Below are 113,853 nucleotides of genomic sequence, written 5' to 3' on the forward strand. Positions count from 1 at the left end.
GATTAACTTATGGAACATATCTCCAACGTGTTCTTCTAAAACCCGAATGCCTTCCCCAGTAACGCCGCCTTTCACGCAAACCTTTTCTTGTAAGGTAGGTAATGTGAAGATTTCTTTTTCAAGTAATTTCCCCATCCCCACGACCATTTCACTTACTAAAGTAGTAGCCTCTTCGTGTGTAATATTTGTTTTATCTACAGCAGCGTTAATGAAGCATTGTAGTAAATAACTAAAGAAAGCAGGACCGCAACTTGCTATATCAGATGAAACGCGCGTTATATCTTCTTTTATTACAAGAGGTGTAGAAATGTTTTTGAATAGACGAAGTAGTTTTTGTTGCCATTCTTCAGAGCAATTATCTCCAAATGTAAATAGTGAGGCGCCAGAGAGAGCGCGATTTGTGATACTTGGAATGATACGCGCGACGTGGCAAGGTACGAGAGTCTCTAATTGTGATGGAGATATTGGACTTGTAATAGAAACTAAGCACGTTTCATCAGAAAAATGTTCAGCGTATTTTTTTAGGATAGGGTATATATCTATCGGCTTAACACAAATAAAAATAAGTTGTGATTGTTCGATTACTTCCGGGATTGTTTTTGCTATCTGAACAGAAGGGTATTTTTCTTTTATATGATATGCTTTTGCGGGCGTCCGATTAATGATTGTAAGGCAAGAAGGTTTGACAGCACGGGTTTCTAAAAATGCATCGATTAGTATATTTCCCATGTTTCCTGTCCCTATAATTCCTATGTTCAAAGTTTCATCCCTCCTTCGTAACAGCTTTCTCCTAAATAATATGAATGATGTTATAAATTTATGATTAGAGGTGTAAAATGATGTGGGATTTTCCGAAAAAGTGGTTAGGTTTAGTAGCTATTATTGGAACTTTACTTTTTCTTGTTTTTTGGAAAACGAATCAGAATGTAGAACGAACGCCTATTACAATGAATGTACAAGAGAAGGAGATAGAAAAAAAGGGTAAACCGAAAATATCGGATACAAAGGAACAGAAAAGAACAATTATAATTGATGTGAAAGGAGCGGTTAGTAAAGAAGGGGTATATGAAATGAAGGAAGGAGATCGCGTAAAGGATGCGGTTCAAAAGGCTGGTGGTTTTTTATCAGAAGTAGATATGAAAAAAGTAAATTTAGCACAAAATGTACAAGATCAAATGCTTCTTTATATACCGAGTAAAAATGAGTCAGAACAAGGGGTGCTTACTTCTTCTAAGGAAGATGGCAAGATTCGAATAAATACAGCGGCGAAAGAACAACTAGAAAAAATTACAGGGATTGGCTCTCGAAAGGCAGAAAGTATTTTGAAATATCGAGAAGAACATGGTCCGTTTCAGAAAATAGAAGATTTATTAGAGATTGATGGGATTGGTGCGAAGTCTCTTGAAAAGATAAAAGGTCAAATTATTATTCCGTAAAAGATTGACGAAGTTTTTCTTCTTTCGCTACACTACAAGTAGACAAAAAAGTAGGTGAAAAATATGGAACGAATTTCATGGGATCAATATTTTATGACGCAAAGCCATCTACTATCTTTGCGTAGTACATGTACAAGGCTTGCGGTAGGAGCGACAATCGTTCGCGATAAACGAATTATTGCTGGTGGGTATAATGGTTCAATTAAAGGTGGCGTACATTGTATAGATGATGGTTGTTACGTAATCGATAATCATTGTGTTCGGACAATTCATGCCGAAATGAATGCTTTATTACAATGTGCCAAGTTTGGTGCGAAAACAGAGGAAGCAGAAATTTACGTTACGCATTTCCCTTGTTTACAATGTTGTAAGGCAATTATTCAAAGTGGTATTACAGCGGTTTATTATGCGCAGGATTATAAAAATCATCCATACGCCATAGAGTTATTTGAACAAGCGAACGTAACAGTGAAGCACGTTCCGCTAGAATATGATATTGCTGCATTAGAGGAGCAAAAACGTTATACAGAGTTGAAAGAATTATTTGCGTCTTTAGAAAAAGATAATTTATCAATGGAAGAATTACAGCATGTATTCACGAAAGCAAAAATGATGCTATAAGGAGTGAGTATAAGTTGCAGGAACAATGGGGGTATGTTGCAATCTCATTTATAATAGGGGTTGCAATTGCCTTTTCCTCGTCACTTTTATTGATAGTTTTTTGCCTCTTTTTAAATGTTTTCTTCTGTTTATATCGCACTTCGCGTAAAACCTTCATTTTTTGTATTGTAGCGTGCTTTAATAGCGCCATATACACTTCCTATGTTCAAACGTGGAATAAGCCTCTAGGGGAGTCCTATGGAGTTACAAGAGGGGTTATACAAAATACACCGCTTGTTAATGGGGATCGCCTATCTTTTCAATTTGAAGATCAGAATAAAAATATAGTGCAGTTAAGTTATAGAATCAAATCAGTCTTGGAAAAGAAAAAAATGCAACAATTATACGCAGGGATATCATGTGTATTCGAGGGTGAGAGGAAAGAACCGGAAACAGCCCGGAATTTTCATGGTTTTAATTACCGTGATTATTTATACAAACAACATATTCATTTCACATTTGAGGCTACATATATTTCTGAATGCTATAAAACATCACTGTCGCTCACGCAATGGATTCTTCTTTTGAGGCAACAAGTAATCTCGAAAGTTACAGAAATGTTTCCAGAGCAATCAGGTGCTTTTATGAATGCATTACTATTTGGTGATAGACAACAAATGACGTTTGAAGTGGAAGAGCAATATCAACAATTTGGTCTTGTACATTTGTTAGCAATTTCAGGTTCGCACATTGTACTGTTAATGGTGATAGTATATTTTATTTTGCTAAGAAGCGGTGTGACAAGGGAGGTAGCAACAATTTGCCTTATCGTTTGTATTCCTTTGTATATGGTTTTAGCAGGGGCGTCACCCTCTGTTATAAGAGCTTCTATAACAGGAGTTTTGATGTTAATTGCTTTTATGTGCTCGATTCGTTTATCTAGTTTAGATGCTTTAAGTGTAACAGCTATATGCATGCTTATATATGACCCTTATCTTGTTTTTAATATTGGATTTCAGTTTTCTTTTGTAGGTAGCTTCGCTTTACTTTTGTCTGCTCCGTTATTGTTAGAGAGTAGCAACGGAGTAATCCGAAATTCTATTTATATTTCTATCATTTCACAGCTCGTTAGTACTCCGATTTTGTTATACCACTTTGGTTATTTTTCTCCATATAGCATTCTCCTCAATCTCTTATACGTTCCGTTTTTATCTATCATTGTATTACCATGTAGCATTATTATTTTACTGTGTATGCCAATTGTCCCGTTTCTCGCAAAAGGATTTGCCGATGTATTATCAATAGGTTTGAGTATGTCTAATGATTTTCTAAGTTATTGTGAAAGTTTACCATTTACCCAGCTTATCTTCGGGGAAACGCCCTTCAATCTTGTAGCTGTATATTGCGCCAGTATTGTCAGCATATTGATGGTTTGGGAACGGAGAGCGCCGAAAAAAATAGTTTGTATAGTTGCGAGTGTATTTCTTTTTATTAGCACATGTCATTATATATATCCATATTTTAGAGGCGGCGGAAGTGTAACATTTATTGATGTTGGACAAGGTGATGCAATATTAATTCGCCTTCCGTATGATAAAGGGATTTATCTTATTGATACAGGTGGAACGCTTCGTGTGAATAAGGAAGAATGGCAACAAAAAAAGCATGAATTTTCTGTTGGAAATGATGTTTTAATACCCTTTTTACAAAAAGAAGGTATTAAAACAATTGATAAATTAATCGTAACGCATGGAGATGCAGATCATATAGGTGCTGCGCAAGAATTATTATCATATATACCTGTAAAAGAAGTGGTATTTGGCCGAAAGGGAAAAGATGCAGTATTAGAAAAAGTAGTAAAGAAACAGGCATTAGAAAAGGAAATGAAAATAACTGAAGTGGGGGAAGGGGAGAGTTGGAGTGTAAATGAAGCGGAATTTTTCGTTTTAGCTCCAAAAGGAAAAGAAAAAAGCGAAAATAACGCTTCAATTGTAATATGGGCAAAATTTGGAGGGTTGAAGTGGCTATTTACAGGCGATTTGGAAGAAGAAGGGGAAAAGATTTTAGTAGAGGCATATCCAGATTTACAAGTGGATGTTTTAAAAGTTGCTCATCATGGGAGTAATACGTCATCTATAGAGCCTTTTTTGAACGTCATACAGCCTCGTGTAGCGATTATATCTGTTGGTAAGCAGAATAGGTATGGACACCCGCATAAAGAAGTGATAGAGCGTTTTGAGAAGATGGGGAGTGCGATATGGCGCACGGACAAGCAAGGTGCTATTTCCTATGTTTTTAAAGGGGAAAATGGAACCTTTAAAAGTAAAATCACATATGATAAAACACATAATAGATGAAAAAGAGAAGACTGCCATGAAGTGGCAGTCTTTAAGAACCGATAAATTTAATAACAGTTGCAATGATGAAAAGTGTTGCGAAAAAACCAAATGAGACGATAAATCCTACCCCTGAATCAATAGCGTCATTGCGTTTACTTTGAACGTTTTGTTCAAAATCATTCATTTAGAATCCCTCCCCAACATTCCACTTTAGTATAAAATATTGTCAGAAAAAAATCTACAATTTCCATATGAAGAGAAAACGAGCTTTTTTGTTACTTGTAAATCATGAAGTAATGTGAGTTTTTCGTTTCCATGCATGTTAACAGTTGGCACTTATACTCAAATTTTTATTGCGAATAATAAAGGGAAGGTGATTACCGCACACCAATAAGAAACCCGGGGCTTATTGCGTGGCGTTTAATATAAATAAAGGGACGGGTTATAAAGCCTGTTCCTTTGTACTTGTAAAACAAAAGCTAGGGCATTAGTATAAATATATATTGCCAAGTTAGGGAGTAGGAAAAAGTATGAGTGATATACATAAAAAAATTAAAAAGAAACAGTTTGCTCCGTTATATTTAATATATGGAACGGAAGCTTTTTTTATAAATGAAACGATAAAGCTTATTACGACAGAAGCACTTGAAGAAGAAGATCGAGAGTTTAATGTTGTGACATACGATTTAGAAGAAGCGTATTTAGAAGATGTGGTTGAGGATGCGCGTACGCTTCCTTTCTTCGGAGAACGGAAAGTACTGTTAATAAAATCACCGCTATTTTTGACTTCGCAAAAAGAAAAGTTAGAGCAAAATATAAAAATTTTAGAAGAATACATTGGTGAACCTTCTCCATTTTCTATTCTTGTTTTTGTTGCGCCTTACGAAAAACTTGATGAGCGAAAAAAAATTACAAAACTATTAAAGAAAACAGCAGATGTAGTAGAAGCGAATGCAATGCAAGTACAGGATGTTCAGAAGTGGATTGTTGCTCGTGCAGATGAAGTGCATGTGCATATTGATAACGCGGCTGTTAGCTTGTTGCTAGAGCTTGTGGGAAGTAATGTAACGATGTTGGCGAAGGAAATGGACAAGTTAACGTTATACGTTGGTATGGGCGGAGAGATTACGACGAAACTTGTTGCAGAGCTTGTGCCAAAATCAGTTGAGCAAAATGTATTTGCTTTGACAGAAAAAGTGGTGAAAAAAGATATTGCAGGTGCAATGCAAATTTTGGATGGATTATTTACGCAGCAGGAAGAGCCGATTAAATTGCTTGCGTTATTAGTGAGTCAATTCCGCTTGTTGTATCAAGTGAAAGAGCTACAGCAACGTGGTTATGGACAAAATCAAATTGCGTCTCATATTGGTGTACATCCGTATCGTGTAAAGTTAGCAATGAATCAAACGAAGTTTTTCTCTTTTGAAGAATTAAAAAAAGTGATTATAGAATTAGCGGAAGCTGATTATAGTATGAAGACGGGAAAGATGGATAAGAAGCTTGTGCTCGAATTTTTCTTAATGCGATTAAATCATATGTGATGACACAAAAAAGTTCATGCACTTAGTGCATGAACTTTTTTGTATATAAAAAAACGATCCAAATGGATCGTTTTTTAAACGCCTTACGCGTTTACTTGTTTCGCTAAGCGAGATTTTTGACGAGCTGCAGCGTTTTGGTGGATAAGACCTTTACGAGCTGCTTTGTCAAGTTTTTTAGAAGCAGTTTTGAAAGCTTCTTTAGCATTTTCAAGATCGTTATTAGTAACTAAAGCTTCTACAGTTTTAACAGCAGAACGCATGTCAGACTTGATAGAAGCGTTATGTGCACGACGCTCTTCGCTAAGTTTAGCGCGTTTGATAGCAGATTTGATGTTTGCCATACTTTTCACCTCCCTGGTGCAATCGAATGACTCGATTCTTACATAGAACAAGTGATATTCTATCAAACGGTGAAGAGAATTGCAATAGTATATCCATGAAATTTCACGTAAAGGAAAGAATGACCTTATATAACTTTGGGAAATCTAACGATATTTACTATGAATTACGGAGGAGATACGATGAAAGAACCATTAGATTTAAGTAAATATAGCATTAGAACTGACCTTGCTGTAGAAGCTCATCAAATGTTGCAAGAAAGCCAAGAAGAACAAAAAGGGATACAGGGAGTTATTGTAAAAGAGAGAGAAGAAGAAGGTACTATAATTACAAAAGTAACGATTGATGAAGCTGCCTCTGAAGCGATGGGGAAAAAACCTGGAAATTATTTAACACTTGAAGTACAAGGGATACGTCAGCAAGATACAGAACTTCAACAAAAAGTGGAGCGTATTTTTGCAAAAGAATTTTCTTGTTTCTTAGAAGAGGTTGGAGTTACAAAAGAAGCAAGCTGTTTAATTGTAGGTCTTGGGAATTGGAATGTAACACCAGATGCTCTTGGACCGATAGTTGTAGAAAATGTATTAGTAACGAGACATTTGTTTCAATTGCAGCCTGAAAGTGTAGAAGAAGGATTTAGGCCTGTTAGTGCAATTCGGCCGGGGGTAATGGGGATTACAGGAATCGAAACGAGCGATGTTATTTATGGAATTATTGAGAAGACGAACCCGGACTTTGTAATTGCAATTGATGCATTAGCTGCTCGTTCTATTGAACGAGTAAATAGCACGATACAAATTTCTGATACTGGAATCCATCCTGGATCAGGGGTTGGGAATAAACGTAAAGAACTAAGTAAAGACACATTAGGTATCCCTGTTATCGCAATTGGTGTTCCGACTGTGGTCGATGCTGTTTCGATTACAAGTGATACGATTGATTTTATTTTGAAACATTTTGGTCGAGAGATGAAAGAAGGAAATAAACCTTCACGATCTTTGTTACCAGCGGGATTTTCATTTGGAGAAAAGAAAAAATTAACAGAAGAAGATATGCCGGATGAAAAGAGCAGAAATATGTTTTTAGGTGCTGTTGGTACGTTGGAAGAAGAAGAAAAAAGAAGGCTGATTTATGAAGTGCTATCTCCTCTTGGTCATAATTTAATGGTAACCCCAAAAGAAGTAGATACTTTTATTGAGGATATGGCGAATGTAATAGCGAGTGGTTTAAATGCAGCGCTACATCATCAAATTGATCAAGATAATACGGGAGCATATACACATTGAGGGGAACAGATGATTATGGTTTGAGTCGCTTTGCGCTTTTGTGTATATGTAGTGTAGCTTTATGTTTACTTATGATGATAGCAGGAGTGGCACTTGCTAATCATGGTTTGAAAAGTATGAAAGGCTATCAGCAATTGTCATATGAACAAATAGCTCATATGACAGGGACAGAAAGTACAGGTGCTGAATCAGAAATTTTGGGTAGCTCGTTTTCGGCCTCAGAAAAACAACAGCAATTAGAACGTTTAAGAAGTTTTAATGTTGTAGAAGGAATTGGGATGGCGGTAGCAAGTGTAGCTTATGAAATGACGAAGTTCGGGACGGATATAGTTGTTGGGAAAATAAAAGGAATTTTTAGCTAAGAGTAACATGGGAGGCGGTTGTTTTACTGATTTGTAGGACAGCCGTTTTAAAATTTGAAAAGGGTTTGTCTCTTATGGTTTATTCGCATAAGATATAGATAGAATGATTTGTATCGTAAGCAGCACGAGTTTTCATTGAATCTTTGTTGCTCTATTGATATAATCAGTGCTAGTGTATATTGGCGAGACTATTAGGAGTTGAGAACATAGATGAATAAAGAAGAAAGAGCAAAAAGACAGTCCAAAATTCGTAATTTCTCTATTATTGCTCATATTGACCACGGAAAATCAACGTTAGCAGACCGTATTTTAGAGAAAACAAACGCGTTAACACAACGCGAAATGAAAGCTCAGTTGCTTGACTCTATGGATTTAGAGCGTGAGCGTGGTATTACAATCAAATTAAACGCAGTACAATTAAACTATAAAGCAAAAGATGGTGAAGAGTATATTCTTCATTTAATTGATACACCAGGACATGTCGACTTTACGTACGAAGTATCTCGTAGTTTAGCGGCTTGTGAAGGCGCGATTCTTGTAGTAGATGCAGCGCAAGGTATTGAAGCGCAAACGTTAGCAAACGTATACTTAGCGCTTGATAACAATTTAGAAATTTTACCAGTTATTAATAAAATCGACTTACCAAGTGCGGATCCAGAACGTGTACGTCAAGAGGTAGAAGATGTAATTGGTTTAGATGCATCAGAAGCGGTACTTGCTTCTGCGAAAGCTGGAATTGGTATTGAAGAAATTTTAGAACAAATTGTTGAAAAAGTACCAGCTCCGTCGGGTGATTCAGAAGAGCCATTACAATGTATGATTTTCGACTCTTTATATGATCCGTACCGCGGTGTAATTGCTTATATCCGTGTTGTAAATGGAACAGTAAAAGTTGGCGATAAAGTACGTATGATGGCAACGGGTAAAGAATTTGAAGTAACAGAAGTAGGTGTATTTACACCGAAAACTACGCAACGTGACGAGTTAACAGTAGGTGATGTAGGTTTCTTAGCAGCATCGATTAAAAATGTTGGTGACACACGTGTTGGTGATACGATTACACATGCGAAACGTCCAGCTGCAGAGCCGTTAGCAGGTTACCGTAAGTTAAATCCGATGGTATTCTGTGGTCTGTATCCAATTGACTCTGCTCGTTATAACGATTTACGTGATGCATTAGAAAAATTAGAGTTAAACGATTCTGCTCTTGAGTTTGAACCAGAAACATCTCAAGCGCTAGGATTTGGTTTCCGTTGTGGTTTCTTAGGGCTTCTTCACATGGAAATCATTCAAGAACGTATTGAACGTGAATTTAAGATTGACTTAATTACAACAGCGCCAAGCGTTATTTATAAAGTTTATTTAACTAACGGTGAAGATGTTATTGTTGATAACCCATCTAATATGCCAGATCCACAGTCTATCGATCGTGTAGAAGAGCCGTTTGTGAAGGCTTCAATTATGGTTCCGAATGACTATGTTGGAGCTGTAATGGAGATTTGCCAAGGTAAACGTGGAACGTTTATTGATATGCAATATTTAGATGAAACGCGTGTTACATTAACATATGAAATCCCGTTATCAGAAATCGTATATGACTTCTTCGATCAATTGAAATCAAATACGAAAGGGTATGCATCATTTGACTACGAGTTAATTGGCTATAAACCATCTAAACTTGTGAAAATGGATATTCTTTTAAATAATGAACAAGTGGATGCTTTATCATTTATCGTACACCGTGATTCAGCGTATGACCGTGGTAAAGTAATCGTAGAGAAATTAAAAGAATTAATTCCGAGACAACAATTTGAAGTGCCAATTCAGGCGACTATCGGAAATAAAGTTGTAGCACGTTCTACAATTAAAGCGATGCGTAAAAACGTACTTGCAAAATGTTACGGCGGTGACATTTCTCGTAAGCGTAAACTTCTTGATAAGCAAAAAGAAGGTAAAAAACGTATGAAGTCTGTTGGTTCTGTAGAAGTACCGCAAGAGGCATTTATGGCTGTACTGAAAATGGATGACAACTAATATTTGAAATAAAAAAGAAGTCGTTTGTGCGGCTTCTTTTTTCTGTATAATTACTTTTTAGACATCTGAGCAGCTCTCATTTACAATAATGAGAGAGCTTTTTAGTTCATATAGAGTTAGGAGATTGTTAATGTCCGAAAATATTCGAAAAGATATTCAAGATAAAATACAAAATGGTAATTTTAATTGTGAAAAGGAATTGACGCTTTCTATTATTAGTGGAAAGTGGAAAGTTGTGATACTGTGGCATCTTGGTGTGGAAGGACCACATCGTTTCAGTGAATTACAACGGTTATTCCCAAGCATTTCTCATAAAGTTTTGTCGAACCAATTAAAAGAGTTAATGGAAGATGGAATTGTTGATCGGACAGTATATCCCGAAATTCCTCCTCGCGTTGAGTATTATATGACGGAACTAGGCATGTCACTTTTACCGATCGTTGAAATGATGTATGATTGGGGAAAAATGCGAATGGAACAAATTCGTAATACGTTAGAGAAGTAGAGAACCCTCCGGAGTGCGGAGGTTTTCTTTTTAGAAAGGTAGGAGTTATATTTGGTACAAGCTGCATATATTCATATTCCGTTTTGTCAGCACATTTGTCACTATTGTGATTTTAATAAAGTGTTTATTGAACGCCAACCGGTTGATCAATATTTAGATTATTTAGAGAAGGAAATAATAAATACGGTTCAAAAAGTTCCGTTTGATAGTATAAAAACGATTTTTGTGGGCGGGGGAACTCCGACAGCGTTAAATATGGAACAGACAAAAAAATTACTCGAGATTATTAATCGTCATTTGCGTCCGTTCGCCCCAAATTGTGAATTAACATTTGAAGCGAATCCAGGAGATCTGCCGAAAGAGAAGTTGAATGTACTGCTAGAAGGTGGAGTGAATCGAATTAGTTTTGGTGTGCAAACGTTCCGTGATGAACTGCTTGAGAAAATCGGGCGCAAGCATACGAGGGAAGATGCATTCCTCGCGATTCGAGAAGCACAGGAAGTAGGATTTAAAAATATTAATGTAGATATTATTTATGCTTTGCCAGGACAGACGATAGAAGATGTAAAAGAAACATTAGATATTGCTTTTACGCTTGGTGTACAACATTTCTCTGCATATTCATTAATTGTGGAACCTAAAACAGTGTTTTATAACTTAATGAACAAAGGGAAATTGCGTCTTCCGGGTGAAGACCATGAAGCGAAAATGTATGAAATAGTAATGGATGAAATGGAGAAACACGGTTATAACCAGTATGAAATTAGTAATTTCTCAAAAGGTGACAATAAAAGTAGACATAATCTCACATACTGGAATAATGAAGAGTATTATGGATTTGGAGCTGGAGCTCATAGTTATGTGAACGGGGAACGTATTCAAAATGTAGGTCCGCTGAAGCAATATTTTAATAAAATTGATGAAACAGGATTTCCGTATTTAGATGTTCACAAAGTGACGGAGAAAGAAAGAATGGAAGAAGAGCTGTTCTTAGGGCTTCGAAAAACAAAAGGTGTTTCTAAAACGGCGTTCCGCAATAAATTTAATGTAGAGATGGATCAAGTTTTCGCGAAGCAGTTACAAAGCAACCAAGAGCAGGGATTGCTTGAAGAGGAAGATGGACATGTGCGTTTAACGCGAAAAGGAAAATTATTAGGGAATGAAGTATTCCAATCATTTTTGATTGACTAATTAAATGTTCCATAGGCGTGAAAAAGTTTCATTATTTCGTGACGTTTCCGTTGACAATTGAATGTCAATTTTGGTAAGTTATTAATAGATTTAGCACTCAAAGACAAAGAGTGCTAACAGAGGTGATGATGAGATGCTTACGGAACGTCAGCTCTTAATTTTACAAACAATTATTGATGACTTTATTGGATCAGCGCAGCCCGTTGGGTCTAGAACGTTGGCTAAAAAAGATGAAATTACATTTAGTTCAGCTACTATTCGAAATGAAATGGCGGACTTAGAAGAATTAGGTTTTATTGAAAAAACGCACAGTTCTTCTGGACGTGTTCCTTCTGAGAAAGGCTACCGATTTTATGTAGACCATCTTTTAGCACCGCAAAACTTACCGAACGCTGAAATTGTACAAATTAAAGATTTATTTGCTGAAAGAATTTTTGAAGCGGAAAAAATTGCACAACAATCTGCTCAAATTTTATCAGAACTTACGAATTATACGGCCATTGTTCTTGGACCGAAGTTAAGTACAAATAAACTTAAAAATGTACAAATTGTGCCGCTTGATCGTCAAACTGCTGTCGCTATTATTGTAACCGATACAGGGCATGTACAAAGTAAAACGATTACCGTTCCGGAATCTGTTGATTTATCAGATTTAGAAAAAATGGTTAATATTTTAAATGAAAAGCTATCTGGCGTACCGATGGAAGAACTTCATAATAAAATCTTTAAGGAGATTGTTACAGTTTTACGTGGGTATGTTCATAATTACGATAGTGCAATAAAAATGTTGGATGGTACATTTCAAGTTCCGTTATCGGAAAAGATATACTTTGGAGGAAAAGCAAATATGCTTTCGCAGCCAGAGTTCCATGACATTCAAAAGGTTAGATCTTTACTTACCATGATTGATAATGAAGCCGAATTTTATGACATTTTGCGTCATAAACAAGTCGGGATTCAAGTGAAAATTGGTAGGGAAAACTCTTCGACGGCTATGGAGGATTGTAGTTTAATTTCTGCAACATATTCAATCGGCGAAGAGCAACTTGGAACAATTGCTATTTTAGGTCCTACGAGAATGCAATATTCTCGTGTAATTAGTTTGTTACAGTTATTTACGAGACAATTTACTGATGGACTTAAAAAGTAAATGAGAGTAATACATTCGCTCAAGTGATGAAATTTTCATTGCTGTGTGTAATATATAATGCTTAGGTAATCATGCTATGCATGATACCTAATACCTTTTAAGGAGGTGAATATTGTGGAAGAGCGTAACGAACAAGTGGTAGAAGAAGTAAAAGAAGCGCAAGTTGAAGAAGCTGTCACGCCAGAAAACAGTGAAGAAACTGTAGAAGAAAAAAGTGAGGCTGCTCTTTTACAAGAAAAAGTAGATGAGCTACAAGCGAAACTAACGGAAACGGAAGGTCGCACATTACGTCTACAAGCTGATTTTGAAAATTATAAGCGCCGTGTCCAAATGGATAAACAGGCTGCTGAAAAATATAGAGCACAAAGTCTAGTTTCAGACATCTTGCCAGCTCTTGATAATTTTGAAAGAGCAATGCAAGTGGAAGCGACTGATGAGCAAACGAAATCCTTGTTACAAGGTATGGAAATGGTGCATCGTCAATTGTTAGAAGCGCTGACTAAAGAAGGTGTGGAAGTGATTGAAGCTGTTGGTAAACAGTTTGATCCTAATGAACACCAAGCTATTATGCAAGTGGAAGATAGTGAATTTGAATCAAACGCGGTTGTGGAAGAATTCCAAAAAGGTTATAAACTAAAAGACCGTGTGATTCGCCCATCAATGGTAAAAGTAAATCAATAATTTACATAAAACTAGGAGGATTCGCCATGAGTAAAATTATCGGTATTGACTTAGGTACAACAAACTCTTGTGTAGCTGTTATGGAAGGTGGAGAACCAAAGGTTATCCCAAATCCAGAAGGAAACCGTACAACACCTTCTGTTGTAGCTTTCAAAAATGAAGAACGTCAAGTTGGGGAAGTTGCAAAGCGCCAAGCAATTACAAACCCAAATACAATCATGTCTGTTAAACGTCATATGGGTACAGACTACAAAGTAGAAGTTGAAGGTAAAGATTATACACCTCAAGAAATTTCTGCAATCATTTTACAAAACTTAAAAGCTTCTGCTGAAGCATACTTAGGTGAAACAGTAACGAAAGCTGTTATTACAGTACCTGCATACTTCAACGATGCAGAGCGTCAAGCAACGAAAGATGCTGGTCGTATTGCTGGTTTAGAAGTTGAGCGTATCATTAACGAGCCAACAGCAGCAGCACTTGCTTACGGTTTAGAAAAACAAGACGAAGAACAAAAAATCTTAGTATATGACTTAGGTGGCGGTACATTTGACGTATCTATCCTTGAGTTAGCAGACGGCACATTCGAAGTTATTTCAACTGCTGGTGACAACCGTCTTGGTGGCGATGACTTTGACCAAGTTATCATCGATCACTTAGTAGCTGAGTTCAAAAAAGAAAATAACATTGATTTAAGCCAAGATAAAATGGCGCTTCAACGCTTGAAAGATGCAGCTGAAAAAGCGAAAAAAGATCTTTCTGGTGTAACACAAACTCAAATTTCATTACCATTCATTAGTGCTGGAGCTGCTGGTCCATTACACTTAGAATTAACGTTAACAAGAGCGAAATTCGAAGAGCTTTCAGCAGGTCTTGTTGAAAGAACATTAGAGCCAACTCGTCGTGCATTAAAAGACGCTGGTTTTGCTCCAAGCGAATTAGATAAAGTTATTCTTGTTGGTGGATCTACTCGTATCCCAGCTGTACAAGAAGCTATTAAACGTGAAACTGGTAAAGAGCCATATAAAGGTGTAAACCCTGATGAAGTTGTAGCATTAGGTGCTGCAGTTCAAGGTGGCGTACTTACTGGTGATGTAGAAGGCGTTCTATTATTAGACGTAACTCCACTTTCTTTAGGTATTGAAACTATGGGTGGCGTGTTCACGAAATTAATCGAGCGTAACACTACAATTCCAACAAGTAAGTCACAAGTATTCTCGACAGCTGCTGATAATCAACCAGCAGTAGACATTCACGTATTACAAGGTGAGCGTCCAATGTCGGCTGACAACAAAACGTTAGGTCGTTTCCAATTAACTGACCTTCCACCAGCACCACGTGGTATTCCACAAATCGAAGTAACATTCGATATTGATGCGAACGGTATCGTTAACGTACGTGCGAAAGACTTAGGAACAAGCAAAGAGCAAGCTATTACAATCCAATCTTCTTCAGGTCTTTCTGATGAAGAAGTAGAACGTATGGTACAAGAAGCGGAAGCAAATGCTGACGCTGACCAAAAACGTAAGGAAGAAGTTGAACTTCGTAACGAAGCTGACCAACTTGTATTCCAAACAGACAAAGTTGTAAAAGATTTAGAAGGTAAAGTAGATGCAGCTGAAGTTGCAAAAGCAACAGAAGCGAAAGAAGCATTACAAGCTGCAATTGAGAAAAACGAGCTTGAAGAAATTCGTGCGAAAAAAGATGCTTTACAAGAAATCGTACAACAATTAACTGTTAAATTATACGAGCAGGCTCAAGCAGCTGCTGGTCAAGCAGAAGGTGCGCAAGGTGCACAAGATGCTGGCGCAAAGAAAGACAATGTAGTTGACGCTGAGTTTGAAGAAGTAAAAGAAGACAAGTAATTCAATTGTAAACATAATAAGTAAGATGACAAAAAGTCAAAGTCAAGCGTGCCTTGACTTTGGCTTTTTTCACGAATGAGAAGCGATGTGTGAGGATCTTAAGTTTTTCGCTTTGCATACTGTAAGTGAGGAAACTTTGTTGCAAAGCACTTTCTTTCGGTGTTAAAATTACGTTTATGTGAAAGATTCGGGGGTTGTAAATTTATGAGTAAACGAGACTATTATGAGGTCCTTGGACTTAGCAAGGGCGCTTCAACAGATGAAATTAAAAAAGCGTATCGTCGTTTGGCTAAAAAATACCATCCAGACGTAAGCAAAGAAGAAAATGCAATTGAAAAGTTTAAAGAAGTACAAGAAGCATACGAAGTGTTAAGTGATGATCAAAAGCGTGCACAGTACGATCAATTTGGCCATGCTGGTGCAAATCAAGGATTCGGTGGATTTGGCGGCGGAGGAGACTTCGGCGGTGGCTTCGGTTTTGAAGATATATTTAGTTCTTTCTTTGGCGGTGGCGGCGGCAGACGTCGTGATCCAAATGCTCCGCGCCAAGGTGCTGACTTACAATATCAAGTCACTTTAGATTTTGAAGAAGCTATTTTTGGTAAGGAATTAAATGTGGAAATTCCAGTAGAAGATCCATGTGATACTTGTAAAGGTAGTGGAGCAAAACCAGGAACTTCAAAAGAAACATGTAAACATTGTTCAGGCTCTGGTCAAGTGAGTGTAGAACAAAACACACCGTTTGGTCGTATCGTAAATCGTCAAGCTTGTGGTCATTGTTCAGGAACTGGACAAATTATTAAAGAAAAATGTACGACATGTCACGGTTCAGGTAAAGTTCGTAAACGTAAAAAAATCAATGTTAAAATTCCAGCGGGTATCGATAATGGTCAACAAATTCGTGTGTCTGGAAAAGGTGAAGCCGGCGTAAATGGCGGACCAGCAGGAGACTTATATGTTGTCGTTCATGTAAGAAATCATGAATTCTTCGAGCGTGAAGGAGATCACATTATTTGCGAAATGCCATTAACATTTGCGCAAATGGCGCTTGGTGATGAAGTGGAAGTTCCTACTGTTCATGGTAAAGTGAAGCTGAAAATTCCAGCAGGAACACAAACTGGAACAGAATTCCGCTTAAAAGGAAAAGGTGCTCCGAACGTACGTGGATACGGCCAAGGAGATCAATATGTAGTCGTTCGTGTTGTTGTACCGACGAAATTGACTTCGCAGCAAAAAGATTTATTACGTGAATTTGCAGGACAAGAAGAGCAGGATGATAGTTTATTCGGAAAGCTTAAACGTGCTTTCAAAGGGGAATAATGGAAATAAAAAATGGAGTTGGTAAATTGTGAAATGGTCAGAAATTAGTATTCATACAACAGAAGAAGCAGTAGAAGCTGTCTCTCATATTTTACATGAAGCTGGTGCTAGTGGAGTTGCGATTGAGGATCCAGCGGAGTTAACGAAAGAGCGCGAGCAACAATATGGTGAAATTTATGCATTGAACCCAGATGAATATCCGGCGGAAGGTGTATTAATAAAAGCGTATTTCCCGCAAACGGATTCTTTACATGAAACGATTGCAGGTGTAAAATCATCTATTGATGTGCTTCCATCTTACGACATCGAAATTGGTACTGGAAATATTACCGTTAACGAAGTCAATGAAGAAGATTGGGCTACTGCTTGGAAAAAATATTACCATCCAGTACAAATTTCTGATACATTCACAATCGTACCGACTTGGGAAGAATATACACCATCTTCTCCTGATGAAAAAATCATTGAATTAGACCCGGGTATGGCGTTTGGTACAGGAACTCATCCAACAACAACGATGTGTATCCGTGCTTTAGAAAAAACAGTACAGCCAGGTGACACTATTATTGATGTAGGAACAGGTTCTGGTGTACTTAGTATTGCGGCTGCAAAATTAGGTGCGTCTTCTGTTCAAGCATATGATTTAGATCCGGTTGCGGTTGAAAGTGCAGAAATGAATGTACGTTTAAATAAAACAGATGATATCGTGTCTGTTGGACAAAATAGTCTTTTAGAAGGCATTGAAGGTCCTGTTGATTTAATCGTAGCTAACTTATTAGCAGAAATTATTCTATTATTCCCTGAAGATGCAGCAAGAGTTGTGAAGTCAGGTGGATTATTTATTACATCGGGCATTATTGCTGCGAAGGAAAAAGTAATTTCTGAGGCGTTAGAACAAGCTGGATTTACAATTGAAGAAGTGTTACGAATGGAAGATTGGGTAGCAATTATTGCACGAAATGCGTAATATAGATTTTAGTCTATAATGAAAAGGGGAGTCTCTCACTATAAGGTGAGAGACTTGCCGTTTGTTATATGAAAAATGATAACGTTTCGTTCTTTTCGTAAGTGTTGACTTACGAAAGGAACGAAACTCTACTAAGGTGATTATATGCAACGTTATTTTGTAGAAGAGAAATATGTAAATGAGACAAGTATTCGCATTGTAGGTGATGACGTACATCATATCGCAAGAGTGATGCGTATGTCAGCTGGTGATCATATTTATTGCTGTGTAAACGGAAAAACAGCAGTATGTTCAATTGATGAAATTACCAGTGAATTTATTAATACGGCTATTGTAGAATGGGTAGAGGCGTCAAGTGAACTTCCTGTTTTCGTGACGATTGCAAGTGGACTGCCAAAAGGAGACAAGCTAGAGTTAATTTTTCAAAAAGGAACTGAGCTTGGGGCAGCTGCATTCTTACCATTTCAAGCATCTCGCTCTATCGTAAAATGGGATGCGAAAAAAGCTGATAAAAAAGTTGAGCGTTTAAGAAAAATTGTGAAAGAAGCTGCGGAACAATCACATAGAAGTGAAATTCCAGAAGTACATGCTCCGGCATCATTTAAGCAATTGCTTTCAATGAGTGGTGAGTATGATGTTTGTCTTGTTGCTTACGAAGAGGAAGCAAAACAAGGTGAGAAATCTAATTTTGCGAAAGCTTTAACGACAATGAAACCAGGTCAAAAGCTATTGATTGTATTTGGCCCAGAAGGCGGTTTAGCTGAGGAAGAGATTACAGCGCTTCGTGAACATAAATTTGTACCATGTAGTTTAGGACCAAGAATTTTAAGAACAGAAACGGCGCCGTTATACGCGTTAAGTGCTGCTTCGTATCATTTTGAATTGATGGGGTGATGATCAATGTCAACTGTTGCGTTCCATACGTTAGGTTGTAAAGTAAACCACTATGAAACAGAAGCCATTTGGCAATTGTTTAAACAAGGTGGTTATGAAAGAACAGAATATGAAAAGAAAGCTGATGTATATGTTATTAACACATGTACAGTAACAAATACTGGGGACAAAAAAAGCCGTCAAGTAATCAGACGTGCTGTGCGTCAAAATCCAGATGCAGTTATTTGCGTAACGGGATGTTATGCACAAACATCTCCAGCTGAAATTATGGCGATTCCGGGTGTAGATATTGTAGTTGGTACACAGGATCGTGAAAAGATGTTAGGTTACATCGAAGAATTCCGTAAAGAGCGTCAACCAATTAATGCTGTCCGTAATATTATGAAAACACGTGTGTATGAAGAACTTGATGTACCTTATTTCACGGATCGTACACGTGCGTCTTTAAAAATACAAGAGGGTTGCAATAACTTCTGTACATTCTGTATCATTCCTTGGGCGCGTGGTTTAATGCGTTCTCGTGATGGAAAAGAAGTTATTAAACAAGCACAACAATTAGTGGATGCAGGCTATAAAGAAATCGTATTAACGGGTATTCATACAGGTGGATACGGCGAAGACATAAAAGATTATAACTTAGCTGGATTACTTCGTGATATGGAAGCGGAAGTAGGCGGATTAAAACGTCTTCGTATTTCTTCTATTGAAGCGAGTCAAATTTCAGATGAAGTAATTGAAGTGTTAGATAAATCTGAAGTAGTTGTACGCCACTTGCATATTCCGTTGCAATCTGGTTCTAATACTGTATTAAAACGTATGCGTCGTAAATATACGATGGAGTTCTTCCAAGAGCGTTTAGATCGTTTGAAAGAAGCGTTACCAGGCCTTGCGATTACATCTGACGTAATCGTTGGTTTCCCAGGTGAAACAGAAGAAGAATTCATGGAAACATACAATTTCATTAAAGAGAACCGCTTCTCTGAGTTACATGTGTTCCCTTACTCAAAACGTACAGGAACACCTGCAGCACGCATGGAAGATCAAGTTCCTGAAGATGTGAAGAATGATCGTGTTCATCGTTTAATTGAGCTATCTAATCAATTAGCGAAAGAATATGCATCAGCGTTTGAAGGTGAAGTGCTTGAAATCATTCCAGAAGAGCAATTTAAAGACGGCGACCGTGAAGGGTTATATGTAGGATATACAGATAACTACTTGAAAATTGTATTTGAAGGATCAGAAGAATTAATTGGTAAGCTAGTGAAAGTGAAAATTACGAAAGCTGGTTATCCATATAACGAAGCGCAATTTGTTCGTGTTCTTGAAGATGATGTAAAAAAAGAATCAGCTAGCGCATAAAAAGAGCGTGCAACCGGAAACGGTTTGCATGCTTTCTTTATTTGAAGCGGTTAAGTACTATAAGGTGGGGAGGCGTTTCATGCATCCCTGTATGAAAAAAGATGAAATGATAAAAATATAGTTGTCTTCATCAGTAAAGGATACTAGCTATTTGCATAACTTTTGAAAAGGAAATGCTTCTATTCTTCTTTTATTCTGCCAAATAGTTGACCTGAAGTGATAAAATGTATTATAATCGTAAAAGACATGCTGAAGAAGTGTTTCTTTTTGCATGCTGAAGTTAGTATGTAAGTGTGATGTTTCGGAGGGAGGGAAAGAGAATGTCAAAAACAGTCGTTCGTAAAAACGAGTCTTTGGAGGATGCACTTCGCCGTTTTAAAAGATCGGTTTCTAAAACTGGTACACTTGCTGAAGCAAGAAAGCGCGAGTTTTATGAAAAACCAAGTGTAAAACGTAAGAAGAAATCTGAAGCGGCAAGAAAGCGTAAATTCTAAGAGAGGGTGTAAGTTATGAGTCTTCTCGGTCGTTTAAACGATGATATGAAACAAGCGATGAAGAATAAACAAAAAGAAAAATTAACCGTTATTCGTATGGTTAAGGCTGCTTTACAAAATGAAGGTATTAAACTGCAACATACTCTTACTGAAGAAGAGGAAATAACAGTTTTAGCTCGTGAAGTAAAACAGTATAAGGACTCCCTCCTTGAATTTAAAAAAGCTGGTCGTGAAGACCTTGTTAATAAACTGCAAAGTGAAATTCAGATTTTAAGCGCATATTTGCCAGAGCAATTAACTGAAGAAGAACTAGTTGATGTAATCAAGCAAGTTATTTCTGAAGTTGGTGCGACTTCTAAAGCAGATATGGGTAAGGTGATGACTGCTGTTATGCCGAAAGTAAAAGGTAAAACAGACGGATCACTTGTGAATAAGCTGGTTATCCAGCTATTAGCGTAAAAAAACGTCTCATTTCGTATGAGACGTTTTTTTATTGTTCTTATTAAGGAGAAACGCTATATTGCTTAAAAAGGGTTTCTATAAGTGATAGAAACCCCTCTAGTTAAAGTTTCAATTTATTATTTCCTTGTATAATTCCGATTCTACACCTATTCTTACTTCCTTGACTAAAACTTTTTTCGCAAATAAAAGCTAAGTACCGAACCTTCTGAAAATCAGATTGAAGTTTTATAGCTTGCTCTTCAGCATAATCCTCAAAGGTAACGAAAGAGATTCTAACTATTTTAGATTTTGCATCAGTTGCATAAAATGGCCGGATATTACTGTCGATAATTTGTTTTATAACATTCGAAATTTCTTGACTAAAGCCAATTTACTTTCGTATTTCCTCATTTATTAATTCATTTTTTAATGAACCCTAATATTTTTTGAAATTCATATAACAACCATCTATAAAATATTCTTACTTACAACGTAACATTCAGAGTGGAGAAATTTTCTTTTTTTTGATTTTATCCCTCATTAACGGGCAGCCCGATTGGTGAGGGGGGATTAAAGTTTCACTTTATCTCATTTGTCCAATAAATGACAACTACTTATTCTATGGTCAGTATGTCACATCCAGAACGAATTGTAACAGTTTTTTTCAAGTTTCTAACTTCTCGCTAGGCTCAATTTCTTAATGTAACTTGTACTGATATCCTGTAGGGGCGCATATTCTTGTATTAATACTTCTATTATTAAAGGTAACATCCTCTGATCCATCATTGTCCTGACAAATATGATTTCATATAGCGACTGTTTTAATTAACATGATATGAACTCTTACAGAATATAGTTATGTTAGTGAAGTCGTTATAACACGATAGGCACTTGTGAAGAAATACATATATATGGGATGAGAGGGGGTCTTTCGAGATGAAGAAATTAGAACAAATGAAAAATTGGTTGACAAAACAAGTAGACCTACCAGTGGATGTATTAATGGATCTACCTCGGATTACTCTTGTTGGGCAAATACATATTTATATAGAAAATCATCGGGGGTTATTAGTGTTTTCAGATAAAGAAGTGCGATTACTTTTAAAACACGGTCAATTATTAATTAAAGGACAATCCTTTGTTATTAAAACGATTCTTCCAGAAGAGCTTTTGCTCGAAGGGATAATTGAGCAAGTAACATTTTTAGAAAATGAAAAAAAAGGTGATTGAAGTGAAACTTCCATTTGTGAAGTTTTTCTTCTTTATCCTGTAAAAGTTCCGTTGATAGAGACTGATTACAGTTTTACTCGGTTTCATTTTAGTACGAGCTATTTTAATGTTTCAAATAAAAAGTAGTATATCTACTTTTAGAAAGGTAGTGAAGGTGGTAAATGAAAAATAAATGGTTTATAAAGTGGCTTGGATATGTAAAAGTGCGAATTGAAGGTAGAGGAGCGGAACGGTTTGTTAATGAATGTGTACGGAGGAATTTATTAGTTTGGGATGTTAAAAAGATAGCTGATGAAACGTTAGTTTTTTGTATGTTGTTACGCGATGTGAAAAAAATAAAACCAATTTATAGAAAAAATGAATGTAAATTATATTTTATTGGACGTTATGGTTTTCCTTTTTGGAATAAGCGTTTAATTAAAAATAGTGGATTTTTAATTGGTTTTTTAATTTTCTTTTTTGGTGTGATTGCAATGTCAAATATGGTTTGGAAAATTGAAATTACAGGAGCAAAACCTGAAACGGAATATATATTGATGAAAGAATTGGATAAAATGGGTATTAAAAAAGGGAAACTACAATTTCAAATGCCGAATGTAGAAGATGTACAACGCCATTTGACAGATAATATTAATGCCATTACTTGGGCGGGACTAGAAGTAAGAGGAACGACGTATCATTTTAAAATTGTTGAAAAAAACGAACCGAAGAAAGAAAAGGAACAAAGGCCGCAAAATTTAGTAGCAAAAAAAGAAGCGATTATTACAAAGACGTTCGTAGAAGTTGGAAAGCCGGTTGTACTGAAAAATGATCATGTAGAAAAAGGGCAGATTCTCGTATCAGGAATATATGGTAATGAGGAAAGTCCGACGATTGTTTCAGCAAAAGGTATTGTGTATGGAGAAACGTGGTATACATCTAAGGTGGATGTCCCGTTAAAGACGCAATTCCAAGTGTATACTGGTAATGTATACAATGAACATTTTCTTAAATTTGGGGATACGAAAATAAAAATATGGGGATTTCAGCATGATAAGTATAAACGCTCTCGTACTGAAAGTGTAAAGCATGATGTGAAATTATTTGGTTTTACACTGCCGATTGCATATGAAAAAGATGTTGTGAGAGAAGAGGAAGAAGCGAATCGAGAATATACAGAAAAGCAAGCGCTGAAAGTAGCGAAAGAGATGGCCGAAAAAGAACTAAAGAAAAAATTGGATGAACATGCTATGATTGTAAGTGATAAGATTTTGAGTAAAGAGGTTGAGGCGGGTCAACTAAAGGTCACATTGCATTATACTGTGGTTGAAAATATTGCAGAGCCACAACCAATATCCGAATCCGATATTCAAGGAGACTGAGTAATGGCAGAACAATTAGTAGAAATGAACCAACAATTGGAAAATACTAACGAAGCAATCGCTCTTTTTGGAGTCAATGATGCACATTTAAAAGTAATTGAACGAGAACTGAATGTATCGATCGTAACTAGAGGAGAAACTGTTCATGTATCTGGGGCAGTTGAAACGGTGACACTCGTAGAAAAAATCTTACAGCAATTACTTGTTGTAATTCGTAAAAGTATATCAATTTCAGAGAGAGATGTTGCGTATGCAATTCAGCTTGCACAACAAGGGAAAATTGCTCAATTTGAAGAGTTATATGAAGAAGAAATTTTCAAGACTGCAAAAGGTAAATCCATTCGTGTAAAAACAATGGGGCAAAGACGATATATTCATGCGATGAAGAAGAATGATATTGTCTTTGGGATAGGGCCTGCAGGAACTGGAAAAACATACTTAGCTGTAGTAATGGCTGTGAGGGCTTTAAAACAAGGGTATGTAAAGAAAATTATTTTAACAAGACCTGCGGTAGAAGCTGGAGAAAATTTAGGTTTTTTACCAGGGGATTTGAAAGAGAAGGTAGATCCATACTTACGCCCATTATATGATGCCTTACATGATATTCTTGGACAAGAATATACGCAGCGTATGATGGAGCGAGGAGTAATTGAAATCGCGCCGCTTGCTTATATGAGGGGGCGTACGCTTGATGATTCATTTGTTATTTTAGATGAGGCTCAAAATACAACGGGTGCTCAAATAAAAATGTTTTTAACAAGATTAGGTTTTAGTTCTAAAATGGTTATTACAGGGGACCCTTCACAAGTAGACTTGCCAAAAGGGGTAAAATCAGGGCTATCTATAGCTGCTAATATTTTATCTGGTGTATCAGGTCTGTCATTTATTACATTAGAACAAACGGACGTTGTGAGACATCCATTGGTGCAACGTATTATTGAGGCATATGATAAAATGGAATGATCCTATTTGTCAGGATCATTTCTTTTTGTATGATAAGGTTGGCGAACGTCATATTTTTTACTATCATGAAAGATAAGGAAAATAAACTATAGGTACTAGTGTATAAAATGTTGCCTCAAAGTATCGTTTGGTAGAAGAAATGAAAGCTATAAATAGTTTCACTTTATTTCTGGAGAGGAGAAGGTATTGAAATCATGTCAAGATCTCAAGAAATTTCTAAGTGGTTTCGTAATTTACAACATTCGAAAAAACTAAGTTGGATTTCTTACGTTGTATTAGGAGCAGTGCTGTTTTTTGCGCTTATGAATAATGTAAAACCAGAGCAATTAGATGTTAATATGTATTCTATTGCGAAAAAGACAATCCATTCTCCTATAAAAATTGAAGATAAAGTTACAACGGATAAAAAGAAAAAAGAAGCCGCTACAAAAGTTGAAGATCAATATACATATAAAAGTGAGTATAAACAAAACAAAGTTGATATTGTGAATGACGTCTTTGCTAAAGTGGATGAAGTGGTGCAAGAGATTAAAGCTGTTGGACCGGATGATCAAAAAAAGATGACTGATGCTGAGAAAGTGGAGAAGTTAAAAAAGAAACTACCCGCTGACTTAACGAAAGAATTATCTGATTCAAACTTACTAAGTTTGATTAATGCAGATTCGAGCCAATTAGTATTAGCGAAAGATGCTGCGGTCACAGCGATTAATAGTATCATGACTGAGCATATTAAAATGGACGAATTGAAAGATGCGAAAGAACGATATGTAAGTGAGATGAATAGTGTTAATGTTGATAATGGTTTAAAAGAGTCAATTAAGGCGCTAGGAAGATATGCAATTTCAGCAAACTATTTTTATGACCCGATCTTAACGAAAGAGAAGAGAAAAGCAGAGGAAGATTTAGTTCCACCTGTTTATATTCTTCAAGGACAAGTTCTTGTTAGAGAAGGTGAAACAATTTCAAGTGATGTGTATAATCAGTTGAAATTAGTTGGTTTGTTAGAAAAAGGGAACGGCTTTCAACCTTATGTTGGATTAGCGGTACTCATTGGTGTGTTACTATACTTTATGCATAAACAATTTGAATTATTTTTAAAGAGAAAAAGAGAAGATAGACCGTATGTTTTAGCGTATATTACAATTTTGTCTATCACAATCGTCTTAATGAAAATCATTAGTTTGTTTCAAAAACTTGAATACGCGGGGATTGCATATGTTGTCCCAGTTGCGATGGGAACAATACTTGTAAAACTAATGATTGGTGATCGATTTGTCTTTTTAACGAGTATGATTTTTTCTGTATGCGGAAGTATTATGTTTAATGAAGGAGTAACGAGTACATTAAATTATAGTGTAGGGATTTACGTATTGTTAAGTTCATTATCGGTTAGTATTTTCTTGCGAGAAAAAAATCGTCGTACAATGATTTTACAAGCTGGTATACTCGTTTCTGTATTAAATGTAGTCGTATTGGCGGCGCTCTTATTATTACGTAATGGGAATTTTTCGCCTCTTGAAATTGGTACGCAATTATTAATGGCTTCACTTTCAGGGATTATATCATCCGTTTTGGCTATGGGGATTTTACCATATTTAGAAAGTGGACTTGGAATCGTATCAAGCATGAAGCTTATGGAACTATCAAGTCCAAATCATCCGCTTTTACGCAGAATTTTGTTAGAAGCGCCAGGGACATATCATCATAGTGTAATGGTAGCGAATCTTTCTGAGGCTGCTTGTGAAGCAGTCGGGGCAAATGGTGTATTAGCGCGTGTAGGGGCATATTATCATGATGTAGGAAAAACAGTACAACCGCAATTTTTTATTGAAAACCAAATGGGAATTGAAAACCCGCATGATAAATTAGATCCTGTAACGAGTAAAGATATTATAATTGCTCACGTAACGGATGGAGTAAGAATGCTCGAAGAATATCATATTCCACAAGAAATTATTGATATCGCTGGGCAACATCACGGTACAACGTTACTGAAATATTTTTATTATAAAGCTATTAAAGAAGATAAAGAAAAATATACAGAAGAGATGTTCCGTTATCCAGGTTCAAAAGCAACTTCGAAAGAATCGGCAATTGTTGGTATTGCTGATAGTGTAGAAGCTGCGGTACGTTCTATGAATCACCCAACGCCAGAACAAATTAATAATTTGGTGCAAAGTATTATTAAAGATCGACTACAAGACGGTCAATTTAGTGAATGTGATTTGACGTTTAAGGAACTACAAATCGTTGGAAAAACGTTGTGTGAAACGTTAAATGGTATTTTCCATTCGCGTATTACATATCCGGAACTTCCGGAAGAAAAGGAGAAAGAATGAGTTTGTTAATTGATTTTATTGATGAAACAGAAGAAGTAAAAGAAGCGTATATGAGTTTAATTCGTGAAGTGTTAGAAAAAGCAGCTCAAATGGAAAATATCGAGGATGGTGCGGAGGTATCGGTGACATTTGTAGATAATGAGCGCATTAGAGAAATTAATCGTGATTACCGAGATAAAGATCAACCTACAGATGTAATATCCTTTGCGATGGAAGAAATGGGAGAAGGAGAAATGGAGATTGTTGGTGCAGAGATGCCACGCATGTTAGGTGATCTTATTATCTCTATTCCAAGGGCGAAAGAGCAAGCTGAAGAGTACGGACATTCTTTCGATCGTGAACTTGGATTTTTGGCATTACATGGCTTTTTACATTTACTTGGTTATGATCACATGACAGAAGAAGATGAAAAAGAAATGTTCGGAAGACAAAAAGAAATTTTAGAAGCTTTTGGATTAGGACGATGAAAAAAGGAAAACTTATAGATAGTTTTGGATATGCTATAGCTGGTATATTCTTTTGTTTTCGTCATGAGCGAAATATGAAAATCCATTATTTAGCCGCAGTCATTGTTATATGCTGCGGCTTTTATTTCCATATTACGAGAACAGAGTGGATGATATTACTTATTGTAATAGGGAGTGTAATGAGTTTAGAAATGGTAAATACGGCTGTGGAAAAAACAGTAGATTTAGCGACTGCCGATATTCATCCATTTGCAAAAATTGCAAAGGATGTTGCGGCAGGAGCGGTTTTATTGTTTGCAATTATAGCTGTTATAATTGGTGCTATTATCTTTTTACCGTATATGGTATAGTTGCATTCCGAAGCTTTTATTAAGCTTTGGAAGTGCCGTAAGGGGCTTTAATGAGAGAGTGTACCTCTTCATAGCTGTGAACAGGAAGGATGCGGGAATATGAATAGTAAACAATTAATTCTAGAAGCAATCGAAGCGCGTAAACAAGCGTACGTACCATATTCTAAATTTCAAGTAGGTGCAGCACTATTAACGCGCGATGGAAAAGTATATCGTGGATGTAATGTTGAGAATGCATCATATGGCTTATGTAATTGTGCTGAAAGAACAGCTTTATTTAAGGCGGTTTCTGAAGGAGATAAAGAATTTGTAGCCATTGCGGTTGTAGCAGATACAAAGCGCCCAGTACCTCCTTGTGGAGCATGTCGACAAGTTATGGTAGAATTATGTAAACAGGATACGAAAGTATACTTAACAAATTTACATGGTGACGTTCAAGAGACGACAGTCGGAGAATTGTTACCAGGAGCATTTTTAGCGGAGGATTTACATGAATAGAAAAGGTTATAAATCAGGTTTTGTCTCTATTATTGGCAGACCGAATGTTGGGAAATCTACATTTTTAAATCGTATTATCGGCCAGAAAATTGCTATTATGAGTGATAAGCCACAAACGACTCGTAATAAAATTCAAGGTGTATATACAGAAAATGATGCACAAGTTATTTTCATTGATACACCAGGAATACATAAACCTAAACATAAACTAGGCGACTTCATGGTGAAGATGGCGCAAACGACATTAAAAGAAGTTGATATCATTCTGTTTATGGTTAATGCTGTCGAAGGCTTTGGTCGTGGTGAAGAATTCATCATCGAGAAGTTAAAAGAAACGAAACAACCAGTATTTTTAGTAATTAATAAAATTGACCAACTTCATCCAGAGCAATTACTAGAGTTAATTGATCAATATCGTAAACTACATGAGTTTGCAGAGATTGTACCAATTTCTGCGTTAGACGGTAATAATGTGGACGCTTTAATTGGAACAATTAAAAAGTATTTACCAGAAGGACCACAATACTATCCAGATAATCAAGTAACGGATCATCCGGAGAGATTTATTATTGCAGAGCTTATTCGTGAGAAAGTACTACATTTAACACGTGAAGAAGTGCCGCATTCTGTGGCTGTTGTTATCGATGCGATTCAAAAGCGTGAGGGCGGGGCAGTTTATATAAATGCAACGATTGTTGTTGAACGTGCATCACAAAAAGGAATCATCATCGGAAAACAAGGGAAAATGTTAAAAGAAGTTGGTAAGCGAGCTCGTTTTGATATTGAAGCGCTACTTGGTTCTAAAGTATTTTTAGAAGTATGGGTAAAAGTGCAAAAAGATTGGCGTAATAAAATGTCTCAGCTTCGTGACCTAGGTTTCCGCGAGGATGAGTACTAAAATAGAGTCAAGCTGTAATCAGTGGATGGTTGGTTCATCCACTGATTATTGGTTTTTATGAACTTTGATAAATTAGGAAAAATTTTTCTCACATGAAAATGGACAAAATGGGTCAATTTAATAACAACAAAGGAAATTGGTTTATAGGCTACGCTTATTGAGAAAGGTGGATTCTTATGCTAGATTTTACCTGGAAGTTTTTCTCCAAAACAGGAAGCATTGAAACGTACTTGCTTTTGAAAGAAATGGAAAAAGACGTAAACGATGAGATGGATCAACATGAAGAGGAGCTAGCGCATCTAGACTCTCCAATTTCTTGACCCGTTTTGTTCAAACCTTGGATGGTGACGAACATGTTTCAAAAAGTTGAGGGCATCGTTATCCGTACGACAGATTACGGAGAAACGAACAAGATTGTTACAATATTCTCAAGAGAACTTGGTAAGGTAAGTGCAATGGCAAGAGGGGCAAAAAAACCGAAAAGCCGATTAGCATCTGTGTCGCAATTAATGACACATGGCCAGTTTCTTATTCAAATGGGATCTGGGCTTGGAACATTGCAACAAGGCGAGATTATTTCAACTATGAAAGAAATTCGCGAGGATATATTTTTAACTGCTTATGCATCATTTATTGTTGAATTAACTGATAAAGCAACAGAAGATAAAAAACATAATCCGTATTTATTTGAAATGTTATATCAAACGTTGCATTATATGTGTGAGGGTGTTGATCCAGAAGTATTATCATTAATTTATCAAACGAAAATGCTTCCGGTATTAGGGATGCGCCCGTACTTTGATACATGTGCGATTTGTCATCAAGAAACAGACTTTGTCGCCTTCTCCGTTAGGGAAGGCGGTTTTCTGTGCTCACGTCATGCGGAGCAAGACCCGTATCGTATACCGGTAGGAGAAGCTGTTCATAAATTATTACGTCTTTTCTTCCATTTCGATTTACATAGGCTCGGAAATGTATCGGTAAAGGATAGCACAAAAAAACAAATGCGTTTAGTATTGAATACATATTATGATGAATATTGCGGAATTTATTTGAAATCAAGACGTTTTTTAGAACAACTTGATAAGTTTCAAATATAATTTTGGGCCGTATACGGTCCTTTTTACATACTTTCTTTTTCGAATAGCATATTTAGTATATAATATTTAAGAGATAGTATAACTTTTTTCGTTGTGCATTAAAGGTGGTGATTATCATAGAGCTGAATAAACGGCAAGAACATATCATTCAGATTGTAAAAGATCACGGTCCTATTACAGGGGAATCAATTGCAGCGCAATTGGGTCTAACACGTGCGACGCTAAGACCAGACTTAGCAATTTTAACGATGGCTGGTTATTTAGAAGCACGTCCACGCGTAGGTTATTTTTATACGGGTAAAACTGGGGGGCAGCTATTATCTGAAGCTGTTAAGAAAATTAAAGTACAAGATTATCAATCTAGACCGGTTGTAATTGATAAAAATGTTTCCGTATACGATGCAATTTGTACGATGTTTTTAGAGGACGTTGGTACATTGTTCGTTGTAGATCAGATGACTCTATTAGTTGGTGTTGTGTCTCGTAAAGATTTATTAAGAGCGAGCTTAGGAAAGCAGGATTTAACCTCTCTTCCGGTTAATATTATCATGACAAGGATGCCAAACATTGCGATGTGTCGTAGAGAGGATTCTTTATATGATATTGCGATGGAATTAATAGAAAGACAGATTGATGCAATGCCAGTTGTAAAAGATACGAAACAAGGTTTAGAAGTGATTGGGCGAATTACAAAAACAAATATTACACGTGCGTTTGTAAATTTAGTAAATAACGAATAAGTGTAATTTGTTTAAAGTGAGGTAATGTAATGGATAATAAAATCGTATATGTCGTATCTGACTCTGTAGGGGAAACGGCTGATTTGGTTGTTCGAGCAGCAATGGGGCAATTCCCGTTTGCTCCTGATATTAGACGTGTACCATATGTAGAAGATACAGGGACACTAAAAGAAGTGATTTCGATTGCTAAGAGTAATCAAGCACTTATATGTTTTACGTTAGTTAAGCCTGATATGCGCAAATATTTAGTAACAGAGGCTGCAAAAGAAGGGGTAGAGGCATACGATATTATCGGCCCTCTTATTGATCAAATAGAAGAAATTACGGGGCAAGTGCCGAGATATGAGCCAGGCGTTGTCCGTAGGTTAGATGAAGAATACTTTAAAAAGATTGAAGCGATTGAGTTTGCTGTGAAGTATGATGACGGCAGAGATGCACGAGGTATTTTAAAAGCGGATATCGTGTTGATTGGTGTTTCGCGTACATCAAAAACACCACTTTCCCAATATTTAGCTCATAACAAACGCTTGAAAGTTGCGAATGTACCACTCGTGCCAGAAGTTGACCCACCTGAAGAACTATATCAAGTGGCAAAAGAAAAATGTTTCGGTTTGAAAATTACGCCAGATAAGTTAAATCATATTCGAAAAGAACGATTAAAATCACTTGGATTAAGTGATGGAGCAACATATGCAAATATTAATCGTATTCAAGAAGAAATTAATCATTTTGAGGAAGTAATTAGTAAAATAAATTGCCAAGTAATCGATGTATCGAATAAAGCGATTGAAGAAACAGCAAATATTATTGTGAATGCAGTGCAAAACCAAAAAATGTTTTAGCACATTTACCAAAGGTGAATGTGCTTTTTTCGCTCGTGTGAAATATGATACCTATGGATTTTGTAATAGATTGTAGTGTAATGGTTATACTTATACTCCTTTGTCTTTTAGTATATTCAAGGTGTGAGTTTGTCATCCTGAAATGTAAGATGAAAAAATAAAGGGATATGTAGCGTAGTTGAAGAAAATATATTATAATAAAAAATTGTGATAAAAACCTATATTTTACGTTTAGACTTTAATTTTTCAGAATAAACTAGGGATAGGATTTACGAAAAAGACATGTAATTACGTTAAATCGACAAAATCTATACAAGAAAACGCACATTATGGAAGGATTCGCAGAAGGGATGTAGAATACAGAAATATGCAAAGCATCAACAACATATTAGTTGGTGTAGATGTATATCCCGTGAAGGCTGAAATTGTGCAAGTTGGAGCGGAATTTCATGTCGGAATTTTGTTTGTCGCATCATATGCTCATCCTTTAAGGAAATAGCAAGGCAATTGGATCTTTGTAGATACTGAACAAAATGGAGTTGATCGTTATATGGATCAACATGAAAAAGTTACAAATCTCAAGATCAAACAGTATATGTGGCTTGCTACTCTTCTTATAAAAAGGTGTGTATGTATTGTTTCTAAGAGATACATTTGTAACAGATGAGCAAATGTATACAATTTTATATAGCAAGTATGTATATGCGATTTATGCAGATAAAGGACCTATAGGAAAGGTTCAAAATCGTTTATACAATGTAATCGGCAACACTTTCTAACAAGTTTAGAAAAATATTGTCGAATTATAAAGGAATTTTTTAATTTATATCGAATACAAAATACGACACGGAGATGGAGTTATGGGGAACAGAATTCCCGAAGAAGTTGTTGAACAGATTCGGACATCATCCGATATTGTAGAAGTCATTGGTGAATACGTTCAACTTAGAAAACAGGGGCGTAACTATTTCGGCCTTTGTCCATTTCATGGTGAGAATTCTCCTTCATTCTCTGTTTCATCTGATAAGCAAATTTTTCATTGCTTCGGATGTGGAGAAGGTGGAAATGTATTTTCCTTTCTAATGAAAATGGAAGGACTGGCTTTTACCGAGGCTGTTCAAAAGCTAGGCGAAAGAAATGGAATTGCGGTTGCAGAGTATACATCAGGGCAAGGACAACAAGAAGACATATCTGATGACACTGTCATCATGCAACAAGCTCATGAATTATTGAAAAAGTATTATCATCATTTATTAGTAAATACGGAAGAGGGAAATGAAGCACTTTCATATTTATTAAACCGTGGTATTACGAAAGAGATGATTGAGAAGTTTGAAATTGGTTATGCATCACCTGCTTGGGATGCAGCGACGAAAATTTTACAAAAAAGAGGTTTATCGCTGTCTAGTATGGAACAAGCTGGCCTTCTAATAAGAAGTGAGAAGGATGGTAGTCATTATGATCGCTTCCGTGGAAGAGTTATGTTCCCGATCTATACGTTACAAGGTAAGGTGATAGCGTTTAGTGGAAGGGCGTTAGGAGATGACACTCCGAAATATTTAAATAGCCCTGAAACACCGATTTTTCACAAAAGTAAATTGTTGTATAACTTCCACCAAGCAAGACCGTTTATTAGAAAGCGTGGGCAAGTGGTTCTTTTCGAAGGATATGCCGATGTACTAGCTGCGGTAAAAAGTGGTGTGGAAGAAGCTGTTGCGACAATGGGAACAGCTTTAACTGAAGAACAAGCAAAACTTCTGCGACGTAACGTTGAAACTGTTGTTCTTTGCTATGATGGTGATAAAGCAGGGCGAGAAGCGACGATGAAAGCAGGGCAATTATTGCTAAAAGTTGGTTGCCAAGTGAAAGTCACATCCTTGCCAGATAAGCTTGATCCTGATGAATATGTGCAACAATATGGGACTACTGCTTTTGAAAATCTTGTGAAATCAAGTGTGAGTTTTGTTGGTTTTAAAATAAATTATTTGCGTTTAGGGAAAAATTTGCAAGATGAGTCTGGCAAAGAAGAATATGTGAAGAGTGTTTTAAAAGAGTTATCGTTGTTACAAGATGCGATGCAGGCAGAGTCATATTTGAAGTCATTATCGCAAGAATTTTCGTATTCAATGGAAACACTTTTGAACCAATTGCACCAATATCGCAAAGAACAAAAGGTACAGCAAAAACAAATAAAGCAGGTTGCTAAACCGTCTCAAGTCGTTCAAACAAAACCGAAGTTAACAGGTTTTGAAAGAGCGGAAAGAGAAATTATTTACCATATGTTGCAAAGTGCAGAAGTAGCTGTTCGTATGGAATCCCATATAGAAGATTTTCATACAGAAGAACATAAAGGGATTTTATATGAACTATACGCATATTATGAAAAGGGAAATGAACCTTCAGTTGGAACATTTTTAAGTTGGCTCTCTGATGAAAAGTTGAAAAATATTATCACTGATATTTCGACGGATGAATTTATTAATCCAGAATACACAGAAGAAGTGTTGCAAGGCCATTTGGAGACGCTTAGACGGCATCAGGAAAAACTTGAAAAGATGGAAATTATCTTTAAAGTGAAACAAATGGAAAAAACAGATCCTGTAGAGGCTGCTAAATATTATGTAGCATATTTACAAAATCAAAAAGCGAGAAAATAGCTTTTTTGATAAAGTTTTAGTATAATGAATGTTTGTATCTCGCGTAAGGAGGGGAACAGATGGCTGACAAACCAGCTCGTTCTAAACAAATTGAAACTGAAATGACCCTTGAGCAAGTGAAAGAACAACTCACTGAGCTCGGAAAAAAACGTGGCGTTCTTACATATGAAGAGATTGCAGAACGCATGAATGGATTTGAAATTGAATCCGATCAAATGGATGAATACTATGAATATTTAGGTGAACAAGGCATTGATTTAGTTGGTGATAATGACAACGAAGAAGGCCCTAATAATCGCCAAATTACAAAAACAGAAGAAGAGTTTGACCTCAATGATTTAAGTGTACCACCTGGGGTTAAAATCAACGATCCTGTTCGTATGTATTTAAAAGAAATTGGTCGTGTAGACTTACTATCTGCAGAAGAAGAAATTCGACTTGCAACGCGTATTGAAGAAGGCGATGAAGAAGCGAAACGCCGTCTTGCAGAAGCAAACTTACGTCTTGTAGTAAGTATTGCAAAGCGCTATGTAGGCCGTGGTATGCTTTTCTTAGACTTAATTCAAGAAGGTAATATGGGTCTAATTAAAGCTGTTGAAAAGTTCGATTATCGTAAAGGTTTCAAATTTAGTACGTATGCAACTTGGTGGATTCGCCAAGCTATTACACGTGCCATTGCAGACCAAGCGCGAACAATTCGTATTCCAGTTCATATGGTTGAAACGATTAATAAGTTAATTCGTGTACAACGTCAATTATTACAAGATTTAGGTCGCGAACCATCTCCTGAAGAGATTGGTGAGGAAATGGATCTTGCTCCAGAAAAAGTACGTGAAATCTTAAAAATTGCACAGGAGCCAGTTTCTCTTGAAACACCAATTGGTGAAGAAGATGACTCCCATTTAGGTGACTTTATTGAAGACCAAGAAGCAACATCGCCTGCGGACCATGCAGCCTATGAATTGCTAAAAGAACAATTAGAAGATGTGTTAGATACACTAACAGATCGTGAAGAAAATGTTCTACGTCTTCGTTTCGGTTTAGATGATGGACGAACTCGTACGCTTGAAGAAGTTGGGAAAGTATTCGGCGTAACGAGAGAGCGTATTCGTCAAATTGAAGCAAAAGCACTTCGCAAATTAAGACATCCAAGCCGTAGTAAGCGTCTTAAGGATTTCTTAGAATAGGTTATTTTTTAAGTTTACTTCACTTTTGTGAAGTAAACTTTTTTATTTTGTTAATTTTTGTTAAAATTTAGCTATGGGCAACGATTACAATTTCTTGTAATTTATTTTACAGAATTGTCTTTTGATTTGCAAATGCTCATTTTTCGATTTTTCGATTAATTTTGTTTATTATATACAAAAATATATGTAGAAAAGCGAAAAATATGATGAGAAACGTTAATAATTATCGAAATAATAAGCGATATGACAATAAAAAACAATAAACTGAATTTATGGAATATTTTTAACAAGTAGTAGTTTGCTCTTTTCTGATAGAGCGTTTTCAAGTACAATATAAATGACTGAATCATCTAACTATTTAGGGGTATAGAGGGGGGAGAAGAGATATGAAACGTAATCCGCTGATTCCGTTCGCTCTTATTGCAGCATTGGGTATTATCGTTATGTTTGTATTTTCATTTCAGGGGCTAAATAAATCTAAAGAGTTAGCTGATGCAAAAAATGGCGGGAAGCCAGCACAAACGGCATCAAAACCAGAAGATATTGTGAAGCAAAGCTGTACGAGCTGCCATGGTGATCAGTTACAAGGGGCAGTTGGACCTAACTTACAAAAAATTGGTGGGAAACTTTCAAAGGATGAAATTAAAGAAATTCTTTCGAAAGGAAAAGGCAATATGCCTGCCAATATAGTTCCAGCTGATCAAGCCGCTAAAGTAGCTGATTGGTTATCGAAGAAAAAATAAAGTTCCGTATGACAAGCCTTTTGCTCATGCAAAGGGCTTGTTTTTCTATATTTTCTAAAATACGATGAATGATAGAGCGGTGAATTGTTGTTATGGGCTTGCAACAACTACTATAAATTCATTATCATGGAGACAGACTGACAAGAGAAGGAGTAATGGAAATACATGAATGAAGTAAAGCTTTCAAAACGATTAGAAGAAGTTGTACGTGAAATACCAGTAGGATCTACAGTTGCTGATATTGGATCGGATCATGCGTATTTACCGTGTTATACAATTATAAATAATATTGCTACAAAAGCAGTTGCAGGAGAGGTTGTAGATGGACCATTTCGCTCTGCGCAAGCAACTGTAGCTGAAAGTGGTTTACAAGATAAAGTAGATGTACGTAAAGGGAATGGATTAGCGGTTATCGCACCAGGAGAAGTAGATGTAATTACGGTTGCCGGAATGGGCGGAGCGTTAATTCGTGACATTTTAGAAAGTGGTAAAGAAAAATTAGAAGGTGTAACGCGTTTAATTTTACAGCCTAATATTGCAGCGCATCATATTCGTGAATGGTTTATTGAGAATGGTTGGGAGCTTATCCATGAAAAAATCGTAAAAGAAGATGGGAAAATTTACGAAATTTTAGTAGGGGAGCGCGGAAATGTTGCAGCGCCTTACTCTGAAAATAAACAAGCTGAATTGTTTATGGGACCATTTTTAATAACAGAAAAAAGTGAAGCTTTCGTAGAAAAATGGGAAGGAGAATTAAAAAACTTCCAAAATATTTTAAAACAGTTAGAACGTGCGGCTGATTCTGAAGAAACAAAAGCGAAGCGTGGGGAAGTAGAAGCGAAAATGAAAATGATAGGGGAGGTTTTATCATGAGTAAAATTCCAAATGGCCATGAAATTATTTCTTTATTTGAAAGTATGTATCCGAAGCATTTGGCGATGGAAGGAGATAAGATTGGTCTGCAGATTGGAGCGCTTAATAAACCCGTGCAGCACGTATTGATTGCGCTAGATGTAACGGAAGAAGTTGTGGATGAAGCAATTCAATTAGGGGCAAATGTCATTATTGCTCATCATCCTTTAATTTTTAACCCGTTAAAAGCGATTCATACAGATAAGGTGTATGGGAAAATTATTGAAAAGTGTATTAAAAATGATATTGCAATCTATGCAGCGCATACAAATGTGGATGTTGCTAAGGGCGGGGTAAACGATTTACTTGCTGAGGCGTTAGGATTGCAAAATACAGAAGTTTTGGCACCGACATATGCAGAAGAAATGAAAAAAGTTGTTGTGTTTGTGCCAGTCACTCATGCAGAAGAAGTAAGGAAAGCATTAGGAGACGCAGGTGCTGGTCATATCGGCAATTATAGCCACTGTACGTTTAGTAGCGAGGGTACAGGCACATTTGTACCTCAAGAGGGGACAAATCCTTATATCGGGGAAACTGGACAGTTAGAACGTGTAGAAGAAGTGCGAATCGAAACGATTATTCCAGCTTCCTTACAGCGGAAAGTGATTAAAGCAATGGTAACGGCGCACCCTTATGAAGAAGTAGCGTACGATGTGTATCCGCTTGATAATAAAGGTGAAACGTTAGGCCTAGGAAAAATAGGATACTTACAAGAAGAAATGACGCTTGGCCAATTTGCAGAACATGTGAAACAATCATTAGACGTGAAGGGCGCAAGAGTTGTCGGTAAGTTAGATGATAAAGTGCGTAAAGTAGCTGTACTTGGTGGAGATGGTAATAAATATATAAACCAAGCGAAATTTAAAGGAGCAGATGTATATGTAACTGGTGACATGTACTATCATGTTGCTCATGATGCGATGATGCTCGGTTTAAATATAGTTGACCCAGGACATAATGTTGAAAAAGTAATGAAACAAGGTGTGCAAAAGCAATTACAAGAAAAAGTGGATGCAAAGAAACTCAATGTACACATTCATGCTTCGCAGTTACATACAGATCCATTTATATTTGTATAAGAAAAATAAAAACCGTTGCTCATGTAAGCAACGGTTTTTATTATTGTTCTTTTTTCACTTTCACGCGAGGTAATATTTTTTGTAACGGTACTTTTCGAACTCTTTCCCATGTAGCGGGATTCATTGGGTCATATTGCTCTAAGAAAGCGATAACTTCTTTCGTAATTGGCGTTGGAGTAGAAGCACCTGCTGTAACAGCTACGTTTTCTACACCTTGTAGCCACTCTAATTGAATTTCGCTTACATCAGCAACTCGATATGCTTTTGTACCCGCGATTTCTTGTGATACTTGTGCTAAGCGATTTGAATTGTTACTTTTCGGATCACCAACAACAATTGTTAAGTCTGCAACATCAGCTTGTTTAGCGACAGCTTCTTGGCGAACTTGAGTAGCTAAACAAATTTCTTTATGGAATTCTGCTGTTGGGAATTTTTTTTGAATGTCCTCCATTAAATGTTGAACATCCCATTGACTCATCGTTGTTTGATTTGTTACTAAAATTTTATCTGTTGGAATTTCTAATGTTTTTAAATCATCGGCTCTTTCGATAAGGTGAACGATGTCAGGTGCAATACCAACTGCGCCTTCTGGCTCTGGATGATTTTTTTTACCGATATAAATGACATGATACCCTTCCGCTTTCTTAGCTTCGATAAGGTCATGCGTCTTGGTAACATCTGGGCAAGTGGCATCGATTGTTGTTAAACCTTTTTCTTTTGCGCGTTGTTTAACTTCTGGAGAAACACCGTGTGCTGTGAAAATAACAGTACCAGAATCAATTTTATCTAAAATTTCTAAGCGACTTGGACCGTCTAATGTGATGATTCCATCTTCTTCAAAAGCGTCTGTAACATGTTTATTGTGAACAATCATACCTAAAATATAAATGGGTCTCGGCAATGATTTATCTAATGCAGCATTACGTGCAATTACCATTGCATCGACAACACCGTAGCAATAACCACGAGGGGAAATTTTAACAATTTTCATATGAGTAATCCTCTCCTTCTAAACAAGGGATACTTTTGTGCATAGTCTTTTACATTATAAAGGAGGAGTGGATAGAAAACAAAGGATTGTTACACATATAGTTTTGGTTTTGTTGCTGTTTGTTGAACTGGTTCTTTCGGTAACTCTTTTTCTATTACAGGTTCAATCACTATTTTCTTTCGTTTTCGTTTCTTTTTTTGAGGTGCAGGAGGCGGACTTTCTACCTCAACTGGCTCTGTTACATTTTCCGTTTGATTTTCTTCCGTACTTTTTCCAGAGGTGAGGATTTTAACAATGCTTGGTAGACTACGCATAATAGGACCATACTGTTCGACGACAGGACCTACAGATTGAACGACTTGAGATACTTTTTCGATGTTGTTTATCATATTAGTGGGATTCGAAATTAAGTTCGAAAAGAAACTGCCGATGCCACTGCTTGCTGTTGCCGCAGCTGTAGTTGCGCCGCCGCGCGTTTCATTTGATTCATACATTTGAGGCGGTATCATTTGCTCAGGGTGTTGCTGCATGTATGGTTGATATTGTGGATGTTGCTGCTGATATTGTTGGTGGTATTGCTGCTGATATTGCTGTTGATATTGTGGCGGTGGTGGTTGCTGATGCATCATCGGTTGCCCTTCCATTTGTCGGTAAGGTGGAACCATTTGCATAAAAGGCTCGGTTGGATCGTGTTTTTTAAAAAGCTTAGCAAGAAAACCTTTCTTTTTTTGTGCCATTGGTGGTAGTTGTGGAATTGGATATGGTGTATAAGGTTGTTGCCCTGGATTCGGATACATTTGCCTTGTAGGGGATTTCGGAAACATGTGAGAAATCCTCCTTTCTTCAGTTAGGTATATACACATACAATATGCAATAAAAGGGAAGAAGGTTAGTTTTTGAAGTGAAAACCTAAACTAAAGATGGATTTTACTTGTAGATTTCGATATAATGTAGACTTGACTGATTTGTGCGCGCAGTAGAAATTTTAGAAAGAAGGTGTAACTTATGACACAACAAACTTTTACACAGTATGATTTTAAACCATTTTTAATAGATGCAGTTCGTGAACTACGCTTTACAGAGCCGACAGGAATTCAGCAGAAAATTTTCCCGGTCGTGAAAAAAGGTGTAAGTGTAATTGGACAATCCCAAACAGGTTCTGGGAAAACACATGCATACTTACTTCCTACATTAAACAGAATTAATGCAAGTCGTGAAGAAGTACAACTTGTTATTACAGCGCCTACTCGTGAGTTAGCACAACAAATTTACGAAGAAATCGTGAAATTAACAAAGTTTTGTGCGGAAGACCAAATGATTACAGCACGTTGTTTAATTGGTGGAACTGATAAACAACGCTCAATTGAAAAGTTGAAAAAACAACCTCATATCGTAGTTGGAACACCAGGACGTATTAAAGATTTAGTAGAAGAGCAAGCATTATTTGTTCATAAAGCAAATACGATTATTGTCGATGAAGCAGACTTAATGCTTGATATGGGATTCATTCATGATGTAGATAAAATTGCAGCACGCATGCCTAAAAACTTGCAAATGTTAGTTTTCTCTGCAACAATTCCTCAAAAACTAAAACCGTTTCTGAAGAAGTATATGGAGAATCCAGAGCATATTCATATCAATCCAAAACAAGTTGCAGCTGGAAACATTGAACACTATTTAGTGCCTTCTAAACATCGTAATAAAATTGATTTAGTGCATAAAATGCTACTTCAATTTAAACCGTATTTAGCAGTTGTTTTCACGAATACGAAAAAGATGGCAGACCAAGTTGCTGATGGATTAATGGAACGTGGCTTAAAAGTTGGACGAATTCACGGGGATTTATCACCACGTGATCGTAAAAAAATGATGAAACAAATTCGTGACCTTGAATTCCAATATATTGTTGCGACTGATTTAGCAGCACGTGGTATTGATATTGAAGGGATTAGCCATGTTATTAACTATGAGCTACCATCAGATTTAGATTTCTTCGTTCACCGCGTTGGAAGAACAGCACGTGCGGGGCATTCTGGTATTGCAGTGACGATATATGATCCAGCAAACGAAGAAGCGTTAGATAGTTTAGAAAAACAACGTCATATTGAGTTCAAGCATGTAGATTTACGCGGAGATGAGTGGGCCGATTTAGGTGAGCGTCGTCGTCGTAAGAGCCGTAAAAAACCAAATGACGAACTTGATGTTATGGCAACGAAAGTTATTAAAAAACCGAAAAAAGTAAAACCAAACTATAAACGTAAACTTGCAACAGAACGTGACAAAGTGAAGAAAAAATATGGCAATAAAAAAAGATAAGGGGTTTCCCTTATCTTTTTTTTATCCCGCTATTTGTGGGAGATGTAATCAATATGGATAGAAAAGTATTGATTAAAGTTTCACTTAATCCAGCTAATTTAAATGAAAAGTATAGTCTGTATAAATAGTCATATAAATTTGTGTAGTGCATCTTTTGTGAACAAACAATTCACTACATATTTCTACAAATTATGCTATCATTATATCTATTGTATATTGAAGAGGTGATTGTATGTTAAAGATTGGATCTCATGTTTCCATGAGTGGTAAGAAAATGTTATTAGCAGCAAGTGAAGAGGCTGTTTCATACGGTGCAACAACGTTTATGATTTATACAGGTGCACCGCAAAATACACGAAGAAAACCAATTGAAGAATTGAACATAGAAGCAGGAAGAAAACATATGGAGCTGAACGGAATTGAGGAAATTATCGTCCATGCGCCGTATATTATTAATGTTGGGAATACGACGAAGCCAGAAACATTCCAATTAGGCGTAGACTTTCTTCGCATGGAAATTGAAAGAACATCGGCATTAGGTGTAGCGAAACAAATTGTTCTTCACCCAGGAGCGCACGTTGGTGCTGGAGCAGATGCTGGTATTCAACAAATTATTAAAGGGCTTAATGAAGTATTAACGCCAGAACAGACGGTTAACATTGCGTTAGAGACGATGGCAGGAAAAGGAACAGAATGCGGTCGTAGCTTTGAAGAAATTGCAAAAATTATTGATGGTGTAAAATATAATGAAAAGCTATCTGTATGCTTTGATACGTGTCATACGCACGATGCAGGATATGATATTGTAAATGACTTTGACGGCGTATTAAACGAATTTGATAAGATCGTTGGTATAGATCGTTTACAAGTACTTCATATTAATGATAGTAAAAATGTACGCGGAGCAGGAAAAGACCGTCATGAAAACATTGGATTTGGTCACATTGGGTATAAAGCATTGCATCACATTGTACATCATCCACAGTTAATGCATGTACCAAAAATTCTTGAAACACCGTATGTAGGGGAAGATAAAAAAGATAAGAAGCCACCATACAAATTGGAAATCGAAATGCTGAAAAACGGCACTTTTGATGAAGGGCTTCTTGAAAAAATTAAAGCGCAATAAGGAGGGGGAAATCCCCTCCTTATTTTAGTAGTTGCTGAAATAATGTATTTACTTGTTGGGCAGTGGCAGGGGAAGTTACTTTTGCGATTTGTTTTAAGAGCTCTAGTCGCTCGTTGTTATCGTAAATATTAATATTTTTACCCTTCATAAGTAAAACGATTTGATCAGCTTGTGCGGCTGTAATGGGAACTTCATATTCTTTGCTATATTTTAATAACTCTTTTGTAGAAATATGATTTAATTTTTTATTAACAATTTGTTTAATGAGGTTCATCTTATTATCCTCCTTCACGCGTTCTTCTATCGAAATATATGAGCATATAGCTTGTACATATTCGTATGGAGTTTCTTTTTTCATGAGGAAAAGAAGCGTATGTTATAATATAAGGACAAAACTACAGAAAAAGAGTAAAGGGAGGACTTATGGAGCAAAAGCAACATCGAAAAGAAAGTGTTATTCATCTCATTTATCGTTTAGTTATGATTATTTTTGGAGCAGCATGCGCGGCGGTAGCAATTGAACTATTTTTAATGCCAAATAAAATTATTGATGGTGGAATTATTGGTATTTCTCTTATATTAGATTATCTTACTCCTAACATTTGGTGGTTAAGTTTTTCTACTTTAGTCGTTGTTCTCAATATCCCATTTATGTATTCCGGTTATAAGCAAATTGGAAAAACATTTATGTTATCTTCGACATTTGGTATTGTAGCATTAGCTTTCATTGAGTCAACGTTACATGCGGTACCACCATTTACAACAGAACCTATTTTAGCGACAGTGTTTGGTGGTCTTATTTTAGGTCTTGGTGTAGGACTTGTAATTCGTCATGGTGGATCGCTAGATGGAACTGAAATTATGGGGATTTTATTAACGAAGAAATTACCGTTCTCTGTTGGTGAATTCGTAATGTTTGTGAACTTATTTATTTTTGCATGGGCAGCATTTGTGTTTGGTGTGGAACAAGCGATGTATTCTGTTATGACGTACTATATCGCATTTAAAACGATCGATACAGTAATTCAAGGGCTAGATGAAACGAAGGCGGTTTTAATTGTATCTGATCAATATGAGGAAGTATCAAACGCGATTTTGCATCGTCTTGGCCGTGGAACTACAAAGCTTGTAGCGAAAGGTGGTTACACGGATAAAGAAAAAGAAGTTATTTATGCAGTTGTAACGCGTCTAGAAGTGACGAAGTTAAAATCAATTGTGCATGAAATTGATGAAAATGCGTTTGTTACGATTATGAGCACGCAAGAGACAAATGGTGGTAAGTTTAAATCGGCTATTCACTAAAAAGTTTATAGGAATATTTTTCGAAAGCAGAGAATTTTTCTCTGCTTTTTGTTATAATAGTAAGGTTTCTTGAAAAAATAGATATATTTTAGGCAGATTGGTTTACAACTATAATAAGCTGTACTATAATTCAAATAGATATAAATCGGAATCATTCTGAATTAAAATAGGTGAGATGCTATGAATAATATATTAGAAATTGAAGGTTTAACATTCCGATACGAAGATCGGAATGTGTTAGAAAATATTAATTTGCAAGTTCCGAAGGGAGCTTTTTTAGGTTTAGTGGGACCGAATGGTTCAGGTAAATCAACTTTACTTAAGTGTTTATTAGGTGTTTTAAAGCCAAAAGAAGGAAGCATTCGCGTGTTTGGCGTTGATAGTAAGAAGTTTAAGGAATGGAACAAAGTTGGTTATGTATCCCAAAAGGCAAATAGTTTCAATTCTGGTTTTCCAGCAACTGTTTCTGAAGTTGTGTCAATGGGACTTGTTTCGAAAAAAGGGCTTTTTCGCTTTTTCACAAAAGAGGATAAGAAAAAGGTAGAAAAAGCAATTGCTGATGTAGGGATGAGTGAGTTTCAAGGTCGTAACATTGGAGAGCTTTCTGGTGGACAGCAACAGCGTGTATTTATTGCTCGTGCGCTCGTTAGTGATCCTGAATTGCTTATTTTGGACGAGCCTACTGTTGGAATCGATGTGAAAAATGTGGAAAGTTTTTACGAAATATTAGAGGATTTAAACAAAAGGCTCGGGATCACATTAATTCTTGTTACTCATGATATGGGAGCTGTTACTGAAAAAGTAACACATGTTGCATGCCTAAACCAACATCTACATTTCCATGGGAATGTAGAGAAGTTCCGAGAGTTAGAAGATGCAGAAATGTCCGTCTTATATGGACATCATGTTCATCGTTTAGAACACGAACATGAGCATCACGGGAGGATATAATGATACAAGATTTTTTACAATATGACTTTTTACGTAATTCTTTATACGCAGGTATTTTAATTGGACTTGTTGCACCGTTAATTGGTGTGTTTGTTGTTATTCGTCGTTTATCTCTTATTGCGGATGCATTAAGTCACGTGACGTTATCGGGTATTGCAGCAAGTTTATTACTTGAAAAAACCATTTTTACAGGTGGGTTTTTAAACCCCTTATATATGGGGATGATTTTCTCGATTGGTGGAGCGCTACTAATCGAAAAGTTACGAACTGTATATAAGCACTATCAAGAATTAGCAATTCCAATTATCCTTTCGGCAGGGATGGGGGTTGGAGTTATTTTCATTTCACTTGCAAATGGATTTAACACAGACTTATTTAGTTATTTATTTGGTAGTGTCAGTGCTGTAACAAGTACAGATTTAATTATTATTGGGATTGTAGCAATTGTTGTTGTTGCGACAATTATTTTATTATATAAAGAGCTGTTTCTATTATCATTTGATGAGGAATACGCAGTATCAACTGGTTTAAGAGCGAAATGGATTCACTTTATTTTCATTATATTAGTTGCTCTTGTCATTGCAGTATCAATGCGTGTAGTGGGGGTTCTTCTTGTATCATCATTAATGACGTTACCAGTTGCAGCAAGTATTCGTATTGCTAAAGGATTTAAACAAACAATTTTCTTTTCCATTTTATTTGGTGAAATTGCAGTAATTGGTGGAATGTTTGCTTCGTATCAACTTGATCTAGCGCCAGGTGGTACAATTGTTATGATAGCAGTTCTTATTTTAATCGGTGCGATTTTATGGAAGAAGAAAAAAACTGCATAAAGTAGGGATAGGTATGAATCTAACAGAAGCTTTACGCCTAATGAAAGAAAAAGGATACAAACATACTGGAAAAAGAGAAGAGATGCTCAGATTATTTGCAGCACATAATCGTTATTTAACTGCGAAAGACGTTTTAGAGCATATGAAGGACGATTATCCAGGGCTTAGTTTTGATACGATTTATCGTAACTTAACAGTTTTTGCTGAGATTGGTGTTTTAGAACAAACGGAATTAAATGGTGAAAAACATTTTCGTTTTACTTGTTCTATTATGGAACATCATCATCATTTTATTTGTTTGGATTGTGGGGGAACGAAAGAGATTACTTCCTGTCCAATGGATTTTATGAATAAAGATTTTACCGGTTATGAAGTAACGGGGCATAAGTTTGAAATATATGGTCGTTGTCCAAAATGTGCAAAGTAAAAGCTCGTCGGTTATATAACCGACGAGCTTTTTTACGTAGAAAAGAAGGTTGCTCACAAATGTTGTGGCAACCTTCTTTTTATTGTTCTTGTGTCTCTTTTTCTTTTTCTCGTTCAGCAGCCATTTCAGCAGCAATTACGTCGATTTCTTTTTTCAGTTCTTCTACCATTGTTTCTTCTGGTACTTTACGAACGACTTGCCCTTTACGGAATAATAATCCCTCTCCACGTGCACCGGCAATACCGATATCAGCTTCACGAGCTTCACCAGGGCCATTTACAGCGCAACCAAGTACTGCAACTTTAATTGGTACTTGAAGTGTAGAGATGTATTCTTCCACTTCGTTAGCGATGCTAATTAAATCAATTTCAATACGACCACAAGTTGGACAAGAGATAAGTGTTGCTGCGTTAGACGCAAGACCGAATGATTTTAATAGTTCACGAGCAACTTTTACTTCTTCAACTGGATCAGCACTTAATGAAATACGTAGTGTATTTCCGATGCCTTTATTTAAGATTGCTCCAAGACCAGCAGCACTTTTTACAGTTCCGGCAAACAATGTTCCAGATTCTGTAATACCTAAATGTAATGGATAATCAAAAGCACGAGCAGCTTTCTCGTATGCTTCAATTGCTAAGTTAACATCAGAGGCTTTCATAGATACGATAATATCGTGGAAATCTAGGTCCTCTAAAATTTTAATATGATGTAGCGCGCTCTCAACCATACCATCTGCAGTTGGGTACCCGTACTTTTCTAAAATATGACGCTCTAATGAACCAGCGTTTACACCAATACGGATTGGAATACCGCGCTCTTTTGCTGCATTTACAACAGCTTCTACTTTATGGCGACGACCAATGTTACCTGGATTGATACGTACTTTATCAATGCCGCCTTCAATTGCTTTTAAAGCAAGGCGATAATCAAAATGAATATCAGCAACAAGTGGAATGTTGATTTGTTTTTTTATATCAGCAATAGCATCTGCTGCGCGTTCATCTGGAACGGCAACGCGGACGACTTGACAGCCGGCTTCTTCTAAACGCTTAATTTCAGCAACTGTTGCTTCAACATCATGTGTTTTTGTTGTTGTCATACTTTGTATAATTAATTCATTATTACCGCCGATTGTTAAATTACCGACTTTAACTGGACGTGTTTTTGTACGATGAGTCATTTCATTCACGAATAGATCGCTCTCCTTATAAAAGAAGTTTCTTATTTAGTCCCTCATATCAATGATAGTATACGTGATATAGGGCTATAGAAACCGAAGTACTCGGTTTCACTTTTACTATTGTATCAGCGCCTTTATGTAATTGACAAGGATTAAGTGATAGCTTATTGATATAAGGGGAATTTATAAGACTTTCCAATTTGTATTTTTGTAGCAGATGTACTTTTGTTTAATTGTTTAAAGTCGTCAATGACTTTTTCTATGGAAGGAATTTTTTTCTTGTTAATTTGTTCTGTAATAGAAAGAACTGTCTCACCAGTTTTTACTTCAATTGTTTTATAAGATACATCCGTTTCTTTTTCTGTTTTGTTCTCTTTATTCTGCTGACTGTCTGTGTTTTCTTTTTTAATCGTTTGAGCAGCAGTTGTTTTTTTATATGAACTTAACATCGGTAAAGTACCGATTTTTATATCGTAATAAAATATATAACCGAGAACAAGCACGAATAGGAATATACCTAATCTCTTCATATTCTTCACTCCTTTGCTAGGAATATATGCTTGTCCAAAAAAAAAATGCCTATTTAGGCATTTTTTTTCGTTCTTATTTTTCTTTCGGTTTTGGAACTTCTTTAATCGTTAAGTACAGAACAATTAAAACAACTGCGATATAGATGAATGTTGATCCAGGTACGACAATCTTACATGCATCCATAATCATAAAGAAGATTGTTGGGATTGTGTAGCTGTATGCAGTTAGTGTCCAAACTTGTTTATAGGATAGTTTACGTTGACCGCTCATAGCAGAACCGATGAACGCAAGTAAAGTCACACCTACAAAAGTGATGAATAATTGGAATAGGTACACTAAGAATCCAATAACAAATAATAAAATTGGATAAATATTATCGAATAAAGAAATAAATTCTTGTAGATCTTTTTTCTCAAGAGATGCACCTAACAAATCGTTATAAGAATACGTTTGTATTTGACCATTTCCCATAGAGACTACTTTATCTTTTAAAACAAATAAACCTGTTTTATTTTGATATTTTTCTAGGTCTGTTGAATTTGGATCAAATACGAAAAGTGCATTTCCTTCTTCTTTTTCAATAGGTTGATCAATATCGGCTTTTAGTTCGCCATTTTCAATTTTAAAATCAGGTAAATCTTTATCGATGACTTGATTTACCATGCTTACACCATCTTGGATAAAACTACCGTACAAAAAAGTTCTTGGAATAGTAGTAATTAAGCAAAGTAGCATAATATACAAAATGGTTTTACCGATTTTTTGAAAACGGAATAGCGCCATATCTTTAGGCGAGTATATGCTTTTTACGAATTGGGTAAATATGGACATAGATTCACTTCCTTTATGTATGTATAAAATCATTGTAACGTAGTAATCTAGAGAATCTCAAGATATATTATATTTACATATAGTGGAGATAACTAAATTTCTTTTATTAACTTTCTTCTTTTAAATAAGAAAAATACAATTGACACTTTTCTTTTCTATATGGTAAATTTATCTTACATTTCTTAAAGAGCATATCCGATAGGAATTCCTTTATTTGATATGTTGTTACATACATAATTGTGGACCCTTAGCTCAGCTGGTTAGAGCAGACGGCTCATAACCGTCCGGTCGTAGGTTCGAGTCCTACAGGGTCCATATCCATTTCACATGTTTATTATGTTAGCAGGAAGCTTCCTTGTAGAAGGAAGCTTTTTTTACGGAATATATGAGCATTTTAATTGAAAAGAAGTGGGAATTTTGCTACTTTAATGATAGCAAGACAATGTGATTTATTTGTTTGCACCCTATGGCAATTAGGGTAGAATGAAGTTGTATGTCACTTAAGTGGCAATACATAAACTGGGAGGAATATAACAATGGCAAAACACGAATTACCAAATTTACCTTATGCGTATGATGCTTTAGAGCCTCACTTTGACAAAGAAACAATGAACATCCATCATACAAAACATCACAACACGTACATTACAAACTTAAACGCTGCTTTAGAAGGTCATGCAGAATTAGCTGACAAAAGCGTAGAAGAATTAGTTGCAAACTTAAACGAAGTACCAGAAGCAATCCGTACAGCAGTACGTAACAATGGTGGCGGACATGCTAACCATACATTCTTCTGGACAATCCTATCTCCAAACGGCGGAGGACAACCTGTAGGTGAACTTGCAACTGCAATTGAAGCAAAATTCGGTAGCTTCGATGCATTCAAAGAAGAATTCGCAAAAGCTGGCGCAACTCGCTTCGGTTCTGGTTGGGCTTGGTTAGTAGTAAACAATGGTGAGTTAGAAGTAACAAGCACTCCAAACCAAGATTCTCCTTTAACTGAAGGTAAAACGCCAGTTATCGGTTTAGATGTTTGGGAGCATGCTTACTACTTAAACTACCAAAACCGTCGTCCAGACTACATCGGTGCATTCTGGAACGTTGTAGATTGGAACGCTGCTGAAAAACGTTACCAAGAAGCAAAATAATTGTAACAAATATAGAAAAAGCTAGGGGAGAGCCCCTAGCTTTTTTCTATGCTTTCCTTTTACATAATTGGGCTTGTCTTTGGAAGACTAGAACATGAAGTAAAGGAGAGTTGTGTATGAAATGGAAACATATAATTGGTGACGTTGAAGTGAATCGGGATTTAGTGTTATTGCTCCTTATAGGAGGTTTATACACGCTCGCAATTTCTTTATCGAATACGTTTGTAAATATTTATTTATGGAAACAAACACAAAATTATGTGAATCTTGGCTTGTATAATTTAGCCAGCGTGGTATTACAGCCTCTCACATTTCTTGTAGGGGGGAAATTAGCGAAACGTATCGATCGCTCGATTTTATTACGAATAGGGGTAGGAACGCTCGCAATTTTTTTTATCGTTGTCTTAGTAGCAGGGAAAAGTGCTTCTCAGTATATTCTATTAATGGGGGCTCTTTTAGGAGTAGGATACGGTTTTTACTGGTTGGCTTTTAACTTATTGACATTTGAAATTACAGAACCAGAAACAAGAGATTTCTTTAATGGGTTTCTTGGACTTCTTACATCCTTCTCTGGGATGATTGGACCAATAGCAGCAGGATACACAATTTCACGTATGGAGAAATGGAGTGGCTATACTGTTATATTCTTTCTTTCATTAGTTCTATTTGCAATTGCTGTCGTCTTAAGCTTCTTTTTATCTAAAAGAGAATGTGAAGGGCGTTATGAAATCGTGCAAGTATTGAAAGAACGACGGATTGATAAAAATTGGGGAAAGATTACACGAGCTCATTTTTTCCAAGGATTGAGAGAAGGGACGTTTATTTTTGTCATTTCAGTATATGTTTATTTAGCAACTAATAGTGAGTTCGCATTAGGGAAATACAGTTTAGTGAACTCTGCTGTATCCTTTGTATGTTATTACTTAGTTGCTCGTATGTTAAAGAAGGAGTGGCGAAAAAAAGCAATTTTACTTGGGGGCATTATTTTATATGCTGTCGTCTTTTTAGTTATTTTCAATGTTACATACACGAAATTACTTATTTATGCGGCATGTATTGCGATTGCATATCCTATTTTACTTGTTCCGTACGGATCAATGACATATGATGTAATTGGTAGAGCGAAAAATGCGAGAGAATGGCGTGTGGAATATGTCGTTGTTCGGGAGTTATGGTTAAACGCCGGAAGAATCTGTTCCATTTTAAGTTTTTTATGTGCTGTACTATTCTTTCCACCTGAAAAAAGTTTACCTTACTTATTATGTATTTTAGGTGCTGGACATTTTCTTATTTATTTTGCAGTTAAAAATGTCAAATATGATGAGGGAAATGCGAGTAAAACAAGTGTTGTAACGCAAGAGAACGCGCAAAACCAAACTGAACCAGAAGGTTAACTTCTCGTTTGTTTTATGCTAGAATAGAAAAAGATGTAAGACAGCAGTGAGGACACCTGTATGAGGGTGTCCCTTTCACATTACATAGCTGTTGGTAGAGGGGGTTTGTATGAGCAAGAAGCAGAAGCAAAATAAGAAAAAGACCCACGTTCCTTTTCGATTAAACGTGTTGTTTTTCTGCGTGTTTTTAATGTTCTCCGCGGTTATTGTAAGGCTCGGATATGTACAAATTGTTCGCGGTGAAGAATATAAGAATGAAGTGGAGAAGAAAGAAAACTCAACGATAAGTAATCCTGTACCGCGTGGGAAAATATTTGACCGTTATGGGCGACCTGTAGTAGATAATGCAGCCATTCGTACTATTACATTTACAAAAATGAAGGGATCAACTGCAGAGGATCGCTTAGAAACAGCGAAAAAGCTAGCAGATTTGATTGAAGTACCGACAGATAAATTAACAGATCGCGATAAAAAAGATTATTGGCTTGCTATGCATAAAGAGGAAGCTAAAGAAAAAATTACGAATAAAGATCGTCAAGAGTTTAAAGATAAAAAAATTGATGATAAAGAATTAGACGAGCGTCAGCGAAGTCGTGTAACAGAAGAAGAGATTAATCAATTATCCGCCAAAGATCTAGAAATACTAGCGATTAAGAGTAAGATGGACGGCGGATATGCAATGACACCTCAAGTTATTAAAAAGGATGCTACAGAAAAGGAATATTCGATTATTAGTGAAAACCTAGCAGCATTACCAGGTGTAGATACGAATGTTGATTGGGAGCGAAAATATACGTACGATGATTTATTCCGAAGTGTACTTGGTGGGGTGTCGACATCTGATGAAGGCTTACCGAGAGAAAGACTAGATTACTATCTTGTTCGTGATTACAATCGAAATGACCGAGTAGGAAAAAGTTATCTTGAACAACAGTATGAAGATAGCCTGCATGGTACGAAAGCAGAAGTTAGAAATGTTACAGATAAAAACGGTAATATTTTAGAAACGATTAATGTATCAAAAGGACAAAGTGGTAATGACCTGAACTTAACAATTGATATGGAATTACAAAAGCGCGTGGAAGATATTCTTGCGAAGAATTTAATGAGGTTTAAAGGAAGTGAACCTCTTTTAGATCGCGCATTTGTTGTAATGATGAACCCAAAAAATGGTGAAGTTTTATCTATGGCGGGGAAACAATTAGTTAACGAAGATGGTCAAACGAAAGTAAATGACTTTGCATTAGGTACCATGACAAGTTCTTATCCGATGGGGTCAACTGTAAAAGGTGCAACAGTACTTACTGGATATCAAACTGGTGCGATTCAACCAGGGGCAGTACAATTGGATGAACCAATTAAATTAAAAGGTACACCTACGAAGTCGTCTTGGAAAACGATGGGATACATTAATGACCTTACAGCTTTAAAAATGTCTTCTAACGTTTATATGTTTAAAACAGCGATGAATATCGCCGGTGTTCCATATGTGAGAGGTGGTACGTTAGATATACCTCAAAAAGCATTTGATACGATGCGTTATTATTTCGGACAGTTTGGACTTGGTGTAAAAACAGGAATTGATTTACCGAATGAATCTGCTGGTCAGATGGGTAAGAGTAGTCAACCAGGTTTCTTACTAGATTTATCAATTGGACAGTATGATACGTATACACCGCTTCAATTAGCGCAATATATTTCGACGATTGCCAATGGCGGATATCGTATGCAACCACAAGTTGTAAAAGAAATTCGTCAACCGGCAGTGAAACCAGATGAAGTTGGGAAAGTTGTTCAATCTATGGAACCGAAAGTATTAAATCGTATTGATATGCCAGAATCGCAAATTAAACGTGTTCAAGAAGGATTTAGACAAGTGTATAATGATTCAGGTGGTACAGCTACAAAGTACTTTACAGGTGCAAAATATAAAGCTGCTGGGAAAACTGGTACAGCTCAAACTGTGTATGGTGGAGATAAAGAGATTGGTAGAAATGCAAAAGGTGAACGTGTGGAAACATATAACTTAACATTAGTAGGTTATGCGCCACTTGAAGATCCAGAAGTAGCATTCTCTGTTGTCGTTCCATGGGTACATGATGATAAGACTGGTATTAATGGATATATTGGTCGTGAAATTATGGACGCTTACTTTGATTTGAAAAACAAAGAAGTAAATGGTGAAGCTCCAAAAGATGATAAAGACAATAAAAACAAAGATCAAGATGATGAATAAAAAAGTTGTAAAAAAGCACACTATATGAAAAGATAGTGTGCTTTTTTTTATGGTTTATGCATATCGTGTAATAAATGTGGACAAGTATACAACATTTAAAAAACGCGGCCCTATAAATGATACTTGTATATGGTGGGATAGGGGATAAATATTTTATAGGGAAATCATCAGAGGAAATGAATAGCTACTACTGAATTAAAATTGTATCGTATGTTGATTTTTGTGGAACTTTACAAAACTTTTACAAACAATTAAAACCGAATTAATAGTTTAGCAGTATTCTTATATCTGTAATCCTGTTATTTCCGGTTACTTCTAGGAGGAAGAACACGTGAAATGGATGCGTACACCGATTAAGATTTTCGTATTATCAATATGGTTCCTCTGTTTTGAAATGTCTACTGCATTTGCTTTAAATGATAAGGGAGAAGTGAGAGTTGATGGATCCTCAACGGTTTTTCCTATTATAGAAGCAGTAGCGGAGGAATATACAAAGGTGCATCCAGACGTGAAAATTTCCATCAGTATTTCTGGAACTGGGGGAGGATTTAATCGTTTCAGTAAAGGAGAAGTAGATATAAATAATGCTTCGAGAGTAATGAAACAAGTCGAGAAAAATGAAATGAAGAAAAACTCTATTCAGTTCACACCTTTTGAGGTTGCTAACGACGGTCTTACGATTGTTGTGAATCGCCATAATACATGGGTAGACGATATGTCAGTAGACGAGTTACGACTACTTTGGAGTGAAGATGGAAGAGAGAAGCGATGGTCACAAATTCATTCAACATGGCCACGTGAACAAGTGAAGTTTTATGCACCAGGCGTAGACTCTGGTACGTATGATTATTTTCAAAATGTCATCTTACAAAATCATCGCATTGTAAAAAAAGTCTCTTTGTCTGAAGATGATCAAGTTATTATGCAAGGGGTAATGAATGATAAACATGCCATTGCTTTTGTAGGATATGCTTATTATATGGCTAATCGAGATAAGGTGAAAGCAATAAAAGTAAATGGTGTATTTCCGACGAAAGAGACCATTCAATCAGGTAAGTATAAGCCGTTATCTAGGCCGCTACTTGCTTATGTGAATAATGCATCTATCCGAAATAAAATGAATGTAGCAAACTATGTTGAGTTTATGATTCAGCATGTCGGTAACCTCGCTGAAGAGGTCGGGTATGTAAAATTACGAAAAGAAAAATACAATGAACAGCTGCGTATGTTAACAGAAATAAAAAGGTAATGTCAGGGTGGAAAGGGGTTTTCATCTTTGGCTCATAATGACAAAAGTCAAATTACATTTTCTGTACAACATTTGATTGAAAGAAATACAAAACAAAGAAAAAAAACGCAGCGAATCAATCGAATAGTGCCTTTATTACTAAAAATAATTGCTAGCGTTTCTATTGTGACGACACTTGGAATTGTTTTTACGCTCTCTAATGAAACAATTATGTTTTTTCAAAAAATATCATTATACTCCTTTTTGACGGAGAAAGAATGGTTACCATTTTTTGAAGACCCTAAATTCGGTATATTACCACTTATATGTGGAACGTTCCTTATAACTGCAATTGCTATGTTTGTAGCAATTCCTATCGGTTTAGCGTGTGCCGTATTTTTAAGCGAATATGCTTCAAATAGTGCACGGAAAATATTAAAGCCAATGTTAGAGCTATTAGCAGGTATCCCGACAATTGTATATGGTTTTTTTGCATTAACAATTGTTACGCCGCTTTTACAAAGGCTTATACCAGATTTACAGTTTTTTAATGCGATTAGTCCAGGAATCGTTATCGGATTTATGATGATGCCTACAGTTGCATCTCTATCTGAAGACGCGATGAGAGCTGTGGCGAAAGGGACGAAAGAAGCTTCATTAGCACTCGGAGCGACGCGGTTTGAAATGGTAAAACAAGTGGTGTTTCCGTCCGCTTTTACAGGGATTATGGCAGCAATTATATTAGCGGCCTCTCGTGCAATTGGTGAAACGATGATTGTTGTAATTGCAGCAGGATCCACACCGAATGTATCGCTTGATCCGACACATTCTATTCAAACGTTAACAGCCTATATTGTGCAAGTAAGTTTAGGTGATGCTCCGCATGGAACGATTACGTATTACAGCATGTATGCTGTAGGTGCAACGTTATTTTTGTTTACCTTTATTATGAACATCATTTCGCAGTCTATTATGCGCCGTTTTAGGAGGATGACATAATATGCGAATGTTGAATCATAAAAAAATACAAAAAAACATGGCATCACGCTTTTTAAAAGATCGAATTTACAAATTGTTATTTTATATAGCAATTTTATTTTCAATGGTAATTTTGTTTTTGTTACTGTTTCAAATTGTTGAAAAAGGTATAAGTTATCTTTCAATAAATTTCTTTACAAATTTCGCTTCACGTAATCCGAAAGAAGCTGGTATTGCTGCAGCTTTGTCAGGGACAATATTATTTATGAGTATTGTTATACCTGTTTCTTTTATATTTGGAGTTGGAACAGCACTTTATTTAGAGCAATATGCGAAGGAATCTCTATTTAAAAAAATAATAGAGATTAATAATCAAACGTTAGCAGGAGTACCATCCGTTGTATTTGGATTGCTTGGTTTAACTATTTTTGTATATGCTCTTCATTTAGGAGAGAGTATAGTTGCAGCAGCACTGACGATGAGTCTACTCGTTTTACCAACAGTTGTTGTGGCGAGTCAAGAAGCAATTCGATCAGTACCAAGTGTATTATTAGAGGGTTCTTACGGATTAGGTGCTACGAAGTGGCAAACGATGTATCAAATTGTATTGCCATATGCTTTCCCAGGGATTATAACGGGCTGTACGTTAGCGATATCAAGAGCAATTGGAGAAGCTGCACCACTATTAGTTATTGGGGCACTTGCGTTTGCAAATTATGTTCCATTTAGTATGTTTGATAGATTTACAGTTCTACCAATTCAAATTTTTAATTGGATGAGTAGGCCACAAGAAGAATTTCAGTATGTAGCAGCAGCTGGGATGATTGTTTTGTTAGGTTTGTTGCTATTTATTAATATATTTGTTTTATGGTTACGAAATCGAAAATAAGTTGGAAGTGGATGAAAGGGGAATTCAAATGGTAGCAACAGTAGTAAATGTACAGGTGAAAAACGAAGAGAAAATCGAGACTGCGCCAAAGAAGGTAGTATTTGATACGAAAAACTTAAATTTATGGTATGGGGAAGACCATGCTTTAAAAGATATTAATTTAAGTATTCATGAGAATGAAGTTACAGCCATTATCGGTCCAAGTGGCTGTGGTAAATCAACTTACTTAAAAACATTAAATCGCATGGTAGAATTAGTACCGATTGTTCGAACTACAGGTGTAATTGAATATAGAGAACGCAATATATTTGATAAATCATATCCAGTTGAAGAATTAAGAACGCATGTAGGAATGGTGTTCCAAAAGCCAAATCCATTTCCAAAATCTATTTATGAGAATGTAGCATACGGTCCAAAAATCCATGGTATTCGTGACAAAAAGACATTAGATGAAATTGTTGAAAAAAGTTTACGTGGAGCAGCGATTTGGGATGAGTTAAAAGATCGTTTGCACGATAATGCATACGGTTTATCTGGTGGACAGCAACAGCGTCTATGCATCGCACGCTGCTTAGCTATTGAGCCAGACGTTATTTTAATGGATGAGCCAACATCGGCATTAGACCCAATTTCAACATTAAAAGTAGAAGAATTAATTCAAGAGCTAAAGAAAGATTTTAGTATTGTTATCGTAACGCATAATATGCAACAAGCAGCGCGTATTTCAGACAAAACAGCTTTCTTCTTAAGCGGGGAAGTTGTGGAGTATACAGATACAAACAAATTATTTACGACTCCTTCAGATAAGCGTACAGAAGATTATATTACAGGTCGCTTTGGTTGATATCGTTTCAAAGCTAAGAGCAAATGCCCTCTTAACAGAGGGCATTTCTTATTTTATCTTACTGTTAATAGAGAACTAATACTTCTCCTTATCTTAAGGTTTATTACAAGCGCAAGAGGCTATGTAGGAGATTTACCCCGCTATTTGCGGGCAGTAAGACCCCCACCTTAAAATTTAGCGAAAGCAAAGAAGTTAGGGAGGGGATCTTGCTGCCTATCAAATCCCGATTGATGAGGGTTGATTAAAGTTTCACTTTTATATAATGGCACATAATATTGAGGGGGAAGAAAAATGGTAAGAGAACAGTTTCAAGGTGATTTAAAAGCGTTACAGCAAAAGGTGATCGAGCTTGGAGAATTAGCAAATGCGGCTTTATTGATGGCTATGGAAGGTCTGCATACAAGGGATGTAGAGAAAGCGTTAGAGGTCATTGATGGTGATTACCGCATGGATAATTTAGAAGAGGAAATAAACGATCTTGCGCTTATGCTCATTACGAAGCAGCAACCTGTAGCAAGTGACTTAAGAAGGATTTTTATTTCAATTAAAACAGCGACAGATTTAGAGCGTATTGCAGATCATGCTGTTAATATTGCAAAGGCTACAATTCGTCTTGGGGAAAAAGAAGTGGCTGTTAGTTTGCACAACCTGGATGAAATGTTTGCGGTTGCAAATGAGATGTTGCATTTAGCGTTAGAAGCATATGAACAAGAAAATTTAACTTTTGCGAAACAAATTGCTGAAATGGATGATTCCGTTGATGAAATATATGGAAAAGCAATTCGTGAGTTTATATCGTCGGTTCCGGAACAACCAGAAGCAATTACGCAAATTACACAATTATCATTTGTCGCGAGATATATTGAGCGTGTAGCAGATCATATTACAAATATTGCTGAAAATGTCTTTTATTTAGTAAAAGGAAAGCATTATTTATTGAATGAGTAGGAATAAAAGCAGGTGATGAGAAATCACCTGCTTTTTTTAGTCAAAACATGACAAAAAAAGCTCGTTGTTTCCTTTAGTTTATGATGATAAGATGTATCATAATGTAATGGAAAAATTAGTATATATGTTTGTCGTTAATAAGTATTATTTACCAATTTACAGTAAGCGCTTTCTTGTTGTTTGAAACGTACGTTTTTATAGGTGAGAAATTTAATTATATGGTCTTCTAAATGAGGATTTGTTTAACTAATCAAGTTTATGCTGCTAGTTCATGTGGGATAGGGAATATACATATGGTATATGGAGTTACTGAACATTATATAAGTGGAGGCTGAAGTATATGAAGGGGGTTATTTTAGCTGGAGGAAAAGGAAGACGCCTTAGACCATTAACATGTAATACTCCAAAGCCGATGTTACCATTATTAGAAAAACCAGTTTTAGAATATAATATTGAGTTATTACGTCAGCATGGTATTCGTGAAATTGCAATTACTGTTCAATATATGAGTACGACCATTAAGCAATATTTTGGTGACGGTAGTAAATGGGGAGTTAACTTGTATTATTTTGAAGACTCTCCTCCGCTTGGCACAGCAGGGAGTATTAAACAAGCAGAACAATTTTTAGATGAAACATTTGTTGTGATAAGCGGGGATGCATTAACTGACTTTCAATTATCAGAAGGAATTAGGTTTCATGAACAAAAGAAAAGAATGGTAACAATGTTTGTGAAAGAAGTAGAAAATCCACTCTCATTTGGATTGGTTGTAATGAATAAAAACCAGGAGGTTACACGATATATAGAAAAGCCGGGCTGGAATGAGGTAGTATCTAATGTTGTGAATACAGGCATATATATTATGGAGCCAGAAATCTTTTCTTACATACCGCCTAGGCAATTTTTTGATTTCAGTCATGATGTGTTTCCATTATTGGCAAACAAAAATTTGTTATTCGCATATTTGTCAGAAGGTTATTGGTTAGATATCGGCACATTTAATCAATATCGACAAGCACAATTTGATTTGTTAACGAAAAAGTTACAAGTACCTATTCCTTATACAGAAGTATTACCTATGGTATGGATGGGGGAAGGGGTGACGATTGGTAAAGGGACGAAAATTCATGGCCCCTCTTTTATTGGAGAAGGAGCAAAGATTGGTACAGGAGCTGTAATTGAGCCATATTCTATTATTGGGAAAAATAGTATCGTTTCAAGTTATTCTCATCTTCAAAAAAGTATTGTTTTTGCGAATGCCCACATTGGGAAGTATTGTGAACTATTAGAAACGACAATAGGAGAGCGTACAATAGTTGAAGATGATGTTACACTGTTTCAAAAAAGTGTTGTAGCGGATCACTGTCATATCGGGAGAAGTACGGTAATTAAGCAAAAAGGAAAACTATGGCCTTATAAGGCGATTGATAGTCATTCGATAGTAGGAGCGGCTGGTATTCAAGAGAGTGAAATGAGTGCAGGGTGGTTACAAAAAAGCCGCATTGTAGGAAGAGGGAATGTTGAAATTACTCCCCAGTTTATCGTGAAGATTGCGATGGCGTATGGTTCTCTTTTTGAAAAAGGAGAAAGTATATTAATTGGAAGTCAAGAAAATATAGAAACAACCTCTTATAAAAATTTATTTTTACATGCTATTCATGGTATAGGGATTCATACGATGGAATGTAAAGAAATGAACGAGTCACTTTTTCAATATAGTGTTCATCATTTGCAATGTGCAGGTGGTGTTTTCATTCAAGTGGAGAATGAGAATGAGATTGTTATAAAGTTATACGGTCAAGCTGGCATGCCGTTAACGTATAAGCAGCAAAAAGAGATAGAACAAATATATATGTCCGAATTGTTTTATTACGTGCAGGAGAAAGAAATGGGGCGTAATAAGCTCGTTCATGTTTCTATGAATGAGTATATAGAAGTTATATTGGAGCATATTGATATCGAGAAAATACAGATGCAGAAGTTTCATCTTCTTATTAATAAGAGAAATGATACGTTGCAACATTTACTTATGCTCTTTCTGCAAAGACTTGGTTGTACAGTTACATGGATTTATGCAAGCGAACAAAAAGATCATGTGAAAGCTTTGATGAAATCAAGTAAAGCGAATATGGCTCTTATGTTTTCGGAGAAAGGAAATCATTTCGAGTTATACGATAAACATAGTAATATTTACCAAGGTACAGATTTGGAAGAGGTAGATATTCCAGATTTCTTGCTCGAATCGACAGGAAATATTTACCCAATGTCTTTGAAGTTAGGAGAATGTTATCTTCTATTTTATACGCAGGATGAAAGAAAGTCGTTTCAAGTGAGGTGGAAGCGAGATATTTTATATCGGATTGGAAAATTATTCGAGCTAATAGCATTGCAAGGAAAAACGTTTCTCAGCATAGTAGAGCAATCACCTCCGCTCTATTTACTTTATGATGAAGTGGTATGTTCATGGAATGAAAAAGGGGAAATTATGAGGAAATTATTGGATGATATAGAAAGGAAGGGAGAAGGGATATTTGAAGGAGTGCAGTTCAAATATACTGAAAAAGAGTGGTCTTATATCGTTTCTGACATAAAACAACCAAAATTTTTGGTGTATTCACATGCTAGAAACCCAGTAATAGCAAGGGAAAATATGAAAAATCTTATAGAAAAAATTAGACAATATCAAAAGGTGTAGAATTTTTATTTTAAAAGTGGTATTATAGTATAGTCTGATTTAAGTTATTAGTACTGGAGGGAAATAAGAATGCGTGTGAATATTACTCTAGCATGTACAGAATGCGGAGATCGTAACTATATCTCAAAGAAAAATAAACGTAACAACGCTGAGCGTATCGAGCTTAAAAAGTATTGCAAGCGTGACAAGAAGTCTACGTTACACCGTGAAACAAAGTAAGCAGTAGGAATATTTTCCTACTGTTTCTTTTTTTATTCGATTCCTATGTTAAAAGTGATACACTATCAGCATAGAGTAAAGTGTCACTGTAAGGGGGAGAATGTGTGAAAGCAGAGAAAGTACATTTGCGTAAACAAATAATAGAACACATGAATTCTTTATCAGAAGAACAGTATACAACTTTATCAGAACAGATTGCATTTTCGTTGTATGCGCAAAAAGAGTGGGTTGAAGCTAAAACAATTGGAATTACTCTTTCAATGGAAAATGAAGTGAATACATATCCTATTATCGAAAAAGCTTGGGAAGAAGGAAAGAAAGTTGTAGTTCCTAAGTGTAATAAAGGAACAAGAACGATGTCCTTCCGGCAAATTAATAATTTTGATCAATTAGAAACGGTGTATATGAATTTACGTGAACCGATTCCCGGGCTTACGGAAGAAGTGAATATGGATGAAATTGATCTTCAAATTGTCCCAGGCGTAGCTTATACAGAACGAGGAGAGCGAATTGGGTACGGCGGTGGCTATTATGATCGTTATCTCGTGCATTATAAAGGGAAAACGCTATCATTAGCGTATGATTTTCAAATGGTAAAACACATTCCGGTAGAGCCATTTGATAAAAACATAGAAAAAATTATTACAGAAAAAGGAACAATGCTTACAAATAAGCTTGTATAGACAAATAAAAATTGACGAGACTTTTTCTTCTTGATTATAATAAAATATGTGAACGTTTTCTTATTATAATTTTTTATAGTAAGTGAGCATAGAGGGTGATGAAATGGTATCTATTTATGATATTCAGCAATTGCTAAAGAAATTTGGTACGATTATTTATACGGGAGATCGAATTGCAGATTTACAATTAATGCAAGATGAATTGCGTGAATTAAATCAATCACAGCTAATCGATCCACAAGACTATCAAACAGCTTTATTTTTATTGAAGCAAGAAATTCAAAAAGAGCTAAATAAGAATTAGATAAAGGTAGGTAAGCAACATGGAAGAGAAATGGTTAGTTGGTGTTGACCTTGGTGGTACAACGATTAAATTAGCATTTATTAATGTATACGGTGAAATTTTACATAAGTGGGAAATCCCTACGAATACAGGTGAGCAAGGAAAACATATTACACTTGATGTTGCGAAAGCAATTGATAAAAAGCTAGAAGAATTAGGCGAATTGAAGAGCAAGTTAATTGGTATTGGTATGGGAGCTCCTGGTCCTGTACATGTGGCGTCTGGAATGATTTATGAAGCGGTTAATTTAGGATGGAAAAACTATCCGCTAAAAGACTTATTAGAAGTAGAAACAGGATTACCTGTTGTTATTGATAATGATGCAAACTTAGCAGCGCTTGGTGAAATGTGGAAAGGTGCTGGTGAAGGTGCAAAAGATTTAATCTGTATGACACTTGGTACGGGCGTTGGTGGTGGTGTAATCGCCAATGGTGAGATTGTACACGGCGTGAGTGGTGCTGCTGGTGAGATTGGACATATTACAGTCGTTACAGAAAATGCTTTCCCATGTAATTGCGGGAAGTCTGGTTGCTTAGAAACAGTAGCATCTGCGACAGGTATTGTACGTGTTGCTATGCAAAAAATACAAGAGACTAATAAAGAGAGCATGTTGCGTTCTATGTTAGCTGAAGAAGGACGTATTACATCAAAAGATGTCTTTGAAGCACTTGGACAAGGTGATGAATTAGCAGGTGAAGTAGTAGAAAAAGTAGCCTCTTATTTAGGATTAGCTGTAGCGAACCTTTCTAGTACATTGAACCCAGAGAAAATTGTTATTGGTGGAGGCGTGTCTAAAGCTGGAGATGCGCTATTAGAACCAATTCAACGCTATTTCGAGCAATATGCTTTCTCACGTGCTGTAAAGAGCACGAAGTTAGCTATTGCAACACTTGGTAATGATGCAGGTGTTATCGGAGGAGCTTGGCTTGTAAAAAAGCACAAATATGAAGCGAAGATGATATAAGTTGTGAAATATGAAAAGAGGAAGGGGGAACCCTTCCTCTTTTTGTGTGAAATCTCGATGAAGAATAAAGTGTAAACGAATTAAGCTGCTGGTGGATACCCGTTATATAGAACAGTCATGATCGTAAACCATCCGAAAACGAGTACAGTTGCAATTGCAAAGCCGCTCGCGAAAAAGTTTTTTTCACGAAGTGTTCTAAGCGTAGCAAATACAGCTAACAGAGTGACAAGTGTAAAAATAATAACAAGGCCCATACAATATCCTCCTCTGTCTACCCATTTCTTATTATGAGTTTTTGGAATATTTACTCTTTTATATTGTACATGTTTTAAAAATGATTGTCGAGATAGCATCCTTTCTTTTCCTCAGAGAAAGAAATGTTGTATCATTAAAAGTAAGTTTAATAACTGGAGGAGATTTTCATATGAAATGGATACAAATGCCGTTAGGCCCATTACAAACGAATGCTTATATTTTAATGAACGATCAAAAAGAGTGCATTATCTTTGACCCTGGTCATGAAGGTGAAAAGCTCGTTACATATTTACAAGAAGAACAATTAAAACCATTAGCTGTTTTATTAACACATGCTCACTTTGATCATATCGGTGCTGTTGATGCGGTAAGAGACACTTTTCATATTCCTGTGTATGTACATAAAGAAGAAGCAGATTGGTTAGGAGATGCAACTGTAAACGGCTCTCAAATTTTTATGATGAACCGCAGTATTACAGCAAAACCAGCGGATCATATTATTGATGCAGAAGGTACATTAACAATTGGATCATTTAATTTTGAAATTTTTGAGACACCAGGACATTCTCCAGGAAGTATTTCTTATTATAGTAAAGAGGCGAATGCTGTATTCTCAGGAGATGTATTGTTCCAAATGAGCATTGGAAGAACAGATTTACCTGGTGGAAGTTTCGCTGAATTAATTGGAAGTATTGAAGAGAAATTATTTGTATTACCAGATGAAACAGCGGTTTTATGTGGACATGGTCCAGAAACAAGCATTGGCTTTGAAAAAGAAAATAATCCGTTTTTACAATAAGGAGTCATTATGGGAATGGAGCTCATTTTAAGAGAATGGATGGGGAAAGAAAAGGATTATTCAATTTCATATAGTACGTATATGAACCTTGTATTGTATACAGAAGGTCATGGATATTATATGAAAGAACGTGAAAAGATTGGAAGACAAGGGGATTTTTTTACAAGTAGCAACGTATCCTCTGTGTTTGCAAAAACTTTTGCTAAACTTTTTATTCGTCTTGTTGAAAATGGTGAAGTTGCTCCGAATATTTGTGAAATTGGCGGAGGAACAGGGAAGTTTGCCTATGATGTTTTACAAGAATGGAAGCAATTATCTCCAAAAACCTTTATTGATTTAAACTATTCAATGATTGAAGTGAGCCCTTTTCATAGAAAATTACAGCAGGAGCACCTTGGCTCATTTTCTAATGTATCGTACTATACCTCCTATAGTGAAATGGGAGATTCTTTCGAGGGAATTCTTTTTTCTAATGAGTTGTTTGATGCATTTCCTGTTGAAATAATTGAGAAAAGAAATGGTATGTTGTATGAAGTACGTATTACATATACAGAGGAAGGAAACCTTTCAGAAGTATGTAGGCCGTTAGATAAAAGAATTGGTCGCTATTTATTGAAATATAATATTCATATTGCTGAAGGGCAACGTTTTGAAGTACCAATTGTGATGGAGGAGTATATAAAAGAAATTGCGAAATGGTTTCAAAAAGGTATATGTATTACAGTTGATTATGGATACACAAAAGAAGAATGGATGCATCCAGCACACCGTGAAGGAAGTTTGCGAGGGTATTATCAGCATAAGCTAATACGTAACCCACTAGCGCATCCAGGTGAAATGGATCTTACTACTCATATTCATTGGGACGAGCTAAAGGAGATGTTTAGTATGCAAGGAATGAGTGCAGTATGGCATAAGAAACAATCTGAGTTCTTGTTAGCTGCAGGGATATTAGAACAGCTTACGAGCCATCAAGATACGAATCCTTTTTCTGAAACGCAAAAACAAAATCGAGCAGTTCGTTCTATGATTTTGAATGGAGGAGTAGGGAGTGCATTTGATGTTGTTATACATACAAAAGATATGCAACATTTACATTTGGATCGGTATGTAACAATATAAAAAACAAGACACAGTATATACTGTGTCTTGTTTTTTAATACGACTTATGTAGTATTATATATTTCCTCTCATGATATATATTTATATTAAAGATATGAGATGAAAAATATAGAATACGTTCTTTTTCTTCGATTATTAGTCCCTAACCTAATAATACGCGAACGAGTTGAATGATTGTTTCATTCTCTACTTTGTAATAAATTTCCAATCCTTTTCTTTCACTAGAAACGATTTTAGCGCTTTTTAATTTTGCTAAATGCTGTGAAATTGTAGATTGTGGCATGTTTAAGCCAGTATACATTGTAGAAACGTTGCTTGGACCGCGCTCGATTAATCCTTTTACGATACATAAACGAACAGGATGAGCTAGCACTTTTAATAATTCTGCATTACTTTCATATAGTTCTAATTCTTTTTGAAAGGTTTCTAACATGTTCTTTTCCACCTCCGTGTGAGCTATTATACCATACTATACATACCAAAAATTTAAAGAAAAGAAAATAGTTGTTGCAGAAAAAAAGTCCTAAAGTAAAGAAATTGTAAGAAAAGAGACCCTGATGTAAATAAAATAGGTAAATTAGCATGTTTTTGTAAAATGACATTTTTGGGTGAAAATTTCGATGCGTTTTAAAAATTGAAAGATATAGATATATTTGTAACACAATTTTATCATGATTTTCTTATTCTTTCAAATGAATATACGAAATTTTTAAAATAATATGACAAAGGAATTATAATGATATATATAGAATATAAAACAGGTTAAAAGAAAAGAAGCTGAATGTAATTCGCTTCTTTATGGTGATAATGAAATATTTGCTTACGGCTGATAAATCTTAGGATGATCAAGTCATTAGTCATTTATTCTAAAATTCATCTTTTAGCAACGTTAAAAACCTGTGATTCCATATGTTCTCATAAAAATCAATTGTCTCTTTTGCGGACATAAAAGGATTATTCAACGTAGAGGTTGTTTTCTGTACCATAAAGTTTTCGTATCCTAGTCCGTGGGCAAACTTAATCGTAGCATCCATACAGTACTCTGTTTGGGCGCCACAAAATTCAATGCAATTTACAGATAATTGATCTAAAATTTCTTTTAAGTTTGTTTTATAAAATGAATTTGCATGTGTTTTTCTTACAAAAAAATCTTGTTCTTGAACATCTAGATCGGTATGAATAGCCCAAAGTTCTTTCTCGGGTACTAAATCATCATCACAATGTTGAACAAAAAGGATTGGTTTATTTAATTTTCTGTATGAATAAATTCTTTTATTTACTTTTGTTAGTAAGTTCTGTAAATCAAATAAATGCTCCTCGCTATAACATACGCCATTTTGTAAATCGATAACGATTAAAATATCTGAACAAATATCCATTATTTTCACCCCTTTTTATTTCTTAATATATCAATTAATCCATTATTTAGAAATAGATGATATACTTTTATTTTTTTATGGACTATAAGAAAAGAAGAAATTCAAATGAATATAACTAAAACGCAGAAAAAGAAGATATGAAAATCTAATCTCATATCTTCTTTTTCTCTATGCATTTACAGGTTCTTCTACATAAGAAAGGGCATTTTCAAAATCGGATATTAAATCGTTAACATTTTCAAGACCGACTGATAACCGAAGTAATGAATTAGAGATTCCTCTTTTATCACGAGCTTCTTGCGACAGTGCTGCATGTGACATTTTTGCTGGATAAGAAAGAATTGACTCTACAGCTCCTAAACTAACTGCAAAAACAGGTAATTTTACTTTTGATAAAAATTGGCGGAGTGCATCTTCTGACTGCAAAGTAAACGATAAGACCGCTCCAGCTGATGTTGCTTGAGATTGTTGAATATCAAATCCGAGATGTGTTTGTAATCCCGGATAATAGACATTTTGTACTTTAGCGTGCTCTTGTAAATAATGTGCGATTTTATTGGCATTTTTAGCTGAATGCTCGAGGCGTACGTGCAATGTTTTTAGACCGCGAAGTACGAGAGAACAATCTTGAGGTCCTAAAATAGCACCGAATGCATTTTGTAAAAATCCAAGCTTTTGAGCGAGTTCTGCATCTTTTACTACTGCTAATCCGGCAGTAACATCACTATGACCAGCAATAAATTTTGTAGCACTATGAAGAACGACATCAGCTCCAAGTTCAAGTGGTTTTTGGAATAGTGGTGTCAAAAATGTATTATCAACAAAAGTAAGAGCGCCAATAGATTTTGCGAGTTTAGAAACCTCGCGAATATCTGTCACTTTTAAAAGTGGGTTAGAAGGTGTTTCTACATAAAAGAGCTTTGTATTTGGTTTCATGTTTTGTTTTATTTCTTCTAAATTGGTCATATCAACAAATGTATGTGAAACACCGTAACGGGAGAGTACCTCAGTTATCACTCGGTAAGTGCCTCCGTACACATCTTCTGAAATGAGTACGTGATCACCTTGTGAAAGAAGGAGGAATGCAGTGGAAATCGCTGCAATGCCTGATGCAAAGGCGAATCCTTTTGTTCCGCCTTCTAATAAAGCAATGATATCTTCAAGAGCTTCACGAGTTGGATTTCCTGACCTGCTATAGTCATATTTTCCGAACGTATCTACATCAAACTGGTGAAAAGTTGATGTGTTATAAATAGGAACGTTCACAGCGCCTGTTTGCGAGTCATGTTTATATTGGTTGTGTAGTAAGAGTGTATCTATAGAATAGCTCATATTCTTACACCTTCTTTTACGAGTTTAATGGCTTGCTTTAAGTCTTGAATTAAATCGTTACTATTTTCAATGCCAACTGAGAATCGAAGAAGACGATTGCATACGCCGTTTGCTGTTCTAATTTCTTCAGGAATATCAGCATGTGTTTGCGTTGCTGGATAAGTCATTAAACTTTCTACACCACCAAGACTTTCGGCAAATGTAATTAAGGATAAAGATTGTAAGAATGGATTAATCCAAGCTTCATCTTTAAGGCGGAATGAAATCATGCCGCCTCTTCCTGGATAAAATACATCTGTCACCCCGTCTTCATCATTTAAATACGCAACAACTGCTTTCGCATTTTCTTCATGTTGTCTCATGCGAAGCGCTAACGTTTTCATACCGCGAATTAATAACCATGAGTCAAATGGGCTTAAAACTGCACCTGATGCATTATGATAATGAGCGATTTCCTCGCAAAGTTCCTTTCCTTTTGCAACGACAAGCCCGCTTAGTACATCGTTATGTCCCCCTAAATATTTCGTTGCGCTATGAAGTACAATGTCAGCACCTTCTGTTAATGGTTGCTGTATATAAGGTGTGTAGAATGTGTTGTCTACAATAAGAAGTAGTCCGTGCCTTTTCGCTACAGTTGCGACAGCAGCAATATCAGTAACTTGCATTAATGGATTAGTTGGAGTTTCTATGAAAATAGCCTTCGTTTCAGTTGTGATAGCTTGCTCAATTTGTTTAATAGACTGTGTATTTACGTATCTACATCGAACATTCCATTTTTTTTCATGCTCAGAAAATAATCGATACGTTCCCCCGTATAAATCTTCAGATACAATAAGTTCGTCTCCAGAGCGGAATAGAGAAAGGACGAGGAGAACAGCCGCCATCCCTGAACTACAGGCATAACCTTGTTCGCCATATTCTAAGTCTGCGATCGCCTGTTCTAAAAGACCGCGAGTTGGATTGCCAGTTCGTGAATAGTCAAAGCCAGTAGATTTACCAATTCCTTCGTGGCGATAAGCGGTTGAGAAATAAACTGGTGGATTAACCGTTCCAGTTGTAGTTTCACTACGATTTCCGATTTGTGCTAGTTTTGTTTCGATTGTTGACATGTGAAAATTCCTCCTTTTTAAATTGAAACATTAAGTGAATATAAAATAAAAAAAGCCTTCTAAGAAGAAGGCTTTCGGTTTGAATAGAGTCTTCTTCTCATCTGTCAAATCTTTCACAATTTGCTGGAATTAGCACCTTATTAACAAAATGTTAATGGTTGCTGAGGCGTCACAGGGCCAGTCCCTCTACCTCTCTAGATAAGAATGTTCGTATGAAATTTTTATTATGTTTTTAACTTTACAATAAAAGATAATTGAATTGCAACTTTATTTTAAATAATTTTTATTTTTCCGCAAGTGTCATTGACTTTTACTTTTGTGCATGCTAAATTTATTAAAAAATTAACAAACATTGTTAAAAGGGGAACGCATTTCCTTTTAGCTACATAAATAAAATAATAAAGACAACTCTTATTGAGAGCGGTGGAGGGAAAGGCCCTGTGAAACCCGGCAACCTTCAAACGAAATGTTTGAAACGGTGCTAATACCTGCAAAACGAATGTTTTGCATAATAAGAGGAGGAACAATTATGTCCCCCTCTTCAAAGTGAAGAGGGGGTTTTTATATTGATAGAAATGAGGGAGATTCGTGAAATTACTAGATTTATTATCAAAAGGAGTTGTAATAGGTGATGGTGCGGTTGGAACGTTATTGCATTCACATGGTTTGCAAAGTAGCTTTGAAGAATTGAACGTATCTGATCCAGATCTAATTATATCCATTCATAAACAATATGTAGCTGCTGGAGCAGATGTAATTCAAACGAATACGTATGGAGCAAATGAGGCGAAATTACGTATGTATGGTTTAGAAAATCAAGTTACAAAAATTAATAGAGCGGCAGTGAAATTAGCGAAAGCATCTGTGACAGATAAAAATGCAATTTTAGGAACAATTGGTGGTATGAAACATATCGGAGCTGTTACAACGACTGATATGGAAAGGGAGTTTATGTTACTTGAACAGGCGGGGGCTTTACTAGAAGAACAGGTTGATGGATTACTATTAGAAACTTTTTATGATGAATTTGAATTACTTCATGCTGTTAAAGTGTTGCGTAAGCAAACGAATATTCCGATTGTTGCGCAATTAGCGTTACATGAAGCAGGTACGACTCAAAATGGAAATGATGTCAATGAAATATTAAAGCAGTTTATAGATTACGGTGCAAATGTTGTTGGATTGAATTGTCAACTGGGGCCGCTTCATATGACGGAAGCTTTCAAAATGATATCGATTCCGCAAAATGGCTATTTATCAGCATACCCAAATGCAGGTCTCCCGAATTATGTAGAGGGACGTTACGTATATGAGGGAAGTCCAGCTTATTTTGAAGCAATGACACCGAAATTTATTGAGCAAGGTATTCGGTTATTGGGTGGCTGTTGTGGTACGACTCCAGAACATATTCAAAGTATGAAGCGCGCTGTTGCGAATATTACCCCTGTAATAGAAAAAGAAACGATTCAAAGGCCAAAAGTCGTTCATACGCATGAGAAACGTTCGAAGGCTCACGTCACTCTAGCAGAGAAAGCAAAAAAACAAACGACAGTTGTAGTGGAATTAGATCCACCGAAAACGTTAGATACACAGCGTTTTTTTGAAGGAGCAAGAGCGTTAAAAAGAGCGGGAGCAGATGCTATTACTCTAGCAGATAATTCATTAGCATCGCCTCGTGTCTCTAATATGGCGATGGGTGCGTTATTAACGAAGCATGATATCCCAGTATTGACGCATTTAACGTGTAGAGATCATAACGTCATTGGACTACAATCTCATTTGTTAGGTTTATCGGCGTTAGGGATGGAAGAAGTGTTAGCTTTAACTGGTGATCCAGCGCGCGTTGGTGATTTTCCCGGTGCCACTTCTGTATATGATTTATCCTCTATTGAGCTTATTAAAATGATTAAAGAAATGAACGATGGACGTTCAATTTTAGGGAAATCAATTGGACCGGCGACAAGGTTTTCTGTAGGCGGCGCATTTAATCCTCACGTGAGGCACTTAAAAGCAGCGGTTAAGCGAATGGAACGAAAAATAGATGCTGGAGCGGAGTATTTTTTAACTCAGCCAATTTACGATATCAAGTTAATTGAAGAAGTGTATGAAGCGACAAAGCATTTGGAACAACCTATTTTTATTGGAATTATGCCGTTAGTAAGTAAGCGGAATGCAGATTTTCTTCATTTTGAGGTGCCAGGTATTACTCTTCCTGAAGAAATAAGAGAGAGAATGGATGGACATGAAACGAAAGAGGCAGCAATTGAGGAAGGGATTCGCATTTCACAAGAATTGGTCGACGCAGCGATGAAATATTTTAATGGTATTTATCTTATTACACCATTTTTAAAGTATGAAATTACAGAACATCTTGTTAAATATGTAAGAGAAAAGCAAGAAGTGAAAGAAGGTATTAATTGATGAAGTGTATAGAAGAAAAATTGAAAAATAGCATTTTAATATTAGATGGTGCAATGGGGACAATGATTCAGCAAGAGGATTTAACTGCTGAAGATTTCGGAGGAGAAGAGTACGAGGGCTGTAATGAATATTTAGTGGAAACAAGACCAGACGTTATTTTAAAGATTCATAAAGCTTATATTGAAGCTGGAGCGGATATTATTGAAACAAATACATTTGGGGCAACGAATATTGTACTAAGTGATTATGAGCTGTCTCATTTAGATGAAGAACTAAATGAAAAGGCAGCACTTTTGGCGAAGCAAGCTGTTAAAGAAAGCGGGAATGAAGTATATGTTGCGGGAGCGATGGGACCAACAACGAAAGCAATTAGTGTTACTGGTGGTGTGACTTTTGAAGAATTGATTGAGGCTTATACAAGGCAGGCACGAGGATTATTAAAAGGAGAAGTTGATGTATTACTCGTTGAGACGAGTCAAGATATGCGTAACGTGAAAGCAGCTTATATTGGAATTCAAGCTGCTTTTGAAGAACTGAAAAAAACGGTTCCTATTATGATTTCAGGTACGATTGAGCCAATGGGAACGACTCTGGCTGGGCAAACAATTGAAGCTTTTTATTTATCAGTAGAACATATGAAACCATTATCTGTTGGGTTAAACTGTGCGACTGGTCCGGAGTTTATGAGGGACCATATTCGTTCACTATCTGATTTATCGGAGTGTTACATTTCTTGTTATCCAAATGCAGGTCTTCCTGATGAAGATGGACATTACCATGAATCTCCATCTTCTCTTGCTGAAAAGGTGAAGCGATTTGCTGAAGAAGGGTGGGTTAATATTATTGGTGGTTGTTGTGGCACGACACCAGAACATATAAAAGCAATGAAATCCGCGCTAGCATCTCTTAAGCCTCGTGACCATCATGAGAGAGAAGGACATGGAATTAGTGGATTAGAAGCACTGCAATATGATGAGTCTATGAGACCGTTATTTGTAGGTGAAAGAACGAATGTTATTGGGTCACGTAAATTTAAACGATTAGTAGCAGAAGGGAAATTTGAAGAGGCTGCTGAAGTGGCAAGAGCGCAAGTGAAGAAAAATGCTCATATTATTGATATTTGTATGGCAGATCCTGATCGCGATGAAATAGAAGATATGGAAAACTTCTTAGCAGAAGTTACGAAAGTTTTAAAAGTACCGATTATGATTGATTCAACAGATGAAAATGTGATGGAGCGAGCTCTTACTTATATTCAAGGAAAAGCTGTTATTAATTCAATTAATTTAGAAGATGGAGAAGAACGATTTAAAAAAGTGACACCGCTTCTTCAGAAGTATGGTGCTGCTATAGTTGTAGGAACAATTGATGAAGACGGTATGGCGGTTAGTGCGGAGCGAAAGATAGAAATTGCGAAAAGAAGCTATGAATTACTTACAAAGAAGTATGGGATACGCCCGTCAGATATTATTTTTGATGCACTTGTGTTTCCGGTAGGGACAGGTGATGAAGAATATATTGGTTCAGCAGCAGCGACTATAGAAGGAATTCGCCTTATTAAAGAAGCGTTACCAGAGTGTTTAACGATTTTAGGGGTAAGTAACATATCATTTGGTTTACCACCGGCTGGACGTGAGGTATTAAATTCAGTCTTTTTATATCATGCTACGAAAGCAGGGTTAGATTACGCGATTGTGAATACGGAAAAATTAGAACGCTATGCGTCGATTCCAGAGGAAGAAAAACGCCTTGCAGATGCACTACTGTTTGAAACGACGAAAGAGACGTTAGAAGAATTTACAAACTTTTACCGAGTTGCTAAAAAGAAAGATGTCGTTGTGCAAGAAACGTTAACGCTTGATGAAAGACTAGCAAATTATATTGTAGAAGGTACGAAACAAGGATTACAAGAGGATTTAAGTCTTGCACTTGAAGAAGGAAGAAAACCTCTTGATATTATTAACGGTCCGCTTATGACAGGGATGGATGAGGTAGGACGACTATTTAATAATAATGAACTTATTGTTGCTGAAGTATTGCAAAGTGCCGAAAGTATGAAAGCTGCTGTAAGCTATTTAGAGCCACATATGGAATCTAGTGATAGTGCGAAAAAAGGGAAAGTATTATTAGCAACTGTAAAAGGTGACGTGCATGATATTGGGAAAAATCTCGTTGAAATTATTTTAGCAAATAACGGATATGAGATTATTAATTTAGGAATTAATGTACGTTCGGATCGAATTGTTCAAGAAGTACAAGAAAAGAAACCGGATATTATAGGCCTTTCAGGTTTATTAGTAAAATCAGCGCAACAAATGGTAACGACTGCTGAAGATTTAAAAGCGGCAAATATTGATGTGCCCATTGTTGTAGGTGGTGCAGCGTTAACGAGAAAGTTTACAGATAATCGGATTTCACCATCATATAAAGGACTCGTTTGTTATGCGAGTGATGCGATGACGGGGCTCGATATTATTAATAAGCTTCAAAAAGAAGAAGAGCGTGAGAAGATGAAACAGGATAAAAAAGAACGTCATCTTCATATCGTAAAAAAAGAGGAGAAGAAAGTAGAAATTCCAGCAGTAATTGAGCCATTACCGAAGGCTGAAGTTATCGTGCCTGATTCAACAAAACGAATTGTATTACGCGATATTCCGGCCCTTCATCTCGCTCCATTTTTAAATAGACAAATGCTACTTGGGCATCACCTTGGATTAAAAGGAAATGTGAAGAAGCTTTTGAAAGAGGGAGATAAGAGAGCACATGAATTAAATGATTTAATAGATGAATTATTGCAGGAAGGACAATCTTGGTTAAAGCCGAAAGCGGTGTATCAATTTTTCCCAGCGCAAAGCGACGGACAAAACATTGTAATATATGATCCAGAAGATCATACGCGTGTTATAGAGCGTTTCACATTCCCTAGACAAGGAAAGGCTCCCTATCGTACTTTAGGTGATTATTTGCGCCCAATAGGAGATGAGATGGACTATGTTGCTTTCTTATCTGTTACGGTTGGGGAAGGAGTTCGGGACATTGCTGAAGAGTGGAAGGCGAAAGGTGATTACCTACGTAGTCATGCCATTCAATCGTTAGCGCTTGAATTAGCGGAAGGACTTGCTGAAAAAACACATATGCTCATTCGTGACCGCTGGGGCATTCCGGACTCACCTGAACTGACGATGGAAGAACGTTTCCGTACGAAATATAGAGGAATACGAGTGTCATTTGGTTATCCGGCGTGTCCAGAACTTGCAGATCAAGAAAAGCTATTTCGCTTAATTCATCCAGAGGAAATAGGTATTTCATTAACAGAAGGATTCATGATGGAGCCAGAAGCGTCCGTAACGGCTATGGTATTTTCTCACCCTGAGGCAAGATATTTTAGTGTATTATAGTCTAGAAGGGGGAGACGTATGAAGAAAATAGTCTTTACAGGTGGCGGTTCGGCAGGACATGTAACACCTAATTTAGCCATTATCCCATATTTACAGGAAGACAACTGGGATATCTCTTATATTGGTTCTCATCAAGGTATTGAGAAAACGATTATAGAAAAGGAAGGCATTCCCTACTATAGTATTTCGAGTGGAAAGCTACGTCGTTATTTTGATTTGAAAAATATAAAAGATCCTTTTCTTGTAATGAAGGGTGTTATGGATGCGTATGTAAGGATTCGAAGACTAAAACCAGATGTGATTTTTTCAAAAGGCGGTTTCGTATCTGTACCAGTCGTAATTGGAGGATGGCTAAATAGAGTACCAGTTTTATTACATGAATCTGATATGACACCAGGACTAGCAAATAAAATTGCGCTTCGTTTTGCTTCGAAAATATTTGTTACATTTGAAGAAGCAGCGAAACATTTACCGAAAGAAAAAGTAATATATACGGGATCTCCTGTACGTGAAGAAGTGCTGAAGGGAAATCGTGAAAAAGGTTTAGCGTTTTTAGGTTTTTCACGTAAAAAGCCAGTTATTACGATTATGGGAGGCAGCTTGGGCGCGAAAAAAATTAATGATACGGCTCGAGAAGCATTACCAGAACTTCTTAAAAAATATCAAATTGTTCACCTTTGCGGAAAAGGTAACCTTGACGAAAGTTTACAAAATAAAGAAGGATATAGACAATTTGAATATGTACATGGAGAACTGCCAGACATATTAGCGGTAACAGATTTTGTTATTTCACGCGCGGGCTCCAACGCAATTTTTGAATTTTTAACATTACAAAAGCCGATGGTTTTAATTCCATTATCGAAATTTGCAAGCCGTGGAGATCAAATATTAAATGCAGAGTCCTTTGAAAGGCAAGGGTATGCCTCCGTGTTATATGAAGAAGATGTAACTGTAAAATCTCTTATAAAGTATGTCGAAGAATTGAATCAAAATAATGAGAAGTATAAAACAGCACTAAAAAAATATAATGGAAAAGAAGCAATTAAAACAATCATTCAAAATATTTCAGAGGCATGATGAAACAATCATGCCTCTTTTAGTAGGGTGAAAGATTCCAAGAATTGATATTTTTATGTTACAATAAAGTGAAACTTTAATCAGTTGGGTTCATCCCACATCTAACTTCTTTACTGTTACTGAATTTTGAGGAGGGAGTCTTACTGCCCTCAAATAGCGGGATAACAAATGGGTTAATAGGGAAATTCCAATTAATGAGGCGTGAAAATACGAATGGATTAGGAGTGACTGTGTTGGAGCTAAGTCTCTATGAAAATACTGCACTTATTATATGCTTTGTGTTGTACGTTGGTAGTGTTATTGTTTATATTTCAAGGAAATTTTCGCAAGAAAGAGAGCTTGAAAAGTCAGAGATAACAGCTGAACTAGAAATGTTAGCTGATGAAAGTTATAAAAAACAAAAAATAAAAGAAGACCATGAAGCATCCCATCATTTAAACGCAAATAAGTTTTAAAGATGGGGATTTTTTTTGAAGTTGTTCTTTATTATAGCTATAACAAATAACGCTAAAAAGGAGTTTCCCCATACACAATGAAGGAGTGTATATAAATGAATTTTTATATCGCCTCAGGTTTCCAAAATAAACATCTTGTACATTCCGTAGCAAATGAACTGAAACATGCAGGATGGCACCATACATATGATTGGACCAAAAATGAAAGAGCAGCGAATGAAGAACAATTAAGAGAAATTGGTCAGGCAGAACGAAATGCTGTAAAAGAAGCGGATGTATTTTTACTTATATTAGATGGTGGAAACGGGAGCCATACAGAGTTTGGAATGGCGATTGCACTAGAGAAAACGATATATGTATATCATGCAGGAAACCCGCTCCAAACAACGTTCTATCACTTGCCAGAAATAAATATTTTTGAAGGAGATGTAGCTGAGTTTGCATCTTTTGTTATGAATCATGTGAAATAATAGTAACTACCTAAAAGGTTATAAAAGTGATCTTTTGGGTACAGTGATGATAAGAAACGTATATAAAGGAGTACATAATATGAAATTAGAAAATGGATGGGAAACGAGCTTTTTAGAAGTCGTACAAAATAGTGAATTTAAGAAAGAGGCACTTCTTAGTCAATTGCTTTGTCAGGATAGTGAAGAAGTAGAAGAGCTTGTGGATGATTACGGCTACGAAGAACTTGTTGAACGTGAACATGATGATGAGTTAGCTGAAATCTTAGGAGAAGAACTTTTTAGTGAGATAGAACGCCAAGTATTCTTATCTTCAAACCCAGAAGAAAAACTTATTTCATTCGTCAATGGATTAGGTTTTCATGTGCTAGATTGGATCGTTCTTCTTGAAACAGAATTTGGCATTGATAGTGCAAACTTTACATCAGATGCTGTGAAGGTGTTAGAAAAGCGTTTCAGACAGTTTCCATACATAGAGGACAAGACAATTTTTGATATGACATTTGGAGAATCGATGGATGTATTAGAATCTGTTACAGGATTACAACTAAAGGAAAAGATGAACGTATAATGAAAAAAGAACGTGATTGGATCACGTTCTTTTTTTACATAATAATAATTTTATCATCTAGTTTTGTCTGCCCGGTAAGAAGTGCGTTTAAATATTCCACTTTTCTTATACAAGCTTGTATATGTCTTTCAATCTCTTGTAACTCTGCTTGGTGATGCGTTTCAATTGGATGAATTTGTACGTTGAATTTTTCAAATTGACTACTATATGTTATTTCTGCATAGCCGCTCATAATATCGGTTTCGTTATGAAATAAAAATTGCTTCGTTTTGTCACAGAATGATACATCCTGAAAGCCATATACTTTTAATGCTTCAATTACTTTTTTAATCATTTTTGTATTCATTTTTTAACCCTCTTTACGAAGTTCTACTTATATATTATAACATAAAAAATTACATAGAAAGCGCTTCCAAGTGTATTTTATTATAAACTTTACGTTTCAATCACAAAAATGAAACAAAGAAAAAATAATTGTAAAGAAGGAAGGACTCTTTTATTGTTTCGTCATATATATAGAGAAATAGTGCAATGAAAGGAAATTTTCCGAGGTGGAGATCGTATTTCCAATTTGAGCGCAGTAAAAGAGGTGAGAATTTTGAACTTTGATATTGTAGGACAAAAAGCATATATAAAAGATGGACCGCATCGGAACCGAATTGGAATTGTAAAGAAAAACGAGACAAAATTAGCATCGCAGTTTGCTATTGTAATTGGAGAACAAATCATTGATGTAGAGCTAAAGGATATCGTGTTAGTTGGAGTAGACGTAGGACAATTTCATAAATGGTGCGAACAAAATGGTTATTTGTGAAAAGGACGGGCTGTGAGATAATGAAATATATTTGAGGAAAGAGGATATGTTATCATATTCTCTTTTTCTATGTTTCAGGAGGCGAAAATGAAATATAAAGAACAGGAGTTTACGTTGGAGTTAAAAGAGAACATTCAATGTATGGAGAAGGAAATAGAGCGAATATCACTTAAACTGCATAAAGAGTATGCGCATTTATACATAGAAAAACACATGGAATTAGATATGGGATTTGCAAGAGAAAAAGAGAATCCCTTTGAGGTGGGTTATTATTCATCAGTTGCCATAGCTATATTAGATGAGGAAAAAGAGATGATTGAATTTCACTATATTCCAATTTGGAAATGCGAAAGAATCTTTTTAGGAATGTCAATTCAATCAAACATTTTTGGGAGTAAGAAAGTAGGGGAACTTGTTGATGAATCTTGTTATGAGATTGAGGAGGAGTTAAAAGAGCAACTAGAAGAATACTTGGAGTAAGAATTCTCAAGATAAAATCTATAAAGAGGGAACGGAATAAAAAAGACGCTAACAATTGTATGTTAGCGTCTTTTTTTCATTATGAAGCAATTTCACCAGTTTTTGTATCATCTTGATTGTACGTATCTTGATCTAATTCACCAAGCCATTTACTTGAAATAAGACCTGCTGTCATAGAACCACTTACGTTAAGAGCTGTACGCCCCATATCGATTAATGGCTCAACCGAGATAACTAGAGCAACAATACCGATTGGTAAGTTCATTGTAGATAGTACGATTAAAGCTGCGAATGTTGCGCCGCCACCAACTCCGGCAACACCGAATGAGCTAATAGCAACAACAGCGATTAAAGTTAAAATAAATTGTGGTTGTAATGGATCAATTCCTACAGTTGGAGCGACCATCATTGCAAGCATTGCTGGATAAATACCTGCGCAACCGTTTTGTCCGATAGATACCCCAAATGAAGCTGCGAAGTTTGCAATTCCTTCGGAAATACCAAGCTTTTCTTTTTGAGCTTCAATATTTAATGGCATCGCACCAGCACTAGAGCGAGATGTGAATGCAAAAGTTAGTACAGGGAACACTTTTTTCAAATATTGAATTGGATTTAAACCAGACAATGCAATTAATAATAAGTGAATGATAAACATTACGATAAGTGCTACGTAAGAGGCTAACACGAAGTTACCAAGTTTTAAAATAGCATTTATATCGCTACCAGCAACTGTTTTTGCCATAAGAGCTAATACGCCGTATGGAGTAAGGCGTAAAATTAATGTTACCATACGCATTACGATTGCATATACAGCATCAAGCATTTTCTTAAATAGTTCTGCTTGTTCTGGATATTTTCGTTTTACACCTATAAAGGCAATGCCGATAAAGGCTGCAAATATTACGACAGAAATTGTTGATGTTGGACGAGCGCCTGTTAAATCAAGAAACGGATTTGTAGGCAATAGCTCTAATAATTTATCTGGAATTGTTGTCTTTTCAATAGAAGTAAATCTTTCTTCAACTAGTTTCAGACGAGCAGATTCTGCATCACCTTGTTGCAAGCCTGCTGCAGATACATCAAATCCTGCACTTGCAGCGATACCGACAGCTGCAGCGATTCCTGTAGTAAGAATTAAAATTCCGATAATAAGACCACTGATTTTACCAAGGTTTTTCGTTAACTGTAATTTTGTAAAGGCTGAAATAATAGATACTAAAATAAGTGGCATAACGATCATTTGAAGTAATTTCACATAACCGTTACCGATTAAGCCAAACCAAGTATTTGATTCAATAATTATTTTAGAAGTTGGTTCATAAATAAATTGTAATATAAGACCGAATATAATTCCGACTCCTAAAGCAGTAAATACACGTTTATTAAAAGATACATGCTTACGTTGCATATAATATAATACGCCAACTAAAATGAGCATGACTGCAACGTTAATTCCGACAAGCAGTGTATTCATGTTGATTCCCCCTAATTCCAATCTGTTATATAGAATATAAGGCAATAAAACCTATAAGTCAACTAGGAAATTCCGGGATTAAAAAAAAGATGGCAAAATGCCATCTTTTAATGTCCAGCCCCAGGGACAAGTAAAAATGTCGTGTAGTATGTAAATCCTATGAAGAAAACAGTTAAATATGCCCCGAATACGTATATATACATACGCTCTGTCAATTTTAAATAGCTTAAGAGTACGAAGAAACCTGTTTGTCCTAAAAATAGTAGTGCAGTCTGTTGCATATCTCCTACGTAAAACATAACCGAGAAAATTCCAGTCCAAAAGCCGAGAACGCGAAACATGCGATCCATGCCATTTCCCTCCTTTTCTAGAAAAAATAAAACCTCTTTTCATTATAGTTTATTTTTCTTACTATTGTAAATATTCGTTCATATAAAAAGAAGCCAATTATTATTGGCTTCTTTTTATATGAGAAATTAAATTGTTAGTTTATAATTACAAGATTTACATCCATCTAATAGACTATCATGTCGAGTTAATTCCATGTTAGGGAATAGGATTTCAAAAATTCCTTTCATCATATCTCCGTGCATGTTACAAATTTCAGTTGGATGATGAACAGCAACTTCTTTAAATGGACAATTGTGTACATCATAGAAAATTTTTGTTCCATCTGCACTTAATTCAAATGCAGGTGATAAGCCAGCTGTTGAGAAAGCTTCTTTTGCAATTTGAACTTTTTGTTCCACTGTTAAAGCATCTTCACTCACATTTAAACGTTGCATATGTTGTTGCATTAATTCAGCTCCGAATTGTTTTCCTGTTTCGTATAGAGCTTTCTCACCAGCAGCGCCAAGGCTAAGTAAAGAATTAAATGCGATTCTTGCTAACAATTGATAATCACGGAATGGAAATTGTAATTGGATAACATCTTCAGATAAGACATACAATCTGCTCGGTCGTCCGCCTTTTCCAGTTTTCTTCGTTTCCGATTTTAGCATATGAACATCTTCTAATTTAGATAAATGTAAACGCGCTACGTTTGGATGAATGTCAAACTCATCTGCAATTTCTTGTACCGTTACGTAACTATGTTTTTGCGAAATATATTTATAAATGTAATAACGAGTTGGGTCAGATAATACACCTGTAATTTTTAAAGCTTGTTCCATGAGGATCTCCACCTTTATCACTTTATCCAAGATAATAACATTATAATACAGATAAACATGAGTATAGGTAATTTCAGACAATAATTCGGAAATTGTTCATAATTTCACAAACATATTTTTCCTTTTTCCTCTATTGAAAATACAAAAGTCCAAATTTTTATTGCGAATGTTTTCATGCTATATACATAGTGAGGAGGGAAAAGTGATGAATGGGATTGAAATTTTCGCGAATACAATTTTAAAAGAAGCGTGTAGGGTACAAGCGTCAGATTTACATATTGTGCCCCGGCAGAAGGATGTAGCGGTGCAACTACGTATAGGAAAAGATTTAATGACGAGCCAGTGTATTGAAAAGGAGTTTGGAGAAAAACTTGTCTCACATTTCAAATTTTTAGCATCTATGGACATAGGAGAGAAACGGAAGCCACAGAATGGTTCGCTGTATTTGCAAATTGATGGACAAGAAGTGTATTTACGCCTTTCAACACTTCCAACAGTATATCAAGAAAGTCTCGTTATTCGCCTTCATTTACAAGCATCTGTTCAGCCCTTATCACATCTTTCGTTATTTCCAAGTACGGCAGCAAAACTACTCTCGTTTTTACGCTATTCACAGGGGCTACTCGTGTTTACTGGACCGACTGGATCTGGGAAGACGACGACAATGTATGCATTATTAGAAGTAATTAGAAAAAAGAAAACACGTCGCATCATTACACTTGAAGATCCGGTTGAAAAAAGAAGTGACGATGTATTACAAATTCAAATAAATGAAAAAGCGGGTCTCACATATGAAACAGGATTAAAGGCTATTTTACGTCATGATCCAGATATTATTTTAGTCGGTGAAATCCGGGATGAGGAAACAGCAAAAATAGCTATAAGAGCAAGTTTGACAGGACATTTAGTAATGACAACGCTGCATACGAATGATGCGAAAGGAGCAATCATTCGTTTCATGGATTATGGTATAACGAGGCAAGAGATTGAACAGTCTTTATTGGCTGTAGCTGCACAGCGACTTGTCGAATTGAAGTGTCCGTTTTGCAGAGGAAAGTGCTCAACTTTATGTAAATCAATGAGGCAAGTAAGGCAAGCAAGCATTTATGAGCTACTATATGGACATGAGTTAAAACAAGCACTTAAAGAAGCAGATGGAGAATGTGTTACTTACAAACATGAGACTTTAGAATCGTCAATACGAAAAGGATATGCTTTAGGTTTTTTAGAAGAAGATGTTTATGTTTAAGAAAACTTGGAGTTTAAGTGATCAAGTAGTATTGTTGAAACGTTTAGGAGAATTATTAGAAAAAGGCTACTCTCTTTTACAAGCATTAGAATTTTTACAGTTTCAATTACCTGTAGAAAAGAAAGTACAATTGCAGCGCATGATTGAGGGGTTAAAAGATGGGAAAAGTCTACACGATTCTTTTCATCAGTTAAAGTTTCATCAGGACATGTTAAGTTATCTATTTTATGCCGAGCAACATGGTGATATTTCTTTTGCTTTGCAACAAGGAAGTGTACTTCTTTATAAGAAAGATAAGTATAGGAGAGACATGATGAAAATAATGCAGTATCCTATGTTCTTGATGTTTTTTCTACTAATCATGCTTTTTATTTTTAACCTCATTTTATTACCTCAGGTTGAAATGGTTTATAGTTCGTTCGGTTCTAATACACCACTACTTACAGAACACATTTTAAGTGCAATAAAACTGCTACCATACATTATTTTAACCGCTATTTTAACTGTTATTATTGGATGTAGTTTATACATGTTGTATTTTAGGAAACTTCCACATATTAGACAGGTAAAAATCATGCTTCGTATTCCTCTCATCAAAACATTTCTTATTTTAAAGCATTCACATTATTTTGCTACTCAGTTGAGTGGTTTATTAAATGGTGGACTATCAGTATGCGAAGCTTTAACAATAATGATGGAGCAAAGATATCATCCGTTCTTTCAATATGAAGCGAATCGGATTGAAAGACAATTAATTGGAGGAGAACAGTTACAATCTATCATTGCTAAAAGTGGGTATTACGAGAAAGAACTTTCTTATGTTATTACGCATGGACAAGCAAACGGCAATTTAGGGATTGAATTAGGTGACTATAGCGATCTTATTATGGAAAAGATAGAACGAAAAATTAAACATATGTTAGTTATCATTCAGCCTATTTTATTTACATGCATTGGAGGAATCGTTGTCCTTATGTATTTAGCGATGATTATGCCGATGTTTCAAATGATGAATTCTATTTAGGGGGCATTTGTATGCAGAATGAGGAAGGATTTACTCTGTTAGAGATGCTATTAGTAATGGTTGTCATAACTATATTATTACTATTAATTATTCCAAATGTAGTTACACAGCGTTCATCGGTCCAAGGAAAAGGGTGTGCAGCTTACGTGAAATCTATAGAAGCGCAAATACAAGTATATCAATTACAACATAATAAAATTCCATCGTTAAAAGAACTGGCAGATGAAAAGTATATTACAACTGATAAGTGTCCGAATGGCGAATCTATTCATATATCAGATGATGGCACAGTATCAATTAGGGCATTGTGAAACAACAAGGGTTTACTTTTTTAGAAATGTTACTCGTTTTATTTGTTATTTCTGTATTAAGTATAGTTACGTATTTTAGTGTTCATTCCTTATACGAGCGACAAAAAGTTGAACAATTTTTGAGACAGTTTTCAAATGATATTTTGTATATGCAGCAATTAGCGATAAACCATCAAAAGCACTACACATTACGTTGGCATAAAGATAGAAATATGTATGCTATAAAAGAGTCAGGTACAAAGTATTATATCGTCAAGCGAGAGTATGAAGAAGATATACAAATTGATTTGCATACGTTTCCAAATCCGATGACATATAACCCAAGTGGAAATATTAATAGAGGTGGTACGATTATAATTTCGTATAGAAATTATAAATATGAAATTGTATTTCAGCTTGGAAGAGGGAGATTTACGTATCGTGAAATGTCAAAAAGGATCCATAATGGCTGAAATGATTGTATCGTTAAGTGTTTTAATGATGGCTGTATCGTTACTACTACCGCAAACAGTATTAGTTATGCAAGAAAGAAAAAATATACAAATTCGTTATAAGGCAACTGGATTATTAAAAAAAGAAGCAGCTATATATATGTATGGAAATGAAGAAAAGCGAATAATAGAAAAGAATATAAATGGAATTGTGTATTACACATATTGGGGAGGCAATGAAGTTTGTACCATGTGGAAAGATGTGAAAGACAGAATGATGGAACAATGCTTTTATGTAGGAGAAAAAATAAATTAGAATTTGGTTTTTCATTAATAGAAATGATTGTATGTCTGTTTCTATTATCAATATTTTTTTTGCTCTTTCCCCGCCTACATTTCATTGAAATGGAAAATAAACAGTCGAAAGGGTTAAATGATTGGGAGTGGGATGTGTATTTAGGGCAAATGCAATTGGAGTTTCGTGAAGTATCATCTGGAGAACAGCTAGCATTTGAAAATGGAGAAAGTATTTTACAATTCCGATCGCGTAATGGGAGTGAAGTATCGTATGAAAAAGAGAATAGTCGTCTTATAAGAAAGGTAAATAGGCGCGGGAGGGAAGTTGTTTTACAAAATATTGGAACGGTTTCTTACAAACTAACACCTCATGTACTCATTATAAATGTGAAAGATACTAGTGGGAAAATATATGAAGGTGTAGTTATGCGATATAGCGAAATAGGAATAAACGTATGAGAAAGCAAAAGGGATTTACAATGCCTGGAACGATTATCTTTCTTATTTTATTAACTTCTTTTTTTATATACGAAACAAATATGTTGTTTACAGATGAAAATTTTTATATAGGAATAGAACAAAAATTTTTATTGGATGAATTACTTAACCGATCTATTACAGATATAAAAAAAGACTTACAGCAAAAAGAAAAAGAAGGTACATTTTTCTTTCAGTATGAAAAGGGAGAAGCGAGTGGAAATTATGTCTTTGAAAATGATTTAATTCTCGTTGCTTTGCAGTGTACACTCAAACAGGAAGCTTTCTATACGGTGAGTTTTCGGTATAGAAAAAAGGATGGGAAAATAGTCGATTGGATAGAAGGATAATATGTAAAATATATATATAGATAAACCAGGATTTCCTATTGTAAATTGAATTGATTTTTTAGAAGAAATGGATAAATATAATGATTAAAAGTTTAAATTTTCTCAAAAAAGAGAAAGGTAGAAAGAATATGATATATTCATGCTATCCAATCATTATTTTTAGGGAGAATAGGGAAATGACAAACAACAATCAAATAGGTGAAAATAAGGAACAAACTATTTTTGATCATAAAGGAAATACGATTATGACAGAAGATAGAGAAATACACATTATTTCAAAATTCGAAGAACCTCTTATTGTCGTATTAGCAAATGTACTAAGTGATGAAGAGTGTGATGAATTGATTGAAATGTCTAAAAATAAAATGGAGCGTTCTAAAATTGGTTCATCACGTGATGTAAATGATATTCGAACAAGTAGCGGTGCATTTTTGGAAGACAATGAACTTACTTCAAAGATTGAAAAACGAATTTCATCTATCATGAATGTTCCGGTGGCGCACGGAGAAGGATTGCACATTTTAAATTATGAAGTGGATCAACAATATAAAGCACACTATGATTATTTTGCGGAACATAGTAGATCAGCTGCTAACAATCGTATTAGTACGCTTGTAATGTATTTAAATGATGTAGAAGAAGGCGGAGAAACGTACTTCCCAAAATTAAATCTTTCTGTACACCCTAGAAAGGGAATGGCAGTATACTTTGAGTATTTTTATCAAGATCAATCATTAAACGAGCTTACGTTACACGGAGGGGCACCTGTAACGAAAGGCGAGAAATGGATTGCAACGCAGTGGGTGAGAAGAGGCACTTATAAGTAAAAGCGAGTGTTACGTTTTGTTCTTCATAGTATAAGAACAAAACGTTTTTTTATTAAACAAAGTAGCATCTTTCGTTATAATAACAATTAATAAATGACGATTGAGAGGACAAGAAATGAAATCTATATACATAACCGGCTACATGGGAGCAGGGAAAACAACAATTGGAAAAGCGTTAAGTAAAGAACTTCAAATGGATGTTGTAGATACTGATCAAAAAATCGAAGAGAAGCAAGAGAAGGCAATTCGAAAAATTTTTGCCGAAGAAGGCGAAATGGCTTTTCGGGAATATGAAAGCGAAATGTTACGTGCGCTACCAGTCCATAATGTTATTATTACAACTGGTGGGGGAATTATTGAACGAGCGGAAAATCGCAAGTGGATGAAAGAGAACGGAACTGTCGTGTATTTATATTGTGATCCGCATGTAATTGCAGAAAGGCTTCGTGAAGATACGACACGTCCACTATTTCAAAAGAAAGATATAGATGCATTCGTAAAGAAATTTGAATCACGCCGAGCTTATTATGAAGAGGCTCATATTCATATCGATACGACAAATAAGTCTGTAAAGCAAATTATGAATGAATTAAAGGAAAAGATTAATGTATAAAAAGTGGACATACTAATCAAGTAGAGGTGATGATAATATGTCTACTAATGATTATGTTCGCTTTGTGACGCAGCAGTTTGTGTCGTATATGGATGCTCCAAAAGAAGATCGAAAACAAAAGAAAGAACAACGCCGTGCTGAAAAAGAGCCATTTATGAATAAGTGGTTTGGTGTTATGCCGCTGAGTGCTGCTTTGTTTTACCGAAATGTAAAAAGTAAAAGAAAAAAATCAAGTTAAATTTTAGTCATATGTTTAGCAAACCCAAAATCCCCTAGTGTCGTATTACACTAGGGGATTTTTATTTACTGCACGGATTCTTGTTCTTCCGTAACGGCATGTATTTTATTATTTACCCAAACAAATCCAATTCCGATACAAATGGAAATGCCCCATCCAACAGCGGTCATAATCGCTCTCATTTCACCATAGCCATCTACACCGAAAACAGAGATGAAATAAATTTTTAAGAAGCTTTTTAATATGAATTGTAGACCGAAAAATAGCGTTAAATATTGCAGTGCTGGATAAATACGACTATCACGATAAAGCTCACGACTTTTATCACGGTCATGGCCTTGCAGTGCGGCAATATCTGCTGCGAAATATAACATAAGTGGTTTCTTTATAAAAATTGTACATATGACGATAATACCGAGTACGATGTGATAATATGCATCATTCCACAACATTCGTTCAGCTGACCCAGATAATAAATCTACCGTTGTATTAGAAATGAGTGTAATTAAAATAAAGAACCCTGTCACGTTAAACTGTTTTTCTTTTTTAAAGGTATACAGTGTATAAATAATCCCCGGAACAGAGGAAAGTAACATCGCGTAATAAGGATCGATATAAGGTTTTGCAAATTTCCAAATGAGGAATGGGATTACGAGATAAAAGACAAGATCTAATATAGCTTTTTTATTTTGATTCATACAAAGCCTCCTTAAGTCATACATATATTTTATAATATAATTTCTGAAAATTGTATAAGGTTTAATGGGAAAAGAAAAAATATATCAATTTTCGAGGGGGAGTAGATTGAAAAAAATTGCCCCTAGCGTAGTAAGTTTTTTTAGTATATAATAAAGGAAACGCTTTCATTTTTAATTTGTTCACAAAATGGACGGAAAATCACATATTTACTATCGATATGTTGCTTTATAATGAAACTAATTAAATATACATGCATACAATATTGTGAAATAAATAACATAAATAATCTATATAAATGTAAACGTTATCAAAAGAGAGAGGTGGAGACAATGAGTAAATTTTTCTTCAATCATAATCCAGCAACAGTAGAGGATGGAAGGCTTGTTAAATATGCTGAAATTATTTATGGAGAAGGTGGCCGTTCTGTATTAGAAAATTTAATGGTGAAGGCATCTATCAGATTGCGTGATCGTTATCCGAATAAATCTGACGAGCAGATCTCGAACCTAGTAAATAAAGGCATCCATGATATGTTTCAAAAATATGTGAGCGAGTAAGAGTGGCCAAGGGCTGCTCTTATTTTTTTGTATAAGGATTGTAACTCTAGCTGAAAATAAACATGTATCCTGAAAAACGTAAAAAGGAGTGGGAAAGATGAGCAATGGAATTGGACGTTCAAAAGAAAATCTTCCAACTGATGCAAATCATGTGAGCGCGAAGGATCGTGCGTATCAAAAACGCATGGCAAAGCAAAAACAACAAGAGCGTAATGAGGATAGAGAATAACTCGAAATAAAGCTCCTTCTAAAGCAGAAGGAGCTTTATTTTGATAGAAAATGATTCGCGGTAACATAAAAGAGTCCGCCGTTAATAATTTGCACTGTAATACGTGGTTCATACTGTTCTTGCAGAGCTTGTTTTTCAATTTCATAGCTCTCAGGAAGTTCGTCACTTTCTTCATAAAAACGGTTTAAAAGGTCTAAATCATGATTCCAACGCACTCTTGCTTCTTTTGCCCACGTATGGTCATCTTCTGCAATTATATTTTTTAAAGCGTCTTCTATGCGTTGTAAACCACTTTGAGGTTTAATGATGGGCGAGAGCGTAAAACAAAAATCAGGTATTTTTGGTGTAAGTTTAATGTTTGTTAATGTTTCATGAAAGTTTGCCATCATTGTTCCAGAAATGAGATGAATACCAATCGAGTGAAGGATGTCTTTTTTTCGATCACATTGATAGGAAACTTTTATATTAATACCGAGCCAAGGGTGGAGCGGTGTATGTGTTGCCCCATTATGTCTTACATCCTCATATAAACGTATGTATGAGCCTAATTCTTTTGTCGTTTGGAAAATTTGATGTAGACGTGGTGAACCGTAGTGAATAAGCTCACCATCATTTTCTTCATTTTCTGGATTTGTAATAAGAGTAAGGCGCATCGGATTCGGTACGCCTCCTGTTTTCTCAAGATAGTGCCAATAAAAAGGGCGATTCATTAATAATTTATCCATCTCAATTGTTAACTGTACATCTAATAAATGAGGAGAACGTTCTAAAATTTCACAGTTATTCGCCTCAAAGAAATTGTATAAGTAATTATGAATTTCATGTTGCTGCATAGCCTTGCACCTCAGCTTCATTTCGTTTCGCAAAGTCGATAATAGATGTTAAGTTTTCCATCTTAATTCTAATTTCACCTTCGCTTTTTGATTGCGCGAAAATTTCTTGAATGTGCGCGTCGATGTTTTTCATATTAATTCTCGTTAAAATTTCATCGAGTTCACCAATAACACGCTCGAATAAGTTGATTTTTTGATATAACAGTTTCAGAATATGTTCTTCAACAGTATGCTTTGTAGCTAAGTTATAAATATGAACATCATTTTTTTGACCGAGACGGTGAATACGTCCGATTCTTTGCTCAAGACGCATTGGATTCCATGGCAAATCATAATTGATCATATGGCTACAAAACTGTAAGTTAATCCCTTCACCACCAGCTTCAGTTGCAATTAATACTTGTGCGTGGTTTTGGAAAAGCTCCTTCATCCAATCTTTCTTCCCGCGTTTAAACCCGCCGCGGAATGGAACGGAAGAAATACCGTGTTGTTGTAAAAACCATTGTAAGTACATTTGTGACGCTCGATATTCTGTGAAGATAACGACTTTATCGTCAATTTCTTTTATAAGCTCAAGAGCTTTATTTGCTTTGGAGTTGAAAGGAATATGATTAATTTTGTCCATTAGCACATCGATATGTGGATCTTTTATATAATGTTCGTTTTCTTTCTGTCTTTTTTCTACATGCTTTTTCAATGAATAGTAAACAGCCTCACGACTACTACACGCTTCCCGTTTTAAAGTTAACGATGAGAAAGCAGATGTGAAGGCGTCTTGTCCTCGCCAATTTTCGATATCATTATATAGAGCTTGTTCTTGTTCATTAAACTCAACAAAAATTGTACGTACATGTCTCTTCGGCCAATCGATACCGGTATTATGTCGTCTATTTCGCACCATTACTTTATTAATGAGAGCTTTTAAGTCTTCATCTGATTCGGCTGAGCGATTTTTGGAAGCGTAATATTCTTCAAAGTTGGATTGATTGCCTAAATGTCCTGGTTTTAATAAAGAAACAAGGTTAAAAATTTCATCAATCTTATTTTGAACAGGAGTAGCGGTTAGTAATAAACAAAACTTCTTTTTTAATCGTTGTGCAAATTCATAGTTTTTTGTTTTATTATTTTTCAGTTTATGTGCTTCATCGATAATAATAAGGTCATATTCCAAGTTCAACACGATATCGCGATGTGGTGAACGTTTCGCAGTATCAATTGATGATACGATTACGTCAGCTTGTTCCCATGAGTAGCTTTTCTTTTGTGCTACAGCGGGAATGAAAAACTTTGTATTCAGTTCGTATGCCCATTGTGATACGAGAGAAGCTGGGACAAGTATAAGTACCTTTTTCACAAGCCCGCGGACCATGTATTCTTTCAAAATAAGTCCAGCTTCGATTGTTTTTCCAAGGCCTACTTCATCTGCTAGAATCGCTTTACCGTTCATTTGTTCAATCACATTTTGAGCGACTTCTAATTGATGCGGAAGCGGTGTGAAATGGGATAAATGTTTCGGTGCTTGTAGTCCATCAAAAGTAGGAACAAGTAACGATTTTTCTGTTTCATAAGCTAAGTGATATAAATCCCAGTTTGTCCAAGGACCATCTTCGTCAATTCTATTTAAAAAATTGTTTTGCCATGTCCGATCTACGGAAATATCGACATTCATTACAACTCTCCCACCTTTTATAAACTAAAGTAATTATTTTTTAATGTATGATGATTTGCCTTAAAAGAAGGCATAATTATCGTTATTAAAGGCTATATGATAGACAATAATAAAGTATTAAATCTCAAAAGCTGTATTTATTGTGTTTTAACATAAAAAATTCTAAATTATTTTTTATGCTAGAATATTGATGAAATATAGCGAATGATGTTAGGATAATGGTGTGAAATGTGTGGAATCTTTCGTATTTTATCCAAGAAAGTGATTTTTTATTTACGCTTTCATAAAAAAATATAATGAGATTCCGTATATCCTATCTTTTCAGAATGAAAATGTTTAGAAAAGGGAAGCAACTTTTATTGATTTGTCAAAGCATAAGGGGGAGAGAGCATGATTACATTACAACGTACACCGTTATTTGATGTATACGCGAAGTATGGTGGAAAAACAATCGACTTCGGTGGTTGGGAATTACCAGTTCAATTTTCAAGCATTAAAGAAGAACACGAAGCTGTACGTACAGCTGCAGGTTTGTTCGATGTGTCTCATATGGGAGAAGTTGAAGTAAAAGGTGTAGATAGTTTAGCATTTTTACAACGTGTTGTTACAAATGACGTATCTACCTTAAAGGTAGGGGGCGCACAATATACAGCTATGTGCTACGAAAATGGTGGTACAGTAGATGATTTATTAATCTACAAACGTGGTGAAGAAGACTATTTATTAGTAATCAATGCATCAAATATCGAGAAAGATTACGAATGGTTAGCAAGTCATGTAATTGGCGATGCGACAGTAGTCAATGTTTCTAGTGAAGTTGCACAGCTTGCAATTCAAGGACCAAAAGCAGAAGGCATTTTACAAAAAGTTGTGTCAGAAGATTTGAAAGAAATTAAGTTCTTTAAATTTAAAAATGATATTCTTGTAGATGGAATTCCAGCACTTGTATCTCGTACAGGTTACACAGGTGAAGATGGATTCGAAATTTACTGTAAGAGTGAAGATGCTGCAAAACTTTGGGAGAAACTTCTTGAAGTTGGAGCAGAAGAGGGCTTAAAAGCATGTGGTTTAGGTGCTCGTGATACACTTCGATTCGAAGCAACATTACCACTTTATGGACAAGAATTATCAAAAGATATTACACCGATTGAGGCTGGAATTGGCTTTGCGGTAAAAACAAATAAAGAAGCAGACTTCTTTGGAAAAGCAACGTTAAAAGAGCAAAAAGAAAACGGTGCGCCTCGTAAATTAGTCGGCATCGAAGTAATCGAACGTGGAATTCCTCGTACGCATTACCCTGTATTTATTGGTGAAGAAAAAATTGGGGAAGTAACGAGTGGTACACAATCTCCAACGTTAAAGAAAAGCATTGGTTTAGCACTAATTGATGTAAAATACGCAGCAGTTGATACAGAAGTAGAAATTGAAATTCGTAATAAACGCGTCAAAGCAGTAGTTGTTCCAACACCATTTTACAAACGTTCAAAGTAACGGGGAGAGGGGTAGATTTCATGTTGCATCGTTATCTTCCAATGACAGAAGAAGACAAAAAAGAAATGTTACAAACGATCGGCGTTCAAACGATCGATGAATTATTCTCTGATATTCCAGAGAGTGTTCGTTTTAAAGGGGATTTAAAAATTAAAGAAGCAAAATCAGAGCCAGAGCTTTTAAAAGAGCTATCTCAAATGGCTAGTAAAAATGCTAACTTAAAAGAATACGCTTCTTTCTTAGGAGCAGGCGTATACGATCATTATGCTCCAGTAATTGTAGATCATGTTATTTCTCGCTCAGAATTTTATACAGCTTACACACCATACCAACCGGAAATTTCACAAGGGGAATTACAAGCAATCTTTGAATTCCAAACAATGATTTGTGAATTAACAGGAATGGATGTAGCAAACTCTTCTATGTATGACGGGGGTACAGCTTTAGCTGAAGCGGCAATGTTAGCAGCTGGTCATACTCGCAAAAAGAAAATTCTTGTATCTAGCGCGGTTCATCCAGAATCAAGAGCAGTACTTGAAACGTATGCAAAAGGACAAAATCTTGAAGTTGTTGAAATTAATCATAAAGATGGTGTAACAGATTTAGACGTATTACAAAGTGAAGTAGATGATACAGTTGCTTGTGTAATCGTTCAATATCCAAACTTCTTCGGACAAGTTGAAAAATTAGCTGATATTGAAAAAATCGTTCATCAACAAAAATCATTATTTATCGTTTCTTCAAATCCATTATCATTAGGCGCATTAACACCACCAGGGAAATTTGGTGCTGATATTGTAATCGGTGATGCACAACCATTCGGTATTCCAACGCAGTTTGGTGGACCGCACTGTGGTTACTTTGCAACAACGAAAGCATTTATGCGTAAAATTCCAGGACGTCTTGTTGGACAAACTGTAGATTCAGATGGTAAACGTGGATTTGTATTAACGTTACAAGCACGTGAACAGCATATTCGTCGTGATAAAGCGACATCTAACATTTGTTCAAACCAAGCGTTAAATGCATTAGCAGCTTCTGTTGCAATGACGGCACTTGGCAAACAAGGTGTGAAAGAAATGGCACGTCAAAACATTTCTAAAGCACAATATGCAAAACGTCAATTTGAAGCGAAAGGCTTCACAGTAACATTTGCTGGACCATTCTTCAATGAATTTGTTGTAGATTGCAAACGTCCAGTGAAAGAAGTAAACGATGTATTATTACAAAAGAATATTATCGGTGGTTACGATCTAGGCCGTGATTATAAAGAGCATGAAAACCATATGCTTGTAGCAGTAACTGAGCTTCGTACAAAAGAGGAAATTGACACACTTGTAAACGAAATGGGGGCTATCCAATGAAGAACCAAGACCAAGCACTTATCTTTGAAGTGAGTAAAGAAGGACGCATAGGATATAGCTTACCCAAATTAGATGTAGAAGAAGTGAAACTAGAAGATGTGTTTGAGAGCGATTATATTCGAGTAGAAGATGCAGAGCTACCAGAAGTATCTGAACTTGATATTATGCGCCACTATACAGCACTTTCAAACCGTAACCACGGTGTGGATTCTGGATTCTATCCACTTGGATCTTGTACGATGAAATATAATCCGAAAATTAATGAGAGTGTAGCTCGTTTCGCAGGATTTGCAAATATTCATCCGTTGCAAGATGAAAAGACAGTACAAGGTGCAATGGAATTAATGTACGACTTACAAGAGCATTTAATTGAAATTACAGGTATGGATACTGTTACTTTACAACCAGCAGCTGGTGCACACGGAGAATGGACAGGTTTAATGTTAATTCGTGCATACCATGAAGCGAATGGTGACTTTAACCGTACGAAAGTAATTGTGCCTGACTCTGCTCACGGAACGAACCCAGCATCTGCAACTGTAGCTGGTTTTGAAACAATTACAGTAAAATCAAATGAAAATGGCCTTGTTGACTTAGAAGACTTAAAACGTGTTGTAAACGAAGAAACAGCAGCACTTATGTTAACAAACCCTAATACATTAGGTCTATTCGAAGAAAATATTTTAGAAATGGCAGAAATCGTCCATAATGCAGGCGGTAAATTATACTATGATGGTGCAAACTTAAATGCGGTATTAAGCCAAGCACGTCCAGGAGATATGGGATTTGACGTTGTGCATTTAAACCTTCATAAAACATTTACAGGTCCTCACGGCGGTGGTGGCCCAGGTTCTGGTCCAGTAGGTGTGAAAGCTGATTTAATTCCGTACTTACCAAAACCGATTTTAGAGAAAACCGAAAATGGTTATCACTTCAACTACGACCGTCCAGAAGCAATTGGTCGTGTGAAACCATTCTATGGTAACTTCGGAATTAACGTTCGTGCATACACGTATATTCGCTCTATGGGTCCAGATGGATTGCGTGCAGTAACTGAGTATGCGGTATTAAATGCGAACTATATGATGAGAAGATTAGCGCCATTCTACGATCTTCCATTCGATAGACATTGTAAACATGAATTTGTATTATCAGGTCGTCGTCAAAAGAAACTTGGTGTACGTACATTAGATATTGCAAAACGTCTGCTTGATTTCGGTTATCATCCACCAACAATTTACTTCCCATTAAATGTGGAAGAATGTATTATGATTGAGCCGACAGAAACAGAATCAAAAGAAACATTAGATGGTTTCATTGATAAGATGATTCAAATCGCTAAAGAAGTAGAAGAAAATCCAGAAGTTGTACAAGAAGCACCGCATACGACAGTCATTAAACGTTTAGACGAAACGATGGCTGCACGTAAACCAGTTTTACGTTATGCGAAGCCAGCTCCTGTACAAGTTTGATTAAAATAACAAAAGAAGAACTCGCTGAGGCGGGTTCTTTTTTTGTATGGATAATTTGTCCCGCATTAACGGACAGTAAACTCTCAACTCAAAACTTAGCTGGTGCAAAGAAGCCAGGTGGGAGATAAACTGTCCGTAAATGCCCGATTGGTTCAACTAATAATCAGTGGGAATGAACAAGAATCCCCACTGATTAGAGTTTCACTTTATGCAGAAATAGTGAAGAAAATGTTAAAAAAATATGTTTTTTGTTTCCTAATGGTGTAAAGGTGTAGTTTTATAGGTAGTTTTGTTGAAAAAGTCGGTTTGATAAAAGTATTTATTTTTGTTAGAATTTTATTGAAATTAAGAAGATGTGATGAGGCAAAGATTACTCATTTTTATGTATATGTGAAAAAACGAACAAGACGGGGGTGAAATTTTGGGATATCGATGTTATAGAATGGTATACCATTTAGAAAATGGAGAAACAATTAAAGATGTAAAAGAATTTTGCTATCGAGACCAAGGAAAAGTGTTAGAAAGAGTAGCAAATCGTGTAATGGATAATAGAGAAGTGACGGCGATTGATAAACAAGGAACAATCATTTCAATAGCATGTGAGGACATTGTAAAGGTGGAACTTGATTACATAACAGAAAGTTAACCTTGAGTCATATCGAATTATTCGATAAAATAAACTGTTGAATGGTGAAGTGAGAAGAGAGGAGTTTATCATGGGTAGTACAAGACACTTTTATATGTTTATCTTAGCGTTTGTTCTTGTTGTGGCATTAACGATTTACTTAATCGTTGACAGCAGCTGGTACAACACAGTTCATCCGGCATTCCTTCTGTTTATGTATATAGGAATTGCAGTAGTAAGTTTCGGAATGAGAGACGAGATGTTAGATCGCTTTGAAAAGTGATACATATACGAAAGACCAACAGGAAAATGTTGGTCTTTTTTTCTTGCCAAAAATAGGATGGTGTGTATATACTGTGTATATAAGGTATACACAGTATATACACAAACTGGAGGAAAACATGAATATTATTATTTCGAATTCTTCCCAAGACCCTATTTATGTGCAAATAAGAAAACAATTAAGCCAGCTTATTTTAAATGGCGGTTTAAAGGGTGGAGATCAATTACCGTCTATTCGTAGCTTAGCGAAGGAATTACAAATTAGTGTCATTACAACGAAGCGTGCATACGAGGAGCTTGAAAAAGAAGGATATATAGAAACTGTTGCTGGGAAGGGGACTTATGTTTCACGTAAAAATAATGAACTATTAAAAGAACAAAGGCTTCGCCTATTGGAAAGTAAAGCGGAAGAGATTGTGAATGAAAGTAAAGCGTTGCAGCTTTCACTTGAAGAATTACAGCAGATGATTGCGTTTTTATATAAGGGGGAATGAGAGAGATGTTAGAGTTAAAAAACGTTTGTAAAAGTTATGAAGGTTTCGCAGTGAAAAATATAAGTTTTACGTTACCACGCGGATATATTATGGGGTTTGTCGGACCGAATGGGGCCGGGAAAAGTACGACGATCAAAATGATTATGAATTTAATTAAAAAAGATAACGGAGATATAAAAATTTTTGGCAAGGACAATAAGAAAGCTGAAAAGGAAATAAAACAAAATATCGGCTTTGTATATGATGAAAATCATTATTACGAAGATTTAACGTGTGAACAAATGAAGCGTATTATTGCACCGTTATATAAAAAGTGGGACGAAGAGCAGTATCAATCGTATATGCATAGATTACAAGTTCCAAAGTATAAAAAAATTAAAGAATTATCAAAAGGAATGAAAATGAAATTTGCGATTGCAATCGCACTTTCGCACCACGCAGAGTTTATTATTATGGACGAACCGACAGCAGGGTTAGATCCAGTTGTTCGAAGTGAATTACTTGATATGTTGCAAGAAATTGTAATGGAAGATGAAGTATCCGTATTATTCTCAACGCACATTACAACAGATTTAGAGCGCATTGCAGATTATGTTACGTTCATCAATGATGGAGAAATTATATTTACTGGTGAAAAAGAAGACTTAATGGAGAACTACGTAATCGTAAAAGGAAGTAATGATTTATTAGATCGAGAAGGAAAAGAACTATTTGTTGGATTACGAAAAAGTAAGTTTGGTTTTGAAGGTTTAGCGAAGGATAAACAAGGAATTATCGATTGGTTTGGAAATGAGGTTGTACTAGAAAAGCCTACATTAGATGACATTATCGTTTACACTGCGAAAGGGAGAGGTGCCTATGCGTCAGCTAATCTATAAAGATTTGTTCTTTTTTCGGGTTATGTGGTTAGTGTATTTTATTATGCCTCTTGTTTTCTTTGGATTAGATCCAGATGGTGAATTGTTATTTCCAATGAGTTGCTTACTCATAACGATATCATCTTCTATGATACTAATAGCGATGGATGAAAAAAATAAAAGTGATGTTATTATAAATAGTTTACCTGTTGGACGAAAGGATATCATTATTGCTAGATATATTTCGGGTGTAATATTTATTGTAGGTGGCATGATTTCTACTACGCTAGTTGTTTTTCTTATAAGAGGTATCGCTGTCATTGGTGATATTGGAGCTTATCATCCCAATTTGTATATTGAAATTCCTTGGTATGTAGTAGTCAGAGGTGCTGTATATTCTTTAGTTTATATTACAGCATTATTCCCGAGTTATTATGGGACAAAATCAAAAGTAGTACGTGGAATATTTACAGGTGGAGCCGCTGGAATAGGTGTTATTGTTGGAATGTTTATTGGTGACGGAGAAAGTGTTACGGCATCATTCATTAATTGGATTATGAATCCATTACATTTTGGCATATTTATAGTTGGATTAATCACACTAGCTAGTGTCTATATCGTTTCTATGCTTCTTACAATTAAAATTTATGAAACGCGTGATTTATAGAGAGGAGAATTCATATGCAACAGTTGATTTTGAAGGAGTTTTTTTTACAGAAGAAGATGTTTCCTTTCTACTTTTTAATCCCTATTTTATCTATTTTTAAGAATTCCGTCGAACCAATGGGGATTGCAATAGGAGTATTTATAACATGTAGTACGATTATATATATTTCTTTTTATTATGACGAGAAAAGTAAAGCAGAAAAAGTATTAGTGAGTTTGCCTATAACGAGAAAAGAGATAATTATAGCTAAATATATTTCAAGCACATTATTTATTATGGCTGGTTTGAGTGTAACTTTTATAGTCGTAATATTAGGGAATATTTTATTGAACAGAGATATAGTTATGCCTGGATATGCAATATTTTCAGCAATAGTAGCAACTTTGATTTATTGTGCAGTAACGATACCGACTAATTACATTGGGGGATATAAAGTTATTACTGTCTTGAATTTGATTATGCTTTTTCCTTTAATGGGTATGATTGGTCTTATGTGCAATATTTTTGGTGATAAAACAATTATGTTAAAAGTACTTCACTCTCAAGAGGCTACACAAGCAATGGGTGTTCTTGGTATCGGAGTATTAGTGAGTATATTCGTATCCATGTTCCTTTCAATGAAAATGTTTCAGGAGGCAGAGTTATAGAAGGGACATTTTCATATTAGGAGGTGTAATACATGATCAAGCAACTAATTTTAAAAGATTTCATCATTCAATGGAAATTTTTAATTTGGTACATACTGTATCCTGTTTTCTTTTATATGGCCTTAACAGATACGGAAAATTTATTCATCATTATGTCAGTAATTATTACAATTGGGGCAACAGTAAAAACATTTGAAGCAGATAGTAAAAATGAGAGTGAAGTTATAGTAAATAGTTTACCAATATTGAGAAAACAAATTGTGTATGCGAAATATATAGTAGCAATTATTATTCTTTTTATAAGTGTAACGGTCAGCTGTTTCACGATGGGAATGAAGAATGGGATTAACCTATTTGAATTTATTGAAACGACATTGCTTGCTAGTATTAGCTTTATTTTAGTGTATTTAAGCTTTGTTCTACCAATATCTTTTTGGTTAGGATATAAAAAAACTATTCTTATTACAATAGTAATATTCATGGCGCCGATTGTTATTTTAGAAACTTTGTTTCAAATCAACTTGGAACAAATTCAATTATATAATACCTTGTTATTCATTGGTTCAATATGTATGCTCATAGCATCTATCTTCGTTTCAGTGAAATTGTATGAGAAGAGAGAATTTTAAAAGGTGCCCTATAAAAGGCACCTTCTTCAATAACGACAATACGAGAGCAGTAGTTTATAAAAAGAAACGCTATTTGGCACATCTTTCGGAGTATGTAATATAAAGCTGAAAACGATGATGAGAATAAGAAATAGGAAAAATAAAAATAGGATTTGCTTATGTATAGAATTTTGCATATTATCCACTCCTTTTTTTGGGTAGTATGTCCAAAAGAAAGGAATGTATGAAAAAAATTGGAGGGGGAACAATGGGGAAACGAAAATTGTTATTTGAAATAGGAGTATTATTTTTGTCAATAGGTCTTTTGTTATCAAATTTTTATTCAGACATACCATCACCGTTTCCTAATTTGCATAAAGGAATTGGTATAAGTATTGTTATAATTGGTCTGTTTTGTCTTATCACATCTAACTTCTACAGAAAGTCTGAATGAATATAAAAAAGGACAGTTACTCTTTTTCAGAAGTACTGTCCTTTTTAAATAACTTATTCCATAGTTTGGCGATACTCCATATAATGACGATTGCAATGGAGGCGATAATGGACCAAACAATCGATATAATTTCAAGTGTCATGTTAGGAAGGAATGTGAGAATGGATAATACTTTATGAAACAATGATTCTATTATATGAAAACTTATTTGTAATAGAATGACGATACAAAGTGTGATCCATGCTAATATTTTCTTTCCTTGTTCTTTCCACATGACATTCACCTCACGTTAGCTTAATAGTTTTAAGCCAACAGCGCCGCATAAAATGCAGCTTAAGAAAGCAAGACGACGCCAATCCGCTGATTCTCGGAAAATGAGAATGCCTAGAAGTGCACTTCCAGCAGTTCCGATTCCAGTCCAAATTGCGTAAGCAGTTCCCATCGGTAATGTGTTCATCGCAAGAGATAAGAAGAAGAAGCTTACGCCGAAGTTAGCGATTAAAATAACTTTTGGTGCCCAGCCTTTCTTTTCAGTGGCTACTTTCATAAAGAGTACACCAATAATTTCACAAATACCAGCTAGAATTAAAAATACCCAAGCCATTTTATGCGGCCTCCTTCGCTTCTTTTTCTTCTGTTACTCGTTTTAAACCAATTACTCCGAAGAAGATTAAACCGATTAATAAAACTTTTACGATAGAGAAAGGTTCTCCGAAGATGAAAATCTCTGTAAGAACGATTCCACCAGCTCCGATTCCTGTAAAGACTGCGTATACAGTGCCGACAGGTAAATCTTTATAAGCTCTAAATAATAAGACGAAACTAATTGTAATTAATAGAGCAACACCAGCCCATTCAAGTGGTGCCTCTGCTTTTTTTAGTCCAATCACCCAAAAGATTTCAATAATACCAGCGATGATTACATAAATCCATGCCATATGTCATTTCTCCTTCCTACCAGTCGTTAGGTAAAGGGCTTAAAAACGACGCATTGCAAAGGGCAATCCGTCAGTTTGAAAGTCCGCGCCAAAATACTTTCCAAGAAGCGTCTAAACGTGTCTCAAAACGATTTAAACCTGCGTATAATAGTTCAACCATAAGACCGTCGAGTAAGCATAGAAAAGCCTCTAAGGCGTCTTTTACTTCAATGTTATGCAGCTCATCTTGTTCGCTTGCTCTTTTAAATACAGGGAATAAAAGTTTTCCGACGTTTTCAATGTGTACATTTGCTTTATTAATAATTTGTTCGCGAAATGCATCAGGCGGAAAATAAGAAGTTCGTAACCAAAACATTGATTCTTCACTTTCACCAAATCGTTTTGCATACCCTTTTAATAATTTTAAAAGCAATTCTTCAGTGGACGAATTGGAAAAGCTTTCGATATCGCCTGTGAAGCTCTGCAAATCTTTTTGAAGAGCAGATTCTAAGCATATGAAATATAGCTCTTCTTTTCCTTTAAAGTGTGCGTAAATCGATGGTTTTTTAATCCCAACTTCTTGAGCAATATTTGCCAATGAAGTTCCTTCATAGCCGTAGCGTGCGAAATGAGAAAGTGCTACAGCTTTAATGCGGTTTGCTGTCATTTTCATCCCCTACCTACCGTTCGTTAGGTTCATTATATGAGATGAAAAATATAATGTCAATAGGTGAAGAGCTGAAAAAGAGCATTATAGGTAACGCTCTTTTTAGACAGTCTCTCGCTCAATTAAATGGAATGAAAGTTCTTTTGCACTGCCGACAATTTGCTCGCTTTGGATCTGCTTATGGAATAAAGAAAAAGCATGTGAGCCCATTGCGAGACCGGGATGTTCAATTGTGGAAATTTCTAATGCCTTTGAAATTTCATGATTATCAAATCCGAGGATAGCAAGGTCTTCAGGTACTCGAATACCATGTTTTCGAGCCTCTGTTAATAAACCAGCTGCAACTTGATCGTTCGCTGTGAAAATAGCAGTTGGACGATTTTTCATATTTAAAATATGATGGAGTATTTGTGCTCCGTCCTGCATTGTATAGCATTGGTGGAAAATCCATTCAGGATGCAACGTTTTCCCTTCGTTACGAAGTGTATCGGCGAACGCTTTTTCGCGCTCCATGGAATTTACACTTGTTTTTCTTGCTAAACAAATTCCGATTTTTTCATGGCCTCTACTTAGTAAATAGGCAGTACCGAGACGGAAACCTTCATAATGATCTACGTAGATGGATGAAATGAGGGGATGCTTCATTTTTTCACATGAAATAATAGGGGCAAATTTTGCAAAAGGTTCGATTTGTTCCCAAGAGCTCGTTCGGGAGCAAATAATCATCCCATCAAATTGTTTCATTTTCATCATTTCAAGAACACGAATTTCTTCAATGCTATCGTAATTCGTTTGACATAAATTAATGTGATATCCGGCAGCTAACGCTTCGTTTCCGATTCCTTCAATAATCGTACTGAAGTAGGGGAGGTTAATGAAAGGAAGCATAACGCCAATTGTATATGTTTTCCCTCTTATTAAATGGACAGCATTTATATTTTTTGCGTAGTTTAATTCTTCAACAGCATCTAGAACACGCTTACGCTTTTCTTCTTTTACGTAAGGGTGATTATTCAGGACACGAGAAACAGTTGATATCGATACACCAGCAGTTTTAGCAATTTGTTTTATATTGGCCATATGTATCACCTCTTTCCCTTATTATAAAGGGAAAATAATAAGAAAGAAAAAATCTTGACCTGAAAAGCTTTTCACAAACTATGGTATTAATAAGACTTCTTTTTATTCGCGTAACCTTTTCACTTGGGCGTAAGAATGATAGGGGTCTTTTTTGTTTGCAAAAAGTGTTGTCAAAATGTGTGAGAATAACGTGGAAAGTTTTCAAAGGTGGAGTTTGGTGACAAAGCGAATATGAAGAGAATATCAACGCTTCGTTCGTTAAGAGAGCGGTATGAAAGGGCGGAAACAAATTGAAAAAAAGAATCATTTGTTTCGTGTTTTCTAGTTTCATGCTTAGTTCGTGTTCGTTTCAGCAAACGATGCAAGAAGAAAAACACTTTGTGGGAACAACAGGAGGAGCCATGGATCGTGTTACGGATCCTATTCCGCTAAAGGAACTTCCAAAATATTTTCCGGTGAAGTTTAAAGTTCCAACGTTTTTACCGTACGACATTACAAGTGATGTGAAGGGGGAAGTAAGAACGCTTGGGAAAAAGAACACTGTCTTAACGATTAAATATAAACAGAAGGAGTCAGGTAGAAATGAGTATATTGAGTTAAATGTCGCGAACTTTCCCTATAGTTTTCCGGATCTTGTGGAAGAGAAGCGATTTCAAGAACAAATGAAACTGAATAATGGAACGTCTGCTTATTTTAAAAATAAAGATGATTATGAACGTGGTGACGAATTTGCTACGCTTATATGGAAAGAGAAAGGAATTGAATATCAACTGCTGTATCGGAATGTAGAAGAGAACGATGAAAAGGTAATCAAGCAGAATTTATTATACATTGCGAATAAGATGAAATGAAAAAACTAGCTGATTTATTCAGCTAGTTTTTTGTATGTTATTATTTCTTTTTAATTTTGCCTGTCCAAGATTTAAATCCACCTTGTAATTGGTAGAAATCTTTGTAGCCTTGTTTTTTTAAGTATTGCGCTGCACGACCTGTACGGAATCCGCTTTGGCAATATAAGTAAACAGGTTGATCTTGACGAAGTTCTTTATGGCGAAGGCGAATTTGTGATAACGGAATGTTACGTGCACCTAAAATATGCCCTGCGTTATATTCGTCTGCTTCACGAATATCGATAAGCTGTGCTTTACGGTAGCCAGCGCGAAATTCTTCTTCTGTAAGAGTTTTAATTAATTTTTTCTGATAGAAGTACATCCATACAGTGTAGCCGATAAATGCTACGATTACGGCTAATAAAATAATCCAAGTTGTTGACACGATTCTATCGCTCCCTTTTTTCTTATCCTACTTTCAATATTATAATGCCCTTATGTATTTATGCAACAGATTCATTTGCATATAAGAAGAAATTTCGTATTCTTTCACAAATTTTGTCGAATTTGGTAGACTAGAGAATGTGAAAAATAATTGGTTATATGAGGTGCAGGATGGGAAAAGAAAAATGGTGTTATATTAACTCTGGTCAATGTTCACCGGCATTTAATATGGCGTTAGATGAATGTTTATTAAATTGGCAAAGTGAAAAGAAAATGCCACCAACAATTCGTTTTTATGAATGGGAAGTACCAACATTAACAGTTGGGTATTTTCAACGTGTTGAAAAAGATATTAATATGGATGTAGTTAACGAAAAGAAATATGGATTCGTTCGTCGTCAAACAGGCGGCAGGGGTGTACTACATGACAAAGAGCTAACGTATAGTGTTATTGTGTCTGAAGATCATCCGAATATGCCGAAAACAGTTACAGAAGCGTATCGTGTTATTTCGCAAGGTTTATTAGATGGTTTTAAGGCATTAGGGTTAGAAGCATATTATGCAGTTCCAAAAACAGAAGCAGATCGTGAAAATTTAAAAAATCCACGTTCAGGCGTATGTTTTGATGCACCATCTTGGTATGAAATTGTAGTGGAAGGACGAAAAATTGCTGGTAGTGCTCAAACACGTCAAAAAGGTGTTATTTTACAGCATGGATCGATTCCATTAGAAATTGATTTAGATGAACTATATGATCTATTTTTATTCCCAAATGAACGTGTGAAGGAACGTATGAAGAGTATGTTCTCTTCTAAAGCAGTAGCAATTAATGAATTAACAGACCGTACATTTACGATAGAACAGTTAATTAAAGCGTTTGAAGTTGGCTTTGAAAAAGGATTGGATGTAGAACTTGTTCCATATGAATTAACAGAAGAACAGTTACATGAAGTTCAAACGTTAGCGAAAGAAAAGTATGAAAGTAATGAGTGGAATTATAAAAAATAAGAGGTGGCGATAGCCACCTCTTATTTTTTTATAGTAAATTAAGTACTTTTTCTACTTTGATTCCTTTATCTTGTAAAGAACGAAGGCGACTTACAACGTCCATAATTTCTTTGTCAAATGTAACGCTAATACCTTGGCTTTGTAGTTCTTCTTTTAAGCTTTCAATAGAATCATCTATGTCGATGCCAAGCTCGTAATCTTGACAAACTTCAATTGTCTTTTTCACGAGTTTAACATAATTTTCTTGTAGTTTTGAATTTGTTTCAGTCAAAGCAGGCTGCTTCGGTTTTGCAGGAGCAACCGGTGCTGTCTCTTGCTTTGTAACTGGAGTAGGGACTGCTTTTTTCACAGGCGCTGGAGTAACTAGTTCTACAGCTGCTTCTACGCTTACTGGCTTCGGTGTCGGTACCGGAGTAGGCTTAGGTGCCATAGCAGGTGTTTCCACACGCGTAACAGGCTTAGGAGCAGGCGTAATTGCTTTTGGAGCTTCTACAACTACTTCTTTTTTCGGTGCTGCTTCTACCTGTGTTTCTTCTTGCTCGGCAGCTTCTTTATTTTCTTTACTCCACATAACGCGTTCAATTTCTAGAGAAACATTGTTTTTGTTCATCGCTGTTAATGTAACTTTACCAACTTCAGCGTTTCCAGTGAAATCAACAATTTTATAAATAACACTCTTGTTCCAATCCACGTTTCCGCTCAAAAATAATTCTTCGTTACATTTCGGCGTTAAGCCCTCGATTTTAATTTCTGCGTTTACACCGTTTTCACTATATACCATAATTAGCGAAGCATTTACATCTTCGTCTGCTAACATTAGTTCACGTACCATTTTGCCGGTGCGTACTTGCGTTTTCTTCTTAACTGACATCTAATTTCTCCTCTCAAAAATTCAGTAATAATAAAAAAATCGTATAACGAAAAATAATTGCTCACGAAGATTTATGATACCGATAATAAAAGCATCACGTCAACAATTAACTTTAATTATTTTGCATTTTTCTTATTTTCTTTATGAAATTTTTCAATTTGTAAAATTAGACAGAAGAAAAAACAGCCTTTTGAAGGGCTGTTAAAATTTAGATGTTTTATATAAAAATTTGTACAAAATATAAAAAGAAAGTGTAATAAGAGCACCTTGCAAAATAGACAAGTTATAAAATAAGTATGGTTTTGTTTTGAAAAATACGTTTGCAAAAACTGATAAGACAAAAGGTATAAATACCGATAATAAGAGAAGTGCTTTTTGTTTCCAGGAAACTAATATTGTAAAAGAGAAACGTCTAAATAAAGAAAAAGTTATGAAAGCACCAATTGTTAAAACAATAGCAGATAATATTGTTCCGGGAATACTAAATGGAATTCCTGAAGTGTTTGTATTTGAAAATAGTTTTTGCATAAGAGTAGTGAATGTATCGTATCCAATTTGAACAGCTAATAATAAACTAACTGCAAACCCAATAACGGCAGCTTGTTGGAAAGAATTTTGATGTTCCGAAGAGTTAATTAATTCATCGCAGTAAGCTTTTAAATCCTCTCCGAAAATATCATGCGCAGTTTTACCGTCTTCTTGCGCTTCTAAAAGATGATCCAATATTTCTAAAAGTAATTCTTCCATTTGTTTTTGTGGAACGCTAGTAAGGCGTAAATAAATAAGCATATCACCATAAGCAGCTTCGTTTTCAGGTGTTAATAACTTTCTTTTTTTATTGTTTAACTGAACCATTTCTTTTTCAGTCATGACCTCGTCACTCCTTTTTAAAGTCCAAGTATTCTTTTTTGAAGAAAAGTTTATATAGTACATAGCAAGAGATGGCAAGCAAAGTACCGGTCCAAGGTGAAACTTGTAATGTAGTATAGGGATTTTTTATAAATAAAAAGGAAATACCGATTAATAGCATCCATAGGCTATGACGTATTAAAAAGCTTCCTATATGCCTCCAAATAGTTGTTTTATTTTTAAATAAATCAGTGTTAATAAAATCGAAGACAAAACGTATCATAAGATGTACGGATAATGTAAATACAAGCAGATAAATGAAATCAATGTGTACAAATTTAAAACGTGCTTTATCTGCAAATAAGGGTAATACAAATGCAATCACGGACGAAATAGCAAAGTATATTGCTAGCAGGTAACAAGTTATAAATAAAGGAATTGATAATTGTTCCCATAAACTTTGCTTCGGTAGGGCGGCAATTAACTCGTCACAGTACGCCTGTAAGTCGTCTCCAAAAATATCATAAGCATTTTTTTCTTCTTGTTGGGCTTCAATAAGGTGATCTAGAATTTCAATTAGCAGTTCTTCTGCGTGGTATTCTGGCACTTTAGCTAAGCGGATGTATATTAACATGTCACTATAGGCGATTTCATTTTCTGTAGTTAATAATTTACGCTTTTGGTTATTTAATTCGATTAAATCTTTCGCCTTCATCCCCATCACTCTCCTTGTAATAAATTGTTTACGGTCGTTGAAACCATCCCCCAGCTTTGTTTAAATTCTTCAAGCTGTTCTAATCCTTTATCGGTTACGTGATAATATTTTCGCTTCGGACCGAGTGAGGAAGCTTTTAATGTGCCTTCGATCAATTTTTCTTTTTGCATACGTAACAATAATGGATATATGCTTCCTTCGCTTACAAATGTAAATCCGTGTTTATTTAATTTTGTACTCAGTTCATATCCGTACACTTCTTCTTGTGAAATGATGTATAGGATGCACCCTTCGAGCACGCCTTTTAACATTTGGCTGTGCATGATTTCACCACCTTTTATTCAGGTAACTTGCGTTGCAAGGTAGCTGGTATCCAAATTATAACATTCAGTAACTTGCAATGCAAGTTACTGGGGGTGGAAAACTTTAATGTCCCCCATACTAACGAGAGGGCGAAAATTATATGAGACCGTTTATGTCAAAGCTCGTTTACTTTAAACGAAAGGCACTTGAATATCCACTTGGTTTTATAGTTGCGCCAATTTAAATGCATGAAGAATGGGAAGAAGGATACCGTAAACTATTTGAGCGACAAAGATATGACGATACCAAATTTAACGTTTGAATTGATTCAGCATTGTTTTCCGAAACCATCGGAAAATATGTATATAAAAAAGATGATGCAGCAGTATTAAAAGAAACGATAAGAGGTTATAGAAATGAGTTTTTTCTTAATGCAGAAATACAATATTTTACTTAAGGGGAGTCTGTATGCAAATACAGATTCTTTTTTGTTTTATATATTTAGGCTCGTTTTCAACTTGTCACGTTATTCTTTCTGGTGTATCATTTTATTGATTGCTTCGTACGGAATAAGCAAAATGAACTTGGATGGAGGAAACCGATGCCTACCCCTAGTATGGAAGATTATATTGAACAAATTTATTTGTTGATTGATGAAAAGGGTTACGCCCGCGTATCTGATATTGCTGAAGCGCTTAGTGTACATCCATCCTCTGTAACAAAAATGGTGCAAAAATTAGACAAAGATGAATATCTAATTTATGAAAAATATAGAGGGCTTGTATTAACAACAAAAGGTAAAAAAATCGGAGAACGTCTCGTATATCGTCATGACTTGCTAGAGCAATTTATGCGTATTATCGGTGTGGATGAAAGTAAAATTTACAATGATGTAGAAGGAATTGAACATCATTTAAGTTGGGAAGCAATTGATCGCATTGGTGATTTAGTGGAATACTTTGAACAAGATGCAGTCCGAGTGGAAACACTTCGTGGTGTTCAAAGAGCAAATGAAGAGAAAAGTAATTAAGGGGAACGTATGGCGTTTCCTTTTTTATTTCAATTCGAAAAGGATGGGAGAATTATGAAAGCAATTATTTTTGATTTTGATGGATTAATTGTGGACACAGAAACGATATGGTTTCACTCTTTCAGAGATGCTGTTCGTGAATACGGCGGGGAACTACCTTTAGAGGAATTTGCGAAATGCATTGGAACAACAGATGAGGTACTTTATACATATTTAAATGATCAATTAAAAGAGAAGTTTAACAAAAGTGCATTAAAAGAAAAAGTGGCAACTTTACATAAAGAGAAAATGAGAATACCAGAAGCTCGTGACGGGGTAAAAGAATATTTAGAAGAAGCGAAAGAAATGGGATTAAAAATCGCACTAGCTTCTAGTTCTTCTAGAGAATGGGTTATTCATTTTTTAGAAGAGCTACAGATTCGAGAATATTTTGAAGTAATTAAAACGAGAGAAGATGTTGAGAAGGTAAAACCAGATCCAGCTCTTTATCGAGTTGCAATAGAAGAATTAGGAATTAAGCCGTCTGAAGCTGTTGTATTTGAAGATTCATTAAATGGATTGAGAGCAGCAGTTGCAGCGGGATTAACGTGCGTTGTTGTACCTAATGATGTGACACGGAATTTACCATTTGAAAATCATCATCTTCGAATTGAAAGTATGAGAGAGAAAAGTTTAAAAGAAGTGCTTCAAAGTATAAAAAAAGACCGTATTTCCTAAAAGGAAGCACGGTCTTTCTTTTTGCTTTTTTTGCCTTCAATGACAGTTAAATGAGACTGTTTTCTTTTTCGTTTCAAAGTGGAAGAATTCCCTTTTTTACTTTTGTCATTAGAAGTATTTGACTTAAAGAAAGAATTGCCTAGGGGTGCTACATTTTGTTTCCCATGTTTGCGGTTCGATTGTTTTGCCGCACGCTTATATGAGCTTTGTGAATTTGCAGAACCACTGGAATTTGTAAACATCTTGTATAGCAAGTAAAAGATACCAACAACAAGTAACATGTACCCGATATTTCTTAATACACCCATGGGATCTGTAATAACAGATGAAACAAGGCCGAATATTGCCAATCCGATAATAAGCACAAATATAGCGAAAGTAAACGAACGACCGTTCATAAGGGACACCTCCTAAAAACGTATATTAAAATTAGTATATTAACGATGAGGAAAGGAGTTGAACACCATTTTTAAATAATTATTGTTTGTTCTCTAAACGTAATAATTCTTCAAACGATGCAATTGCTACTTCCACTTGATCATCTGTTGGTTCTTTCGTTGTTAATAGTTGTAGCCATAATCCAGGATATCCAAGTACGCGTAATACGGGAATATCTCGTAATCGATTTGTGAATTGTAGTACTTCAAAAGAAATACCAAGTACAACTGGAATTAATAAAATTCGGTTTATAACTCGTGCCCAAAGAGGATCTGTAGGGACTAGGAAATAAACGAACATTCCAATAATGACTGTAAATATAATAAAGCTACTGCCACATCTATAATGGAGACGAGTTTGCTTTTGAACGTTTTCTACAGTCAGAGGAAGGTTATTCTCGTAAGCATTGATTACCTTATGCTCTGCACCGTGATACTGAAATACCCGCTTAATAAGTGGGGTTAAAGAAATAAAGTATATATAGCTCAATAATAGCATGAGCTTAATGACACTTTCGACAATGATTTGCCCAGTATGAGACGGGAAAATCGGTCTTGTTAATTCAGCTAATAGTGCAGGAACTGCTGTGAAAATGACTTTACCGAATATAAAAGATAAAACGCCAACAGCTGCAACTCCTAATACCATCGTTAATTTTGATTGTTCTTCTTTTTTATTTGCAATTTGTTCATCATCTTCTGGGTGGACGTCAAATCGTTCTGAAGCGAAGTTTAAATGCTTTGCTCCATTCGCACTTGCATCCACAATAGCGGCAATCCCTCGTAAAAATGGAATTTTTTTTAGGGTAGATAGTACTTTATTACGAACGCGTGGTAATCGATAAAATTCAATCGATTTATCTTTACGACGAACCGCTGTAACAGTATATTCTCTACCGCCAAACATAACTCCTTCTATGACCGCTTGCCCGCCATATATTTGTTTTGACTCTTCTGCCATGTTAACACCAACCTGTATTTGTTTCTCTCTTATGTAGAAAAAGAGGCAATTGTCATACTGGGTTCTGTCGTTTTGAAATAAGACAATCACCGAGTTTCCTTTATTTTATCGGCAAATACAAGTAGATGACAAGGGAAAATGTTATGAGAGTCGGACATTTCTTATTCTTTTTATAGACAAATTTCGCAGGATTTAAACATGCTTCAAAATAGTTTCGGGCATACTATTGAGCGGAGGTGTCGATGTGAGTCAAGAACAATTAGGAACAAGGAATTTTGTGCAGATTGGTTTGTTTGGTGGAATCTTTTGGGGCGGGATATGGTATTTCCTTCATATATTTTCATTCACGGAGGCGGGCCCGAATTATTTCCTTTTACCATTTGCGTTTGGAAGTTGGAAAGAGGGTGTATGGGGCAATGTGTTCGGAATAGTGTGTATGGGACTTCTTTCAATTTTGATTGCCTTTTTGTATAAAGCATTTTTTGCAAAGTTTGAAGGGATTATAGCGGGAATTATTTATGGGCTATTTTGGTGGGCGCTACTGTTTTTGGGGATGGGTTTAATGGCTCCTGTTATTAAAAGTGCGCTCCATTTACCAAAAGAGACACTTGTGACGACAATATGTATTTTTATATTGTATGGTGTGTTTATAGCATATTCTGTTTCTTACGCAGTAAATAGCAATAAAGCAGAACAAGAAGGGTAAGAGAAGACGAACTATTCAAATAAGTAACTCCTATGTTAAAATATTGTATAGATATTTAATATTAAGGAGTTTTAAGAATATGAAAAAGTTACTCCTCGTAAACGGTCCTAACCTAAATCGCCTCGGTGTTCGTGAGGTAAATGTATATGGAAAGGGCACGCTAACGACACTTGAAGCAGATATGAAGCAAGAAGCAGAAACAATGGGAGTGGAGTTAGAATGTTTCCAATCGAATCATGAAGGTGCCATTATCGACATTATTCATGAAGCGGAAGATATATATGAAGGGATCATTTTAAATCCGGGAGCATTTACGCATTATAGCTATGCGATTCGTGATGCCATTGCGAGCATTTCGATTCCTGTTATTGAAGTACATATTTCTAACATTCATCAGCGTGAATCGTTCCGTCATGAATCTGTGACGGCAGCTGTTTGTGCAGGTCAAATTGTAGGATTTGGTTTTTATGGCTATAAGTTAGCGTTATTTGCATTAATGGAGAAATTGAGGGAGGCGTAAAGTAATGGAGAAAATTGAAAGATTACGAAGTGCATTTGATGAGGCTGGTATTGACGGTATTTTGTTAACAAATGAACATAGTCGTAGATATATGGCTAACTTCACAGGAACAGCAGGCGTTGTTCTTATTTCAAAAGATCGTGCTCAATTTATTACAGATTTCCGTTACGTCGAGCAGGCAAGTAAACAAGCGGTTGGATATGAGGTTGTACAGCACGCAGGATTGATCATTGATGAAGTGGCAAAGCAAGTGAAAGAGCTTGGAATTCAAAAACTTGGTTTTGAGCAAGATACTCTTACATATAGTTCTTATTCAGTGCATAAGGAAGCGATTGATGCTGAATTTATCCCGACTTCTGGACTTGTAGAAAAGTTACGCTTGATAAAGACTGATTCAGAGATTAAGATATTAAAGGAAGCTGCACAGATTGCAGATGCTGCCTTTGAGCATATTCTATCATTCATTCGCCCGGGAGTATCTGAAATTGAAGTGTCAAATGAACTTGAATTTTTCATGAGAAAACAAGGAGCAACATCTTCTTCGTTTGATATTATCGTTGCTTCAGGTCTTCGTTCGGCATTACCGCACGGCGTGGCATCTGAAAAAGTGATAGAAACAGGAGATTTCGTTACATTAGACTTCGGCGCTTATTACAAAGGATATTGCTCTGATATTACTCGTACGATTGCAGTCGGTGAACCATCTGATAAATTAAAAGAAATTTATAATATCGTTTTAGAAGCACAACTACGTGGTGTGAACGGTATTAAAGCTGGTTTAACAGGTCGCGAGGCTGATGCGCTAACGCGTGACTACATAACGGAAAAAGGATATGGTGAATACTTTGGACACTCTACTGGTCATGGAATAGGTCTTGAAATCCATGAAGCACCAGGTTTAGCGTTCCGTTCTCATACAGTACTTGAACCAGGTATGGCTGTAACAGTAGAACCAGGTATTTATATTCCAGGTATTGGCGGCGTACGTATTGAAGATGATATCATTGTGACAAGTGAAGGTAATGAAGTAATTACGAAATCACCAAAAGAACTTATTATTTTGTAATACACAGGAGGATTTTTTTACATGATTTCAGTAAACGATTTTCGTACAGGTTTAACAATTTCAGTGGACAATGCCCTTTGGCAAGTACTTGATTTCCAACACGTAAAGCCAGGTAAAGGTGCTGCATTCGTTCGTTCTAAACTACGTAATCTTCGCACAGGTTCTGTTCAAGAGAAAACATTCCGTGCAGGTGAGAAAGTAGAAAAAGCACACATCGAAAACCGTCGTATGCAATACTTATACGCAAGCGGTGAGGCTCACGTATTTATGGATAACGGAACTTATGAGCAAATCGAACTTGGTGAAAAACAAATCGAGCGCGAGCTTAAATTCCTAAAAGAAAACATGGAAGTAGCAATCATGACTTACCAAGGCGAAGTACTTGGTGTTGAACTTCCAAACACAGTTGAAT

The 113,853-nt window shown here is 35.8% G+C and carries 130 protein-coding genes, 1 tRNA gene, 1 pseudogene and 2 riboswitches (2 of these 134 running past the window's edge); of the genes and pseudogenes, 98 read left to right on the forward strand and 34 right to left on the reverse strand.

Annotated features, from left to right (window positions below; genetic code table 11):
- Window positions 1-759, reverse strand: partial view of a late competence protein ComER gene (comER, locus tag B9A45_RS07675; protein ID WP_001020560.1) — the 5' portion only. It extends 69 nt beyond the left edge of the window; 759 of the gene's 828 nt are visible here — the first part of the coding sequence; it begins with the start codon at window positions 757-759; its stop codon lies beyond the left edge, outside the window.
- 77 nt (window positions 760-836) lie between these two features.
- Here comER and B9A45_RS07680 point away from each other — a divergent pair, with 77 nt between their 5' ends.
- The 3 genes from B9A45_RS07680 to B9A45_RS07690 all read left to right on the forward strand — a co-directional run bounded on the left by B9A45_RS07680 (window position 837) and on the right by B9A45_RS07690 (window position 4,393).
- Window positions 837-1,436, forward strand: a complete 600-nt coding sequence (locus tag B9A45_RS07680) for a helix-hairpin-helix domain-containing protein (RefSeq protein WP_084063971.1) — start codon at window positions 837-839, stop codon at window positions 1,434-1,436.
- Between the two features lie 63 nt (window positions 1,437-1,499).
- Window positions 1,500-2,057, forward strand: a complete 558-nt coding sequence (locus tag B9A45_RS07685) for a ComE operon protein 2 (RefSeq protein ID WP_000439773.1) — start codon at window positions 1,500-1,502, stop codon at window positions 2,055-2,057.
- A 14-nt stretch (window positions 2,058-2,071) separates the two neighbouring features.
- Window positions 2,072-4,393 (forward strand): DNA internalization-related competence protein ComEC/Rec2, encoded by a 2,322-nt coding sequence (locus B9A45_RS07690; RefSeq protein WP_033667181.1) that lies wholly within the window; start codon window positions 2,072-2,074, stop codon window positions 4,391-4,393.
- A gap of 31 nt (window positions 4,394-4,424) precedes the next feature.
- On the opposite strand, the gene B9A45_RS07695 is transcribed toward B9A45_RS07690, so the two are convergent.
- Window positions 4,425-4,559, reverse strand: coding sequence for a YqzM family protein (locus B9A45_RS07695; protein WP_000997609.1), 135 nt, complete (start codon window positions 4,557-4,559; stop codon window positions 4,425-4,427).
- 346 nt (window positions 4,560-4,905) lie between these two features.
- Here B9A45_RS07695 and holA point away from each other — a divergent pair, with 346 nt between their 5' ends.
- Window positions 4,906-5,916 carry a DNA polymerase III subunit delta gene (gene holA, locus B9A45_RS07700; protein WP_001279908.1) on the forward strand — a complete coding sequence of 337 codons (1,011 nt, stop codon included), beginning with the start codon at window positions 4,906-4,908 and terminating at the stop codon, window positions 5,914-5,916.
- 83 nt (window positions 5,917-5,999) lie between these two features.
- Here holA and rpsT read toward each other — a convergent pair whose 3' ends face one another.
- Window positions 6,000-6,257 carry a 30S ribosomal protein S20 gene (gene rpsT / locus B9A45_RS07705; RefSeq protein ID WP_001274011.1) on the reverse strand — a complete coding sequence of 86 codons (258 nt, stop codon included), beginning with the start codon at window positions 6,255-6,257 and terminating at the stop codon, window positions 6,000-6,002.
- 180 nt (window positions 6,258-6,437) lie between these two features.
- Between rpsT and gpr the strand changes: the two genes are divergently transcribed.
- The 32 genes from gpr to B9A45_RS07880 all read left to right on the forward strand — a co-directional run bounded on the left by gpr (window position 6,438) and on the right by B9A45_RS07880 (window position 38,167).
- A complete protein-coding gene (gene gpr / locus B9A45_RS07710) occupies window positions 6,438-7,541 on the forward strand; it encodes a GPR endopeptidase (protein ID WP_000662616.1) in 1,104 nt (367 codons plus the stop codon).
- Window positions 7,538-7,903 carry a YqxA family protein gene (locus B9A45_RS07715; RefSeq protein WP_001215034.1) on the forward strand — a complete coding sequence of 122 codons (366 nt, stop codon included), beginning with the start codon at window positions 7,538-7,540 and terminating at the stop codon, window positions 7,901-7,903. Before gpr ends, B9A45_RS07715 begins: the two co-directional genes overlap by 4 nt.
- Window positions 7,904-8,113: 210 nt before the next feature.
- A complete protein-coding gene (lepA, locus tag B9A45_RS07720; protein ID WP_001030951.1) occupies window positions 8,114-9,937 on the forward strand; it encodes an elongation factor 4 in 1,824 nt (607 codons plus the stop codon).
- 130 nt (window positions 9,938-10,067) lie between these two features.
- Complete coding sequence (locus B9A45_RS07725) at window positions 10,068-10,442, forward strand: winged helix-turn-helix transcriptional regulator (protein ID WP_001293539.1); 375 nt, start codon at window positions 10,068-10,070, stop codon at window positions 10,440-10,442.
- Between the two features lie 51 nt (window positions 10,443-10,493).
- Window positions 10,494-11,633 carry a radical SAM family heme chaperone HemW gene (gene hemW, locus B9A45_RS07730; protein ID WP_000249427.1) on the forward strand — a complete coding sequence of 380 codons (1,140 nt, stop codon included), beginning with the start codon at window positions 10,494-10,496 and terminating at the stop codon, window positions 11,631-11,633.
- Between the two features lie 133 nt (window positions 11,634-11,766).
- On the forward strand, window positions 11,767-12,783 hold the full coding sequence (hrcA, locus tag B9A45_RS07735; RefSeq protein ID WP_000954941.1) for a heat-inducible transcriptional repressor HrcA: 1,017 nt from the start codon (window positions 11,767-11,769) through the stop codon (window positions 12,781-12,783).
- A gap of 114 nt (window positions 12,784-12,897) precedes the next feature.
- Window positions 12,898-13,464, forward strand: a complete 567-nt coding sequence (grpE, locus tag B9A45_RS07740) for a nucleotide exchange factor GrpE (protein WP_000392711.1) — start codon at window positions 12,898-12,900, stop codon at window positions 13,462-13,464.
- Window positions 13,465-13,490: 26 nt separating this feature from the next.
- Window positions 13,491-15,326: a chaperone protein DnaK gene (dnaK, locus tag B9A45_RS07745; protein WP_000034700.1), complete on the forward strand. Its 1,836-nt coding sequence runs from the start codon at window positions 13,491-13,493 to the stop codon at window positions 15,324-15,326.
- Window positions 15,327-15,530: 204 nt separating this feature from the next.
- On the forward strand, window positions 15,531-16,646 hold the full coding sequence (gene dnaJ, locus B9A45_RS07750) for a chaperone protein DnaJ (protein WP_000043947.1): 1,116 nt from the start codon (window positions 15,531-15,533) through the stop codon (window positions 16,644-16,646).
- Between the two features lie 28 nt (window positions 16,647-16,674).
- Window positions 16,675-17,613, forward strand: coding sequence for a 50S ribosomal protein L11 methyltransferase (gene prmA / locus B9A45_RS07755; protein WP_000872103.1), 939 nt, complete (start codon window positions 16,675-16,677; stop codon window positions 17,611-17,613).
- A 144-nt stretch (window positions 17,614-17,757) separates the two neighbouring features.
- Window positions 17,758-18,507: a 16S rRNA (uracil(1498)-N(3))-methyltransferase gene (locus tag B9A45_RS07760; RefSeq protein WP_001190159.1), complete on the forward strand. Its 750-nt coding sequence runs from the start codon at window positions 17,758-17,760 to the stop codon at window positions 18,505-18,507.
- Between the two features lie 6 nt (window positions 18,508-18,513).
- Window positions 18,514-19,866: a tRNA (N(6)-L-threonylcarbamoyladenosine(37)-C(2))-methylthiotransferase MtaB gene (gene mtaB / locus B9A45_RS07765; protein ID WP_000108679.1), complete on the forward strand. Its 1,353-nt coding sequence runs from the start codon at window positions 18,514-18,516 to the stop codon at window positions 19,864-19,866.
- Window positions 19,867-20,186: 320 nt separating this feature from the next.
- Window positions 20,187-20,360 carry a 30S ribosomal protein S21 gene (gene rpsU, locus B9A45_RS07775; RefSeq protein WP_000048061.1) on the forward strand — a complete coding sequence of 58 codons (174 nt, stop codon included), beginning with the start codon at window positions 20,187-20,189 and terminating at the stop codon, window positions 20,358-20,360.
- Window positions 20,361-20,375: 15 nt separating this feature from the next.
- Window positions 20,376-20,819, forward strand: a complete 444-nt coding sequence (locus tag B9A45_RS07780; protein ID WP_000054562.1) for a GatB/YqeY domain-containing protein — start codon at window positions 20,376-20,378, stop codon at window positions 20,817-20,819.
- Window positions 20,820-21,737: 918 nt separating this feature from the next.
- Complete coding sequence (yqfC, locus tag B9A45_RS07790) at window positions 21,738-22,031, forward strand: sporulation protein YqfC (protein ID WP_000732269.1); 294 nt, start codon at window positions 21,738-21,740, stop codon at window positions 22,029-22,031.
- Between the two features lie 161 nt (window positions 22,032-22,192).
- Window positions 22,193-23,392, forward strand: coding sequence for a sporulation protein YqfD (yqfD, locus tag B9A45_RS07795; protein ID WP_000792499.1), 1,200 nt, complete (start codon window positions 22,193-22,195; stop codon window positions 23,390-23,392).
- Window positions 23,393-23,395: 3 nt separating this feature from the next.
- On the forward strand, window positions 23,396-24,355 hold the full coding sequence (locus tag B9A45_RS07800; RefSeq protein ID WP_000840520.1) for a PhoH family protein: 960 nt from the start codon (window positions 23,396-23,398) through the stop codon (window positions 24,353-24,355).
- Window positions 24,356-24,549: 194 nt separating this feature from the next.
- The gene (locus B9A45_RS07805) at window positions 24,550-26,694 is read left to right on the forward strand and encodes an HD family phosphohydrolase (RefSeq protein WP_000091514.1); all 2,145 of its coding nucleotides are present in this window, start codon (window positions 24,550-24,552) and stop codon (window positions 26,692-26,694) included.
- Complete coding sequence (gene ybeY / locus B9A45_RS07810; RefSeq protein WP_000054679.1) at window positions 26,691-27,161, forward strand: rRNA maturation RNase YbeY; 471 nt, start codon at window positions 26,691-26,693, stop codon at window positions 27,159-27,161. Before B9A45_RS07805 ends, ybeY begins: the two co-directional genes overlap by 4 nt.
- A complete protein-coding gene (locus tag B9A45_RS07815; RefSeq protein ID WP_000715469.1) occupies window positions 27,158-27,511 on the forward strand; it encodes a diacylglycerol kinase family protein in 354 nt (117 codons plus the stop codon). The genes ybeY and B9A45_RS07815 overlap by 4 nt, the downstream gene beginning before the upstream one ends.
- Window positions 27,512-27,610: 99 nt before the next feature.
- Window positions 27,611-28,009: a cytidine deaminase gene (locus tag B9A45_RS07820; protein ID WP_001086282.1), complete on the forward strand. Its 399-nt coding sequence runs from the start codon at window positions 27,611-27,613 to the stop codon at window positions 28,007-28,009.
- Window positions 28,002-28,907 carry a GTPase Era gene (gene era, locus B9A45_RS07825; RefSeq protein ID WP_084063972.1) on the forward strand — a complete coding sequence of 302 codons (906 nt, stop codon included), beginning with the start codon at window positions 28,002-28,004 and terminating at the stop codon, window positions 28,905-28,907. Before B9A45_RS07820 ends, era begins: the two co-directional genes overlap by 8 nt.
- A 176-nt stretch (window positions 28,908-29,083) precedes the next feature.
- Window positions 29,084-29,227: a YqzL family protein gene (locus B9A45_RS07830; RefSeq protein WP_000883924.1), complete on the forward strand. Its 144-nt coding sequence runs from the start codon at window positions 29,084-29,086 to the stop codon at window positions 29,225-29,227.
- A gap of 33 nt (window positions 29,228-29,260) precedes the next feature.
- Window positions 29,261-30,007 (forward strand): DNA repair protein RecO, encoded by a 747-nt coding sequence (gene recO / locus B9A45_RS07835; RefSeq protein WP_000487013.1) that lies wholly within the window; start codon window positions 29,261-29,263, stop codon window positions 30,005-30,007.
- 107 nt (window positions 30,008-30,114) lie between these two features.
- The gene (locus tag B9A45_RS07840; RefSeq protein WP_000583756.1) at window positions 30,115-30,747 is read left to right on the forward strand and encodes a helix-turn-helix transcriptional regulator; all 633 of its coding nucleotides are present in this window, start codon (window positions 30,115-30,117) and stop codon (window positions 30,745-30,747) included.
- A gap of 29 nt (window positions 30,748-30,776) precedes the next feature.
- Window positions 30,777-31,589: a pyruvate, water dikinase regulatory protein gene (locus B9A45_RS07845; protein WP_000368937.1), complete on the forward strand. Its 813-nt coding sequence runs from the start codon at window positions 30,777-30,779 to the stop codon at window positions 31,587-31,589.
- Between the two features lie 635 nt (window positions 31,590-32,224).
- On the forward strand, window positions 32,225-32,368 hold the full coding sequence (locus B9A45_RS32130; RefSeq protein ID WP_000479733.1) for a hypothetical protein: 144 nt from the start codon (window positions 32,225-32,227) through the stop codon (window positions 32,366-32,368).
- Between the two features lie 81 nt (window positions 32,369-32,449).
- Window positions 32,450-34,246 carry a DNA primase gene (dnaG, locus tag B9A45_RS07860; protein WP_000528221.1) on the forward strand — a complete coding sequence of 599 codons (1,797 nt, stop codon included), beginning with the start codon at window positions 32,450-32,452 and terminating at the stop codon, window positions 34,244-34,246.
- Window positions 34,247-34,305: 59 nt separating this feature from the next.
- Window positions 34,306-35,433 (forward strand): RNA polymerase sigma factor RpoD, encoded by a 1,128-nt coding sequence (rpoD, locus tag B9A45_RS07865; RefSeq protein WP_000764066.1) that lies wholly within the window; start codon window positions 34,306-34,308, stop codon window positions 35,431-35,433.
- Between the two features lie 386 nt (window positions 35,434-35,819).
- Complete coding sequence (gene cccA, locus B9A45_RS07870; RefSeq protein ID WP_000828141.1) at window positions 35,820-36,176, forward strand: cytochrome c550; 357 nt, start codon at window positions 35,820-35,822, stop codon at window positions 36,174-36,176.
- Window positions 36,177-36,341: 165 nt separating this feature from the next.
- Window positions 36,342-37,049 (forward strand): tRNA (adenine(22)-N(1))-methyltransferase, encoded by a 708-nt coding sequence (locus B9A45_RS07875; RefSeq protein WP_001006542.1) that lies wholly within the window; start codon window positions 36,342-36,344, stop codon window positions 37,047-37,049.
- The gene (locus B9A45_RS07880; protein ID WP_000036233.1) at window positions 37,046-38,167 is read left to right on the forward strand and encodes a Nif3-like dinuclear metal center hexameric protein; all 1,122 of its coding nucleotides are present in this window, start codon (window positions 37,046-37,048) and stop codon (window positions 38,165-38,167) included. The genes B9A45_RS07875 and B9A45_RS07880 overlap by 4 nt, the downstream gene beginning before the upstream one ends.
- Window positions 38,168-38,207: 40 nt before the next feature.
- Here B9A45_RS07880 and B9A45_RS07885 read toward each other — a convergent pair whose 3' ends face one another.
- Window positions 38,208-39,158, reverse strand: a complete 951-nt coding sequence (locus B9A45_RS07885) for a 4-hydroxy-3-methylbut-2-enyl diphosphate reductase (protein WP_000706659.1) — start codon at window positions 39,156-39,158, stop codon at window positions 38,208-38,210.
- 89 nt (window positions 39,159-39,247) lie between these two features.
- Window positions 39,248-39,982, reverse strand: coding sequence for a VrrA/YqfQ family protein (vrrA, locus tag B9A45_RS07890; RefSeq protein WP_000484170.1), 735 nt, complete (start codon window positions 39,980-39,982; stop codon window positions 39,248-39,250).
- A 181-nt stretch (window positions 39,983-40,163) separates the two neighbouring features.
- Between vrrA and B9A45_RS07895 the strand changes: the two genes are divergently transcribed.
- Both B9A45_RS07895 and B9A45_RS07900 read left to right on the forward strand, forming a co-directional pair.
- Window positions 40,164-41,474, forward strand: a complete 1,311-nt coding sequence (locus B9A45_RS07895; protein WP_000194015.1) for a DEAD/DEAH box helicase — start codon at window positions 40,164-40,166, stop codon at window positions 41,472-41,474.
- Between the two features lie 232 nt (window positions 41,475-41,706).
- Window positions 41,707-42,603 (forward strand): deoxyribonuclease IV, encoded by an 897-nt coding sequence (locus B9A45_RS07900; protein ID WP_000912460.1) that lies wholly within the window; start codon window positions 41,707-41,709, stop codon window positions 42,601-42,603.
- A gap of 19 nt (window positions 42,604-42,622) precedes the next feature.
- Here the strand turns inward: B9A45_RS07900 and B9A45_RS07905 are convergent, their stop codons facing one another.
- The gene (locus B9A45_RS07905; protein ID WP_001048954.1) at window positions 42,623-42,877 is read right to left on the reverse strand and encodes a DUF2624 domain-containing protein; all 255 of its coding nucleotides are present in this window, start codon (window positions 42,875-42,877) and stop codon (window positions 42,623-42,625) included.
- A 149-nt stretch (window positions 42,878-43,026) separates the two neighbouring features.
- On the opposite strand from B9A45_RS07905, the gene B9A45_RS07910 reads away from it, so the two are divergent.
- From B9A45_RS07910 to B9A45_RS07925, 4 genes are all read left to right on the forward strand, one after another.
- Complete coding sequence (locus B9A45_RS07910; protein ID WP_000435963.1) at window positions 43,027-43,905, forward strand: YitT family protein; 879 nt, start codon at window positions 43,027-43,029, stop codon at window positions 43,903-43,905.
- Between the two features lie 180 nt (window positions 43,906-44,085).
- Window positions 44,086-44,856, forward strand: a complete 771-nt coding sequence (locus B9A45_RS07915; protein ID WP_001059662.1) for a metal ABC transporter ATP-binding protein — start codon at window positions 44,086-44,088, stop codon at window positions 44,854-44,856.
- On the forward strand, window positions 44,856-45,689 hold the full coding sequence (locus B9A45_RS07920; protein ID WP_000613815.1) for a metal ABC transporter permease: 834 nt from the start codon (window positions 44,856-44,858) through the stop codon (window positions 45,687-45,689). The genes B9A45_RS07915 and B9A45_RS07920 overlap by 1 nt, the downstream gene beginning before the upstream one ends.
- A 13-nt stretch (window positions 45,690-45,702) precedes the next feature.
- Window positions 45,703-46,116 (forward strand): Fur family transcriptional regulator, encoded by a 414-nt coding sequence (locus B9A45_RS07925; RefSeq protein WP_001054516.1) that lies wholly within the window; start codon window positions 45,703-45,705, stop codon window positions 46,114-46,116.
- A gap of 79 nt (window positions 46,117-46,195) precedes the next feature.
- Here B9A45_RS07925 and ispG read toward each other — a convergent pair whose 3' ends face one another.
- From ispG to yqgB, 3 genes are all read right to left on the reverse strand, one after another.
- Window positions 46,196-47,299, reverse strand: a complete 1,104-nt coding sequence (gene ispG, locus B9A45_RS07930) for a flavodoxin-dependent (E)-4-hydroxy-3-methylbut-2-enyl-diphosphate synthase (RefSeq protein ID WP_153577907.1) — start codon at window positions 47,297-47,299, stop codon at window positions 46,196-46,198.
- 164 nt (window positions 47,300-47,463) lie between these two features.
- Window positions 47,464-47,829 (reverse strand): protein YqfZ, encoded by a 366-nt coding sequence (gene yqfZ, locus B9A45_RS07935; protein WP_000825416.1) that lies wholly within the window; start codon window positions 47,827-47,829, stop codon window positions 47,464-47,466.
- A gap of 73 nt (window positions 47,830-47,902) precedes the next feature.
- Window positions 47,903-48,661, reverse strand: coding sequence for a protein YqgB (yqgB, locus tag B9A45_RS07940; RefSeq protein ID WP_000021899.1), 759 nt, complete (start codon window positions 48,659-48,661; stop codon window positions 47,903-47,905).
- 241 nt (window positions 48,662-48,902) lie between these two features.
- Between yqgB and B9A45_RS07945 the strand changes: the two genes are divergently transcribed.
- The 14 genes from B9A45_RS07945 (at window position 48,903) to glcK (ending at window position 63,230) form a co-directional block, all read left to right on the forward strand.
- Window positions 48,903-48,976: transfer RNA gene (locus tag B9A45_RS07945), tRNA-Ile, on the forward strand.
- Between the two features lie 221 nt (window positions 48,977-49,197).
- Window positions 49,198-49,809, forward strand: a complete 612-nt coding sequence (gene sodA, locus B9A45_RS07950) for a superoxide dismutase [Mn] (RefSeq protein WP_001052031.1) — start codon at window positions 49,198-49,200, stop codon at window positions 49,807-49,809.
- A 116-nt stretch (window positions 49,810-49,925) separates the two neighbouring features.
- On the forward strand, window positions 49,926-51,203 hold the full coding sequence (locus tag B9A45_RS07955) for an MFS transporter (protein ID WP_000871385.1): 1,278 nt from the start codon (window positions 49,926-49,928) through the stop codon (window positions 51,201-51,203).
- Window positions 51,204-51,312: 109 nt separating this feature from the next.
- The gene (locus B9A45_RS07960) at window positions 51,313-53,439 is read left to right on the forward strand and encodes a peptidoglycan D,D-transpeptidase FtsI family protein (protein WP_000038982.1); all 2,127 of its coding nucleotides are present in this window, start codon (window positions 51,313-51,315) and stop codon (window positions 53,437-53,439) included.
- A gap of 331 nt (window positions 53,440-53,770) precedes the next feature.
- Window positions 53,771-54,688, forward strand: a complete 918-nt coding sequence (locus B9A45_RS07965) for a PstS family phosphate ABC transporter substrate-binding protein (RefSeq protein ID WP_000871817.1) — start codon at window positions 53,771-53,773, stop codon at window positions 54,686-54,688.
- Between the two features lie 27 nt (window positions 54,689-54,715).
- Window positions 54,716-55,666, forward strand: a complete 951-nt coding sequence (gene pstC / locus B9A45_RS07970) for a phosphate ABC transporter permease subunit PstC (protein WP_000940912.1) — start codon at window positions 54,716-54,718, stop codon at window positions 55,664-55,666.
- 1 nt (window position 55,667) lies between these two features.
- Entirely contained in the window at window positions 55,668-56,534 is an 867-nt protein-coding gene (pstA, locus tag B9A45_RS07975) for a phosphate ABC transporter permease PstA (RefSeq protein ID WP_001242564.1), read from the forward strand.
- Window positions 56,535-56,562: 28 nt separating this feature from the next.
- A complete protein-coding gene (pstB, locus tag B9A45_RS07980) occupies window positions 56,563-57,378 on the forward strand; it encodes a phosphate ABC transporter ATP-binding protein (RefSeq protein ID WP_000226681.1) in 816 nt (271 codons plus the stop codon).
- Window positions 57,379-57,669: 291 nt separating this feature from the next.
- Window positions 57,670-58,326: a phosphate signaling complex protein PhoU gene (gene phoU, locus B9A45_RS07985; RefSeq protein ID WP_000251243.1), complete on the forward strand. Its 657-nt coding sequence runs from the start codon at window positions 57,670-57,672 to the stop codon at window positions 58,324-58,326.
- Between the two features lie 340 nt (window positions 58,327-58,666).
- A complete protein-coding gene (locus tag B9A45_RS07990) occupies window positions 58,667-61,021 on the forward strand; it encodes a sugar phosphate nucleotidyltransferase (protein ID WP_070756952.1) in 2,355 nt (784 codons plus the stop codon).
- 69 nt (window positions 61,022-61,090) lie between these two features.
- On the forward strand, window positions 61,091-61,240 hold the full coding sequence (rpmG, locus tag B9A45_RS07995) for a 50S ribosomal protein L33 (protein ID WP_001265616.1): 150 nt from the start codon (window positions 61,091-61,093) through the stop codon (window positions 61,238-61,240).
- A gap of 104 nt (window positions 61,241-61,344) precedes the next feature.
- Window positions 61,345-61,923 carry a 5-formyltetrahydrofolate cyclo-ligase gene (locus B9A45_RS08000; protein ID WP_084063973.1) on the forward strand — a complete coding sequence of 193 codons (579 nt, stop codon included), beginning with the start codon at window positions 61,345-61,347 and terminating at the stop codon, window positions 61,921-61,923.
- 103 nt (window positions 61,924-62,026) lie between these two features.
- Complete coding sequence (locus B9A45_RS08005) at window positions 62,027-62,227, forward strand: YqgQ family protein (protein WP_000253699.1); 201 nt, start codon at window positions 62,027-62,029, stop codon at window positions 62,225-62,227.
- A gap of 19 nt (window positions 62,228-62,246) precedes the next feature.
- Complete coding sequence (gene glcK / locus B9A45_RS08010) at window positions 62,247-63,230, forward strand: glucokinase (RefSeq protein ID WP_000391701.1); 984 nt, start codon at window positions 62,247-62,249, stop codon at window positions 63,228-63,230.
- 80 nt (window positions 63,231-63,310) lie between these two features.
- Here the strand turns inward: glcK and B9A45_RS08015 are convergent, their stop codons facing one another.
- Window positions 63,311-63,484, reverse strand: coding sequence for a DUF2759 domain-containing protein (locus tag B9A45_RS08015; protein ID WP_000524852.1), 174 nt, complete (start codon window positions 63,482-63,484; stop codon window positions 63,311-63,313).
- A gap of 170 nt (window positions 63,485-63,654) precedes the next feature.
- On the opposite strand from B9A45_RS08015, the gene B9A45_RS08020 reads away from it, so the two are divergent.
- Together B9A45_RS08020 and B9A45_RS08025 are read left to right on the forward strand one after the other, a co-directional pair.
- Window positions 63,655-64,284: an MBL fold metallo-hydrolase gene (locus B9A45_RS08020; RefSeq protein WP_000871233.1), complete on the forward strand. Its 630-nt coding sequence runs from the start codon at window positions 63,655-63,657 to the stop codon at window positions 64,282-64,284.
- Between the two features lie 9 nt (window positions 64,285-64,293).
- Window positions 64,294-65,406 carry a class I SAM-dependent methyltransferase gene (locus B9A45_RS08025; RefSeq protein WP_058840117.1) on the forward strand — a complete coding sequence of 371 codons (1,113 nt, stop codon included), beginning with the start codon at window positions 64,294-64,296 and terminating at the stop codon, window positions 65,404-65,406.
- Between the two features lie 142 nt (window positions 65,407-65,548).
- On the opposite strand, the gene B9A45_RS08030 is transcribed toward B9A45_RS08025, so the two are convergent.
- The 4 genes from B9A45_RS08030 to metI all read right to left on the reverse strand — a co-directional run bounded on the left by B9A45_RS08030 (window position 65,549) and on the right by metI (window position 69,226).
- Window positions 65,549-65,839, reverse strand: coding sequence for an ArsR/SmtB family transcription factor (locus B9A45_RS08030; RefSeq protein WP_000894377.1), 291 nt, complete (start codon window positions 65,837-65,839; stop codon window positions 65,549-65,551).
- Window positions 65,840-66,272: 433 nt separating this feature from the next.
- Entirely contained in the window at window positions 66,273-66,785 is a 513-nt protein-coding gene (locus B9A45_RS08035) for a cysteine hydrolase family protein (protein ID WP_000350341.1), read from the reverse strand.
- Between the two features lie 168 nt (window positions 66,786-66,953).
- Window positions 66,954-68,117 (reverse strand): cystathionine beta-lyase, encoded by a 1,164-nt coding sequence (gene metC, locus B9A45_RS08040; protein ID WP_000122302.1) that lies wholly within the window; start codon window positions 68,115-68,117, stop codon window positions 66,954-66,956.
- Complete coding sequence (metI, locus tag B9A45_RS08045) at window positions 68,114-69,226, reverse strand: cystathionine gamma-synthase/O-acetylhomoserine thiolyase (RefSeq protein WP_000103889.1); 1,113 nt, start codon at window positions 69,224-69,226, stop codon at window positions 68,114-68,116. The genes metC and metI overlap by 4 nt, the downstream gene beginning before the upstream one ends.
- 94 nt (window positions 69,227-69,320) lie before the next feature.
- Window positions 69,321-69,431, reverse strand: a riboswitch (SAM riboswitch).
- Window positions 69,432-69,634: 203 nt separating this feature from the next.
- Window positions 69,635-69,744: riboswitch (SAM riboswitch) on the forward strand.
- Between the two features lie 70 nt (window positions 69,745-69,814).
- Between metI and B9A45_RS08050 the strand changes: the two genes are divergently transcribed.
- The 6 genes from B9A45_RS08050 to B9A45_RS08075 all read left to right on the forward strand — a co-directional run bounded on the left by B9A45_RS08050 (window position 69,815) and on the right by B9A45_RS08075 (window position 77,615).
- Complete coding sequence (locus tag B9A45_RS08050; RefSeq protein ID WP_084063974.1) at window positions 69,815-71,647, forward strand: bifunctional homocysteine S-methyltransferase/methylenetetrahydrofolate reductase; 1,833 nt, start codon at window positions 69,815-69,817, stop codon at window positions 71,645-71,647.
- Window positions 71,647-75,045 carry a methionine synthase gene (gene metH, locus B9A45_RS08055; protein WP_061138952.1) on the forward strand — a complete coding sequence of 1,133 codons (3,399 nt, stop codon included), beginning with the start codon at window positions 71,647-71,649 and terminating at the stop codon, window positions 75,043-75,045. The genes B9A45_RS08050 and metH overlap by 1 nt, the downstream gene beginning before the upstream one ends.
- Before the next feature lie 18 nt (window positions 75,046-75,063).
- On the forward strand, window positions 75,064-76,122 hold the full coding sequence (gene murG, locus B9A45_RS08060; protein ID WP_000724782.1) for an undecaprenyldiphospho-muramoylpentapeptide beta-N-acetylglucosaminyltransferase: 1,059 nt from the start codon (window positions 75,064-75,066) through the stop codon (window positions 76,120-76,122).
- A gap of 194 nt (window positions 76,123-76,316) precedes the next feature.
- Entirely contained in the window at window positions 76,317-76,577 is a 261-nt protein-coding gene (locus B9A45_RS08065) for a DUF3966 domain-containing protein (RefSeq protein ID WP_001250699.1), read from the forward strand.
- A gap of 95 nt (window positions 76,578-76,672) precedes the next feature.
- Window positions 76,673-77,047 (forward strand): nucleoside 2-deoxyribosyltransferase, encoded by a 375-nt coding sequence (locus B9A45_RS08070; protein ID WP_001012333.1) that lies wholly within the window; start codon window positions 76,673-76,675, stop codon window positions 77,045-77,047.
- A 79-nt stretch (window positions 77,048-77,126) separates the two neighbouring features.
- Window positions 77,127-77,615, forward strand: coding sequence for a hypothetical protein (locus B9A45_RS08075; RefSeq protein ID WP_000764261.1), 489 nt, complete (start codon window positions 77,127-77,129; stop codon window positions 77,613-77,615).
- Window positions 77,616-77,649: 34 nt separating this feature from the next.
- Here the strand turns inward: B9A45_RS08075 and B9A45_RS08080 are convergent, their stop codons facing one another.
- The gene (locus tag B9A45_RS08080; protein ID WP_001093237.1) at window positions 77,650-77,961 is read right to left on the reverse strand and encodes a hypothetical protein; all 312 of its coding nucleotides are present in this window, start codon (window positions 77,959-77,961) and stop codon (window positions 77,650-77,652) included.
- A gap of 252 nt (window positions 77,962-78,213) precedes the next feature.
- Between B9A45_RS08080 and B9A45_RS08085 the strand changes: the two genes are divergently transcribed.
- Together B9A45_RS08085 and B9A45_RS08090 are read left to right on the forward strand one after the other, a co-directional pair.
- Window positions 78,214-78,429, forward strand: a complete 216-nt coding sequence (locus B9A45_RS08085; RefSeq protein WP_001008326.1) for a DUF3912 family protein — start codon at window positions 78,214-78,216, stop codon at window positions 78,427-78,429.
- Between the two features lie 87 nt (window positions 78,430-78,516).
- A complete protein-coding gene (locus B9A45_RS08090; protein WP_000875390.1) occupies window positions 78,517-78,909 on the forward strand; it encodes a hypothetical protein in 393 nt (130 codons plus the stop codon).
- Between the two features lie 79 nt (window positions 78,910-78,988).
- Here the strand turns inward: B9A45_RS08090 and B9A45_RS08095 are convergent, their stop codons facing one another.
- From B9A45_RS08095 to B9A45_RS08105, 3 genes are all read right to left on the reverse strand, one after another.
- Window positions 78,989-80,383, reverse strand: coding sequence for an L-cystine transporter (locus B9A45_RS08095; protein ID WP_001094331.1), 1,395 nt, complete (start codon window positions 80,381-80,383; stop codon window positions 78,989-78,991).
- 107 nt (window positions 80,384-80,490) lie between these two features.
- Window positions 80,491-80,733 (reverse strand): DUF2626 domain-containing protein, encoded by a 243-nt coding sequence (locus B9A45_RS08100; protein WP_016111662.1) that lies wholly within the window; start codon window positions 80,731-80,733, stop codon window positions 80,491-80,493.
- A gap of 126 nt (window positions 80,734-80,859) precedes the next feature.
- Window positions 80,860-81,555, reverse strand: coding sequence for a helix-turn-helix transcriptional regulator (locus B9A45_RS08105; protein ID WP_000434124.1), 696 nt, complete (start codon window positions 81,553-81,555; stop codon window positions 80,860-80,862).
- A 205-nt stretch (window positions 81,556-81,760) separates the two neighbouring features.
- Between B9A45_RS08105 and comGA the strand changes: the two genes are divergently transcribed.
- The 10 genes from comGA (at window position 81,761) to B9A45_RS08155 (ending at window position 87,372) form a co-directional block, all read left to right on the forward strand.
- Complete coding sequence (gene comGA / locus B9A45_RS08110) at window positions 81,761-82,804, forward strand: competence type IV pilus ATPase ComGA (RefSeq protein WP_001013185.1); 1,044 nt, start codon at window positions 81,761-81,763, stop codon at window positions 82,802-82,804.
- The gene (gene comGB / locus B9A45_RS08115) at window positions 82,791-83,828 is read left to right on the forward strand and encodes a competence type IV pilus assembly protein ComGB (RefSeq protein ID WP_002101326.1); all 1,038 of its coding nucleotides are present in this window, start codon (window positions 82,791-82,793) and stop codon (window positions 83,826-83,828) included. Before comGA ends, comGB begins: the two co-directional genes overlap by 14 nt.
- A gap of 11 nt (window positions 83,829-83,839) precedes the next feature.
- Complete coding sequence (comGC, locus tag B9A45_RS08120) at window positions 83,840-84,139, forward strand: competence type IV pilus major pilin ComGC (protein WP_001178686.1); 300 nt, start codon at window positions 83,840-83,842, stop codon at window positions 84,137-84,139.
- On the forward strand, window positions 84,136-84,591 hold the full coding sequence (gene comGD, locus B9A45_RS08125; protein ID WP_000813142.1) for a competence type IV pilus minor pilin ComGD: 456 nt from the start codon (window positions 84,136-84,138) through the stop codon (window positions 84,589-84,591). Before comGC ends, comGD begins: the two co-directional genes overlap by 4 nt.
- Window positions 84,584-84,886 carry a hypothetical protein gene (locus tag B9A45_RS08130; RefSeq protein WP_000829473.1) on the forward strand — a complete coding sequence of 101 codons (303 nt, stop codon included), beginning with the start codon at window positions 84,584-84,586 and terminating at the stop codon, window positions 84,884-84,886. Before comGD ends, B9A45_RS08130 begins: the two co-directional genes overlap by 8 nt.
- Window positions 84,856-85,326, forward strand: coding sequence for a competence type IV pilus minor pilin ComGF (gene comGF, locus B9A45_RS08135; RefSeq protein WP_000923099.1), 471 nt, complete (start codon window positions 84,856-84,858; stop codon window positions 85,324-85,326). Before B9A45_RS08130 ends, comGF begins: the two co-directional genes overlap by 31 nt.
- Window positions 85,323-85,694 (forward strand): competence type IV pilus minor pilin ComGG, encoded by a 372-nt coding sequence (comGG, locus tag B9A45_RS08140; RefSeq protein WP_001231271.1) that lies wholly within the window; start codon window positions 85,323-85,325, stop codon window positions 85,692-85,694. The genes comGF and comGG overlap by 4 nt, the downstream gene beginning before the upstream one ends.
- A gap of 176 nt (window positions 85,695-85,870) precedes the next feature.
- Window positions 85,871-86,521, forward strand: coding sequence for a 2OG-Fe(II) oxygenase (locus tag B9A45_RS08145; RefSeq protein ID WP_000183860.1), 651 nt, complete (start codon window positions 85,871-85,873; stop codon window positions 86,519-86,521).
- 115 nt (window positions 86,522-86,636) lie between these two features.
- Window positions 86,637-87,134, forward strand: a complete 498-nt coding sequence (locus B9A45_RS08150) for a shikimate kinase (protein WP_000836650.1) — start codon at window positions 86,637-86,639, stop codon at window positions 87,132-87,134.
- 37 nt (window positions 87,135-87,171) lie between these two features.
- Complete coding sequence (locus B9A45_RS08155; RefSeq protein WP_000106083.1) at window positions 87,172-87,372, forward strand: YqzE family protein; 201 nt, start codon at window positions 87,172-87,174, stop codon at window positions 87,370-87,372.
- 65 nt (window positions 87,373-87,437) lie between these two features.
- Here the strand turns inward: B9A45_RS08155 and B9A45_RS08160 are convergent, their stop codons facing one another.
- Together B9A45_RS08160 and B9A45_RS08165 are read right to left on the reverse strand one after the other, a co-directional pair.
- Window positions 87,438-88,070: a VC0807 family protein gene (locus B9A45_RS08160; protein WP_001073111.1), complete on the reverse strand. Its 633-nt coding sequence runs from the start codon at window positions 88,068-88,070 to the stop codon at window positions 87,438-87,440.
- Window positions 88,071-88,210: 140 nt separating this feature from the next.
- Window positions 88,211-88,327, reverse strand: coding sequence for a hypothetical protein (locus B9A45_RS08165; RefSeq protein WP_001987222.1), 117 nt, complete (start codon window positions 88,325-88,327; stop codon window positions 88,211-88,213).
- A 73-nt stretch (window positions 88,328-88,400) separates the two neighbouring features.
- Between B9A45_RS08165 and B9A45_RS08170 the strand changes: the two genes are divergently transcribed.
- Together B9A45_RS08170 and B9A45_RS32595 are read left to right on the forward strand one after the other, a co-directional pair.
- Window positions 88,401-88,628: a hypothetical protein gene (locus B9A45_RS08170; RefSeq protein ID WP_000032702.1), complete on the forward strand. Its 228-nt coding sequence runs from the start codon at window positions 88,401-88,403 to the stop codon at window positions 88,626-88,628.
- A 97-nt stretch (window positions 88,629-88,725) separates the two neighbouring features.
- Window positions 88,726-88,857 carry a hypothetical protein gene (locus B9A45_RS32595; protein ID WP_000064668.1) on the forward strand — a complete coding sequence of 44 codons (132 nt, stop codon included), beginning with the start codon at window positions 88,726-88,728 and terminating at the stop codon, window positions 88,855-88,857.
- A gap of 35 nt (window positions 88,858-88,892) precedes the next feature.
- On the opposite strand, the gene B9A45_RS08180 is transcribed toward B9A45_RS32595, so the two are convergent.
- Together B9A45_RS08180 and B9A45_RS08185 are read right to left on the reverse strand one after the other, a co-directional pair.
- Window positions 88,893-89,690 carry a YqhG family protein gene (locus tag B9A45_RS08180; RefSeq protein WP_001183964.1) on the reverse strand — a complete coding sequence of 266 codons (798 nt, stop codon included), beginning with the start codon at window positions 89,688-89,690 and terminating at the stop codon, window positions 88,893-88,895.
- On the reverse strand, window positions 89,677-91,359 hold the full coding sequence (locus tag B9A45_RS08185) for a DEAD/DEAH box helicase (RefSeq protein ID WP_084063975.1): 1,683 nt from the start codon (window positions 91,357-91,359) through the stop codon (window positions 89,677-89,679). Before B9A45_RS08185 ends, B9A45_RS08180 begins: the two co-directional genes overlap by 14 nt.
- A gap of 390 nt (window positions 91,360-91,749) precedes the next feature.
- Here B9A45_RS08185 and gcvT point away from each other — a divergent pair, with 390 nt between their 5' ends.
- The 11 genes from gcvT to B9A45_RS08250 all read left to right on the forward strand — a co-directional run bounded on the left by gcvT (window position 91,750) and on the right by B9A45_RS08250 (window position 100,320).
- Window positions 91,750-92,850: a glycine cleavage system aminomethyltransferase GcvT gene (gcvT, locus tag B9A45_RS08190; protein WP_000631769.1), complete on the forward strand. Its 1,101-nt coding sequence runs from the start codon at window positions 91,750-91,752 to the stop codon at window positions 92,848-92,850.
- Window positions 92,851-92,870: 20 nt separating this feature from the next.
- On the forward strand, window positions 92,871-94,214 hold the full coding sequence (gene gcvPA / locus B9A45_RS08195) for an aminomethyl-transferring glycine dehydrogenase subunit 1 (RefSeq protein WP_047386816.1): 1,344 nt from the start codon (window positions 92,871-92,873) through the stop codon (window positions 94,212-94,214).
- Complete coding sequence (gcvPB, locus tag B9A45_RS08200) at window positions 94,211-95,686, forward strand: aminomethyl-transferring glycine dehydrogenase subunit 2 (protein WP_000795702.1); 1,476 nt, start codon at window positions 94,211-94,213, stop codon at window positions 95,684-95,686. Before gcvPA ends, gcvPB begins: the two co-directional genes overlap by 4 nt.
- Window positions 95,687-96,128: 442 nt before the next feature.
- Entirely contained in the window at window positions 96,129-96,332 is a 204-nt protein-coding gene (locus B9A45_RS08210) for a DUF3929 family protein (RefSeq protein WP_000262496.1), read from the forward strand.
- Between the two features lie 70 nt (window positions 96,333-96,402).
- Window positions 96,403-96,594 (forward strand): hypothetical protein, encoded by a 192-nt coding sequence (locus B9A45_RS08215; RefSeq protein WP_000535933.1) that lies wholly within the window; start codon window positions 96,403-96,405, stop codon window positions 96,592-96,594.
- A 118-nt stretch (window positions 96,595-96,712) separates the two neighbouring features.
- Entirely contained in the window at window positions 96,713-97,087 is a 375-nt protein-coding gene (locus tag B9A45_RS08220; RefSeq protein WP_001021353.1) for a GntR family transcriptional regulator, read from the forward strand.
- A 5-nt stretch (window positions 97,088-97,092) separates the two neighbouring features.
- Window positions 97,093-97,965 (forward strand): ABC transporter ATP-binding protein, encoded by an 873-nt coding sequence (locus tag B9A45_RS08225; protein WP_000891307.1) that lies wholly within the window; start codon window positions 97,093-97,095, stop codon window positions 97,963-97,965.
- Window positions 97,946-98,611, forward strand: coding sequence for an ABC-2 transporter permease (locus tag B9A45_RS08230; RefSeq protein ID WP_001249426.1), 666 nt, complete (start codon window positions 97,946-97,948; stop codon window positions 98,609-98,611). Before B9A45_RS08225 ends, B9A45_RS08230 begins: the two co-directional genes overlap by 20 nt.
- A 14-nt stretch (window positions 98,612-98,625) precedes the next feature.
- Complete coding sequence (locus tag B9A45_RS08235; RefSeq protein ID WP_001186564.1) at window positions 98,626-99,258, forward strand: ABC-2 transporter permease; 633 nt, start codon at window positions 98,626-98,628, stop codon at window positions 99,256-99,258.
- Between the two features lie 32 nt (window positions 99,259-99,290).
- Complete coding sequence (locus B9A45_RS08240; RefSeq protein WP_000595346.1) at window positions 99,291-99,887, forward strand: ABC-2 transporter permease; 597 nt, start codon at window positions 99,291-99,293, stop codon at window positions 99,885-99,887.
- 247 nt (window positions 99,888-100,134) lie between these two features.
- Complete coding sequence (locus B9A45_RS08250) at window positions 100,135-100,320, forward strand: hypothetical protein (RefSeq protein WP_000518066.1); 186 nt, start codon at window positions 100,135-100,137, stop codon at window positions 100,318-100,320.
- Between the two features lie 16 nt (window positions 100,321-100,336).
- Here B9A45_RS08250 and B9A45_RS08255 read toward each other — a convergent pair whose 3' ends face one another.
- The 5 genes from B9A45_RS08255 to B9A45_RS08275 form a co-directional block, all read right to left on the reverse strand.
- Entirely contained in the window at window positions 100,337-100,594 is a 258-nt protein-coding gene (locus B9A45_RS08255; RefSeq protein WP_000265427.1) for a DUF3975 family protein, read from the reverse strand.
- Window positions 100,595-100,609: 15 nt separating this feature from the next.
- Window positions 100,610-100,924, reverse strand: a complete 315-nt coding sequence (locus B9A45_RS08260; RefSeq protein WP_000312623.1) for a DMT family transporter — start codon at window positions 100,922-100,924, stop codon at window positions 100,610-100,612.
- A gap of 1 nt (window position 100,925) precedes the next feature.
- On the reverse strand, window positions 100,926-101,258 hold the full coding sequence (locus B9A45_RS08265; protein WP_000312339.1) for a DMT family transporter: 333 nt from the start codon (window positions 101,256-101,258) through the stop codon (window positions 100,926-100,928).
- Window positions 101,259-101,328: 70 nt separating this feature from the next.
- Entirely contained in the window at window positions 101,329-101,910 is a 582-nt protein-coding gene (locus B9A45_RS08270) for a TetR/AcrR family transcriptional regulator (protein ID WP_002005730.1), read from the reverse strand.
- 96 nt (window positions 101,911-102,006) lie between these two features.
- Entirely contained in the window at window positions 102,007-102,984 is a 978-nt protein-coding gene (locus B9A45_RS08275) for a LacI family DNA-binding transcriptional regulator (RefSeq protein WP_001273979.1), read from the reverse strand.
- Between the two features lie 314 nt (window positions 102,985-103,298).
- Between B9A45_RS08275 and B9A45_RS08280 the strand changes: the two genes are divergently transcribed.
- Window positions 103,299-103,835 (forward strand): hypothetical protein, encoded by a 537-nt coding sequence (locus B9A45_RS08280; protein ID WP_025966335.1) that lies wholly within the window; start codon window positions 103,299-103,301, stop codon window positions 103,833-103,835.
- A 40-nt stretch (window positions 103,836-103,875) separates the two neighbouring features.
- Here B9A45_RS08280 and B9A45_RS08285 read toward each other — a convergent pair whose 3' ends face one another.
- Window positions 103,876-104,259 (reverse strand): rhodanese-like domain-containing protein, encoded by a 384-nt coding sequence (locus B9A45_RS08285; protein ID WP_000108653.1) that lies wholly within the window; start codon window positions 104,257-104,259, stop codon window positions 103,876-103,878.
- A 170-nt stretch (window positions 104,260-104,429) separates the two neighbouring features.
- On the opposite strand from B9A45_RS08285, the gene B9A45_RS08290 reads away from it, so the two are divergent.
- A complete protein-coding gene (locus B9A45_RS08290; RefSeq protein ID WP_000514081.1) occupies window positions 104,430-105,266 on the forward strand; it encodes a lipoate--protein ligase family protein in 837 nt (278 codons plus the stop codon).
- Between the two features lie 28 nt (window positions 105,267-105,294).
- Here B9A45_RS08290 and B9A45_RS08295 read toward each other — a convergent pair whose 3' ends face one another.
- From B9A45_RS08295 to B9A45_RS08310, 4 genes are all read right to left on the reverse strand, one after another.
- Window positions 105,295-106,137: a hypothetical protein gene (locus B9A45_RS08295; protein WP_000111900.1), complete on the reverse strand. Its 843-nt coding sequence runs from the start codon at window positions 106,135-106,137 to the stop codon at window positions 105,295-105,297.
- Between the two features lie 201 nt (window positions 106,138-106,338).
- Entirely contained in the window at window positions 106,339-107,007 is a 669-nt protein-coding gene (locus B9A45_RS08300) for a DUF1048 domain-containing protein (RefSeq protein ID WP_000136527.1), read from the reverse strand.
- 7 nt (window positions 107,008-107,014) lie between these two features.
- Entirely contained in the window at window positions 107,015-107,701 is a 687-nt protein-coding gene (locus tag B9A45_RS08305; RefSeq protein ID WP_002101316.1) for a DUF1129 family protein, read from the reverse strand.
- Window positions 107,702-107,706: 5 nt separating this feature from the next.
- Window positions 107,707-108,024: a PadR family transcriptional regulator gene (locus B9A45_RS08310; RefSeq protein WP_000556083.1), complete on the reverse strand. Its 318-nt coding sequence runs from the start codon at window positions 108,022-108,024 to the stop codon at window positions 107,707-107,709.
- A gap of 191 nt (window positions 108,025-108,215) precedes the next feature.
- Between B9A45_RS08310 and B9A45_RS32600 the strand changes: the two are divergent.
- The 3 genes and pseudogenes from B9A45_RS32600 to B9A45_RS08325 form a co-directional block, all read left to right on the forward strand.
- Window positions 108,216-108,461: pseudogene (locus B9A45_RS32600) on the forward strand (spore photoproduct lyase family protein); the annotation flags it as partial.
- A gap of 144 nt (window positions 108,462-108,605) precedes the next feature.
- On the forward strand, window positions 108,606-109,034 hold the full coding sequence (mntR, locus tag B9A45_RS08320; protein WP_001143083.1) for a transcriptional regulator MntR: 429 nt from the start codon (window positions 108,606-108,608) through the stop codon (window positions 109,032-109,034).
- A gap of 54 nt (window positions 109,035-109,088) precedes the next feature.
- Window positions 109,089-109,751 carry an HAD family hydrolase gene (locus B9A45_RS08325; RefSeq protein WP_025966333.1) on the forward strand — a complete coding sequence of 221 codons (663 nt, stop codon included), beginning with the start codon at window positions 109,089-109,091 and terminating at the stop codon, window positions 109,749-109,751.
- On the opposite strand, the gene B9A45_RS08330 is transcribed toward B9A45_RS08325, so the two are convergent.
- Window positions 109,748-110,149, reverse strand: a complete 402-nt coding sequence (locus tag B9A45_RS08330) for an SA1362 family protein (RefSeq protein ID WP_084063976.1) — start codon at window positions 110,147-110,149, stop codon at window positions 109,748-109,750. The two genes, B9A45_RS08325 and B9A45_RS08330, sit on opposite strands and share 4 nt — an antisense overlap.
- Window positions 110,150-110,228: 79 nt before the next feature.
- Window positions 110,229-111,149 (reverse strand): DUF1385 domain-containing protein, encoded by a 921-nt coding sequence (locus B9A45_RS08335; RefSeq protein ID WP_000807121.1) that lies wholly within the window; start codon window positions 111,147-111,149, stop codon window positions 110,229-110,231.
- A 244-nt stretch (window positions 111,150-111,393) separates the two neighbouring features.
- On the opposite strand from B9A45_RS08335, the gene B9A45_RS08340 reads away from it, so the two are divergent.
- The 4 genes from B9A45_RS08340 to efp all read left to right on the forward strand — a co-directional run.
- Window positions 111,394-111,855 carry a YqhR family membrane protein gene (locus B9A45_RS08340; protein WP_142263044.1) on the forward strand — a complete coding sequence of 154 codons (462 nt, stop codon included), beginning with the start codon at window positions 111,394-111,396 and terminating at the stop codon, window positions 111,853-111,855.
- 79 nt (window positions 111,856-111,934) lie between these two features.
- Window positions 111,935-112,375 carry a type II 3-dehydroquinate dehydratase gene (aroQ, locus tag B9A45_RS08345; RefSeq protein WP_000735147.1) on the forward strand — a complete coding sequence of 147 codons (441 nt, stop codon included), beginning with the start codon at window positions 111,935-111,937 and terminating at the stop codon, window positions 112,373-112,375.
- 4 nt (window positions 112,376-112,379) lie between these two features.
- On the forward strand, window positions 112,380-113,441 hold the full coding sequence (gene pepQ, locus B9A45_RS08350) for a Xaa-Pro dipeptidase (protein WP_000411041.1): 1,062 nt from the start codon (window positions 112,380-112,382) through the stop codon (window positions 113,439-113,441).
- A 21-nt stretch (window positions 113,442-113,462) separates the two neighbouring features.
- Window positions 113,463-113,853, forward strand: partial view of an elongation factor P gene (gene efp, locus B9A45_RS08355; RefSeq protein WP_000626516.1) — the 5' portion only. The gene runs 167 nt beyond the window's last position; only the first 391 of its 558 coding nucleotides appear in the window; its start codon is at window positions 113,463-113,465; its stop codon lies beyond the right edge, outside the window.

This window comes from Bacillus sp. JKS001846, from assembly GCF_900176455.1.
Taxonomy (GTDB): Bacteria; Bacillota; Bacilli; order Bacillales; family Bacillaceae_G; genus Bacillus_A; species Bacillus_A cereus.

Excerpts from the sequence above, each read along its gene's own strand:
- B9A45_RS08070 (WP_001012333.1), top strand. The coding sequence starts at position 76,673 with ATGAATTTTTATATCGCCTCAGGTTTCCAAAATAAACATCTTGTACAT.
- B9A45_RS08090 (WP_000875390.1), top strand. The coding sequence starts at position 78,517 with ATGAAATATAAAGAACAGGAGTTTACGTTGGAGTTAAAAGAGAACATT.
- metH (WP_061138952.1), top strand. The coding sequence starts at position 71,647 with ATGAAGTGTATAGAAGAAAAATTGAAAAATAGCATTTTAATATTAGAT.
- dnaG (WP_000528221.1), top strand. The coding sequence starts at position 32,450 with ATGGGGAACAGAATTCCCGAAGAAGTTGTTGAACAGATTCGGACATCA.
- metC (WP_000122302.1), bottom strand. The coding sequence starts at position 68,117 with ATGAGCTATTCTATAGATACACTCTTACTACACAACCAATATAAACAT.
- B9A45_RS07875 (WP_001006542.1), top strand. The coding sequence starts at position 36,342 with ATGAATGAAGTAAAGCTTTCAAAACGATTAGAAGAAGTTGTACGTGAA.
- B9A45_RS08020 (WP_000871233.1), top strand. The coding sequence starts at position 63,655 with ATGAAATGGATACAAATGCCGTTAGGCCCATTACAAACGAATGCTTAT.
- ybeY (WP_000054679.1), top strand. The coding sequence starts at position 26,691 with ATGAGTTTGTTAATTGATTTTATTGATGAAACAGAAGAAGTAAAAGAA.
- B9A45_RS08335 (WP_000807121.1), bottom strand. The coding sequence starts at position 111,149 with ATGGCAGAAGAGTCAAAACAAATATATGGCGGGCAAGCGGTCATAGAA.
- B9A45_RS07960 (WP_000038982.1), top strand. The coding sequence starts at position 51,313 with ATGAGCAAGAAGCAGAAGCAAAATAAGAAAAAGACCCACGTTCCTTTT.
- B9A45_RS08210 (WP_000262496.1), top strand. The coding sequence starts at position 96,129 with ATGGTATACCATTTAGAAAATGGAGAAACAATTAAAGATGTAAAAGAA.
- B9A45_RS08065 (WP_001250699.1), top strand. The coding sequence starts at position 76,317 with ATGAGGCGTGAAAATACGAATGGATTAGGAGTGACTGTGTTGGAGCTA.
- B9A45_RS08305 (WP_002101316.1), bottom strand. The coding sequence starts at position 107,701 with ATGAAGGCGAAAGATTTAATCGAATTAAATAACCAAAAGCGTAAATTA.
- B9A45_RS07815 (WP_000715469.1), top strand. The coding sequence starts at position 27,158 with ATGAAAAAAGGAAAACTTATAGATAGTTTTGGATATGCTATAGCTGGT.
- B9A45_RS08015 (WP_000524852.1), bottom strand. The coding sequence starts at position 63,484 with ATGGGCCTTGTTATTATTTTTACACTTGTCACTCTGTTAGCTGTATTT.
- B9A45_RS08295 (WP_000111900.1), bottom strand. The coding sequence starts at position 106,137 with ATGTCAGTTAAGAAGAAAACGCAAGTACGCACCGGCAAAATGGTACGT.
- B9A45_RS07800 (WP_000840520.1), top strand. The coding sequence starts at position 23,396 with ATGGCAGAACAATTAGTAGAAATGAACCAACAATTGGAAAATACTAAC.
- B9A45_RS07780 (WP_000054562.1), top strand. The coding sequence starts at position 20,376 with ATGAGTCTTCTCGGTCGTTTAAACGATGATATGAAACAAGCGATGAAG.
- yqfZ (WP_000825416.1), bottom strand. The coding sequence starts at position 47,829 with ATGAAGAGATTAGGTATATTCCTATTCGTGCTTGTTCTCGGTTATATA.
- B9A45_RS07845 (WP_000368937.1), top strand. The coding sequence starts at position 30,777 with ATGGATAATAAAATCGTATATGTCGTATCTGACTCTGTAGGGGAAACG.
- yqfD (WP_000792499.1), top strand. The coding sequence starts at position 22,193 with ATGAAAAATAAATGGTTTATAAAGTGGCTTGGATATGTAAAAGTGCGA.
- gcvT (WP_000631769.1), top strand. The coding sequence starts at position 91,750 with ATGATTACATTACAACGTACACCGTTATTTGATGTATACGCGAAGTAT.
- rpsT (WP_001274011.1), bottom strand. The coding sequence starts at position 6,257 with ATGGCAAACATCAAATCTGCTATCAAACGCGCTAAACTTAGCGAAGAG.
- lepA (WP_001030951.1), top strand. The coding sequence starts at position 8,114 with ATGAATAAAGAAGAAAGAGCAAAAAGACAGTCCAAAATTCGTAATTTC.
- gpr (WP_000662616.1), top strand. The coding sequence starts at position 6,438 with ATGAAAGAACCATTAGATTTAAGTAAATATAGCATTAGAACTGACCTT.
- B9A45_RS08235 (WP_001186564.1), top strand. The coding sequence starts at position 98,626 with ATGCAACAGTTGATTTTGAAGGAGTTTTTTTTACAGAAGAAGATGTTT.
- B9A45_RS08310 (WP_000556083.1), bottom strand. The coding sequence starts at position 108,024 with ATGCACAGCCAAATGTTAAAAGGCGTGCTCGAAGGGTGCATCCTATAC.
- comGF (WP_000923099.1), top strand. The coding sequence starts at position 84,856 with ATGCTTTTATGTAGGAGAAAAAATAAATTAGAATTTGGTTTTTCATTA.
- holA (WP_001279908.1), top strand. The coding sequence starts at position 4,906 with ATGAGTGATATACATAAAAAAATTAAAAAGAAACAGTTTGCTCCGTTA.
- B9A45_RS07910 (WP_000435963.1), top strand. The coding sequence starts at position 43,027 with ATGGAGCAAAAGCAACATCGAAAAGAAAGTGTTATTCATCTCATTTAT.
- comGB (WP_002101326.1), top strand. The coding sequence starts at position 82,791 with ATGTTTATGTTTAAGAAAACTTGGAGTTTAAGTGATCAAGTAGTATTG.
- era (WP_084063972.1), top strand. The coding sequence starts at position 28,002 with ATGAATAGAAAAGGTTATAAATCAGGTTTTGTCTCTATTATTGGCAGA.
- phoU (WP_000251243.1), top strand. The coding sequence starts at position 57,670 with ATGGTAAGAGAACAGTTTCAAGGTGATTTAAAAGCGTTACAGCAAAAG.
- B9A45_RS08030 (WP_000894377.1), bottom strand. The coding sequence starts at position 65,839 with ATGTTAGAAACCTTTCAAAAAGAATTAGAACTATATGAAAGTAATGCA.
- B9A45_RS08230 (WP_001249426.1), top strand. The coding sequence starts at position 97,946 with ATGCGTCAGCTAATCTATAAAGATTTGTTCTTTTTTCGGGTTATGTGG.
- B9A45_RS07725 (WP_001293539.1), top strand. The coding sequence starts at position 10,068 with ATGTCCGAAAATATTCGAAAAGATATTCAAGATAAAATACAAAATGGT.
- B9A45_RS07915 (WP_001059662.1), top strand. The coding sequence starts at position 44,086 with ATGAATAATATATTAGAAATTGAAGGTTTAACATTCCGATACGAAGAT.
- metI (WP_000103889.1), bottom strand. The coding sequence starts at position 69,226 with ATGTCAACAATCGAAACAAAACTAGCACAAATCGGAAATCGTAGTGAA.
- B9A45_RS07990 (WP_070756952.1), top strand. The coding sequence starts at position 58,667 with ATGAAGGGGGTTATTTTAGCTGGAGGAAAAGGAAGACGCCTTAGACCA.
- ispG (WP_153577907.1), bottom strand. The coding sequence starts at position 47,299 with ATGACTCATCGTACAAAAACACGTCCAGTTAAAGTCGGTAATTTAACA.
- B9A45_RS08185 (WP_084063975.1), bottom strand. The coding sequence starts at position 91,359 with ATGAATGTCGATATTTCCGTAGATCGGACATGGCAAAACAATTTTTTA.
- B9A45_RS32595 (WP_000064668.1), top strand. The coding sequence starts at position 88,726 with ATGAGCAATGGAATTGGACGTTCAAAAGAAAATCTTCCAACTGATGCA.
- B9A45_RS07880 (WP_000036233.1), top strand. The coding sequence starts at position 37,046 with ATGAGTAAAATTCCAAATGGCCATGAAATTATTTCTTTATTTGAAAGT.
- B9A45_RS08265 (WP_000312339.1), bottom strand. The coding sequence starts at position 101,258 with ATGGCATGGATTTATGTAATCATCGCTGGTATTATTGAAATCTTTTGG.
- B9A45_RS08155 (WP_000106083.1), top strand. The coding sequence starts at position 87,172 with ATGTCTACTAATGATTATGTTCGCTTTGTGACGCAGCAGTTTGTGTCG.
- glcK (WP_000391701.1), top strand. The coding sequence starts at position 62,247 with ATGGAAGAGAAATGGTTAGTTGGTGTTGACCTTGGTGGTACAACGATT.
- comGC (WP_001178686.1), top strand. The coding sequence starts at position 83,840 with ATGCAGAATGAGGAAGGATTTACTCTGTTAGAGATGCTATTAGTAATG.
- comGA (WP_001013185.1), top strand. The coding sequence starts at position 81,761 with ATGAATGGGATTGAAATTTTCGCGAATACAATTTTAAAAGAAGCGTGT.
- vrrA (WP_000484170.1), bottom strand. The coding sequence starts at position 39,982 with ATGTTTCCGAAATCCCCTACAAGGCAAATGTATCCGAATCCAGGGCAA.
- B9A45_RS08240 (WP_000595346.1), top strand. The coding sequence starts at position 99,291 with ATGATCAAGCAACTAATTTTAAAAGATTTCATCATTCAATGGAAATTT.
- B9A45_RS08270 (WP_002005730.1), bottom strand. The coding sequence starts at position 101,910 with ATGAAAATGACAGCAAACCGCATTAAAGCTGTAGCACTTTCTCATTTC.
- recO (WP_000487013.1), top strand. The coding sequence starts at position 29,261 with ATGTTTCAAAAAGTTGAGGGCATCGTTATCCGTACGACAGATTACGGA.
- rpoD (WP_000764066.1), top strand. The coding sequence starts at position 34,306 with ATGGCTGACAAACCAGCTCGTTCTAAACAAATTGAAACTGAAATGACC.
- B9A45_RS08035 (WP_000350341.1), bottom strand. The coding sequence starts at position 66,785 with ATGGATATTTGTTCAGATATTTTAATCGTTATCGATTTACAAAATGGC.
- B9A45_RS08260 (WP_000312623.1), bottom strand. The coding sequence starts at position 100,924 with ATGGCTTGGGTATTTTTAATTCTAGCTGGTATTTGTGAAATTATTGGT.
- B9A45_RS08025 (WP_058840117.1), top strand. The coding sequence starts at position 64,294 with ATGGGAATGGAGCTCATTTTAAGAGAATGGATGGGGAAAGAAAAGGAT.
- B9A45_RS08300 (WP_000136527.1), bottom strand. The coding sequence starts at position 107,007 with ATGACTGAAAAAGAAATGGTTCAGTTAAACAATAAAAAAAGAAAGTTA.
- B9A45_RS08150 (WP_000836650.1), top strand. The coding sequence starts at position 86,637 with ATGAAATCTATATACATAACCGGCTACATGGGAGCAGGGAAAACAACA.
- mntR (WP_001143083.1), top strand. The coding sequence starts at position 108,606 with ATGCCTACCCCTAGTATGGAAGATTATATTGAACAAATTTATTTGTTG.
- B9A45_RS07695 (WP_000997609.1), bottom strand. The coding sequence starts at position 4,559 with ATGAATGATTTTGAACAAAACGTTCAAAGTAAACGCAATGACGCTATT.
- sodA (WP_001052031.1), top strand. The coding sequence starts at position 49,198 with ATGGCAAAACACGAATTACCAAATTTACCTTATGCGTATGATGCTTTA.
- B9A45_RS08215 (WP_000535933.1), top strand. The coding sequence starts at position 96,403 with ATGGGTAGTACAAGACACTTTTATATGTTTATCTTAGCGTTTGTTCTT.
- pepQ (WP_000411041.1), top strand. The coding sequence starts at position 112,380 with ATGGAGAAAATTGAAAGATTACGAAGTGCATTTGATGAGGCTGGTATT.
- B9A45_RS08005 (WP_000253699.1), top strand. The coding sequence starts at position 62,027 with ATGGTATCTATTTATGATATTCAGCAATTGCTAAAGAAATTTGGTACG.
- B9A45_RS08325 (WP_025966333.1), top strand. The coding sequence starts at position 109,089 with ATGAAAGCAATTATTTTTGATTTTGATGGATTAATTGTGGACACAGAA.
- B9A45_RS07925 (WP_001054516.1), top strand. The coding sequence starts at position 45,703 with ATGAATCTAACAGAAGCTTTACGCCTAATGAAAGAAAAAGGATACAAA.
- B9A45_RS07920 (WP_000613815.1), top strand. The coding sequence starts at position 44,856 with ATGATACAAGATTTTTTACAATATGACTTTTTACGTAATTCTTTATAC.
- murG (WP_000724782.1), top strand. The coding sequence starts at position 75,064 with ATGAAGAAAATAGTCTTTACAGGTGGCGGTTCGGCAGGACATGTAACA.
- B9A45_RS07760 (WP_001190159.1), top strand. The coding sequence starts at position 17,758 with ATGCAACGTTATTTTGTAGAAGAGAAATATGTAAATGAGACAAGTATT.
- B9A45_RS08100 (WP_016111662.1), bottom strand. The coding sequence starts at position 80,733 with ATGGATCGCATGTTTCGCGTTCTCGGCTTTTGGACTGGAATTTTCTCG.
- B9A45_RS08170 (WP_000032702.1), top strand. The coding sequence starts at position 88,401 with ATGAGTAAATTTTTCTTCAATCATAATCCAGCAACAGTAGAGGATGGA.
- B9A45_RS08225 (WP_000891307.1), top strand. The coding sequence starts at position 97,093 with ATGTTAGAGTTAAAAAACGTTTGTAAAAGTTATGAAGGTTTCGCAGTG.
- B9A45_RS08290 (WP_000514081.1), top strand. The coding sequence starts at position 104,430 with ATGGGAAAAGAAAAATGGTGTTATATTAACTCTGGTCAATGTTCACCG.
- B9A45_RS08255 (WP_000265427.1), bottom strand. The coding sequence starts at position 100,594 with ATGTGGAAAGAACAAGGAAAGAAAATATTAGCATGGATCACACTTTGT.
- gcvPA (WP_047386816.1), top strand. The coding sequence starts at position 92,871 with ATGTTGCATCGTTATCTTCCAATGACAGAAGAAGACAAAAAAGAAATG.
- B9A45_RS08075 (WP_000764261.1), top strand. The coding sequence starts at position 77,127 with ATGAAATTAGAAAATGGATGGGAAACGAGCTTTTTAGAAGTCGTACAA.
- B9A45_RS07885 (WP_000706659.1), bottom strand. The coding sequence starts at position 39,158 with ATGAAAATTGTTAAAATTTCCCCTCGTGGTTATTGCTACGGTGTTGTC.
- B9A45_RS07955 (WP_000871385.1), top strand. The coding sequence starts at position 49,926 with ATGAAATGGAAACATATAATTGGTGACGTTGAAGTGAATCGGGATTTA.
- rpsU (WP_000048061.1), top strand. The coding sequence starts at position 20,187 with ATGTCAAAAACAGTCGTTCGTAAAAACGAGTCTTTGGAGGATGCACTT.
- B9A45_RS08250 (WP_000518066.1), top strand. The coding sequence starts at position 100,135 with ATGGGGAAACGAAAATTGTTATTTGAAATAGGAGTATTATTTTTGTCA.
- B9A45_RS07805 (WP_000091514.1), top strand. The coding sequence starts at position 24,550 with ATGTCAAGATCTCAAGAAATTTCTAAGTGGTTTCGTAATTTACAACAT.
- yqgB (WP_000021899.1), bottom strand. The coding sequence starts at position 48,661 with ATGTCCATATTTACCCAATTCGTAAAAAGCATATACTCGCCTAAAGAT.
- hrcA (WP_000954941.1), top strand. The coding sequence starts at position 11,767 with ATGCTTACGGAACGTCAGCTCTTAATTTTACAAACAATTATTGATGAC.
- B9A45_RS08180 (WP_001183964.1), bottom strand. The coding sequence starts at position 89,690 with ATGCAGCAACATGAAATTCATAATTACTTATACAATTTCTTTGAGGCG.
- B9A45_RS08220 (WP_001021353.1), top strand. The coding sequence starts at position 96,713 with ATGAATATTATTATTTCGAATTCTTCCCAAGACCCTATTTATGTGCAA.
- yqfC (WP_000732269.1), top strand. The coding sequence starts at position 21,738 with ATGAAGAAATTAGAACAAATGAAAAATTGGTTGACAAAACAAGTAGAC.
- B9A45_RS07820 (WP_001086282.1), top strand. The coding sequence starts at position 27,611 with ATGAATAGTAAACAATTAATTCTAGAAGCAATCGAAGCGCGTAAACAA.
- B9A45_RS08080 (WP_001093237.1), bottom strand. The coding sequence starts at position 77,961 with ATGAATACAAAAATGATTAAAAAAGTAATTGAAGCATTAAAAGTATAT.
- aroQ (WP_000735147.1), top strand. The coding sequence starts at position 111,935 with ATGAAAAAGTTACTCCTCGTAAACGGTCCTAACCTAAATCGCCTCGGT.
- B9A45_RS08165 (WP_001987222.1), bottom strand. The coding sequence starts at position 88,327 with ATGCATGTATATTTAATTAGTTTCATTATAAAGCAACATATCGATAGT.
- pstA (WP_001242564.1), top strand. The coding sequence starts at position 55,668 with ATGCGAATGTTGAATCATAAAAAAATACAAAAAAACATGGCATCACGC.
- B9A45_RS08330 (WP_084063976.1), bottom strand. The coding sequence starts at position 110,149 with ATGAACGGTCGTTCGTTTACTTTCGCTATATTTGTGCTTATTATCGGA.
- gcvPB (WP_000795702.1), top strand. The coding sequence starts at position 94,211 with ATGAAGAACCAAGACCAAGCACTTATCTTTGAAGTGAGTAAAGAAGGA.
- rpmG (WP_001265616.1), top strand. The coding sequence starts at position 61,091 with ATGCGTGTGAATATTACTCTAGCATGTACAGAATGCGGAGATCGTAAC.
- B9A45_RS08105 (WP_000434124.1), bottom strand. The coding sequence starts at position 81,555 with ATGGAACAAGCTTTAAAAATTACAGGTGTATTATCTGACCCAACTCGT.
- B9A45_RS08145 (WP_000183860.1), top strand. The coding sequence starts at position 85,871 with ATGACAAACAACAATCAAATAGGTGAAAATAAGGAACAAACTATTTTT.
- dnaK (WP_000034700.1), top strand. The coding sequence starts at position 13,491 with ATGAGTAAAATTATCGGTATTGACTTAGGTACAACAAACTCTTGTGTA.
- B9A45_RS08130 (WP_000829473.1), top strand. The coding sequence starts at position 84,584 with ATGGCTGAAATGATTGTATCGTTAAGTGTTTTAATGATGGCTGTATCG.
- pstB (WP_000226681.1), top strand. The coding sequence starts at position 56,563 with ATGGTAGCAACAGTAGTAAATGTACAGGTGAAAAACGAAGAGAAAATC.
- mtaB (WP_000108679.1), top strand. The coding sequence starts at position 18,514 with ATGTCAACTGTTGCGTTCCATACGTTAGGTTGTAAAGTAAACCACTAT.
- B9A45_RS07895 (WP_000194015.1), top strand. The coding sequence starts at position 40,164 with ATGACACAACAAACTTTTACACAGTATGATTTTAAACCATTTTTAATA.
- B9A45_RS07685 (WP_000439773.1), top strand. The coding sequence starts at position 1,500 with ATGGAACGAATTTCATGGGATCAATATTTTATGACGCAAAGCCATCTA.
- B9A45_RS07830 (WP_000883924.1), top strand. The coding sequence starts at position 29,084 with ATGCTAGATTTTACCTGGAAGTTTTTCTCCAAAACAGGAAGCATTGAA.
- B9A45_RS07680 (WP_084063971.1), top strand. The coding sequence starts at position 837 with ATGATGTGGGATTTTCCGAAAAAGTGGTTAGGTTTAGTAGCTATTATT.
- B9A45_RS07900 (WP_000912460.1), top strand. The coding sequence starts at position 41,707 with ATGTTAAAGATTGGATCTCATGTTTCCATGAGTGGTAAGAAAATGTTA.
- B9A45_RS08160 (WP_001073111.1), bottom strand. The coding sequence starts at position 88,070 with ATGAATCAAAATAAAAAAGCTATATTAGATCTTGTCTTTTATCTCGTA.
- B9A45_RS07905 (WP_001048954.1), bottom strand. The coding sequence starts at position 42,877 with ATGAACCTCATTAAACAAATTGTTAATAAAAAATTAAATCATATTTCT.
- B9A45_RS08095 (WP_001094331.1), bottom strand. The coding sequence starts at position 80,383 with ATGAATACACTGCTTGTCGGAATTAACGTTGCAGTCATGCTCATTTTA.
- cccA (WP_000828141.1), top strand. The coding sequence starts at position 35,820 with ATGAAACGTAATCCGCTGATTCCGTTCGCTCTTATTGCAGCATTGGGT.
- dnaJ (WP_000043947.1), top strand. The coding sequence starts at position 15,531 with ATGAGTAAACGAGACTATTATGAGGTCCTTGGACTTAGCAAGGGCGCT.
- comGG (WP_001231271.1), top strand. The coding sequence starts at position 85,323 with ATGAGAAAGCAAAAGGGATTTACAATGCCTGGAACGATTATCTTTCTT.
- B9A45_RS08275 (WP_001273979.1), bottom strand. The coding sequence starts at position 102,984 with ATGGCCAATATAAAACAAATTGCTAAAACTGCTGGTGTATCGATATCA.